We start from the raw sequence: 83129 nt of genomic DNA on the forward strand, positions 1-83129 counted from the left end.
GCGGCCCGGCACCAGGCGGCGTGCAGATCGGGCTGCCAGTCGTCCGCCACGGGCAAGGCGATGATCTCCTCGGGGCCGCGGCCGCCGAACCGGGCGGTCCAGGTGGCCAGCGGCGCCGCCTCCACCAGCTGGCCGAACCACCAGGCGCGCGCGCCGCGGCCGTTGGGCGGATGCGGGGCGACACCGTCGCGTTCCATCGCGGCGTCGCACTCGTACGGCGCCTCCACGAGGATGCCGATCCCCGCCACGTTCTCCCCGGCGCCCAGCGAGACGCAGCTGCGGGCCCGCTCGGCCATCCGGGCGGCGAGCGCGGAGCCGGGCAGCGCGGAGAGCAACTCGGCCGCGGTCGCCCGGACGTTGCGGCTGCGGTCGGTCAGCGCCTGTTCCAGGAACGGCTCGTCGGCGGGCGAGAGGCCCGCGCGCAGCGAGTCGAGGAACATCAGCCGGTCCTCGGCACGCTCGCTGGTCCACGTCGACCGCAGCAGCGCGAGCGCGCCCCGCGCGTCCCGGCCGCGCAGCCGGGTCAGCAGGGCGACCCGCTCGGCGAACAGGCCCTCCTCCCACAGCCGCCGGATCGCCGCCGGGTCCCCGGCCGCCGGCTCCAGTCCCCTGACCCCGGCCCGCAGCGCGAACCGCCAGTCCGGATTGAGCTCCGCCAGCCACAGCGCGCGGGGGCCGGCCAGCGCCAGGGCGTCGGTCCGCAGGTCGGTTCTGGCGCGTGCGGCGTCCAGCAGGTCGGGCAGGAGCGCGGACGGCGCGGCGTACCCGTACCGCCTCGCCGCGGTGAGCCACTGCGGGAGCAGTTCGGCGAGGTTGGGGGCCGTGCCGCGCCTGCCGGACGAGCCGCCGCCCGCCGAGCGGTCCGCGAGCAGCAGCCCCAGCCTGCGGCGTGCCGCCTCGGGCAGCACCGGCCGCCCGTCCGGAGTGGCGGGCACCGGCCGCTCCCGCGCAGGGGCGGGCCGCAGGCCCGCGCGGCGGCGCACGGTGCCGATCGCCGCCGCGTCGAGCAGCTCGACCGCCGGGTCCTGGCCCGCGTGCGGGTCCGCGGACGGTGGCGGTCTGCGCCGGTCCGTGCCGAGCAGTGCGCTCCCGACCAGGTCGCTCCAGCTGGCGTTCATCATGCCTCCGCGTTCCTCCTCGATCGGCCCCGGAACCGGCGACCGGGCCGGGCCGGGCCGGGTCCGGCACGGCTTACAGCGGGACGGGCGTGGCGTCCGGGCCCCAGGCGGTGAGGGGGCGGACGCCGGTGTGGCCGAGCTCGGCGAAGAGCGTGACCGGGTGGCCGCCGGAGACGGCGGCCAGTCGCCAGGGGCCGCGCCCGGCGATCGGCAGCGCGTCCTGGCCGTCGGCGTCGGCGAGCTGCCAGCCACCGGAATCGGTGCCCGGTATGGGGACGACCCCGGACAGCACGACCGGCCAGGCGTCGAGCCACGGATCGTCCGCGAGGGCGGCCCCGTACGCGGCGAGGGCCGGACCGACCGGGACGCCGGCCGGGACCGCGCCGGGTGCGGCCGGCCCGTGGCTCTCGCCGAGCACGGCGCGCAGCGGCCGGGCCGAGGGGTAGAAGGCGACCTCGGCGTCGAGGCTCAGCCCGACCGGGAGCGTCAGTTCCGGTGCCCGGCCCGCGGCGCCGAAGGCGAGCAGCATCGCGACGCGCCCCGACCGGGCGCCGTGCAGCCAGATCCGACGGGTGGTCAGCCGGTCGTCCGAAGTGTCGAGTTGTGAGAGCACCAGCCAGCGGTCGCGGACGGTGGGCCCGGCCAGCAACTCGGCCGCGTCCGTGGTGAAGCCGACGCGGGAGCGCACCGTGGCGGCCAGTGGGCCGGGCAGCCGCTGCTCGGCGAGGTATCCCCGCGTGAGCAGATGGAGCAGCGAGGACTCCTCCAGCAGCCGCGAGGGCCAGTCACCGCCCCCCGCGGCGACCGCGCCCAACTCCCGCACCCGGGTGGCCAGCCCGGGCGCCTGCGCGTCCACCATCCGGGCCGCGATCTCGTCCCACTTCTGGTAGCCCTCCCGGTCGGCGCCGGCCAGTCCGCCGCGCAGCAGGTCGGTCAGCCGCCGCTCCAGCTCCGTCACGCCCGCCGTGACCCGCCGGCCGCGCCGCTCGGCACGCAGCCGCGCCGCCTCCGGGTCGGCGGGCTTCGCCGGCCCGGCCGCGGCGGCCCTCGTCCGCTCCTGCCGGCTGTCGAGCCATTCGGTCACCCAATCCGGTGCCTCCGCCGGTCCGACGGCCCCGCCCGGCGCCTCGGACCACAGGAGCAGCAGCCCGAGCGCGTGTTTGCAGGGGAACTTGCGGCTCGGGCAACTGCACTGGTAGCCGGGGCCCTTCGTGTCCACGACCGTCTGGTAGGGCTTGCTGCCGCTGCCCGCGCACAGGCCCCACACCGCCGCTCGCGCCGTGCCCGTACCGGACCAGGACGCGGGCAGGGCGAGCCGGGCCCCGGCCTTCCGTGACGCCACGTCAGGAGCCAGCGCCAGCACCTGATCCGTACTCCACCGTTCCTCCATGCCACGACCGTAGGTGCCCCCACTGACAACGCGTCCGACCTGCGGCTTCACCCGTTGTCAGTGGCGTGGTGCAAGGTGGAAATCACTGCGGGACCGAGGGGCTCCGCGGTATTGGACAGGGGGATTCATGGCAGTCATGCCCACCGACATCGAGGATGCTCCGGGTGCTCTGCGGCCGCACGCGGAGGAGGCCTTCGCCCATGAACTGAAGGCCCTCGCCGCGGCCGACGACCGTCCGCGTCCCTACGGTTGGAACCTCTCGCCGTGGGCGGTGGCCCTGTACCTGCTCGGTGGCACCCTGCCTGGGGGCGGGACCGTCATCACGCCCAAGTACGTCGGCCCCCGGCGCATCGTCGAGGTCGCCGTCACCACCCTCGCCACCGACCGGGCGCTGCTGCTGCTCGGCGTACCGGGCACCGCCAAGACCTGGGTGTCGGAGCACCTGGCCGCCGCCGTCAGCGGCGACTCCACCCTCCTGGTCCAGGGCACGGCCGGGACGCCGGAGGAGGCCATCCGCTACGGCTGGAACTATGCGGAGCTGCTCACGAACGGCCCGAGCCGCAGGGCCCTGGTGTCCAGTCCCGTCATGCGGGCGATGGCCGAGGGCCGGATCGCCCGGGTCGAGGAGCTGACCCGGATACCGGCCGACGTGCAGGACAGCCTCATCACGATCCTGTCCGAGAAGACACTGCCGATACCGGAGTTGGGCGCGGAGACCCAGGCTGTCCGCGGCTTCAACCTGATCGCCACCGCCAATGACCGCGACCGCGGTGTCAACGAGCTGTCCAGCGCGCTGCGCCGCCGGTTCAACACCGTCGTGCTCCCGCTGCCCGCCTCGGCGGAGGACGAGATCGACATCGTCACCCGCCGGGTCGACCAGCTCGGCCGGGGGCTCGACCTCCCGGCCGTCCCCGAGGGCGCCGACGAGATCCGCCGGGTCGTCACCGTCTTCCGCGAGCTGCGCGGCGGTGTGACCGCCGACGGCCGGACGAAGGTGAAGTCGCCCTCCGGCACGCTGTCGACGGCCGAGGCGATCTCGGTCGTGACCAACGGCCTGGCGCTCGCGGCGCACTTCGGTGACGGCGTGCTGCGGGCGGGCGACATCGCCGCCGGGATCCTGGGCGCGGTCGTCCGCGATCCGGCCGCCGACCGGGTGATCTGGCAGGAGTACCTGGAGACGGTCGTGCGCGAGCGCGAGGGCTGGAAGGACTTCTACCGCGCCTGCCGGGAGGCGAGCGCATGAGTGCGCCGGCCGTCATGGCACCCGCCGTCACGCCCTCCGCCGCCGGTCCTCCGGGGGTCGCGCTGCTGGGGATCCGGCACCACGGGCCGGGCTCCGCGCGGGCCGTGCGCGCCGCGCTCGACGCTTACCGGCCGGGAACGGTGCTGATAGAGGGGCCGCCGGAGGCCGACGCGCTCGTCGGGCTCGCCGCCGAGGAGGGGATGCGGCCGCCCGTCGCCCTGCTCGCGCACGTCCTGGACGACCCGGCGCGGGCCGCCTTCTGGCCCTTCGCGGAGTTCTCGCCGGAGTGGGTGGCGATCCGGTGGGCCGCCGGCCACGGCGTGCCGGTCACCTTCATCGACCTGCCCGCCGCCCACTCCCTCGCCCTGCGCACCGCTTCGGACGGGCAGGACGACGCGGTGGAGGACGAAGCGGTGGAGGACGAAGCGGCACAGGCGCTGCGCATCGACCCGCTGGCCGTGCTCGCGGAGACGGCCGGGTACGACGATCCGGAACGCTGGTGGGAGGACGCGGTCGAGCACCGGAACAGCAGCGGCGAGGACCCGCTGGCGCCGTTCGCGGCGCTCGCCGAGGCGATGGGCGCGCTGCGCGAGCTGTACGGAGACGGCGGCGGCCAGGAGGACGACCCGGCGCGCGAGGCCCACATGCGGCTGCGCGTCCGGGACGCCCGCCGGGCGCACGACCGTGTCGCGGTGGTCTGCGGGGCCTGGCACGTCCCGGCGCTCGCCCGGCCGGCGACCGCCACCGCCGACCGGCGGCTGCTGAAGGGGCTGCCCCAGGTGAAGGTCGAGATGACGTGGGTGCCGTGGACGCACCGCCGGCTCTCCCGGCACAGCGGCTACGGCGCGGGCATCGACTCGCCCGGCTGGTACGGCCACCTGTTCGGGGCCCGGGACCGGCCCGTCACCCGCTGGATGACCAAGGTCGCCGGGCTGCTCCGTGCCGAGGACCTGCCGGTTTCCTCCGCGCACGTCATCGAGGCCGTGCGGCTCGCCGACAGCCTCGCGGCCATGCGCGGCCGCCCGCTCGCCGGGCTGAGCGAGACGACGGACGCGATCCGTGCGGTGATGTGCGACGGCTCGGACGCGCCGCTCGCCCTCATCAGGGACCGCCTCGTCGTCGGCGACGTCCTGGGCGAGGTCCCGGACAGCGCGCCCGCCGTGCCGCTCGCCAGGGACCTGGCCCGGGAGCAGCGCAGACTCCGGCTGAAGCCCGAGGCGCTGGAACGCGACGTGGAACTGGACCTGCGCAAGGAGACCGACGCGGGCCGCAGCCGGCTGCTGCACCGGCTCGGGCTGCTGGGCGTCGACTGGGGCGAGCAGGTCACCTCGCGCGGCGGGACGGGGACGTTCCGGGAGAGCTGGCGGCTGCGGTGGGAGCCGGAACTGGCGATCCGGGTCGCCGAGGCCGGGATCTGGGGCACGACGCTGCTCTCCGCGGCGACGGCGAAGACCGAGGAAGGGGCGGTGCGCGCCGCCGCGCTCGCCGACGTGACCGCGCTCGCCGAGCGCTGCCTCGTCGCGGGCCTCCCGGACGCGCTGCCGGTGGTGATGCGGGTGCTGTCCGACCGGGCCGCCCTGGAGACCGACGTCGGCCACCTCGCCAGGGCGCTGCCCGCCCTCGTCCGGTCCGCCCGCTACGGCGACGTCCGCGGTACGGACTCCGCGGCGCTCCACCAGGTCGCCGGGGGGCTGGCACGACGGGTCTGCGTCGGGCTGCCGCCCGCCTGTGCCGGGCTGGACGCGGACGGCGCCGCCGAGATGCGCGGCCACGTCGAGGCGGCCCACCGGGCGATCGGCCTCCTGGGGGCCGACGGCCTCCTCGACCGGTGGGCGGTGATGCTGCGGGGCGTCGCCGAGCGGGACGGGGCGATACCGGGGCTGCTGCGCGGCAGCGCCGCGCGGCTGCTGATGGACGACGGACGGCTCGACGAGGCGGCCGCCGCCCGGCTGATGGCGCTCGCCCTGTCGCCGGGGACACCGTCGGCCGAGGCGGCGGCGTGGCTGGAGGGCTTCCTCGCGGGCGGCGGCATGCTCCTCGTCCACGACGAGCGGCTGCTCGCCCTGCTCGACGGCTGGCTCACCGCGGTACCGGCCGCCGCGTTCGACGACGTGCTGCCACTCCTGCGGCGCACGTTCGGCGAGTTCGAGTCCGGCGTCCGCCGCACGGTCGGCGAACTGGTCGGCCGCGGCGCCGCGGGCCGGCCCGCGGTCGCCGCCGGGGACGGCGTGCCGGGCTTCGGCCCCGACCTCGACGAGGATCGGGCGGCGGCGGTGCTGCCGGTGCTGCGGCTGCTGCTGGGTGGCGCGGAGGGGCGGCCGGACGATGCGGAGCGGCCCGGGACGACGGGGGAGAACGGATGACCGAGGACACGACGACCGGCGGTACGAACCGGGCGGTTCCCGCCGATGAACGCATGCGCCGCTGGCGGCTGGTGCTCGGGGGAGGGGCCGCCGACGGGACGGGGTGCGCGCTCGCCGGAAGGGACGCGGCGATGGACCGCACCCTCGGGGCGCTCTACGGGGGCGACGGCGGCGGCGCGGACGGGAAGGCGGGCCGGACGGCCGGTCTCGGCGGCTCCGCGCCGCAGGCCGCCCGCTGGCTCGGCGACATCCGCACGTACTTCCCGTCCTCCGTCGTCCAGGTGATGCAGCGGGACGCGATCGACCGGCTCGGGCTGTCGGCGATGCTGCTGGAGCCGGAGATGCTGGAGGCCGTGGAGGCGGACGTCCACCTCGTCGGCACGCTGCTGTCGCTCAACAAGGTGATGCCGGAGACGACGAAGGAGACCGCGCGGGCCGTGGTCCGCAAGGTCGTCGAGGACCTGGAGAGGAAGCTCGCCACCCGGACCCGCGCGACCCTGACCGGGGCCCTGGACCGGTCCGCGCGGATCAACCGCCCGCGCCACCGTGACATCGACTGGAACCGCACCATCCGCGCGAACCTCAAGCACTACCTCCCCGAGCACGGCACGATCGTGCCCGAACGGCTGATCGGGTACGGCCGGGCGTCGCAGGCGGTGAAGAAGGACGTGGTGCTCTGCATCGACCAGTCCGGGTCGATGGCCGCGTCCGTCGTCTACGCCTCCGTGTTCGGGGCGGTGCTGGCCTCGATGCGGAGCATCGACACCAAGCTGGTCGTGTTCGACACCGCCGTGGTCGACCTGACGGACCGGTTGGACGATCCGGTGGATGTGCTCTTCGGCACACAGCTCGGCGGCGGCACCGACATCAACCGCGCCCTGGCGTACTGCCAGTCCCTGATCACCCGGCCGGCGGAGACCGTGGTCGTCCTCATCAGCGATCTCTACGAGGGCGGGATCCGCGACGAGATGCTCAAACGGGTGGCCGCCATGAAGGGCGCGGGAGTCCAGTTCGTGGCGCTGCTGGCCCTGTCGGACGAGGGCGCGCCGTCCTACGACCGTGAGCACGCGGCCGCGCTGGCCGCGCTCGGAGCCCCCGCTTTCGCCTGCACACCGGACCTGTTTCCCGAGGTGATGGCCGCCGCGCTCGAAAAGCGACCACTGCCCGTACCAGAAGCCTGACACGAGCCTGACAATGCCTCCTGTGACCGTTCTCACCGCTGACATGTGACCTGCGATTTAGGGACCTACCGTCCTCGGGGATAACCTGCGAGACGGACATGCCGCGTACTTCGGTGACCGTGTGCGCCCTCCTTGTGACCGCGTAGTCACGCTTCCCGTATCGGCACGTTCGCGTAGAAAACAAACCGCGATCACCAAGGACGGACGCGCGTGGACCTGTTCGAGTACCAGGCGAGGGATCTCTTCGCCAAGCACGGTGTACCGGTGCTGGCCGGTGAAGTCATCGAGACGCCCGAGGCGGCTCGTGAGGTGACCGAACGTCTGGGTGGCCGCGCGGTCGTCAAGGCGCAGGTCAAGGTCGGTGGCCGAGGCAAGGCCGGCGGCGTGAAGCTGGCCTCCGACCCCGCGGACGCGGTGGCGAAGGCCGACGCGATCCTCGGCATGGACATCAAGGGCCACACGGTCCACAAGGTGATGCTTGCCGAGACCGCGGACATCGCGGAGGAGTACTACGTCTCCTTCCTGCTGGACCGCACCAACCGCACCTTCCTCGCCATGGCGTCCGTGGAGGGCGGCGTGGAGATCGAGATCGTCGCGGAGGAGAACCCCGACGCGCTGGCCAAGATTCCGGTCGACGCCAACGAGGGCTGCACCCCGGAGAAGGCCGCCGAGATCGTCGCCGCGGCCAAGTTCCCGGCCGAGATCGCCGACCAGGTGGCCGACGTTCTGCAGAAGCTGTGGACCGTCTTCATCAAGGAGGACGCCCTCCTCGTCGAGGTCAACCCGCTGATCAAGTCCGGTGACGGCAAGATCATCGCGCTCGACGGCAAGGTCTCGCTGGACGAGAACGCCGAGTTCCGCCAGCCGGACCACGCGGCCCTTGAGGACAAGGACGCCGCCAACCCGCTGGAAGCCGCGGCCAAGGCCAAGAACCTCAACTACGTCAAGCTCGACGGTGAGGTCGGCATCATCGGCAACGGCGCGGGTCTCGTCATGAGCACCCTCGACGTCGTCGCGTACGCCGGTGAGAAGCACGGCGGCGTCAAGCCCGCCAACTTCCTCGACATCGGTGGCGGCGCCTCCGCCGAGGTCATGGCGAACGGCCTGGAGATCATCCTCGGCGACCCGGACGTCAAGTCCGTCTTCGTCAACGTCTTCGGTGGCATCACCGCGTGCGACGAGGTCGCCAACGGCATCGTCCAGGCCCTGGAGCTGCTCAAGTCCAAGGGCGAGGTCGTCAGCAAGCCGCTGGTCGTCCGGCTGGACGGCAACAACGCGGAGCTGGGTCGCAAGATCCTGACCGACGCCAACCACCCGCTCGTGCAGCGCGTGGACACCATGGACGGCGCGGCCGACAAGGCCGCCGAGCTCGCGGCTGCGAAGTAAGGGACAAGGTCACCACACCATGGCTATTTTCCTGACCAAGGAAAGCAAGGTCATCGTCCAGGGGATGACCGGCGCCACGGGCATGAAGCACACCAAGCTCATGCTTGCGGACGGCACCAACATTGTTGGCGGCGTCAACCCGCGCAAGGCCGGCACGAACGTCGAGTTCGACGGCACCGAGGTGCCCGTGTTCGGCTCCGTCGCCGAGGCGATCGAGAAGACCGGTGCCGACGTCACCGTCATCTTCGTGCCGCCGAAGTTCGCGAAGGACGCCGTCGTCGAGGCGATCGACGCCGAGATCCCGCTGGCCGTCGTGATCACCGAGGGCATCACGGTGCACGACTCCGCCTCGTTCTGGGCGCACGCCGGCGCCAAGGGCGGCAAGACCCGCATCATCGGCCCGAACTGCCCCGGTCTCATCACGCCGGGCCAGTCCAACGCCGGCATCATCCCGGGCGACATCACGAAGCCGGGCCGCATCGGCCTGGTCTCGAAGTCCGGCACGCTCACGTACCAGATGATGTACGAGCTGCGTGACCTCGGCTTCTCGTCCGCCGTCGGCATCGGTGGCGACCCGATCATCGGCACCACCCACATCGACGCGCTGGCCGCGTTCGAGGCGGACGCCGACACCGACCTGATCGTCATGATCGGTGAGATCGGTGGCGACGCCGAGGAGCGGGCCGCGGACTACATCAAGGCCCACGTGACGAAGCCGGTCGTCGGCTACGTCGCGGGCTTCACCGCCCCCGAGGGCAAGACCATGGGCCACGCGGGCGCCATCGTCTCCGGTTCGTCGGGCACCGCCCAGGCGAAGAAGGAGGCCCTGGAGGCCGCGGGTGTCCAGGTCGGCAAGACCCCGTCGGAGACGGCTCGCCTGGCGCGCGCCATCCTCGCCGGCTGACGTTCGCCGTCCGACGGCCGCCAGGCCGTCACGTGTGACGACGCGGGCCCGTCCCCTCCGGGGGGCGGGCCCGCGTCTGTTCGTGGCGCGTGGCGCGGCTCGCTCAGGGCAACCGGGCCGGCGCCGGCGCGGGGTGACCCGGCCGGACGGGCTTCGGTACGCCCTGCCGCGGGGCGGCGGTGGGCGACGCGGTCACCTGCGTCGGCCGCGCGTCGTGCGGCAGTTCGCCGACGCGGTCGTACGTGACGACCAGCGCGGCTCCCACCGCCCCGGCGATCACCGCGGTCAGCGCCACCGCGGCCAGCGTCCGGCGGTGCACGTTGCGTTCGCTCGCGTCGCGCATCCGGGCCGCGGGGAGCTCGCGGGGGGCGGCCGGATCCTTCGCCGTCCGGGGGTTCCTGGAGTCCTTGGCGTCCGTGGTGGCCGCGGGATCCGCGGCGCCCTCGGGGTCCGGTGGATCCGTCGGATCCGTGGAGAGGATGTCGTACAGCCGTGCCGGGGCCTGGTCGCCCAGTTCCGGGACGGCCGTGCTCAGCGCGCCCCGCGCCCGGGTGATCCGGCCGGCCATCGTGACCGTGCTCGCCTCGCTCTCGGCGGCGGCCACGGGCAGATCGAGCCCCAACCCGTCGTAGAGCACGACGGCCTGCCGCTGAGCACGCGGCAGCCGCAGCACCGCCTCCCGCAGCGCCCTGTCCCGTTCGGAGCCGAGGGACGCCCGCGCGGCGGCCCGTGGACGCGTCCGGTGCCCCGGCACCCACTGGTGCCACGGCGCGAGGGCGTACTCGTACGCCGTCGCCCGCACCCAGCCGACCGGATCGGGATCCGCCGCGACCTCCGGCCACCGCTGCCACGCGAGGTCGAACGCGCGGCGCACCGCGCGCCAGGCGAAGCCGGGATTCCCGGTGAGCAGCTCCACCTGCCGCACGAGGCCGCTCACACTGTGCGTGTACAGGCTGTCGAACGCGGCCTCGGGCAATGAGGCCACGCTCCGTGCGGTCAGGGTCCGCAGCGTCGTCAGTGTGGTCGGGGCGGTCATGGGCTGTGCTGGTCGCGGCTCCCTCGGGGGCGCCGGGTCGGGGGCGACGAGGGTCGCCGAGGAGCTCTTCCCGGGCGCGGGTTTCGTCGTCCCGGCCCTCTTGGCGGGTGAGGACTTCTTCGCCGCTTTCCGCGGCGTCACGTGCTCGACCTCACGCAGTCGCCTCGACCGCCCATGAACCCCCGACTGCATGATTGTGTGAAAAGACGCATACCGTCATATTGCGCGACACGACGTGTGTTTGCTCGCTACCCCGTCAATTCGGTGTGTTCTTGGCACCATGGGTCGACGTGACCCAAATGACAGACCGTCAACCCGCTCTGCCCGAACGTGCCGCGGACGCCCGCCGCGCATCCGCGGCGGCCGCCGCGTTCAGCGGCGGAGTGGTGGCGGCCGGTCTCGGGCTCGGCGCCCTTGCCGTCGTCGTCATCACCCTGTGGATCACCTCGCCGTTCCCGGACAACGGGCTCGACGGGGCCCTGTGCCTCGCCGCCGACCTGTGGCTGCTGGCCCACGGTGCCGCCCTCGTGCGGACCGACACGCTGTCCGGGGTGCCCGCGCCGATCGGGCTCACACCGCTGCTGCTCACCCTGCTGCCCGCGTGGCTGCTGTACCGGGCCGCGGGGGACGCGGTTGCTCCCGCCGAGGGCGAGGGCGACGGCGAGGACGCGCCCGCCGTGGCGCCTCGGGACGCGGCTGTCGCCGTGGGGTGGCTCGTCACCGGATACCTGGTGATCGGCGTCGGCGTCGTGCTCTACACCTCGTACGGGCAGGTGCGCAGCGATCCGGTCAGCGCCCTGCTCCATCTGCCGGTCGTCGCGGTTCTGGCGGCCGGGGCGGGGGCGTGGTCCGGGTGCGGGCGGCCCGCGGCCGTGCTTCCCCGGATTCCGCGGCTTCCCTGGGCGGTACGCCGTCGGCTCGATGCTTTCGCGCTGCCGCGCCGGCTGTCCCTTCCGGACGGCGGCCCGCTGGTCGCCCTGCGTGCCGCCGCGGCCTCCACCGCCGTGCTCGTCGGGGGCGGGGCGGTGCTCGGCGGGGCGTCGCTCGTGTGGCACGAACGATTGGTCGGACACTCGTTCGCGCAGCTCAGCGCATCGGTGTCGGGGCAGTGCGCGGTGCTGCTGGTCGCTCTCGCGCTGGTGCCGAACATGGCCGTGTGGGGCGCTTCGTACGCGCTCGGGCCGGGGTTCGCGGTCGGCGCGGGGAGCGTGGCCCCCGTCGGACTGGGGACCTACGGGCCCTTCCGGCCCCCCGGGCCCTCACCCGACGTGCTGCCGAACTTCCCGCTGCTGGCCGCGCTCCCGGCGCCCGGCGGGGCGCCGCTTCAGTGGGCGGTGCTTCTGCTGCCCGTGCTGGCCGGGGCCTGTGCCGCGGTGCTCGTGGGCCGCGGCGCCGCGGCCGGTTCCTGGCGTCCCGCCCGGACCGCGCGGGTCGCCGCCCTCGCCGCGGTCGGGTGCGGGGCCGCCACCGGGCTTCTCGCCGCCTGGTCGGCCGGCCCGATGGGCTCGGGCGCACTCGCCGACTTCGGGCCGGCGTGGTGGGCGGCGGGGGCCGCGGCGCTGGGGTGGACGGCTCTTGTGGGGGTGGCGGGGGCGGTGGGGGTGCGGTGGTGGCACGTGCGGATTCCGGCCGAGCCGGTGTCCTGGCGGGAACGCTGGGAGAAGGTACGGCGTGTCTTCCGGTGGCGGTGGGGTCGGCCGCGGTGGCGGTGGCCGTGGCGGTGGTTCCGGTCGAAGCCGGAGGCCGCGCCGGTGCCGGTGGTTCCGCCGTCGGTGGACTGACGGGCCGGGGGCCGGGTCCGCGTGGCGGCCCGGCCCCTTCGCGTCCTATCCGTCGTTCCCCATGAACGTGCGCAGCGGCTTCGGGAGCAGGTCGATGCAGGCCTCGCTCGACGGAGTCGTCAGCGCGTCCCGCTTGCACGTGACGTAGTCGTCGTAGACGAACTGGAAGGCGAAGGTGGCGGCGACGATCGCCAGGGTCACCGCGCTCGTGATGATGCCGCTCCAGGCCGCCGCCGCGAAGGAGCGCCGGGAGGCGGGGGCGGAAGGGGCGGGGCGGTTGGCGCCGGACTCGGCGAGGGCCGCTGCCGCTTCGGCGCGGGCCGCGGCGCGGTCCTCCGGCTTCATGCGCAGGGCGCTGATGCCCCAGTAGAGGGCGAGGGCGCCCAGCAGGAGGGCGATCTCGGTCCAGCGGAAGAGGGAGAAGATCAGCCCCCAGCCACCGCAGACCAGCGCGTAGCGGGAGCGGCGCTGGGCGGGGTCGGTCGGGTCGAAGCGCGGGCCGCTGGGCGGCGGCGGGCTGTCGGGGCCGCTGGGGCGGTTGCCGAAGCCGTCCTGGCGGCCGGGCTGGTGGTTGCTCCACTGGCCGCCCCAGCCCGGCGGCGGCGGGGGCGGCGGGGTGTCCTCGCCGTCCTCGGACGTGCCTTCGGGCCGCCGCGGCTGCCAGGGCTGTTCGGGGGCGCCTTCGGGCGGCGGGGCGAACGGGTTGTCCTGCTGTTCGCCCTCGGGCGCACGCAGCGCGATGGTGATCTGTCCGCTGCTCATGGTTGGTTGCGCCATCCCCTTGCCGTCGACTCCTCATGTCGTTTGCGTCACGCGCCGGGCGCGCGATAGCCGTTCCTGCGGAAGACGCTACCTTCCGCGCGCTCCCCCGTCCCGTGGGGGGACCTTCGCGTGCCGGTATCGTTGCTGACGGTCGGCGGCCTCGTAGGGTTCCCTGAATCCTGGGAAGCCGATTGCTCGTACGATCCTCCAAATCCGCACGGTCTCGAGAGAGAGCCCCGCCAGTGGCTGCGCACACCCCGGCTCGTCTAGTCGTCCTCGTCTCCGGTTCGGGGACGAACCTGCAGGCGCTGCTCGATGTCATCGCGAGCGATCCCGCTTACGGGGCGCGGATCGTCGCGGTCGGTGCGGACCGGGACGGGATCGCGGGTCTGGAGCGCGCGGAGCGGGCCGGGCTGCCGGTTTTCGTGGTCAGGGTGAAGGACTACGCCGACCGGGCGGGATGGGACCTCGCGCTCGCGGAGGCGACGGCGGAGCACCGGCCGGACCTGGTGGTCTCGGCCGGCTTCATGAAGATCGTGGGGAAGGAGTTCCTCGCGCGGTTCGGGGGACGGTTCGTCAATACGCATCCCGCGCTGCTGCCGAGCTTCCCGGGCGCCCACGGCGTCAGGGACGCGCTCGCGTACGGCGCGAAGGTGACGGGCTGCACCGTGCACTTCGTCGACGACGGCGTCGATACCGGCCCGATCATCGCCCAGGGGGTGGTGGCCATCGGGCCGGATGACACGGAGGACGCGCTCCATGAGCGCATCAAGGAAGTCGAGCGAGGGCTGCTCGTCGACGTCGTGGGGCGGCTGGCTCGCGACGGGTATCGCATTGAGGGACGAAAGGTAACGATTCCGGCATGAGCGCCGAAGGTACGAAGCGGCCGATCCGCCGCGCGCTGGTGAGTGTGTACGACAAGACCGGGCTGGAGGAGCTGGCGCGCGGACTGCACGAGGCGGGCGTCGAGCTGGTCTCGACCGGTTCGACCGCCGCGCGCATCGCCGCCGCCGGGGTGCCCGTCACGCCGGTCCAGGACGTCACCGGCTTCCCGGAGTGCCTGGACGGCCGGGTCAAGACCCTGCACCCCAAGCTGCACGCCGGGATCCTCGCGGACCTGCGTCTCGAGGACCACCAGCGGCAACTGGCCGAACTCGGCATCGAGCCGTTCGAACTGGTGGTCGTGAACCTGTACCCGTTCAAGGAGACGGTCGCCTCGGGCGCGTCGCCCGACGAGTGCGTGGAGCAGATCGACATCGGCGGCCCGTCGATGGTCCGCGCCGCCGCCAAGAACCACCCCTCGGTCGCGGTCCTCACCAGCCCCGGGCAGTACGCGGACCTGCTCGCGGCCGTCAAGGACGGCGGGTTCGACCTCGCGCAGCGCAAGCGGCTCGCCGCCGAGGCGTTCCAGCACACCGCCTCGTACGACCTGGCGGTGGCGACCTGGTTCGCCGAGGGGTACGCGGCGGACGAGAGCCCCTTCCCGGACTTCACGGGCGTTTCACTGACCCGGCAGCACGTGCTGCGCTACGGAGAGAACCCGCACCAGGCCGCCGCGCTCTACAGCGACGGCAGCGGCAGGGGTCTGGCGGGCGCCGAGCAGCTGCACGGCAAGGAGATGTCGTACAACAACTACACGGACACCGAGGCGGCGCGCCGGGCCGCGTTCGACCACGCCGAGCCGTGTGTCGCGATCATCAAGCACGCCAACCCGTGCGGGATCGCGGTCGGCGCCGATGTCGCGGAGGCGCACCGCAAGGCGCACGCCTGCGACCCGCTGTCGGCGTTCGGCGGGGTGATCGCGGTCAACCGCCCGGTGAGCGTGGAGCTCGCCGAGCAGGTGGCGGAGATCTTCACCGAGGTCATCGTGGCGCCCGCGTACGAGGACGGCGCCGTCGAGGTGCTGGCCCGCAAGAAGAACATCCGGGTGCTGCGCTGCGCGGACGCGCCGAGCGGTACCGGCGAACTCCGGCCCATCGAGGGCGGGGCGCTGGTCCAGGTCAAGGACCTGCTGCAGGCCCAGGGCGACGAGCCGGCCGACTGGACGCTGGCGACCGGCGAGCCGCTGGACGCCGACGAGCTGGCGGACCTGGCCTTCGCCTGGCGCGCCTGCCGCGCCGTGAAGTCCAACGCGATCCTGCTCGCCAAGGGCGGCGCCAGCGTCGGCGTCGGCATGGGGCAGGTCAACCGGGTGGACTCGGCGAAGCTCGCCGTGGAGCGGGCGGGCGAGGAGCGGGCGCGGGGTTCGTACGCGGCCTCCGACGCCTTCTTCCCCTTCCCCGACGGGCTGGAGATCCTGCTGGCGGCGGGCGTCAAGGCCGTGGTCCAGCCGGGCGGTTCGGTCCGTGACGAGCTGGTCGTCGAGGCGGCGAAGAAGGCCGGCGTGACGATGTACCTCACCGGGACCCGGCACTTCTTCCACTGACCCGGAGCCGAACGCGGCCCGCACCCCCGACGGGGTGCGGGCCGCTGCCGCTTTACGGGCGCTTCACCACGACGGTGTGCATGATCTTGTCGGCGAAGGTCTGGTTCTTCTCGTCCCACAGCGGCCACAGGTAGCCGATGTAGCAGGCCATCCCGTCGAGGGCGTGGCACAGCCGGCGGACGAACGCCATCCCGAAGCCCAGCACCTGGCCGTCGGCCTCGCGCAGCAGGTGGATGCCGGCGATCTTCTTGCCGGGGGTCTGGCCCGTGGAGCCCTCCCGGTAGCAGAGCCACAGGGTGCCCGCGAGGCTCAGCAGGCCGCCGATGGCGATCAGGGCGAGGGAGCTGCCCGGCATGGGAGGGACGGGGCAGGTGTCGGTGTTGGCCGCGTCGCACGCCTCGACGGCGTCGACGAACACCTTGAGGAACTTGACGTAGCCGACGATGAGCAGGACGGTCGGCACCAGGCCGACGATCAGGAAGTCCAGGAGCGTCGCGCCGAGGCGCGCGCCCCAACTCGCCAGGGGCGGCATTCCCGGCGGCAGCCCGCCCTGCGGGTACCCGTACTGGCCCTGGTTCTGCTGCGGAAAGGCCGGCGGCTGCTGCGGGTAGCCGTACCCCTGCGGGGGCTGGTGCGGCTGCTGCTGCTGGTCATAAGGGTTGTTGGGGCCGGGCGGATAGCTCACGTGCGGTTTCCTCCGAGCGGGGACGTGGAGCGTGGGGACGCAGGGGCACATCGTCCTGGTCGCGGTGGCGGCAGCGCAAGGCGCGCGGTGGCGGCGGAACGGTCACGGCGTCGGCGCGCCTCATGGCGCGGCCCCGGACGCGGGCCGATGGCGATCGGCGCCCCGGATTCGTCGGTGGGACCCCCCATCCGGAAAGATGGGGGCCATGACCGCCCAGATTCTCGATGGCAAGGCCACCGCAGCCGCGATCAAGTCCGATCTCACGTCCCGCGTGGCGTCGCTCAAGGCCCGGGGCATCGTGCCCGGCCTCGGCACCCTGCTGGTCGGGGAGGATCCGGGCAGCAAGTGGTACGTCGCGGGCAAGCACCGCGACTGTGCGCAGGTCGGCATCGGCTCGATCCAGCGCGAACTGCCCGACACCGCGACCCAGGAGGAGATCGAGGCAGTCGTCCGGGAGCTGAACGCGAACCCGGAGTGCACCGGCTACATCGTCCAGCTCCCGCTGCCCAAGGGCATCGACACCAACCGGGTCCTGGAGCTGATGGACCCGGACAAGGACGCCGACGGCCTGCACCCGATGAGCCTGGGCCGCCTCGTGCTCAACGAGACCGGCCCGCTGCCCTGCACCCCGAACGGCATCATCCAGCTGCTGCGCCACCACAAGGTGGAGCTCAACGGCGCGCACGTGGTCGTCGTCGGTCGCGGCATCACCGTGGGCCGCTCGATCGGCCTGCTGCTGACCCGCCGCAGCGAGAACGCCACCGTGACGCTGTGCCACACCGGCACCCGCGACCTCGGCGCGCTGCTGCGCCAGGCGGACGTCATCGTGGCGGCGGCCGGCGTGGCGCACCTGGTCAAGCCGGAGGACGTCAAGCCCGGCGCGGCCGTGCTGGACGTCGGCGTCAGCCGTGACGGCGAGGGCAAGATCGTCGGCGATGTCGACCCGGGCGTGGCCGACGTCGCCGCCTGGATCTCCCCGAACCCCGGCGGGGTCGGCCCGATGACCCGCGCGCTGCTGCTGGCCAACGTCGTCGAGGCCGCCGAGCGTGCCGCCGCTGCTGGCCATGCCGGCTGAGCCGGAGCCCGACGAGGCGGCGGGTGGGGCGGCCACCGGCCGCCAGCACCGCTACGCCCTGTGGACGCGTACGACCGCCCGCCCCGAGGGCGGCGGCCGCGCGGCGGGCCGGGACGCTTCGGCCCCGGCCCGGCAGTGGCCGATCCTGGTGGTGCTCGGCGGGGTCGCCCTCGGCCTGGTGCTGACCGCGGCCGACCACTTCCGGGCGGGCGCGGTGCTCGTCGGGGCGGCGCTGCTCGTGGGCGCGGCGATGCGGTTCACGCTGCCGTCGGTCGGGATGCTGGCCGTGCGCAGCCGGTTCACCGACGTCATCACGTATCTGGTGCTCGGTACCGCCATCGTGCTGCTGGCGCTGATGGCGCAGCCGGACCCGATCCTGGACGTCCCGTTCCTGGAGGACATCATCCGCTTCTCGGTGCGCTGACCTGGCGGCCGTCCGCCGGCCGCCCCGGATCCGGGGCGGCGGTGACCGGGGCCACACGGTGGCGGGTCATCTGTCGCGCCGCGGCGCGATAGCCTGGCGGCGGGTCTCTTGATGCCGAGAGACCCACGTTCCGGGGCTAGGGACGCTGCCGGGGCGGCCAGATTTCCCGCAGGAAAAGGCCAGGAGAAGGCAATGACTCGCACCCCCGTCAACGTCACCGTCACCGGAGCGGCGGGCCAGATCGGCTACGCGCTGCTCTTCCGCATCGCGTCGGGCCATCTGCTCGGCTCGGACGTGCCGGTGAACCTCCGCCTCCTGGAGATCCCGCAGGGTCTCAAGGCCGCTGAGGGCACCGCCATGGAGCTCGACGACTGCGCGTTCCCGCTGCTGCGCGGCATCGAGATCACCGACGACCCGAACGCCGCCTTCGCCGGTGCGAACGTCGCCCTGCTCGTCGGCGCCCGTCCGCGCACCGCCGGTATGGAGCGCGGTGACCTGCTCTCCGCCAACGGCGGCATCTTCAAGCCGCAGGGCAAGGCGATCAACGACAACGCCGCGGACGACATCAAGGTCCTCGTCGTCGGCAACCCGGCCAACACCAACGCGCTCATCGCGCAGGCCGCGGCCCCGGACGTACCGGCCGAGCGCTTCACCGCGATGACCCGCCTGGACCACAACCGGGCGCTGTCGCAGCTGGCGAAGAAGACCGGCACCACGGTCTCCGACATCAAGCGCCTGACGATCTGGGGCAACCACTCGGCGACCCAGTACCCGGACATCTTCCACGCCGAGGTCGCCGGCAAGAACGCCGCCGAGGTCGTCAACGACGAGCAGTGGCTCGCCGACACCTTCATCCCGACCGTCGCCAAGCGCGGCGCCGCGATCATCGAGGCCCGTGGCGCCTCCTCGGCCGCCTCGGCCGCGAACGCCGCGATCGACCACGTGCACACCTGGGTCAACGGCACCGCGGCCGGCGACTGGACCTCGATGGGCATCGTCTCCGACGGTTCCTACGGCGTTCCGGCCGGTCTGATCTCGTCCTTCCCGGTCACCACCAAGGGCGGCGCCTTCGAGATCGTCCAGGGCCTGGAGATCAACGAGTTCTCCCGCGCCCGCATCGACGCTTCCGTGAAGGAGCTCGAGGAGGAGCGCGACGCGGTGCGCGCCCTCGGCCTCATCTGAGACCCGCGCCCCCCGCACGGCACGACGGCCCGTCGCCGGTCCCCGCAAGGGATCGGCGGCGGGTTGTTGCATTGCACAGGAATATGGCGCGGGAAGCGTTCGGGGGGCGCGCGAGTCGTTTATCCTGGGAACTCCGGATTACGTTCAACTCGTGCTGTTCACGCATGAGTTCGACGATCGGGGGACGTATGTCCGTTCCGGTGCACCGTGACTCGCGCACGGAGGCCACCCGCTTGCTGTGCGCGGGTGTCTATCTCGACGCCGAATTCCGCGGCCAGGTCATCGAGCAGCTGGTCCAGCACGAGGAACGGCCGATCGCGCCGTCGCTGGGCGTCGACGCCGTCCCGGTCCTGGCGTACGCGCTGCGCGCCCGCAGCCAGGAAGTACAGACGTCGCTGCTGCTGCTCTTCGTCTGGGCGGTGTTCCTCGCCGTCGACCTGACCGCCGGCGGCCCGGTGCCGGGCGTGCCGATGGTGTGGTCGCTGAGCTACGCGGTGCTCTGCATGGCGCTGTGGTCGTCGCGGGCCGCCTCCGGCCGGGGCACCGCGGTCTACACCCTGGACCGCGCCACCTTGCGCAGGACCATGCTGGGGCGCCGCGGACGGCTCACCAAGCTGCTGCCCCTCGGGCCCCGGCTGCTGCTGGCGGTCTACTGGATCGCCGCCCTGGTGGTCTTCTTCTTCTTCGGCGCGGCCGACTGGCCCGCGGTGGTCTTCCCGTTGCTGCTCGTGGTGCCGATCTGGATGCACCGCGCCCACGTCTCGGGCGTGATGCGCAACGAGCTCGCCCGGCCGCGGTTCGCCGTCCTGCCCCGGGCCCAACTGTCCAGCGGGTACGCCTACCGGCGCATCGAGGCCGCCATAGAGCGCGAACAGCACGCCGGGCTCACGATCTACGACCCCTTCCGGCCCTTCATCGGCGCCGGGACCCCGTACGAGCCCTGGTCGTTCGCGCTGGAACTGAAGCGGCGCAAGACGGCGGCTCCGGGCGAGGCCCAGCTCACCAGCCGCGCGGTCATCGAGCTGATCCGGCCCCGGCTGGAGGCGCTGCGCCAGTCGGCGGCCGAGACCAGCAGGGACCGGCTCAAGGACCTGGAGATCGAGGAGTTCGTCTACCTGCCGGTCGGGGTGCCGCGCGGCGAGGTCTCCTACGACCGGAACACCGTCATGCAGCACCTGGCCGACTCGGTCGACGAGGGCGGCGAGGCCCGGCGCCACTTCCTGCGGATCCGGGTGGGCGCGTGGGATGAGCAGGTCGTGGTCTCCGTGCTGGTCCGGGTGCACACGCAGGGCGGGATGCTCGTGCTGGAGGTCGTGCCGCACATCCTGAGCCCGATCCGCCCGGAGTACCGGGCGGTCGACGTGATCGCGGGACGCGGCTCCGAGGACGTGTTCCGCGACGGCGTGCGCGCCCTGCTGGCCGGTCCGACCGCCGGCTTCGCCGCCGCGGTCTCCAGCATCCGAACGCTCCTGACCGTGTTCAGGACCTGGCTGGCCGACCCGCAGCGCGCGCTGCCGGACGGGCCCGCGACCTCGGTGCGGGAGATGGGCAGTTCGCGGGAGATCTCGCTCTTCCAGGAGATGGACATCAGCCGCTACGTGAAGACGATCCAGGACCGGATCGCGAGCGGGGTGCGGGACGCGCTGAGCAGCCAGGGGTACGAGACGGACAGCTTCGAGCAGCAGATCGTGCAGGTCGCGGAGGGCGGCTTCTACATCGGCTCGATGAGCGGTGGCGCGGTCGCCGCCGGCAGCGGGGCACAGGCACGGCACACCACAGGGGGAGACCAGAAATGACGAAGGACCGGGGCGGGCACGGGGCCACCGACGAGGACGACGAGTCACCGCGGACGGAGCGGAACGCCGCGCCGGACGCGGGCGGCGGGATATCGATCGGGCGGATGTCGGGCGGGGCGGCGGCCAGCGGCTACCAGGCCTCGGCCGAGGACCGCTCCGAGCGGATCGGCACACCACCGCCGGACGACGGTCCCGTGGCCGTGCCGACCGTGGCGCCGCCCGGCGCGGGCGGGATCAGCGTCGGGACGATGTCGGGCGGCGCGGTCGCGGCGGGGCGGGATTCCCGTGCGGTTGACGCGTCACATCAGTTGATCTCCGCGTCCCCCGAACTGATGACGGCCGTCAGGCTGCTGCGCGCGCAACTGCCGCTGCTGGCGCGGACGGAGGGCGACCGCCTCGACGAGGTCGAGGGGGAGCTCGCGGGCGTCTCGGGCGAACTCGACAGGACCGGACGGGCCGAGCGCGGCCGCCTGGAGCGGCTGCGGGCGCTGCTGGTCGGCGGCAGTACCGCGGCCGGCGGACTGGCCTCGGCCCTCGCCGTCGTCCAGGCCATCGCCCAACTGCTCGGATGAGGGGGCGACATGAGCCATTGGGACGCTGACCGGCAGCAATGGGTGCGGGGCCCCCAGAGCGGGCAGCCACCGCAGGAACCGTACGAGCCCCCCGGGTACCCGTCGGGGGAGCCCTACGAGCCCCCGGTGTATCCACCACCGCCGGCCCACCAGCCGACGACGAACGAGGTGACGCACGACGCGACCCGGTACGAACCGTCCTACGGACCCGCGTTCGGCCCGCCACCGGGCCCGCCGCCGGGTCTGCCACCCGAACGGCCGCGGGGCTGGTCGCGCGCGGCCGTGCTGACGGCCGTCGTCGCGTCCGTGGTGCTGGCGGCCGGGCTCGGATTCGGCGGCTGGGCGCTGCTGCGCCACGACAAGGGCAACGGCACCGTCACCACGTCGAGTTCGTCGCCCTCCGAGCAGTCCTCGACCGACAGCACCACCGACACGGCCACGTCGACGCCGTCGGCCGGCGACTCGACGTCCGACAGCCCGAGCAGCTCGGACAGCCCGAGCAGCGACGGGCAGAGCACGGCGCCGTCCGGCTACGTCCGGACGTCCGACCCGGCCGGCTTCACCCTGGACGTTCCGCAGAGCATGCAGCAGCGCAGCACGGAGGGCGACAGCGTCTTCTACAAGACGGTGGACGGCGCCAGCCTGATCCAGGTGTTCGCGCTGCGGGGCCCCGAGACGACGCCGTACGAGTCCCTGGAGGCGACGGAGGCGACGGTGTCGAAGAACCCCGGCTACCAGCGGATCCGCCTGCAGCAGCTCGGTTCGGGAGCCGGTGACCCGGCCGAACTCGAATACCGCTACCTCCGCACCGACGGCACCGTCCGGCACGTCGTCGTCCAGGCCTTCACCGACCCCAGCGCCGTCCAGTACGCGCTGCTGGTGGCGGGCCCGGACGGCAACTGGGGCGCGCACCAGGAGGTCTTCCGCAACCTGCTGTCGTCGTTCTGCACCACCGGCCACTGCCGCAGCGGCTGATCAGCGGGAGGGGCCCGGCTCCGCCAGCAGCGCGCACAGCGCGTCGAGGGCGCCGGTGAAGGCGTGCTCCGGTGGGGAGCCGAAGCCGACGACCAGGGCGCCGGGGCCGTCCGCCGGGCCGTTGTAGGCCTCGAGCCCCGCCAGTGCGAGGCCCGCACGGTTCGCGCGGGCGACGAGGTCGCCCATCGCGGGCGAGCCGGGCGGCAGTTCGAGCACGGCGTGCAGCCCGGCCGCGATGCCCGACACCCGCACGCGGGGGGCGTGCGCGGCGAGCGCCGCGACCAGCCGGTCGCGGCGCCTGCGGTAGTGCAGCCGCATCCGCCGAACGTGGCGGTCGTAGGCGCCCGAGCGGATCAGCTCGGCGAGCGTGAGCTGGTCCATGACGGGGGAGTGACGGTCGGCGGACCGCTTCTCCTCCACCACCGCGTCGAGGAGCGCCGGCGGCAGGACGAGCCAGGCGAGCCGTATGCCGGGCGCCAGGCTCTTGCTGGCGGTCCCGGCGTAGACGACCTGGCCGGGGGCGAGCCCCTGCAGCGCGCCGACCGGCTGGCGGTCGTAGCGGAACTCGCCGTCGTAGTCGTCCTCGATGACGGTCCCGCCGGTGGCGCGCGCCCACTCGACCACGGCCGTGGGGCGCGGGGCGCCGCTCGGACGAGAGCGGCGCGCCGGTCGGGAACTGGTGCGCGGGCGTGAGCAGTACCGCGTCCGCCGCGGGGCGGTGGGGCGGCCCCAGCCCGTCGAGCCGGGCGCCGTCGCCGTCCACGGGCAGCTCGACGGTGGTGAGGCCCGCCGTGCGCAGGATCCGGCGGGTGTCGGGGAAGCCGAGCGCCTCGACGCCGATACGGCGCGCGCCGCGGGCGCGCAGCGCGCGGGCCAGCAGCCCGGTCCCCTGCACGAACCCCGAGCAGACCAGCATCAGCCCGGGATCGGCCCGTACCCCGCGCACCCGCGCCAGGTACGCGGCGAGCGCCTCCCGCAGCTCGGGGCGCCCGCGCGGGTCCGAGTAGCCGAAGGCGTCGTTGGGGGCGGCGGCCATGGCGCGGCGGGCCGCCGCGAGCCAGGCGGCCCGGGGGAACGCCGACAGGTCGGAGGTGCCGGGCCGCAGGTCGTAGGCGTAGCCGTCGGCGGCCGGATTCCCCAGCAGCAGCCCCGTCCGCTCGGGTGCGGCCCGGCGGCGGGACGGGCGGGGCGGCGCCGGACTGCCCGCCACCTGGGTGCCGGAGCCCTGCCGGGCGGCCAGCCAGCCCTCCGCGACCAGCTGGCCGTACGCGTCGGCGACGGTGTTGCGGGCCAGCCCCAGATCCTTGGCCAGAGCCCGCGACGACGGCAGCCGGGTGCCCGCCGCGAGCCGCCCGTCCCGTACCGCGCCCCGCAGCGCCCGCTCCAGACCGACCCGCGCGCCGGCGCCCGCGGCCAGGTCCAGATGGAGGTCGACACCGGAAGTGGCCCAGTCGTTCATCTCTCAAGTGGACCATACGGCGGGGCCACTGTCCGCCTAGCGTGGGGGCATGACGACGACCGACCAGACCCCCGTTCCCGCTCCCGCCCAGCGCATCGACCTGATGAAGGTCGCGCCCGACGTCTACGAGGCGATCGTGGCACTGAACAAGGCCGCCGCCCACGGTCTCGACCCGATGGTGGCCGAGCTGGTCAAGATCCGCGCCTCCCAGCTCAACAGCTGCGCCTTCTGCCTGGACATGCACGCGCGCGACGCGCGGAAGCTCGGCCTGTCCGAGCAGAAGCTCTACGGCGTCGGGGTCTGGCGCGAGACGCCCTTCTTCACCGCCCGCGAGCGCGCGGCCCTGGCCCTCGCCGAGTCCGCCACCCGCCTCGGTGAACACGGCGTCCCGGACGATGTCTTCGACGAGGCCGCCCGCCAGTTCGGCGAGAACGAGCTGGCCCGGCTGATCGCCATGATCATCACCATCAACGCGTGGAACCGCGTGGGCGTCACCTGCCGTCTCTCGCCTGCCGCGCGCTGAGCACCCACCGGCGGACGCTCGCGCGCTCGCCGTACCGCGCGCGGCAGGCGTCCGGGCACGCCCGGGCGTGGATCGCGCCTGACCTACGCGGCGCGGCCGTCCTCCGGCGGCGCGCCGCCCTCGCCGAAGCGGGCCAGCGCCAGCGCGCCGAGGACCGCCAGGGCGAAGCCGGCGATGGCCAGCGGTGCCAGGCCCGGCCGGGTGCGGTCGCCGAGCGCGACCACCCCGACCAGGGCCGGCCCGACGGTCTCGCCGATCACCATCCCGGCGGTGGCGGCGGTCACCGAGCCGCGCTGCAGGGCCGAGGTCAGCAGCAGGAAGGCGGCGCCGCCGCCGACGAGCAGCGCGTAGGCCGCCGGATTGGCGAGCACGGCGCTCGGCGACAGGTCGTCGACCAGTCGCACCGCGACCTCGACGACCCCGAACCCGATCCCCGCGCCGAACCCCAGCGCGGCGGCCCGCGCCCGGTCCGGCAGCCGCCCGGCGAGCACGCCGAGCCCGAGCACCGCGAACGCGGTGGCCAGCACGGCCCACCGCAGCGCGGTGCTCCCGACCCCGTCGCCCTCCCGCCCGGACGCGAGCCCCAGCATCCCCAGCCCGCCGCACACGGCGGCCACCGCGCCCCACTCGGCGCCTCCCAGCCGCACGCCGAGCATCCGCGAGGCGGCGACCGCCGTGACGGCCAGACTCGCCGCCAGCGCGGCGCCGACGGCGTAGATCGGCAGCACCCGCAGCGCCACGAGTTCGAGCGCGAACCCCGCCGCGTCGAGCCCCAGCCCCACCAGGTACCGCCACTCCCGCAGCGCCCGCGCCAGCAGCCGGGCATCCACCCCGGACCCGCTCCCCGGCGTGGCAGCCCGGGCCGCCACCGCCTGAAACACCGAAGCCTACGACCATCCGCCGACCCTAGATCCACCGACGGCGACAGGACGTGAGGGGGACGGGTCCGCAGGGGTGGGGTTTCGAAACCCCACCCCCGGCCCCACCACCGGCCGGTCAGGCGCCGAGCACCGCTCGCAGCTGCTCCAGCCCCCAGTCCAGGTCCTCCTTCGAGATCACCAGCGGCGGCGCCAGCCGAATCGTGGACCCATGGGTGTCCTTCACCAGGACCCGCCGGTCCATCAGCCGCTCCGACACCTCGCGCCCCGTCCCGTGCCCCGCCGCGATGTCGATCCCGGCCCACAGGCCGCGCCCGCGCACGGCGTCGACGGGGCCCGTACCGGTGAGGAGGCCGAGTTCGTGGTGCAGGTGGTCGCCGAGTTCGGCGGCGCGCTGCTGGTACTCGCCGGTGCGCAGCATCGCGATGACCTCCAGCGCGACGGCGCAGGCCAGCGGGTTCCCCCCGAAGGTGGACCCGTGCTCGCCGGGCCGGTGGACGCCGAGCACCGCGGCCGAGGAGACCACCGCCGAGACCGGCACCACCCCGCCCCCCAGCGCCTTCCCGAGGACGTACATGTCCGGCACGACGTCCTCGTGCTCGCACGCGAACGTGCGGCCCGTCCGTCCGAGCCCCGACTGGATCTCGTCGGCGATGAACAGGACGTCCCGCTCGCGGGTGAGCGCCCGCACGCCCGCCAGGTAGCCCGGCGGCGGCACCAGCACCCCAGCCTCGCCCTGGATCGGCTCCAGCAGGACCGCGACGGTGTGCTCGTCGACGGCCGCCTCCAGTGCGGCGAGGTCGCCGTACGGAACGATCTCGAACCCGGGCGTGTAGGGCCCGAAGTCGGCCCGCGCCTCGGGGTCCGTGGAGAAGCTGACGATCGTGGTGGTGCGCCCGTGGAAGTTGTTCTCGGCGACGATGATCTTCGCGAGGCCGTCCGGGACGCCCTTGACCCGGTACCCCCACTTGCGGGCGGTCTTGACGGCCGTCTCGACCGCCTCGGCGCCGGTGTTCATCGGCAGCACCATCTCCATGCCGCACAGCTCGGAGAGCTGCGTACAGAAGTCGGCGAACCGGTCGTGGTGGAAGGCGCGCGAGGTCAGCGTCACCCGTTCGAGCTGTGCTCTGGCGGCGTCGAGCAGGCGCCGGTTGCCGTGGCCGAAGTTGAGGGCCGAGTAGCCGGCCAGCATGTCCAGGTACCGGCGGCCCTCGATGTCCGTCATCCACGCGCCTTCCGCGGTGGCGACGACCACCGGCAGCGGGTGGTAGTTGTGGGCGCTGTGGGCCTCTGCGGCGGCGATGCTGGTGTCCGTGGTCGTCACGTACGTGCTCCGTTCGTGGTGCGTCGGGAGTTGTTGCCTCGGGCGGGGTGACGCCCCTTTCTATCGTCGGTCGGGTGCGGGGCGATGAAACCTTGCGGCATACGCTGTTCCGGCCGCGCGGCCGGAACAGGGCCGGGGAGGGGGATGATCGGGGCCGGGGGACCTGAGAGAATGACGGCATGGCCACTGACCGCCCGCCCGTCACCCAACACCACCCTCAGCCGAGGGGCTTCTCCCCGCCCCTCACACCGCGGGCGCTCTCCGGTATCCAGCCCACCGCAGGCTCCTTCCACCTCGGGAACTACCTGGGTGCGATCCGCCAGTACGTGGCGCTCCAGGAGACCCACGACGCCTTCTACATGGTCGTGGACCTGCACGCCATCACGGTGCCGCAGGACCCCGCGGAACTGCGGTCCAACACCCGCCTCGCGGCGGCGCAGCTGCTGGCGGCGGGCCTGGACCCGGACCGCTGCACGCTCTTCATCCAGAGCCACGTGCCGGAGCACGCGCAGCTCGGCTGGGTGATGAACTGCCTGACCGGCTTCGGCGAGGCCGGCCGGATGACGCAGTTCAAGGACAAGTCGGCGAAGCAGGGGTCGGACCGGGCGACCGTCGGCCTGTTCACGTACCCGATCCTCCAGGTCGCGGACATCCTGCTGTACCAGGCGAACGCCGTGCCGGTCGGTGAGGACCAGCGCCAGCACGTCGAGCTGACCCGCGACCTCGCGGAGCGCTTCAACGGACGGTACGGCCGGACCTTCACCGTCCCGGCGCCGCACATCGTCAAGGAGACCGGGAAGATCTACGACCTTCAGGACCCGACGGCGAAGATGAGCAAGTCGGCGTCGTCGCCGAAGGGCCTGATCAACCTCCTCGACGAGCCGAAGGTCTCGGCGAAGAAGTTCAGGAGCGCGGTCACCGACACGGGCACCGTGGTGTGCTTCGACGAGAAGGAGAAGCCGGGCGTCAGCAACCTCCTCACCATTTACTCCACGCTCACCGGTACCGGAATTCCGGAACTGGAGCAGCAGTACGCGGGCAGGGGCTACGGTGCGCTGAAGACGGATCTGGCTGAGCTGTTTGTGGAGTGGGTCACACCGTTCCGGGAGCGCACGCAGGAATACCTGGGCGATCCCGAGACGTTGGACGCTGTCCTGGCCAAGGGTGCGGAGAAGGCGCGCGCCGTGGCCGCCGAGACGCTGGCCAGCGCATATGACCATATTGGTTTCCTGCCCGCCAAGCACTGAAACGTGCCGGAGCACCGGCGCAGCGCCCCACCGGTGAGGACCGGCCGGGGCGTCACCAGAGTCCTAGGTCCCGCCCGAGTGTGTCCGATGACGCTCGCGGGGCGAGCCGCGCACGCGTCACACTGAGAGCAGACCGAACAGCGCCCGCGAGGCGCCCGTGATCAGGGGAAGAGGGGTGAACGCAGTGGGGACGAGCACGATCGGAGTCTCGATCGCGGTCCCGGAGCCCTACGGCCGCCTGCTCCAGGAGGCGCGCGCGGGCTTCGGTGACCCGGCGGCCTACGCCATCCCCACGCACGTCACGCTGCTGCCGCCGACCGAGATCGACTCCGCCGGCCTCCCCGCGCTCCGCCGCCACCTCGCGAAGGTCGCGTCGGCCGGCCGGCCGTTCCTGATGCGGCTGGACGGCACGGACACCTTCCGCCCGCTCTCCCCGGTGGTCTACGTGCACCTGGCCGAGGGCACCGCCGAGTGCACGGAACTGCAGGCCGACGTGCGCTCCGGCCCGGTCGTGCGCGAGCTGCAGTTCCCGTACCACCCGCATGTGACCGTCGCCCACGGCATCGCCGACGAGGCGATGGACCGGGCCTACGCGGCGCTCGCCGACTTCACGGCGAGCTGGACGGCCACCGGGTTCGCCCTCTACGAGCAGGGCGGGGACGGGGTGTGGCGCAAGATGCGCGAATATCCGTTCGGCGTCGACACCTGCGGTGTCCTGCCGCAGCAGCAGGGCTCCCGCGCCACCACGACGCCCCGCTGATCGCTCTCAGACCGGCAGTCTCCTGAAGAGCGCGCGCGGCACGTGCCGCAGCGCCGACATGACGAAGCGCAGCGCGCCGGGCACCCACACCATCTCCGCGTGGCGCCGCAGGCCCGTCTCGATGGCCTCGGCGACCGCCTCGGGGGTGGTGGCCAGCGGCGCCTCCGGCAGCCCCGCCGTCATCTTCGTGCGGACGAAGCCGGGCCTGACGACCATCACGTGCACGCCCGAGCCGTGCAGCGAGTCGCCGAGGCCCTGCGCGAACGCGTCCAGGCCGGCCTTGCTCGACCCGTAGATGAAGTTGCCGCGCCGGGCCCGTTCGCCGGCCACCGACGACAGCACGACCAGCGAGCCGTGCCCCTGCCGCCGCAGCGCGTTCGCGCACACCAGGGACGCGGAGACCGCCCCGGTGTAGTTGACCTGCGCGACCTGGACGGCTGAGAGCGGCTCCCGCTCGTCGCGGGCCTGGTCGCCGAGCACGCCGAAGGCGACCAGCACCATGTCGATGTCGCCCTCGGCGCCGCGTTCCGGGGAATGACCTCCGTACCCCCAGAAAAGCTTGCCGAGCACCTCCTCGTGGGACCCGGTGTCCAGCGCGTCGAAGGACACCGCGTGCGCGTCCGCGCCGAGCGACCGCAGGTGCTCGGCGGCGGCGTCGAGTGCGGGGGAGGGGCGGCCCGCCAGGTAGACGGTCCGGGTGCGGCGGGCGATGAGGCGGCGGGCGGTGGCGAGCGCGATCTCGGAGGTGCCGCCGAGGATCAGCAGGGACTGCGGGGCGCCGAAGGCGTCTTTCACGTGGCGGAACTCCTAGGGGGAACGGATGGGCGGAGTCTCAGAGGGCGAGGCGGCGGGCGAGGTCCGAGGTGAAGACCCCGCGGGGGTCGAGGTCGGCGCGCAGCTGCCGGAAGGCGTCGAGCCGCGGGTACATGCCGGGCAGCAGTTCGGGGCGCAGCCGGGAGTCCTTGGCGAGGTAGACGCGGCCGTCGGCGGCGGCGACCTCGTCGTCCAGGACGTCCAGGAAGCCGGCCAGGCCCGGCAGGGCCGCGGGGATGTCGAGGGCGAGGGTCCAGCCGGCCTTCGGGAAGGAGAGCCACCCCGGGTCGGCCTCGCCGAAGCGTTTGAGGACGGCGAGGAACGACGGGACGCCGCGGCGGCTGATCCGGCTCACGATGCGGCGCAGCGCGTCCTCCCGCCCCTCGCCGACGACGAACTGGTACTGGACGAAGCCGCTGCGCCCGTAGATCCGGTTCCAGTCCGGCACTCCGTCGAGCGGGTGGAAGAACGTCGAGATCTTCTGCAGCTCGCCGCGCCGTTCGCGGGGAGCCTTGTGGTACCAGAGGGCGTTGAACAGCCCGACGCTGCCGCGCCCGAGCAGCCCTTCCGGTACGAAGCCGGGGGCGCCCGGCAGCCGACCCGGCCGGAAGTCGAGCGGTGCGCGGCGGGCGCGGGGCGGCAGGGCGTCGAGGGGGGCGTGGTCGCCGCGGGTCAGGACGGCCCGGCCGGTCCTCGCACCGCGGGCGAGCAGGTCGATCCAGGCGACCGAGTAGCGGTAGCGGTGGTCGTCGGCGGTGAGCCGGGCCATCAGGTCGTCCAGATCGGTGGCCCGTTCGGTGTCGACGCTCATCAGCGAGGTCTCCACGGGCAGCAGTTGGATCGTCGCGGCGAGCACGATGCCGGTCAGGCCCATGCCGCCGGCCGTCGCCCAGAACAGCTCCGGTTCGTCCTCGGGGGTGACGAGGCGGGTGCCGCCGTCCGCCGTCAGCAGCTCGATGGCGCGTACGTGACGGGTGAACGACCCGGACAGGTGGTGGTTCTTGCCGTGGATGTCCGTGCCGATGGCCCCGCCGACCGTGACGTACCGGGTCCCGGGGCTGACGGGCACGAACCAGCCGAGCGGCAGCAGGATCTGCATCAGCCGGTGCAGGCTCACCCCGGCGTCGCAGACCACCAGGCCGTTGACGGCGTCGATCTCGTGGATCCGGTCCAGGCCCGTCATGTCGAGGACGGCGCCGCCGGCGTTCTGCGCCGCGTCGCCGTAGGCCCGGCCGAGCCCGCGGGCGATGGCGCCGCGGCCCCCGCAGTCCCGGATCGCCTCGGCCGCCTCCTCGTAGGTGCGGGGTCGGAGAACGTGCGCGGTGGTGGGCGCGGTGCGGCCCCAGCCGGAGACGGGGGTGGTCAGGGCGGAGGGTGCGGGCATAAGTGTGACGCTATCGCCCGGAAGGTGGTTATTGCCCCTATATGCCAGGTCTCTCACTGGAACGGGTGAGTGAGGGTGAGTCAGGGGACGATAAAGGGCATATTACCGCATTAGCCCTTTTGTTCTGGAGGGGGCGACCCACGAACGAGGGAGAACCCGCAGGTGCGAACTTCGGACTCCGCAACGTCGCGTGCGTCGGACCTGGACCGCCGGCTGCTCACCGCGCTGCGCCGGTGCGGCGACGGACCACCGGTCGCCCGCGCCGCGCGGGCCCTGTCCTGGAGCGGCGAGCACGCGGCGCTCTGGCTCGCCGCCGGGCTCGCCGGCGCCTCCCTGGACCGGCCGCGCCGACGCGCCTGGCTGCGGGCCACGGTCCTGGTCGGCGCCGCGCACGTCGCGAGCATGGGCGTCAAGCGGGTCGTCCGCCGGCCCCGCCCGCAGCTGCCGGGCGCGCGGCCCCTGGTGGGCACCACCGGCCGGCACAGCTTCCCCAGCTCCCACGCGGCGTCGTCGGCGGCCGCGGCGGTCGCCTTCGGCGCGCTGCTGCCGGGCCCGCTCAGCCTGTTCGGCCCCTTCCCGCTGGCCATCGGCGTGTGCGCGTCGCGGCTGGTCGCGGGCGTGCACTACCCGAGCGATGTCGCCGCGGGCGCCGCGCTGGGCGCCGCCACGGCCCGGCTGGGCCAGGCCTGGTCCCTGCGGGGCGGAGGACTCCATGGCTGAGCCCACCTCGGCGGTGTTCGACGACGTACCCCGGCCGTCCGTCCCCGCCGCCGGGACGCTCCGCACCCTGGCGGCCCTGCCCGGCGGCCTGATCCGGACGGCCCGGCCGCGGCAGTGGGTCAAGAACGGCCTGGTGCTCGCCGCGCCGGTCGCCGCCGGCCGGCTGCTGTCCCGGCACGGACTGGTCCAGCTCGGCATCGTGTTCGTGCTCTTCACCGCCTGCGCGTCCGCCGTCTACCTGATCAACGACGCACGCGACGCCGAGGCCGACCGGGCCCATCCCGTCAAGTGCGCCCGCCCCGTCGCCAGCGGCCGGCTCCCGGTCTCCGTCGCCTACGCGGCGGGCGGCCTGCTCGGCGTCCTCGCGCCGGTGGCCGCGTACGTGCTGTGCAACGCGGCGACCGCCGGGCTGCTCGCCGCGTACCTCGTCATGCAGCTCGCGTACTGCCTGCGGCTCAAGCACGTCCTCGTCGTGGACCTCGTCGTCGTCACCACCGGCTTCCTCATGCGCGCCATGGCCGGCGGCTTCGCCCTCGACATCGACCTGTCCCGCTGGTTCCTGATCACCTCGGGGTTCGGCGCGCTCTTCATGGTCGCCGCCAAGCGCTACTCCGAACTGATCCTGATGTCGGGCACCGACGGCGAGGCCGGCGCCTCGCGCTCCCTGCTGACGGCGTACACCACCGGCTACCTGCGTTTCGTCTGGCAGCTCGCGGCAGGGGTCGCGGTCCTCGCGTACGGCATGTGGGCGATGGAGACCGGGGGCGCCGCCGCCGGCTCGCTGCCCTGGCGGCAGCTGTCGATGATCCCGTTCATCCTGTCCGTGCTCCGCTACGCCGTCTTCGCCGACGCGGGCGCGGCCGGCGCGCCGGAGGACGTGGTGCTGCGCGACCGCCCGATGCTCGTCATCGCCCTGGGCTGGGCGGCGCTCTACGCCCTCGCGGTCGCCGAGCTGTGACGTACGGGCCGCGGCGCGGGGTGCCGTCCACCCTGCGCTCGGAGATCCTCGGGTTCGCGCTGGCCGGCGCCGCCGCCTACGCCGTCGACCTCGGCCTCTTCGTCTGGCTGCGCGGACCGGGCGGCTTCGGGCCGCTCACCGCCAAGGCGCTGTCCTTCCTCGCCGGTTGCACGGTCGCCTACGCCGGCAACGCGCTGGGCACCTACCGCGCCCGCCCGCCGGCCGCCGGCCGCGCCCGCCAGTACGCCGTCTTCTTCGCGTTCAACGTCGCGGGCGCGGTCGTCCAGCTCCTGTGCCTCGCCCTGTCGCATTACGCGCTCGGGCTCACCACCCCGCGCGCGGACGTGGTCTCGGGCGCCGGCATCGGCATGGCACTGGCCACCGCGCTGCGCTTCTGGGGGACGAGGACCTTCGTCTTCGGACGGCCGGAACCGGTCGCGCCGTCGCCCGGGGAATGCGCACGCTGACGGAGGGTAGGCGCGTGGACATGGAGTGGATCACATGGAGTGGCTGACGAAACTGCGGTGGATCGGCCCGTGGATCTCCCGGCTGATGCGCACCCACGCCTGGCGTTCCTTCGAGCACCTCCAGGAGGTGCACTGGAGCCGGCTGGCCGCGGCCGTCACCTTCACCAGTTTCCTCGCCCTCTTCCCGCTGATCACCGTCGCCGCGGCGATCGGCGCCGCCCTGCTCTCCGACCAGCAGCTCCAGGACATCCAGAAGAAGGTCTCCGAGCAGGTCCCCGGCATCGCCGACCAGCTCAACATCGACGGCCTGGTCGCCAACGCGGGCACCGTCGGCCTCATCGCCGGCGCGCTGCTCCTCTTCACCGGCTTCGGCTGGGTCGCCTCGCTCCGCGACTGCCTGCGCGCGGTCTGGGAGAAGGACGACGAGGACGAGAACCCGTTCAAGAGCCGGCTCCGGGACGCCGGGATCCTCTTCGGCCTGGGCGCCGCCGCCATCGTCTCGCTCGCCTCCTCCGCGTTCGCCACCGCGGCCGTCGGCTGGGCCACCGACCACCTCGGCTTCGAGGACAGCACGGCCGGCCGGTTCTTCCTCACCGCCGCCGGCTTCTGCATCGCCGTCGTCGCGGACTTCGTGCTGCTGGTCGTCCTGCTCACCCTGCTGCCCGGCGTCGAACCCCCGCGCCGCCGGGTCGTCGTCGCGGGCCTCGTCGGCGCCGTCGGCTTCGAGATCCTGAAGCTGGTCCTCAGCAGCTACCTGCAGAACGTCGCGGCGAAGAGCATGTACGGCGCCTTCGGCGTCCCCGTCGCCCTGCTCCTCTGGTTCAACTTCATGGCCAAACTCCTCCTCTTCTGCGCCGCGTGGACAGCGGTCCCGTCGAAGGACGCCCCCACGACCACCCCGGCAGCGGAATCGGCCACGAACGGGAACCCCACCGAGGACCACCCCGAAACGCTCCGTCCCGCCTGACCCGGCAGGGTCAGTCGGTCACTTCGCTGCCGGGCTTGTCGTCGCCGGTCCTGCGGCGGCGGATCAGGAGGACCGCCGCGGCGATGAGGGCCAGGGCGGCGGCCGTTATGGCGGCGTAGGTCCAGATGCCGTTCGTGTCGGACGTTCCGGTGACGGCGGCCTGGGCGGGGCCCTTGGTGTCCGGGTCCGGGGCGTTGGCCTTGGCGGCGCTCCGGGTCGGGACCAGGGAGCCGACCGGCTTCACGGTGGGGGCGGCCTTGAAGCCCCAGTCCAGCAGGGCGGCCGTCTCCTTGTAGACCTCGCTGCTGCCCGCGTTCGGGTGCATCACGGTGACCAGCAGGGTGCGGCCGTCGCGTTCGGCGGCGCCGGTGAAGGTGTTGCCCGCGTTGGTGGTGAAGCCGTTCTTCACGCCGAGCAGGCCCGGGTAGCGGTGCACACCGCCGGCGCCGGTCAGCAGGCGGTCGGTGTTCTGTATGCCGAACGCGCCGCGCACCTTCGTCGGCTTGCCCGCCTTGTCCTTCTTGTAGTCGCCGGGGAACTGCGCGTTGGACGTCGCGCAGTACTCACGGAAGTCGGCCTTCTGCAGCCCCGACCGGGCGATGAGCGTCAGGTCGTAAGCGCTGCTCACCTGGCCCGGCATGTCGTAACCGTCGGGCGACACGACGTGGGTGTCGTCGGCCTGCAACTCCTTGGCCTGGGCGTTCATCTCCTGCACGGTCTTGTCGACGCCGCCGTTCATCGAGGCGAGGACGTGCACCGCGTCGTTGCCCGAGTGCAGGAAGACCCCGAGCCACAGGTCGTGCACGGTGTAGCTGAGCTTCTCCTTGATGCCGACGAGGCTGCTGCCCTCGCCCATGCCGCTCAGGTCGGAGTCGGCGACCGTGTGCACCTGGGTCTTCGGGAACTTGGGCAGCACGGTGTCGGCGAACAGCATCTTGAGCGTGCTGGCGGGAGCCAGTTTCCAGTGCGCGTTGTGCGCGGCCAGCACCTCGCCGGTCTTCGCGTCCGCCACGATCCACGAACGGCCGGTGAGCTTCGGCAGCGCCGGGCTGCCGGCGTCCTGCTGCACCTGGGTGCCGGGGGCGCCGAGCCGTTCGCCGCCGACCGTCGACATGGCCGCGGGGGGCACCGGATCCGGCGTTCTGCCGTCCGCGTGGGCGGGCGACGCGAGCAGCGGGCCGGACGCCAGGGCGGCGGCGCACAGGGCCAGCAGGGAACGGCGGAAGGTGGGTGCAGGCATGGACACCAGCAGAACGTACAGGCCTGGTGGCGGAACGCGCGCCCCCCGTTTGCCCCGTGGGCGCGTGAGCATTCGCACGCCGGGGAGGCGGAACCATCCGGACCCCGTCGGTCGTCCCCGTACGGGAGTCTCCATACTGGGACGCATGAAGCTCAACCGTCCCGTCTCCTGGTTCCTGATCGCCTTCGGTGTGTGGTCCTGGATCGTCTGGACCACCTTCGTCAAGAACCTGTGGAAGGACGCGAGCGGGCTCGCCTTCGACAACGGCTCCCCGACCGCGTACTTCTGGGTGCACCTGACGCTCGCGATCACCTCGTTCCTGCTGGGTACGGCGATCGGCGCGCTCGGGCTGCGGTCGCTGCGCGTCCTGAAGCGGGAAGCCGCCGCCGGGACCCCGGCCGGGCGGCAGCCCTCCGACCCGGCAGCCGCCCGGTGATCGTCGTCTTCGTCCTGGTCGCACTGGCCGTCGTGGCGCTGTTCGCCGTGGTCCACCGGTACCTGTGGCTACGCCTGGTCCGCGATGTGTCGGCGCCCGGCGGCTGGTACCGGCGCATCGGGACGGTGCTCGCCTTCGTCCTCCCGCTGACCAGCCTGGGCGCGCTGCTCGGTGGCCGCGAACTGCCGCTGACGGGCGAGCGGTGGCTGGCCTGGCCGGGCTACATGTGGCTCGCGGTGCTGATCTACCTGACGCTCGCGCTGCTGGTGGGCGAGGCGGTACGGCCGCTGCTGCGGCGTGCGCTGGACCGCCGGGCGGCGGCCCGGCGACAAGCGGATGACGTGGTTCCGGAAGCGGTCCCGGTGGAGGTCCCGGCCGCGGCTCCCGCGTCCGTTCCCACGGCGGCGCCGCCGGCAGCGGCTCCCACCCTCACCGAAGAGCCCGCCGCCTCCCGGCGGCAGTTCGTCGCCCGCACCGTCGCCGTCGCCGCGGGCGCCGTGGCCGCCGGGACCGTCGGCTACGGCACCTACGGCGTCCTGCGCGGCCCCCGGCTGAAGAACGTGACGGTGCCCCTCGCGAAGCTGCCCGCGCGGGCGGACGGCTACCGCATCGCGGTGGTCAGCGACATCCACCTCGGACCGATCCTGGGCCGGGCGCACACCCAGCGGATCGTCGACACGATCAACGGCGCGCGCCCCGACCTGGTGGCGATCGTCGGTGACCTGGTCGACGGGACCGTGGCCGATCTCGGGCCGGCCGCCGAGCCGCTGGCCCAACTGCGGGCCCGGGACGGCTCGTACTTCGTCACCGGCAACCACGAGTACTTCTCGGGCGCGGCCCCGTGGGTCGACTTCGTCCGCGAACTGGGCCTGCACCCGCTGGAGAACGCCCGGGTCGAGCTGCCCGGCTTCGACCTCGCGGGCGTCAACGACATCTCCGGTGCGGACCACCGTGCCGCGCCGGACTACGGCAGGGCGCTCGGGGACCGGGACCGGACCCGGGCCGCCGTCCTGCTGGCGCACCAGCCGGTGATGATCCACGAAGCGGTGAAGCACGGCGTGGACCTGCAGCTCTCCGGGCACACGCACGGCGGGCAGCTCTGGCCGGGCAACTACATCGCGGAGCTGGCCAACCCCACGGTGGCCGGCCTCGACCGGTACGGCGACACCCAGTTGTACGTGACGCGCGGCGCGGGCGCCTGGGGTCCTCCGGTGCGGGTCGGGGCGCCGTCGGACATCACCATCGTGAAGCTGGTCTCACTGCGCGCGTGACGCCTTCTTCGCGGCGCGCTTGGCCGCCCGCTTGGCCGGGACCTTCGCGACCGGCTCGGGGGCCGGCTCGGAGGCCGACCCGGTCGATGCGGTGGCCCGGGGGGCGTCCGCGCCGCCCCCCGACGACTTCTGGGACGAGATGAACGTCGGCAGGATGAAGTCGTGGATGAGCCCCTTGGCATCCCTGACCAGCGGACGGAACACCCGGTACCGCGAGAGGCTGACGACCTTCGCCACCAGCGGGGTGCACCGCTTGACGAAGTTCCGGGTGCGCTCGGTGTCGTCGGTGCGGTCGAAGACCCAGTACAGCACCACGATCATGAGGTGCAGCCAGAGCAGGTCCGGGAGGAGCTCGGCCAGTTCGGCGTCGAGCTTGGGGGCCAGGTCCGAGCCGTTCAGCACCTCGTCGAAGATGGCGACGGCGGTGGCGCGCGCCGGGTGCGACTCGTTCGAGAACGGGCTGAGCGGGCTGTCCGGGTCGGCCGCGGTGCGGAAGAACTGCGACGCGAACTCGTGGTACGGCGCCGCGCAGTCCACCCACGAGGTGAGGGCGATCTCCAGGCGCTTGGAGAAGTCGGTGACGCCGGCCATCTTGGCGTGCGCGTCGACCGCGTGCTCGTGCGTCATCCGGTCGTAGAAGCCCTGGATCAGGTACTCCTTCGACCCGAAGTAGTAGTAGGCGTTGCCGACCGACACCCCGGCCTCGGTCGCGATCGCCCGCATCGTCGTCTTGTTGTAGCCGCGCTCCTGGAACATCCGCATCGCGGTGTCCAGGATCAGCGCCCGGGTCAGCTCGCTCTTGTCGGTCTTCGGACGCGCCCGGCCGCCCGGCAGTTCGGCGGCCGGGGCGGCGTCGTCGGACGGGCTACGGTCAGTTTCTTCCACAGGTGTGAGCCTAACCGCCGTGCCGGCACGCATCGCCGCAGTCCTCGTGGGACGGCAGCGGTGACCCGGCGGGCCGGCCGGTGCTGGGGTTCTGGGCCCGCTCCCAACCCGTTCCGGGCGGCGCCCAGGCGGTCCGGCCGGGCCCCCAGCCGTTGTTCTGCCCCTGGCCGGGCTGCGCCCAGCCGTTCTGGCCGGGCCTCGGCCGGTGGCTGTCCGGGGGGACGCCCCAGCCGCTGTACGGGTTGGCCGCCGCCCGGTACTTGGCGGCCGCCAGGACCGCGGCACGGGCGAGCGGCGCCCCGACCGGGGTGCTGAAGCGGTGTGCCATCGGCCGGTATTCGGCGAGCGCCCAGAGGACGACGATCCAGGCGGCGTCCCCCGTGTAGAGCTGCCCCTGGTCGCCGATGACGGTGATGCGGCTCAGGGTCGAGGCGTGGTCGAGGTCCGGGTACCGGCCGCGCGCCTCGGGGGAGCAGGCCGGGACGAGGTCCAGCGGGACGAGTTGGCGCTGCCGTCCGAGCCAGCCGCGCACGAAGGAGCAGAGCTTGCAGTCGGCGTCGTACAGGACGGTCAGCCGGCGGACCGGGGCGCGGGCGTCCCGGCCGGCCGTCACCGCGGTGTCCGCGGCGGAGGTGCTGTGGGTGGCGTCGGCGGCCATGGTGGTCAGTGCGCCGGGGTGGCGGGGGTGGTCCAGCCCTGCGGCGGCACCGGCGGGAGCTGCTCCTTCTCCATGATGCCCCGGCGGCGGATCTTGTTGAGGATGAAGACGTTGCCGAGGTGCAGGACACCGAGGACGAGCAGGACGACCCCGAGCTTGACCGACAGCGCCTCGAAGAGGCCGCGGGCGTCCTCCACCGCGTCGGCGGCCTTGAGGTACAGGGCGACGAAGCCGAAGTTGACGAGGTAGAAGCCGACGACCAGGAGGTGGTTGACGGCCTCGGCGAGCTTCTCGTTGCCGTGCAGCACGTCGGCGAGGAAGATCCGCCCGTTGGTGCTGAGGGTGCGCGCGACCCAGATGGTCAGACCGATGCTGATGAGCAGGTAGACGACGTACGCGACGACCGTGAGGTCCATGGTCCATCCCTTTGCGAGAGACTTGGCTGCAATGACTTGAACGTGTTCAAAACTTCTGACAGGCCTGACTGTAGACCTATTTTTGAACGTGTTCAACCATGGGTCGCACGGGAAAATGAAAACGCCGGGCGGGCCTGAGGAATCAGGCCCGCCCGGCGTTCCGGGGACAGCGGGAGGTCAGTCGCGCGAGTGGCTCAGCTCCAGGTCGAGGCCGTCGCCCCCGTCGCCGTCCTCGCCGCCGCCCACCGTGACCGTGGCGGGGAAGGGCGGGTAGCCCATCGTCAGCAGGGTGTAGCGGCCCGGGTAGAGGTCGGCGAAGGCGTAGCCGCCGTCCTTGCCCGTCTGGATGACGCCGACCTCCTTGCCGTCCGCGTCCTGGAGGACGACCCGCGCGTCGTCGACGGGGTCGCCCTTCGCGGTGCGCACCGTGCCGGAGAGGGTGCCGGTGCCGCTGAGCCGCAGATCGCACTCGACGGGACGGTCGGACGTCATGACGCTCGCCGTCTGCGGGTGGTGCCCGTCCGCGTTCGCGACCAGGACGTACGACCCGCTGCCGGGCGTCGGCAGGCTGAACGTGCCGTCCTCGCCCGCCGTGAGCCGGCCGACCTGGCGGCCGTCGGCGGCGATCAGGGTGAGCTCCGAGCGCGGGATGGGCAGTCCGAAGGCCCCGCGGACGGTGCCGCGCACGGACGGGCCGCCGTTCTTCTGCAGCGGGATGACGACGCCCGGCGCCGAGGTGTCGGCATCGTCCGGCGCGCCCTCGACCGCCAGGTGCGGCAGCCGCTTGTCGAGCCAGTCCGGCAGCCACCAGTTGGAGTTGCCGAACATGTGCATCAGCGAGGGGACGAGGACCGTCCGCAGGATGAACGCGTCGAGCGCGACCGCTCCCGCGAGGCCGACGCCGAACATCGCGATGACGCGTTCCCCGTTGAGGACGAAGGCGGTGAAGACGCAGATCATGATGACGGCCGCCGAGTTGATCACTCGGCTGGTCTCCGCCAGCCCGACCCGTACCGCACGCGCGTTGTCCTTGGTGTGCACCCACTCCTCGTGCATCCGGCTGACCAGGAAGACCTGGTAGTCCATGGAGAGGCCGAAGAGCAGCGACAACATGATCACCGGGAGGAAGGCCTCGATCGGCCCCTCGCGGCTGGCGAGCAGCAGATCACCGCCCCAGCCCCACTGGTAGGCCGCGACCAGCACGCCGAAGGACGCGGCGGCGGCGGCGAGGTTCATCACCGCGGCCGTCAGCGGAACGACGAGGCTGCGGAAGGCGATCAGCAGCAGGACGAAGCCCAGCGCGATGATCACCGCGACGAAGACGGGCAGCTTGTCCATCAGCACCGCGGCGAAGTCCTTGTACATCGCCGTCTGGCCGCCGACGTACGCCTGCATCGTGCTGCCCTTCTCGGCAGCGGGCACGACGTCGGAGCGGAGCCGGTCGATCAGGTCCGAGGTCGCCTTGTCCTGCGGCGACGTGTCCGGCACCGCCTGGATGACGGCGATCTCGGCGCCCGGCTGCATCGGCAGCGCGGCGGCGAAGGTGATGCCCTTGGTCGCGTTGAGTTTGCCGACCAGGGTCTGCACCGCGGCCTTGTCGGTGTCCGACTTCACTTCGGCGAGGATCGTCAGCGGGCCGTTGAAGCCCGCGCCGAACCCGTCGGCGAGGAGGTCGTACGCCTTGCGGGTGGTCGTCGTGTCCTTGTTGTTGCCCTGGTCGGAGGAGCCGAGGCGCAAGGAGAGCACCGGCACGGCCAGGGTGGCCATCATCGCGATGGCGACCACGGAGAGCACCCGCGGGTGCCGCTCCACGAACGACGACCAGCGGGCGGCGGCGCCGGTTTCCAGCTTCGCCTCCGGGCCGTTGGCGGCCAGCTTGCGCCGCTGGCGGCGGGAGAGCACGCGGTTGCCGAGGACGCCGAGCATCGCGGGCAGCAGGGTGATGGCCGCGGCGACACTCAGGACGACGGTCAGCGAGGCGGCGATGGCAACGCCGTTGAGGAAACTCAGGCCCATCGCGAACATGCCGAGCAGCGCGATGCAGACCGTGCCGCCCGCGAACAGCACCGCGCGCCCCGAGGTGTTGACCGCCGTCACGGCGGCCTCCTCCGGGGTCAGCCCGCGCAGGATGCCCTTGCGGTGCCGGGTGACGATGAAGAGCGCGTAGTCGATGCCCACGCCCAGGCCCACGAGCATGGCCAGGACCGGTGCGAAGTCGGCGACGGCCATGCCGTGGCTGAGCAGGAGGATCGCGGACGAGGCGGTGAAGATGGCGAACAGCGCGGTGATGATCGGCATCAGCATGCCGAGGACCGAACCGAGCGCGAGGAAGAGGACGACGGCCGCGGCCGCGACACCGACCAGCTCGCTCAGCCCCTGCGGAGGCTCCTGGGCCATCTGGATCGCCTGGCCGCCGGCCTCGACCTCCAGGCCGCTGCCCCCCGTGTCCTGCACGATCTGGACGAGCTTCTTCACCTCCTCCTTGTCCAGCTCGTTGCCGAGCTTGGTGAAGGTGACGGCCGCGTAGGCGGTCCTGCCGTCCTTGCTGACCTTCGCCGCGCCCTCGGGCGCGTACGGGCTCGCGATCGTGCCGACGTCGGCCACGTCGCTCTTGATCTTCTGGAGCGCAGCGGTCATCTTCTGCTGGACCGCGGCGTCCCGGACGGAGCCCTGGTCCACGTGCCAGACGATGTTGTCGGTCTCGCCGGCCTGCGCGGGGAAGGCCTTGTCCATCAGCTTGAGGACCTGCGCGGACTCGGTTCCGGGCAGCTCGAAGACGTTGGCGTAGGCGCTCCCTGCGGCGCCGCCCGCGCCGCCGAAGCCGGCCATGACGAGCACCCACAACCCGATCACCAGCCACTTGCGCCTAAAGCACCAACGTGCCAATGCGGCCACGGTCCCAGCTCCTTCACTCGCTGCCGACGGTCACTGCCGAGCATGATTCCTCCGCAGTCTGCTCAGCCTCCGTGCCGGGACCGGGCCGTTACAAGGTGAATCGGGATCTCTCAGGGAACTCCCAAGTTGTCTCCAGTGGGTCTGTGGGTCATCACTGCCGATACTTGAGCCATGGAGAACCCCGAGAGTCCGGCCACCGTACTGATCGTCGAGGACGAGCCAGGCATTGCGGATATTCTCCGAATTACCCTGAAATACCATGGCTTCACGGTGTACCACGCGGCCACCGGCCGGCAGGCCGTCATCGCCGCCCGCGAGCACCGGCCCGACCTGGTGCTGCTCGACGTGATGCTGCCGGACGGCAACGGCTGGGAGGTCTGCCGCACGCTGCGCGCCGAACGCGACGACCTCGCGGTGATCTTCGTGACCGCCCGGGACGCGCCGCGCGACGTCGTCGGCGGCCTCGCCCTCGGCGGCGACGACTACATCACCAAGCCGTTCGGCGTGGACGAGGTGGTCGCCCGGGTGCACGCCGTGCTCCGCAGGACGCGGCGCGAACCGGAGGCGGCGGACCCCGTACTGCGCCACGGCGACCTGGAGATGGACGAGACGACGTACACCGTCCGCCGCGCCGGCGAGCCGGTCGATCTGACCCCCACCGAGTACAACCTGCTGCGGCACCTGCTGCGCAACGCCGGGCGGATCGTCACCAAGGAGCAGTTGCTGCAGCACGTCTGGCAGTACGACACGGTCGTCGAGTCGACCGTCGTCGAGACCTACATCAGCTATCTGCGGCGCAAGCTCGACCGGCTCGGGCCGCCGCTCATCGAGACCCGGCGCGGCATCGGCTACGGGCTGCGGGCGCTGGCATGAGGCTCGGGTTCGGGACGTTCGGGCTCGGCACGCGCTGGAGCGGCGGACGCGGCGGTGGAGACGGCCGTGGCGGTGGAGACGGCCGCGACGAACGCGGCTCCGGGAAGCGGCCGGACGGCAAGCGCTGCTTCTGGCCGCGCCCCCGCTCGCTGCGCGGGCGCTTCACGATGGCCAACGTCACCTTCCTGGCCATCGGCCTGGTGATGGCGGGCGCGGCCAGCCTCATCGGCATGTACACCATGCTGATCGGCGAGATAGACGCCTCGTTGAAGACCTCCCAGCAGGCGATGTCCTCCACGCCGTTCACCAGTGGCGGCCTGCAACAGCTCTGCACGATGGCCGGCATGCTGCAGACCGACAACGGCGGCAAGGTCGTCGCCCAGGCCTTCGACCAGGACCTGTTCCTGGTGCTCGACTCCCACGGCCGGATCTCCACGGTGTGCGAGGGCAACGTGGCCAACCTCAACGAGGAGCGCCGCAGTCTCGCGTCGGCGCTGCCGGACGTGAAGGCGCTCGCGTCGTCCGGCGACGCCGCGACCGTGCACAGTGACGGGAACTACTACCGGGTCATGGTCGCCCGCCTCGGCGACGGCACCATGGTCGTCAAGGGGATGCGGCTCAACGGGGTGCGGCGGGCGGTCGGCCACCTCCTCATCGTCGAGGTCATCGACAGCGTCGTGCTGCTGGGCCTGCTCGCGATGGGCTCGCTGACCGCCGCCCGCCGGCGGCTGCGACCGCTGGAGGACATGGTCGAGACGGCGTCCGCCATCTCCGAGGGCGACCTCTCCCGGCGGATCGCCACCGCCTCGCACGGCAGCACCGAGGTCGAGCAGCTCAGCGCCGCGCTCAACGCCATGCTCCAGCAGATCGAGACGGCGCTCACCAGCAGCGAGCGGGCCACCGCCCAGCTCCGCCAGTTCCTCGCCGACGCCTCCCACGAGCTGCGCACGCCGCTCGCCTCCGTCCGCGGCTACCTCCAGCTCTACGAGAAGGGGATGCTCGACCCCGACGAGAAGGAGCGTGCCCTGACCCGGGTCTCCGCCGAGGCGCTGCGGATGAGCCGCCTCGTCGACGAACTCCTCGCCCTCGCCCGGCTGGAGGACCGGCCGGCGCTCGCGCCGCGCCCTGTCGACCTGACGCAGCTGGTCAGGGACGGCATATCGGATCTCACCATGCAGCAGCCGCAGCGGCCGATCGCGCTGGTCCTGCCGGGCTGTGTGGAGGTGCTGGGGGACGAGGCGCAGTTGCGGCAGATCCTCGGGAACCTGCTCAGCAACGTCCGGGTGCACACTCCGGCGGAGTCCCCGCTGACCGTGGAGGTCGTCCGCCGGGACGAGGACGTCCTGTTGCGGATCACCGACTCCGGCCCGGGTCTGTCACCGCAGGACGCCGCCCGCGCCTTCGACCGCTTCTTCCGCGCCGACCCCGACCGGGCCCGGGACACCGGCGGCGCGGGCCTCGGGATGTCGATCGTCCAGGCCGCGGTCGACGCCCACCACGGATCGGTCCGCCTCGACACCGCCCCGGGCACCGGGCTCACGGTCCGCGTCACCCTCCCGGCGGTCCGTCCGGCCGAACTCGCGGGTGAGGCGGCCCCGCGCTGAATCGGTGCCGCTCAGGCCCGTCCGGCGGTCGAGGGGACCTGCGGTGCCGCCGCGGCGGGCACCCGGCCGACCCGCCGCACCCCCGGCACCAGCGCCGTTCCCAGGCAGGCGGCCGCCACCAGCACGGCCGCGACCGCCAGGGGGGTCGCCGTCCCCCACGCGTTGGCGGCGAGCGGCGCGGCGGCGTAGCCGACCGGCATCGCGGCGAGCGAGAGCAGCCAGTCGTAGGAGGTGACGCGGGCCAGCACGCCGGCCGGAACGGCGTCCTGCACGGTGGTCTCCCACACCGGGTTGAGGAAACCGAGCGCGCCCAGCGCGATGCCGTAGGAGGCGATGAGCAGCGGGGCGGGGGCGGCCACGGCGAGCAGGATCAGCGGCAGCGCGTACGTCGCGAGGCCGAGGTTGGCCACCAGGACGGGGCGGGAAAGCTTGGCGCGGCTCGCCAGCAGGGAGCCCACGACCAGGCCCGCGGTACTCGCCTGGAGCAGGTAGATCCACACGTCGTCCCCGCCGAGCCGGTCGCGGGCGACGATCGGTCCGAGGGTGGCGAGGACGGCGGCGGCGCCGTTCCAGGTGGCGTGCGCGATCAGGCTCGTCCAGTACCAGTCGCGGGACCGCACCTCGGACCAGCCCTCGACCAGGTCGGCGCGCATCGAGCGGCGGGGGATGGGCGTGCGGCGGACGCGGATCGCGGCCAGCAGTGCGGCGCTGGCCGCGAAGGTCGCCGCGTCCAGGACGAAGGCCCAGCCGGGTCCCGCGGTGAAGACCAGCAGCCCGGCGACGCCGGGCCCGCCGAAGAAGGCGGCGTTGCGCGCGGCGGACATCAGCGAGTTGGCCTTCTGCCGTTCCGGTCCTTCGGTGGTGCCGGTGACGAGCGGGGACGCGGTCGGCATGGCGAACGCGGAGGCGATGCCGCCGACGACCTCGGCTGCGGCTATGTGGAGGAGCTGCGGGTCGCTGCCGATGAGTTCGGCGCCGACGAAGAGCTGGGCGGCGCACCGGACGAGGTCGGTGACCAGGGCGACCTTGCGGACGTCGAACCGGTCGCCGAGGACGCCGCCGAGGGGGAGCAGGAGCAGTTTGGGGACCATCGAGCAGCCGAGGACGATGGCGAGCGCGGTGGCCGACCCGTCGGTGGCCCGGGTGATGGCGATGGCCAGCGCGGCCGGGACGACGGCGTCGCCGAGGGCCGACAGGGTGCGGCCGATGAAGAGCAGCCGGAAGGAGTGCAGCCGGAGGGGGTGCGTCGGTGGGGTCACGTCAGAAATGTATTTCGACACCGAACCTTTCGTCAACGAATAATTCGGTGCCGACGGAACGGGGCGTAACATGAAGCCATGAGCGCCCAGGACCAGGCCCGCGACCGGACCGACGAGCACGTCGCGCGCTGGCTGCCCGTCCTCCCCGACCTCGACCCCGACATCGAGGGCGCGGTCACGAGGATGAAGATGATCGCCCACCATCTGCGCCGGTTCCGGGACCAGTCGCTCGCCGACTACGACCTCCAGCGGCACGAGTTCGAGACGCTGCACGCGCTGGCCGGCCGCGGCGGCCAGGCCAGCCCCTCGGAGCTCGCCGCCGACCTGGACATGGCACCCGCCTCCATCACCGGCCGGCTCGACACGCTCGCCCACCGCGGCTTCGTCCGCCGCACCCCCTCCGCGAAGGACCGCCGCCGCGTCGACATCGAACTGACGGAGGAGGGCCGGGCCACCTGGCTCGGCTCGATGGACGTGCTCGGCGACGAGGAGTACCGGCTGCTCGGCGCGCTCGACGCCGACGAGCGCCGGACCCTCTCCGACCTGCTGCGCCGAATCCTGTTGGCGGCGGAGGACGTTCAGGGCTTGCGTGAGAGCCCCCTCGAACCCGTACGTTCGATCCATGCCAACGACACCTGAGAACGCCGCGGCCGAGGTTCCCTCCGAGCGCTACGCGCGTGGCCTCGCCGTGCTGCAGAAGATCGCCGGCACCGAGCGGCCCGCCGTGCTCGACGCACTCGCCGGGATCGCCCCCGACCTGGGACGGTTCACCGTCGAGTTCGGCTACGGCGACATCATCTCCCGCCCCGGCCTGACGCTTCCGCAGCGGCAGTTGGCCACCATCTCGGCGCTCGCCGCGATGGGCAACGCGGCCCCGCAACTGCGCTTCCACGTCGACGGGGCGCTCAATGTCGGCATCAGCCGCCGCGAGATCGTGGAGACGTTCATCCACGCCGGTATCTACGCGGGCTTCCCGGCCGCGCTCAACGCCCTCACCATCGCCCGCGAGGTCTTCGCCGCGCGCAAGGAGTCCGGCGACGCCGGGCCCGTCGCCCCGGCCACCCCGAGCGAGCCGGGCACCACCCGCTACGAACGCGGAGCGGAGGCACTGGCCCGCATCGACGGCCACGCCGGCGAATCGGTCGTCGCCTCGCTCCAGGACATCGCCCCCGACCTGGCCCGCTACCTGATCGAGTTCGCCTTCGGCGACATCTACTCCCGCACGGGCCTGGACCTCAAGTCCCGCGAACTGGCCACCATCGCCATGTGCACGGCCCTGGGCACCGCCGCCCTGCAACTCCGGGTCCACCTCCACGGCTTCCTCAACGTCGGCGGCACCGAGGACGAAGCGGTGGAGGTCATCACGCAGATGGCGGGCTACGCCGGCTTCCCGGCAGCCCTGAACGGCATCACGGCCGCCCGCGCCGTCTTCGCGGAGCGGGCCGAGCGCCAGCACGAGCGCTGAACCCGGCAGGCGGCGGAGGTCAGGCGACGATCACTCGGGTTTCGAACTCGCTGGTTACCGAAGATCCGGGGCGCCCGCCGGGTGGATCCCCCGGACGGGTGAACCGCCCGCCGGAGGCGGACACGGCGGCGGCCCGGGCGGAAGGCCTGTGCCGTTCCGTCCGGGCCGCCACCCCGTGGGGGGCAGGTGGGTCAGCCGTTGGTGACGGCGGTGTCGTCGATCAGGAAGCTGGTGGCCGCGGAGGAGTCCTCGGCGCCCAGGAACTTGACGGTGACCGTCTTGCCCTTGAAGGCGGACAGGTCGAGGGTGCGCTGGACGTAGCCGCTCGGGGTGGTGTTGGAGTACGTCGCCAGGGTGGTCGTCGTGGTGCCGGAGACGACCTGGGCCTTGAGGGTGTCGTAGACCGTGGAGCCGGTCTCCTTGGTGGTGATGCCGAGCCAGAAGCTGAACTTGGGCGCGGCGGCCGTGGCCGGGATGGTCACCGACTGGGACAGGGTGTCGGTGTGGGTGGTGCCGTAGCCGTTGAGCCAGGCGTAGTACGAGCCGCCGTGGGGGGTGGCGCCGGTCTCATTGGTGATGACGCCGCTGGTCTGGGCCCAGGTGGTCGCACCCGACTCGAAGCCGGGGTTGGCCAGCAGGTTGGTGCCGGTGGGCGGGGTGGTGCCGGTTCCGCCGCAGGTGGTGGCGGTGGCGGCGACGGCGGCTGCCGTCCAGGCCTTCTCGACCGCGGCGCACTGGGTGCTGCTGGCGCCGAACAGGTCCTTCGCCGCCTTGATGCTCGCGGTGCGGGCGCCCGGGTAGTCGGTGGCGGCCGTCATGTACGTGGAGAGCGCGCGGTACCAGATCTTGCCCGTGTCGGCGTTGCCGATGCCGGTGACGGCCGGAGCGCCGCCGCAGGTCGGGCTGTTGCCGTACGAGGAGGAGCCGGAGCCGACGGCCAGCAGGTAGAAGAAGTGGTTGCCGACGCCCGACGAGTAGTGCGGGTCGAGGTTCTTGGTGCCGGTGGTCCAGCAGGACTGCGAGACGCCGTCCTTCTTCGGGTCGTCCATGTACCGCAGCGGCGTGGTGCTGATCTTCTCGCCGATGAGGTAGTCGGGCTTGTCCGCCGCGTTGTTGGCGTTGAACTCGACCAGGGTGCCGAAGATGTCGCTGGTGGACTCGTTGAGGCCGCCCGCGTCGCCGAAGTAGTTCAGCCCCGCGGTCGCGGCGGTGACGCCGTGGCTCATCTCGTGGCCGGCCACGTCCAGCTCGGTGAACGGCTTGTCGCCGGCCGCCCCGTCGCCGTAGATCATGGCGAAGCTGTCGTCGTCCCAGCCCGCGTTGCCGTAGTTCACGCCGTAGTGCACGAAGGAACGGGCGCCGACACCGTCGTTCTTGATGCCGTTGCGGCCGTGGACGTTCTTGTAGTAGTCCCACGTGGCCTGGATGCCGTAGTGCGCGTCGACGGCGACCGTGGCGCGGTCGGTCAGGGCGCCGTTGCCCCAGACGTTGTCCGTGTCGGTGAAGGCGCCGCCCCAGCCCGCCGGGGGCGAGTCGTTGGTGGCGGTCTTGTTCAGCGCGTCGCGGGTCTCCCCGTTGCCGCGGGTCGGGTCCAGCAGCTGGTAGCCGCCGCTGACACTGGTGGTGCCCAGGGTCACGTCGCCGACCTGGTAGCCGTGACCCGTGCCCGAGGCCGCGGCGCCCGCGACGGAGGCGGCGGGGGCGGTCGCCTGGTTCTGGCCTGCGACCACCGTGCTGATGAAGCTGTTCCACGACTGACCGGCGGCGCCGGTCCGCGCGTTCACCAGGACGTGCAGGTGGCTCGGCGACTGGTCGGGCGCGGTGCCGTTGACGACGACCTGCCAGACCAGCTGGGGCGCGGCCGACGTGGCGTCGACGACCAGGGTGGCCGTGCTGCCGCGCTTGACGCCCTTGAACTTCTTGGCCGCCGTGGCGATGGCCTGCTTGGCGGTGATCTTCGGCGTGACCGACAGGTTCAGCGGCGCCGCCAGCGTCAGCGAGGCGTCGCGGGCGGTGCCGTCCGGAGTCGAGTGGACGACGACGTCACCGCCCAGGACCGGCAGGCCCTGGTAGGTGCGATCGAGGTGTACGTGACGCGAGCCGTCGGCGTCGACGGTCACGTCGCGTGACGTGAACACGTCGTGTGCGCCGGCCCGCACCAGCTGCGGGTGGGCGGCCACGGCGGAGTTCGCGTCACGCAGTGCCTGAGCTTCGCTCGCCTTCGGCGGGATGGGCCGGGGGTTCTTCGCGGCGCTGGCGGGGGTGCCCGCCCCGGCTATCAGAAGCCCGCTGACCGCGAGGGTGAGGGTGCTGGCGAGTACAGATCGTTTCATGGCCAGGGAGCATGGCGGTGGCCGCTGACCCGGGGCAACGGAGTTCCAACTCTGTTTAATTGCGGGAGTTGCAACAGTTCGTTAAAGCCATGGCGCAGAAGCTGTGCGACGTCTGTGAACCATAAATCTTTGGGTAAGACTGTTCACGGCGTGATGCCCGTCACCGGAGCTTTGCCCTCCGGTCGCTAGCATGTGGCCTCCCCCCACTCGGCACGCAGGACGGACGACCCTCCCCTGTGACCTACAGACCGCTGCCACCAGAAATTGCCGACGCGCTGCGCACCGGCCCCTTCGAAGCCGCTCTCGACGCCGCGGTCCGGGCCAGCGGACTGAGCATGGAACGCCTGCGGCACCGGCTCGACACCCGGGGCGTCCAGGTGAGTGTCACCACGCTCAGTTACTGGCGCCGCGGCCGCAGCCGGCCCGAACGTCCCCAGTCCCGGCAGGCCGTACGCCTGCTGGAAGAACTGCTCGCCCTCCCCTCCGACTCCCTGGTCTCCCTGCTCGGTCCGCAACGCCCGCGCGGCCGCTGGATCAACCGCCCGCCCGTCAACCTCGACGCCGCCCGGCTCTGGCAGGAGTACGAGAGCCTGCCGGGACTGCTCGGTGAGATGGGCTCCACCGACGACGGGCTCGCCCGGCTCGCCGTGCACGACCGCTACGAGATCGACGCCAACGGCTGCGAGACGACCTGGACGACGACCCTCGTCCTGCGGGCCGAGCGCGACCGGGTGGACCGCTGCATGATCATCACCCGTGGCGACGACCCCGCGCGGGAGCTTCCGGTCCTCACCGGGGTGCGCAACGGCCGGCCCGGCCGGGTCCGCATCGACAGCTCCGTACCGCTGGTCGTCGCCGAACTCCTGCTGGAACGGGAGCTCGCCAAAGGAGAGACCGAGGTCGTCGAGTACACCTACCAGATGCCGAGCGTGGGCGCCCGCACCACCGAGTGCGGACGCGGCTTCCCGGTGCCCATCCGGCTCTACACCCTCGAGGTGCAGTTCCATCCGGACGCCGTGCCGTTCCGCAGCCACCGCTGCGTCGGCACCACCGCGGGCGGCCCGCTGCCCGCGGTCGAACCGGTCTGGATCAGCGCCTCCGGCCGGGCGCTGTTCTCCGTCGAGGACCCGCAGCCCGGCTTCCAGGCGCTGCGCTGGGAGTGGGAGTAGCCCTCAGCCGCGGGAAGTACTAGAAGCGACGCGTGATCAGCGCGCGCTTCACTTCCTGGATGGCCTTCGTGACCTCGATGCCACGGGGGCACGCGTCGGTGCAGTTGAACGTCGTGCGGCAGCGCCAGACGCCGTCCTTGTCGTTCAGGATCTCCAGTCGCTGCTCACCGCCCTCGTCGCGCGAGTCGAAGATGAAGCGGTGCGCGTTGACGATCGCGGCCGGCCCGAAGTACTGGCCGTCGTTCCAGAACACCGGGCAGGACGACGTGCACGCGGCGCACAGGATGCACTTGGTGGTGTCGTCGAAGCGCTCGCGGTCCTCGGCGGACTGCAGGCGCTCGCGCGTCGGCTCGTTGCCCTTGGTGATCAGGAAGGGCATCACGTCGCGGTAGGCCTGGAAGAACGGGTCCATGTCGACGATCAGGTCCTTCAGGACCGTCAGGCCCTTGATGGGCTCGACCGTGATCGGCTTCTCCGGGTTGAGGTCCTTGATCAGCGTCTTGCACGCCAGCCGGTTGCGGCCGTTGATGCGCATGGCGTCCGAACCGCAGATGCCGTGGGCGCAGGAGCGCCGGAAGGTCAGCGTGCCGTCGAGCTCCCACTTGATCTTGTGGAGGGCGTCGAGGACGCGCTCCTTGGGATCGATCGGGAACTGGTAGTCGACCCACTCGACCGTGTCCGAGACCTCCGGGTTGAACCGGCGGACCCGCATCGTGATCGTGATCAGGTGACCTGCGCCGGCCTCGGCGGCGTCGAGGGCATCGGAATGCCCGGCGGCCTTGTCGAGCGTCGGGGTGCTCATCAGTACTTACGCTCCATCGGCTGGTAGCGGGTCACCACGACCGGCTTGTAGTCGAGACGGATCGACTCGTTGCCGGCGGAGTCCGTCTCGCGGTACGCCATGGTGTGCCGCTGGAAGTTGACGTCGTCGCGGGTGGGGTAGTCCTCACGGTAGTGACCGCCGCGGGACTCCTTGCGCGCCAGCGCGGACACGGCCATGACCTCGGCCAGGTCGAGCAGGTTGCCCAGCTCGATGGCTTCCAGCAGGTCGGTGTTGAAGCGCTTGCCCTTGTCCTGGACGGACACGTTCTTGTAGCGCTCGCGCAGCGCGCCGATCGTCTCGACGGCCGTCTTGATCGTCTGCTCGGTACGGAACACCATCACGTTGGTGTCCATGCACTCCTGCAGCTCCTTGCGGATGTCCGCGACCCGCTCGGTGCCGGTGTTGTTGCGCAGGCCCTCGACCTGGGCGACGACCCGGGAGGCCGGGTCCTCCGGCAGCTCGATGTGGTCCGTGGTCGCCGAGTACTCGGCGGCCGCGATGCCCGACCGGCGCCCGAAGACGTTGATGTCGAGCAGCGAGTTGGTGCCGAGGCGGTTGGCGCCGTGCACCGAGACGCAGGCGACCTCGCCGGCGGCGTACAGGCCGGGGACGACGGTGGTGTTGTCGCTCAGCACCTCGCCCTGGACGTTGGTGGGGATGCCGCCCATGGCGTAGTGCGCGGTCGGCTGGATCGGGATCGGGTCCGTGTAGGGCTCGATGCCGAGGTACGTCCGCGCGAACTCGGTGATGTCGGGCAGCTTGGCGTCCAGCTGCTCCGGCGGGAGGTGCGTGAGGTCGAGGTAGACGTGGTCGCCCTCGGGACCGCAGCCGCGGCCCTCACGGATCTCGGTGTAGATGGAGCGCGAGACGACGTCGCGGGAGGCGAGGTCCTTCATGACGGGCGCGTACTTCTCCATGAAGCGCTCACCGTCCTTGTTGCGGAGGATGCCGCCCTCGCCGCGGGCGCCCTCGGTGAGGAGGATGCCCATGCGCCAGATGCCCGTCGGGTGGAACTGGAAGAACTCCATGTCCTCCAGCGGCAGCCCGCGCCGGTACGCGACGGCCTGGCCGTCGCCGGTCAGGGTGTGCGCGTTGGAGGTCACCTTGAAGAACTTGCCGGTGCCGCCCGAGGCGAAGATGACGGCCTTCGCCTGGAAGATGTGGATCTCGCCGGTGGCCAGCTCGTACGCGACGACGCCGGCGGTCCGCTGGACGCCGTCGACCTCGGCGAGGAGCAGGTCCAGGACGTAGAACTCGTTGAAGAACTCCACACCCTCCTTGACGCAGTTCTGGTACAGCGTCTGGAGGATCATGTGCCCGGTGCGGTCCGACGCGTAGCAGGCGCGGCGCACGGCGGCCTCGCCGTGGCTGCGGGTGTGCCCGCCGAACCGGCGCTGGTCGATCTTGCCCTCGGGCGTCCGGTTGAAGGGCAGGCCCATCCGCTCGAGGTCGAGGACCGCGTCGATGGCCTCCTTCGCCAGGATCTCGGCGGCGTCCTGGTCGACCAGGTAGTCGCCACCCTTGACCGTGTCGAAGGTGTGCCACTCCCAGTTGTCCTCCTCGACGTTCGCGAGGGCGGCGGCCATGCCGCCCTGCGCGGCGCCGGTGTGGGAGCGCGTCGGGTAGAGCTTCGTCAGAACGGCGGTGCGGCTGCGCTTCGTCGACTCGATGGCCGCGCGCATACCGGCGCCGCCGGCGCCGACGATGACGGTGTCGTACTTGTGGATCTGCATGGGGTTGTTTCCCTGTCCGTCCCTGGCCTAGCGGATGTTCGGGTCGAAGGTGAAGATCACCAGCGTGCCGAGCACGATCGTGAACGCCGTTGCGGTGAACAGCAGCGTCTTCAGCCAGAACCGGGTGTTCGCCTGCTCGGCGTAGTCGTTGATGACGGTGCGCAGACCGTTGCCGCCGTGCAGCATGGCCAGCCACAGCATGACCAGGTCCCAGCCCTGCCAGAACGGCGAGGCCCAGCGGCCGGCCACGAAGGCGAAGCCGACCTTGGTCACGCCGCCGTCGAGCACCAGCTGGATCAGCAGGTGGCCCAGCACCAGGACGACGAGCACGACGCCGGACAGGCGCATGAACAGCCAGCCGTACAGCTCGAAGTTGGTGCGGGCGGCCCCTGGCGAGCGCAGCGTGCGCTTGGTGCGGGCGCGCGGTGCCTCGATGAACGGCGCCGGGTTCTCCGGGCTGAACGAGGCACTGGAGGAGCTGAGCTCCACGGAGTCAGTAGTCATGCTCAGCTCCCGAACAGAATGCGTGCGGCGTGCCCGAGAACCGGGTAGATGGCCCCGATCATCAGCACGATCCAGACGCCGAGGACGGACCACAGCATCTGCTTCTGGTACTTCGGGCCCTTGGACCAGAAGTCGACGGCGATGATGCGCAGCCCGTTGAGAGCGTGGAAGAGGATGGCCGCGACGAGGCCGTACTCCAGCAGGCTGACAGGCCATGTCTTATAGGTCGCGACGACCTTGTCGTAGTCCTCGGGGGAGACCCGCACGAGTGCGGTGTCGAGGACATGGACGAACAGGAAGAAGAAAATGAGGACACCGGTGACTCGATGAGCCACCCATGACCACATGCCTTCCCGGCCGCGGTACAGCGTTCCTGCCGGCACGGAAAACCCTCCGGGAGCGGTTTGGGGCCAGCCGGCTTCGGTGTCGGACGGGCCCGGCCGGGTACGGTCCACCGGCCCTGGCCATCGTAGCGACGCGTTGTCGGCTCCGTACGCCCGGGTGGGCCAGGTGTGATTGATCCCGCACGACTGGGTGAACGTCTGGGGGAACCTACGAGGGAACGGGTGAGCGGATGTGCGGGCCGAACCCCGGTCCGCGCACGGGTGCGCCCGCCCGCGGAGCCGATGCCCCTGCGGCCTAGCGGTGGAGTTCGGGGGCTGACCGGGCGTCCGATCGTTCACGGACCAGCCGGGCGAGCCGCGCGCGGGTGATGCGCCGCAACTCGTCGGCGGTGACGACGCGCTCCTCGTCCTCGTCGTTGGCCAGCCGGGCGCGGATCCCGGTCAGCACCTGGTTGAGGAGGCTGCTCGGGTCGTCGCCCTCCAGGGCGATGACGAAGACGTTGCCGAACTTGTTCTCGTACGCGGCCTGCGCGGCGCTCAGCGCGGTGTGCGTGGCGAGGCCGCCGCGGTGCGGCAGCGGGGTGGCAGCCTCGCAGGCCAGCGCCTCGGAGACATCGCCGGGGGTGAGGTCGTACGCCGCTTCGTCGGCCGCCGCGAGGAGGGCGCCGAGGTCCGGGTACGGGCGGTGCAGGGCCATCCGGCGGGCCCAGCGGTGGCTTCCGCAGCAGTCGCGCAGGGCGGCTTCCGCCGCGCCGAAAGAGGCCTCGTTGAGCCGGGAGAGCCCGGCGGCGGGGTCGGGCCCCTGGGCCGGAGAGTCGGGGAACAGCGCTGAACTCCTGTCGGGAAGCGGGGAAGCGGATCACGTTAGTGGGGCGTGTTCGACTCCGGCCGACGGATGAGTGGATTTCACCCGTACGGGATCGAAATATGTCACGAAGTGGACGCCGGAACGGGGATGGTCTGCCATAACGTCCGGTATGGGGAAAATTTGGACAGGGTTGGCGCTGTCGCTCACCGCACTCGCACCGGCCGTCGGCACGCCCAACGACGCACCCGCCCCCCGGACACTGCCGGTCATCCCCGCGGTGCGGGAATTCCAGCCGGCCGGGACAGGCGTCTTCCACCTCGGACCCGGCACCCGGGTGCGCGCCGGCCGCGGCAGCGCCGTCGAGGACGAGGCGCGGCTGCTCGCCGGACAGCTGCAGGTCCCCTTCGGGTACGACGACGCCAAGGGCGACGGGGACGGCCCGGCCGGACCGGGCGACATCACGCTGCGGCTCAACGGCTCGGCCGCCGAGGCCCGGCAAGGGACCGCGAAGAGCGCCGGCACGGTGAACGAGTCGTACGTCCTCACCGCCCGGAACGGCCGGGTCGGCATCGACGCGCCCACCGACGCGGGGGCGTTCTACGGCACCCGCACCCTCCTGCAGACGCTGCGCGCCGGCAGCGGGCTGCCCGAGGGCGTCATCCGGGACGCCCCGGACCGGCGGCAGCGCGGCCTGCTGCTCGACATCGCGCGCAAGCCCTTCACGCGCGACTGGATCGAGGACCGGATCCGGCAGCTCGGCGACCTCAAGCTCAACCAGCTGCATCTGCACTTCAGCGACGACCAGGGCTTCCGCATCGAGAGCAGCAGCCACCCGGAGATCGTGTCGCGGGACCATCTCAGCAAGGCGGACCTCGCCGCGATCATCGCCCTCGCCGCGCAGCGCCACGTCACCGTCATCCCGGAGATCGACAGCCCCGGGCACCTCGGCGCCGTCATCAGGGCCCACCCGGACCTTCAGCTGGTCAACGCCTCCGGCAGGGCGCTGCCCGGGGCGATCGACATCTCGAATGCCGCCTCGGCCCGCATGGTCGACGATCTGACCCGTGAGTTCGCGCCGCTCTTCCCCGGCCCCTACTGGCATCTGGGCGGCGACGAGTACCAGGCCCTGGTCGTCGACGATCCGGAAAGCTCGTATCCGCAGCTCGTCCCGCCCGGCGGGACCGTCGCGGAGGCGACGACCCGCTGGCTCAACGACCGCGAGGCAGTGGCGCGCAAGTTCGGCAAGCGGACCAAGGCGTGGAACGACGGATTCATCTCCACCCCGCGCGCCGTGCCCGACCGGGACCGCGAGGTCGAGTACTGGACGGGGAAGGAGCTGGGCGCCCGCGAGCCGGAGGAATACCTCAACGCCGGCCGCAAGGTCGTCAACCTCAACGACGAGTACCTCTACTACGTGCTCGGCGAGCCGAACGACTTCACCTATCCGACCGGCGAGCGCATCTACAAGGAGTGGACCCCCGCCGTCGTGCGCGGCACCCGCGCGGTCGCCCCCTCACTGGCGACGCCCGCCCGGGTGCTCGGCGGCCGGTTCGCCGTCTGGTGCGACCAGGCGGACGCTCAGTCGCAGGACGAGGTGGCGCGTGGCATCCGGCTCCCGCTGAACGCGCTGGCGCAGAAGCTCTGGTACCCCGGGACACCGCCCCTCTCCTGGCCGGCCTTCGAAGCTCTGGCCGACAAGGTGGGCTGACGGCGGCAGGTGACGGTCCGCCGGGCCGGCGGATGCCCGGTCAGTCCCACCAGAAGGACCACAGCCGCTCGCCGCGCAGCGCCTCCGCGTACTCCGGGAACGGGAAGGTGCCGTCGTTGAGGTGGGAGGCGCCGGTCAGGACGTGTTCGAGCGCGACGCGGGCGGCGTGCTCCGACGTCAGCGGCGGGGAGGCGACGGAGAGGAAGACGGAGGAGCCCTCGAAGCCGATGACACGGGCCCCGAACCGCGTCTCCCAGGTGCGCAGCAGCGCGGAGAACTCCAGCGCGGGCGCGTCGGACTCCCACCCGAGGAGCGCCGGGACATCGGCGCTGCGGCGGGTCGGGACCAGCGCGATGTGGGCGATGAAGCGGGTGGTGAAGTAGTGCAGCATCTGACCCACCGTCTGGCGGGCGACCGCGTCCGGCGGGGGGCCCGGGTGCGTGGGGGAGGCGCAGGCGAGGCCGGGCCAGCGGGTGAACGGCGGGCCGGGATCGTCGAGCAGCAGCGCGGCGTCCGCGGGCCGGATCTCGTCGATCGCGGGATGCGGCGGACGCAGTGAGCGCAAGTCCTGGTAGGACCGCCAGGAATCGGTCATCGTGGCTTCCACGTCCACGCTGTCGATGTCCTCGGCGCGGTGGCCGCGGCCCGTCGCGCAGGGCCAGGCCATGAGGACCGGGCACCAGCCCGTCGCGTCCTGTTGTGCCTGGTAGTGGGCCCAGAGCCGGCCGGGAGCGACGACGGGTTCGTACGAGAGCCACAGCCCGGGGGAGCCACCGGGCAGGAACCGGCCGGGCGGGAGGCCGTCGGGGAGACGGGCCAGGGGCATCGGTGGGCTCCATCTGTGGGGGCGCGAGCTGAGACGGCCGGGGGCCGCCTCCCCCCACAGGAGCGTCCCCGGCCGCCGTCTCTTACAGCGCCGCGGGCGCCGGAAGTGTCACCACCGCGATGGGGCAGGATAGGGCGGGTGTTCGAGGGGGGAGCGAACGGTGGATCTGGGGAGCGCGGTCAGCGCCGCGCAGGAGGGCGACGACGCGGCGTTCCGGGTGCTGTACCGGGCGGTGCAGCCGCAACTGCTGCAGTACGTGCGGACCCTGGTCGGACCGGCGGAGGCCGAGGACGTGGCGTCGGAAGCGTGGCTGCAGATCGCCCGCGACCTGCCGGGTTTCCGCGGCGACGGTGAGGCGGTGCGCGGCTGGGCGGCCCGGATCGCCCGCAACCGGGCGCTGGACCACCTGCGGGCCCGCAGTCGGCGGCCGGTCAGCGGGGCCGGTCTGGAGGTACTGCTGCACATGCCGTCGCCCACGGACACCGCGGGCGAGGCGCTGGACGCGGTGGCCACCGACCGCGCGCTCGCGGCCATCGCGAAGCTGCCGCGCGAACAGGCCGAGGCGGTCCTGCTGCGCGTCGTCATGGGACTGGACGCGAGCAGCGCGGCGCAGGTGCTGGGCAAGCGCGCGGGTTCGGTGCGGATGGCCACCCACCGGGGGCTGCGGCGGCTCGCCGAGCTGCTGGACGACGAGAGCCGCCCCGCGGGTGTGACGTTTTCCGCGGCGAAGACGCTTTGAGGATATGAGATGACGGAGAACCGGCGGTGCGACGGGCATCGTGACGACGACTGGCTCGACGAGGAGGCCGCGGAGCGGCTCCTGCGCGGCGAGTCCGTCCTGTCCGGCGGCGCCGCGGCGGCCCGGCTGGCCCGGCTGCTGGCCGCGGCCGCCCTGCCGGCCGCGGTCGATCAGGAGCGCGAGGAGGCGGCGGCCGCCGCTTTCCGGACGTGCTTCGACGCGGGTCGGAAGGCGTCGGGCCGGAAGGCGGGCGGCTCACCGGCCGGTCCGCGGGAGGCACCCGCGGATGACGCCGATTTCCTGTCGGTGGTCCGGCTGGGCCGGCCCGTCACGCTGCCGGGCCCGGATCTGACGGCCGGGGCCGGGCGGACCGGGAGGGCGGCGGGGGCGCCGAAGTCGCTGAAGGTGTCCGTCGGCGCGCTGGTGGCCGCCATGGCCCTGTGCGCCGCGGCACTCGTCGCGAGCCCCGGCATCGTGCCGACACCGTTCGACGGCCACGACGTCCGGGCCGCGCCCGCGCTCAGCGGGGCCCCGCGCTCCGCCCCGCCGGACGGCTCGGGCACCGCGGGTCCGAAGGGCGGATCCACGCCGCTCACCGGCGGGACGGCCGCCGCACCCCCCGGGAAGGGCGCGCCGTCGCAGCCGGGGCGCGGAGCGACCGCGTCCCCCGGCCGGCCGGCCTCGCCCGCGAGCCCGCCGGCGACGCTGCCGCGGTCCTCCCACCCGCCCGTCCCCCAGAGCACGCGCGGGGACCGCGACCGGCAGAGCGTGGAGTTGTGCCGCGCCTACGTCAAGGCGGGCGGACGCGTGGACGCCGCGTCGTCCGACCGGCTCGCGGTGGCGGCGGGCGGCAAGCGCGACGTACCGCGGTACTGCGCGCGGGTGCTGACCGCCGCGTACCTGTCCGGATCCGGCACGGCCGGAAACGGTGCCGGAGGCAACGGCGCCGGCGGCAGGTCCGGTGGTGCCGGTGGCGGTCACGACCGGGGCGACGGCCGGCACAACTAGGCCACGGTCTAGGCGCCGGCGACCGTATTCGCCGTCCGGAGGGTCTGACCTGCGGGCTCGGCGGCGCCCAGTGACACTTTCCAGCTGGTTGACGCTTTAAGTAATGGGTCGACTGGTCATCGGCCCGGCGGTCCCCGGTGCTCCCCGTGCCGGTGGGTCCGCGCCCAGGGCGCGGCCGGGTGCATTCCCCCAACCCGGCCGCGCCCGCGGAGGCGTTCCGCGGCCGTGGCCGAAAGTGGCGGGTGGCGGTCCGCGACTGCCGGTGGCGGGTCCTGTCGGACGGCCGATAACTCCCGGCCGGATGTCGGTGCCTTGGTGCAGACTCGGTTGGAAGAGCAAAACCGGGGGAGGTACGCCATGTTGGCAGGACTGTACGAGATCGACTGGGCGGCTATGGGGCACGCCTACGGATCGGCGGAGGAGGTCCCCGAACTTCTGCGGGGGCTGGCCTCGGCGGACGCGGGGGAGCGGGAGGCCGCCCTCGACGCGATGTACGGGGCCGTTCATCACCAGGGCGACGTGTACGACTCGACGCTCGCCTGCATTCCCTTCCTCTTCGAGCTGGTGGCGGATCCGTCGGTGCGGGACCGCGGCCGCATCGTCGTGCTGCTGACCAGCATCGGGGGCGGCGACGAGGTCGCCGAGGAGTACCTGGACGAGATCGTGATCGAGGGCGGGGGCCCGGCCGGCGGCTTCGGCGACACGATGGACGCCCTGGACGGGGAGGACATCCTCGGCCTGCTGGACGCCGAGGGTGCCGCCGCAACGGAGGCCGCCGAGGCCGCCGCCTGGCGCGCCAACTACGCGATGGCCGTCATCGCGGTGCGGGCCCAGGCGGAGGTCTTCACCGAGCTCGTCGCGGACCCCGATCCCGAGGTGCGGCGCGCGGTCCCGGTGGCGCTCGGCGCGCTGCACGGCGAGACCGCGCGGACACTCGACGTCCTGCGCGACCGGCTGCCGGTGGAGCGGGACACGGAGACCCGGCTGGCCCTCGTCGAGGCCGTCGGCACCCTCGCGCTGCGACGGGGCGGCCCTGCCGCCGAGGCGGCCGACTGGCTGGTCCGGCTCGCCGGCAGCCGCGCCGACGACCTGGCCGTCCGCGCGTCCGAGGACGCGCCGTCCGCTGCGGACCCCGGTCTGCGGCTGGCCGCGCTCGCCCAACTCGCCCGCTGCGCGCCCGAGCGGCTGCCGGCGGACATCGTGCCGACCGCCATCGCCCTGCTCCGCGCGGTGCGGGGCGAGAAGCCGTGCAACCGGTCCCCGCAGGAGGTGCCCGCCGAGCGCCAGGTGCCCGCCACCTTCATCGGCCGGCTGCGGGAGCTGCGCGAGCAGGCCGAGGCCGGCCGCTCCGCGCCCTGGGCCGCCGACCTGCTGCGCACCCTGCACACCGCGCTCGACGACCGGGTCGAGGACCGTGTCGCGCTCGTCCTCGACCAGTTGCGCAGCCCGGACTGGGGCCGGCGCATCGACGCCGTGTGGATGAGCGGCGGCCTGGTGCGCGGCTGGCGCGGACAGTACGAGGAGCTGGTCGCCCTGCTCGGGCAGCAGCTCGCCGACCCCGAGGGCCGGCTGCGCGACGGCGCCGCCTCCGTGCTGGAGAACCTGTACGGACTGGCCGCGCCCGCCGCCGACGCCCTCGCCGAGGCGGTCGCGGCGGATCCCGGGAGCTGGGTCCGGGAGTGGTCGCAGGGCCGGCCGAGCCTCGGCGGCATGGTCAAGACCCTCGCCCGGCTCGGTGACCCGCGAGCGCTGCCCGCGCTGGCGTCGGCCCTCGACCGGCCCGACATCCCCCAGGACCTGGGGTACGCCATCGAGCACCTGGGCGCGGCGGCGGCCCCGCTGGCCCCGCTGCTGCGCCGAAGACTCGCCGAGGTGACGCTGAACGACGAGGAGGCGTACGACCAGGCGGAGCCGCTGCTCCGGGGGGTGGCCGCGATCGAGGCCTCCGAGGCGTTCCCCGAGGTGCTGCGGATTCTGCGCGGGGCGCCCAAGGCCCGCCGGGACTGGCTGCTGTGCTCGGCGATCCGCGCGCTCGCCCGGTTCGGCCCGGCGGCGAGCGACGCACTGCCCGATCTGCGCGCCCTGGTGGCCGACCCCGGCTCCTGCATCGCGCTGGAAGCCGCGTCCGCCCTCTGGGCGATCGAGCGGAACACCGCGGTCCTGCCGGTGCTGCTCGCGCACCTGGACAGCGACAGCCCGCACACCCGGCGCTCGGCTGCCGAGGCGCTCGGCGAGCTGGGCCCCGCGGCGGCCGGTGCGGTACCGCGGCTGCGGGAGCTGCTCACGGACCCCGCGGTGTGGATGCGGGTGGACGCGGCGGTCGCGCTCTGGCGGGTCGCCGGCGACGCCGGACCGGTGCTGCCCGTCCTGCGGTCCGCCTGGTCGGAGAACGTGCACACCCGCGCGGTCATCGCGGGCTGTCTCGCGGAACTGGGTCCCGCCGCTGCCGCGGCCGCCCCGCTGCTGCGCGACGAGTTGGCGGCCGTCCGCCGGCACAACAACGAGGGCGACCACTACGGCACGCTCGACGTGTGCGCCGACGAACAGCTGCTCCTGGCATGCAGACGGGCCCTGTCCCGGATATCCGGAACAGGGCCCGTCACGAACGGCGGCAACTAGGTCACGGCCTGGCCGGCCATCGGGGTCACCAGTAGACGACGACCTTGTCGCCGGCCTTGACCTGGTTGAAGAGGGAGGCGATGGCGGCCTTGTCGCGCACGTTCACGCAGCCGTGGGAGGCACCGGCGTAACCGCGGGCCGCGAAGTCCGACGAGTAGTGCACGGCCTGGCCGCCACTGAAGAACATCGCGTACGGCATGGACGAGTGGTAGATCGTCGAGACGTGGTCACGGCTCTTGAAGTCCACCTTGAACAGGCCCTCGCGGGTCGGGGTGTACTGGGAACCGAAGCGCACGTCCATCGAGGTCTGCACCTTGCCGTCGATCACCCAGGAGAGCGACCGGCTGGTCTTGCTGATGCAGAGCACCCGGCCGGTCATGCAGCGCGGGTCGAGCTTGGTACTGGCCGGCTGGGTGGTGGGCGGGTACATGGCCGCGTGCGTCGGCTGCTTGGTGACGCTGCGCAGCTTGCTCCAGGTCTGGGCGGAGACGCTGCCGGTCATCGGCAGCTCGTAGCGCTCCTGGAAGTCGTTCACGGCGTTCGCGGTGACCGAGCCGTACGTGCCGGTGGGCGTGCGGCTGAACAGGTTGAGCTGGCCCAGCCGGGCCTGCAGCTCGCGGACCTGCGTGCCGGTGGAGCCCTGCTTCATGACCGCGGGCACGACCGGGGGCTTGGACGTGGTGGCGGAAGCGCTGGGAATGGTGGTGGGCGAAGCCGTGGTCGAACCCGACTCCGAGGGCGAGGGTGAGTCGCTCGGGCTCGCGGAGTCGGTGGGACTCGCGGTGGTCGACGCGGAAGGCGCCGGCTTGGCGTCCGCGGCGGGCTTGTTCTGCGGGCCGCAGCCCACCAGAGCCGCTGCCGCGAGTGCGGCCACCACGATCGCTATCGGAGTTCTCTTCGTACGCAAGACAGTCACCCTTTGCCCCCCAGAATCTGCAGTTACACGCCTAGACACTTCAGCCGCCCATGCAGTTGCACAGATCCCGGGCAAGACTGTTCCGTGACATTCGAGTGACCGGACTGTGAGGAAACTCCGGCCCACCGGAACGCGACAGCAGTGCGGAGGCGTGAACCATGGCGCGCGAGAAGGACACCGCCCGGTCCACCGAGAGTGGACTGCCCATCGAGCCGGTCTACGGACCCGCGGCGCTCGACGGCTGGGATCCGGCGGAGAAGCTCGGCGAGCCGGGCTCGTACCCGTTCACCCGGGGCGTCTACCCGTCGATGTACACCGGCCGCCCCTGGACCATGCGGCAGTACGCCGGCTTCGGCACGGCCGTCGAGTCCAACGCCCGCTACCAGCAGCTGATCGCCAACGGCACGATGGGCCTGTCCGTCGCCTTCGACCTGCCGACCCAGATGGGCCACGACTCGGACGCGCCGATCGCCGGCGGCGAGGTGGGCAAGGTCGGCGTCGCCATCGACTCCGTCGAGGACATGAAGGTGCTCTTCGGCGGCATCCCGCTGGACAAGGTCTCCACGTCCATGACGATCAACGCCCCCGCCGCGCTCCTGCTGCTGATGTACCAGCTCGTCGGCGAGGAGCAGGGCGTCCCGGCCGGCCGGCTCACCGGCACCATCCAGAACGACGTGCTCAAGGAGTACATCGCGCGCGGCACGTACATCTTCCCGCCGAAGCCGTCGCTGCGGCTGATCGCGGACATCTTCAGGTACTGCCGCACCGAGATCCCGAAGTGGAACACGATCTCGATCTCCGGCTACCACATGGCCGAGGCCGGCGCCTCGCCCGCGCAGGAGATCGCCTTCACGCTCGCCGACGGCATCGAGTACGTCCGCACCGCCGTCGCCGCGGGCATGGACGTGGACGACTTCGCGCCCCGCCTCTCCTTCTTCTTCGTCGCGCGCACGACCATCCTCGAAGAGGTCGCGAAGTTCCGCGCCGCCCGCCGGATCTGGGCACGGGTGATGCGGGACGAGTTCGGCGCGAAGGACCCCAGGTCGCAGATGCTGCGCTTCCACACCCAGACCGCCGGTGTGCAGCTCACCGCGCAGCAGCCCGAGGTCAACCTCGTCCGGGTGGCCGTCCAGGGCCTGGCCGCGGTGCTCGGCGGCACGCAGTCGCTGCACACCAACTCCTTCGACGAGGCCATCGCCCTGCCCACCGACAAGTCGGCCCGCCTCGCGCTGCGCACCCAGCAGGTGCTCGCCTACGAGACGGACGTGACCGCGACCGTCGACCCGTTCGCGGGCTCGTACGCGGTCGAGCGGATGACCGACGAGGTCGAGGCCCTCGCGCTGGACCTGATGCGCAGGGTCGAGGACATGGGCGGCGCCGTCAGCGCGATCGAGCACGGCTTCCAGAAGGGCGAGATCGAGCGCAGCGCCTACCGCATCGCCCTGGAGCAGGATGCGGGCGACCGCGTCGTGGTCGGAATGAACCGCTTCCAGCTCGACGAGGAGGACCCGTACGAGCCGCTGCGCGTCGACCCGGCCATCGAGGCCCAGCAGGCCGCGCGGCTGGCGACGCTGCGCTCCACCCGCGACCAGGGCGCGGTCGACGCCGCGCTCGCGGCACTGCGGAAGGCCGCCCGGGGAACGGAGAACGTCCTGTACCCGATGAAGGACGCGCTGCGCGCCCGGGCCACCGTCGGCGAGGTCTGCAACGCGCTGCGTGAGGTGTGGGGGACGTACGTGCCGACCGACGCGTTCTGAGCGCCGGCGGTCGGAGCGCCGCTGATCAGAGCATGTGCAGCTGGGTGACGAGCATGGCCAGAACGATGCACAGCGCCCATCCGGCGATGTGCTCGACGATCTTCTTGCTGTCCTGGGGCCCGCCCGTACCGGTACGCGCCGCTGCGATCTCCGCCATTGCCAGTCCCTGTCGTCCGAGATGAAGAGCCCCCGTAGCTGCTCAGGATGCGGGGGTCTCGCGCCCGATGTACAGGGTCATAATCACCTTTATGGCCGATCGTGACCCAATTCACCGCATGGGCGGTCGGTGAACCGGGCAACATACGCCGGCACGTCGGCCGGATCACGCGTGGCCAGGCCGATGTAGCCGTCGGGCCGGACGAGGAAGAGGCCGTCGCCGTACGCCGCGTGCGCGCCGCTCGCGCCGTGCTCCGGGGTGTCGTCGATCCGGTGCGCGTGCACGAGGTCCGCGGGAATGCCGGGCGGCACGTGCGCGGTCCCGAGGGCGAGCAGCGTGAAGTGCGGGCCGCGGAAGAGGTCGAAGAGCCGGCCGCCGCCGGCCAGCGGCGCGTCGGGGGCCCGGTCGCCGGCGCGCGGCGCCGCGTCGGGCAGCGTCCCGTCGGGCAGCGCGTCGGCCCGGAGTTCGCGGGTGAGCGGGCCGCCGCGGTAGTGCAGCTCCAGGCCGTGGGTGTCGGTGCCGCGCTGCCGGGCGGCGGTGTCGTCGCCGTCGCGGGTCGCGCCGTGCAGCCGGGTGCTGATCCCCAGGACGTCGGCGGCGATCGGCAGCCGTTCCTCCTCGTAGCTGTCGAGGAGCCCGGCGTCCGCACCGTGCCGCAGCACCTGGCCGAGCTTCCACCCCAGGTTGTACGCGTCCTGGACGCTGGTGTTCAGGCCCTGCCCGCCGGCCGGCGAGTGGATGTGCGCGGCGTCGCCGGCGAGGAACACCCGCCCGACGCGGAAGCGGTCGGCCATGGCCGCGCTGGGATGGAAGACGGACGACCAGAGCACCTCGCGGACCTGCTCGCCGCCGATCGGCGTCCGGGCGCCGACGAGCGCCCGGACGCCTTCGACGGAGCCGTCGGGCCCGGTGTCCGTGTACTGGGCCAGCAGCTGGAAGTGGTCGGTGCCGGCCAGCGGGCAGAGCATCACGGTGCCGCCCTCCGCCTTGGGCCAGACGTGCCAGTGGTCGCGGTCGATGCCGCCGAGCAGCAGGTCGGCGATGAGGATCGGGTGCGGGTCGATGGTCTCGCCGGTCATGCCGACGCCGAGCGCCCGGCGGCCGGCGGAGCGTCCGCCGTCGGCGGCGACCAGGTAGCGGGCCCGGACGGTGCCGGCCGTCCCGTCGGGGAAGGAGAGCGCCGCGTCGACGCCGTCGCCGTCCTGGGTGATACCGGTGAGCGTAATTCCGAACTCGACGACGCCGCCGAGTTCCCGCAGCCGTTCGTGGAGGATCTCCTGGGTGCGCCACTGGGTCAGCATCCAGACCTCGCCGTAGGGGGCCCGTGGCGTCGGTGCGAAACGTTCCAGCAGATCCCACTCGCCGAGCCGCCGGTCGTCCTGCCAGCTCATCATCAGCGGGTACGGGCCGCCGAACGCGAGGACGGCGTCGATCACGCCGAGGTCGTCGAGGACTTCCAGGGTGCGCGGCTGCAGGCCCTTGCCGCGCGAGCCCGGGAACAGCCGGTCCGCCTGCTCGACGAGGCGGGCCGATATCCCCCGGCGGGCGAGGTCGACCGCGAGTGCCAGACCGGTGGGACCCGCTCCGGCGATGAGTACGTCCACGTCCCGCACACTGTTGAGTGCCATGCGGAGAGAGCGTACCGACCGCTTTCGAACGCCAAGCCCCCATGATTCATGGGCAGTTGAGGAAACCGTCAAGCTTCGGTCAACGGGTGGGAGCTTTCGGGACCATCGTCAGAAAGCGCTTGAGCCGCGGTGCCAGCGGACGCTCCACCAGGCGGTGCAGAAGCCACGCCAGCACCAGCATCGACCCGGCGGTCAGCGCCAGCACGGCGTAGGGCGACAGATGCAGCCGCTGGTGCAGCTGGAAGATGACGACCCAGCCCAGGTGCTCATGGACCAGGTAGAAGGGATAGGTCAGGATCCCCGCCGTGGTCAGCCACCGCCAGTCGACCGCCGCGACCCGCGGCAGCAGGGTGACCGCCGCCACCGCCGCGAAGCCCAGCGTCACGATGACGATGATCACCGTCTCGGAGCGGTGCTGGAAGACGTGCGCGGCATGCGCGTGCGGTATCAGGCCCTTGACCGCGTAGTGCTGGCCGAAGAGCCAGCCGACCGCGACCACACCCCAGGAGAGCGGGTCGTGGCCGAAGCGGTACACCAGGTAGATCCCGATGCCGCCGATGAAGAACGGCGCGTACTCCGGCATCAGCACGGTCTTGAGGAATGCTCCGCCCGACGCGTCCGCGAGCACCGCGCCCACCGTCCACAGCCCGCAGAACGCCAGCACCCGGCGGCGGGTGGCCCCCGGCAGCACGACCGCCAGCGCGAAGAGCAGGTAGAAGCGCAGCTCCGCCCAGAGCGTCCAGCACACACCGAGCACCCGGTCGGCCCCGACCGGCATCTGCAGCATCGTCATATTGGTGAGCAGATCGCTCGGCGACACCGTCTTCCAGACGACACCGGGCAGTGCGAAGACAGCCGTGACCAGCAGGACGGCCGCCCAGTAGGCCGGGTACAGCCGGGTCGCGCGGGAGACCGCGAAGCTCTTGAGGGTGCGCCCCCAGCCGCTCATGCAGATGACGAACCCGCTGATCACGAAGAAGATCTGGACGCCGAGCGGGCCGTAGACGGCCGCCTTCGACAGCTCGGGGAAGACCAGCGCCGGCGTCTGGCCCCACGCCTTCCAGGCATCACCGCCGCGCCCCGCGTAGTGGTAGAAGCACACCATCAGCGCGGCCACGAGCCGCAGTCCGTCGAGCGCCCGCAGCCGCCCCCGCCGCGGCGCGGCGGCCACCGCGTCCGGTGCCACGCCCGGTTCGGGGTCCTGGGCGGTGACCCGCTGGAGCTGGAGACTCATCCGATGGCAGCCTTCTTCAAGGCGCGTGCGCGGCGGGCGACGCGACGCAGCAGGGGATTGCGGGGCAGGAACGCGAGCTGCGCCGGGACCGCGCCCGGCAGGGCCAGCGAAGCGAGCCGGCGGCGCTTGAAGTACCGCCAGGTCCCGGCGTTCAGATGGTGCGACAGATAGGCGACGGTCTCCTCGCGCAGCTCCGGGTACAACTGGGCCCGCATGCAGAACCCGACGGCGCGCAGCAGCGGCGTGAGGTCCCCGGCGATCCGTTCGGGGGCCGGCGGCGACCAGGTGCGGACGGCTTCGGCGTCCTCGAGATCGGGCAGCAGGGCGTCGACGATGGTGACCGGGACGCGATTGCTGTTCTGGTACGGCGCCAGCCGCTCCAACAGCATCTCCGTACCGGTACGCGCCACCGGAATGCCGTAGAACGCCGAGGCGGTGAGCAGCGCCGTCGAGTAGCAGCCGGCCACCAGCGCCGGACGGGCCCGCTGGTACAGCACCTCGGCGAGCACGGGGGAGTCGAGCACGGTCAGTTCCACCCCGAGCGCGGCCGCCTCCCGCTCCAGCGGCTCCGACCAGTGCGCGGGGGCGATCGGATGCGGCTTGAAGATGATCCGCCGGTGCCCGAGGGCCGCCGCGCCGCGCAGCATCCGCAGGTGCAGCTCCTCCTCCTCGGCGGCCGTGAGGATACCCAGCGCGGACAGGTACTGGCCGAGCAGCAGGGCCGCGTCCTCCGGGAGCCCGGCCGGTTCGGCGCCCTCGTGTCCGTGGCTCGCGTCGGCGAGCTCCGACAGCACCTTGGTGAACTCGGCGGCGGGCACGATCTGCGAGGCGATGCCGTACTCGGTCAGCAGCAGCGGCCGCAGTCCGGTCACCAGGTCGAGGTGGAGCAGCCGGTTGATGCGGGTGGTCACCAGCGGTTCCAGCTTGTCGCGGGTCGGGCCGTACGACATCAGTCCGTCCGCGTACACGTCGATCGTCGCGGCCGGGAAGAGCCTGACCAGGGCGGCGGCGGGCTTGACCTGGATCGACTCGACGATCAGCTCCAGGTCGTCGTCCCCGAGGTCCCACAGCGTCCGCAGGTACCGCTCCCACATCGGAACGTCCTCGGGGCGCGGCGACCAGTCGCCGGGGTGCATGGGCGCGATGGTCTCGTTCCACGACAGGACCCGGTCGAACCTGCCGCGCAGCGCGTCGAAGCCGGGGGCCTCGTCGACGGCGGGCGTGGTCTCGGGAACGGCGGAGTTGTTGCTGACCAGCAGCAGCCGGCGGTCCGCCGGACCGAACAGTCCCGCGTCCAGGGCCGCCGCGATGGTGGCGGCCCCGTACAGCGTCGAGGCGACGTGTATCTGCGTACGTGCGCGGGCCATCAGGCGGCCACCGTCCCGGTCGAGGAGGCGAGCCGCCTTCGCAGGCGGCGCAGCGGGACGCTCCGGTCGACACCCATCGAGTCCAGCGCCTCCCGGAGGATGTCCTGCGGCATCCGCTTCAGAGCGGCGGCGCTCATCGTCTTCAACTGGCGTGCGACCTGCGGTTCGAAGCGTTCGATGGAGTTGAGGTGGTGGGCGATGATCGCGCAGTAGGTCCGTACGGCCTTCGGCAGGAACCGGTCCGCGTCCCGGTCGGCGGCGGTCTCCGCGAGCACCTGGTCGAAGGAGCGGATGAAGTCCAGCTGCCGTACGTCGCCGATCTGGGTGAGCGAGGTGGCGACGCCACGCCGGTAGAAGACCCCGAGCAGGCCCACCACCGCGAAGGACGCCGCCTCCCGGTGCAGCCGCCAGATCCACGGCCGGTCCTCGGCGGTCCGCAGACCGTCGGGGAAGTGCAGCAGTCCCGCGTCGGCGAGCCGGCGGTGGTAGATCCCGGCCCAGGCGAAGGGGTAGTCGACGGAGGTCGGCCGGTCGGCGGGCAGGATCGCCTCGCGCGGGTTCAGCACCACCCCGCGACGGCCGTGCGGCACGTGCGTGATGACCCGGACCCGCTCGGTGCACTGCACATGGTCGGTCCGGACGAAGTCGGTGCCCAGTTCCTCGATGGACGCCAGCAGCTGGGACAGGTAGCCGGGGGCCAGCCAGTCGTCGCCGTCGAGGAAGGTGAGGAACTCGCCGCGGGCCACGTCGATTCCGGTGTTGCGGGCGGTGGCCAGGCCGCCATTGGTCTCGCGCGCCACGAGAACGGAGCCGGGAAGGGTGCGTGTCGCCCGCTCCAGGATTTTCGGTGTGTCATCCGTCGAACGGTCGTCGACCAGGATGAATTCGAAATCCGGACGGGAGTTCGCACGAAGACTTTGGAGCATGTCGGGTGCGAATGCCTGCACGTTGTAAAACGGCACAATGACGGAGAGCTTGACCACCTGCTGAACATTAGGGGCCGACCGGACTCGGCGGCCGACATCGCGCGGACCCTCAGGTGAACGGCGCATGTCGGGACCGTGAAGCGGGCGCCCCAAAAGCCGGGTTGGGCAATTCGCGGCACGCTGTTTACCGTCCGTTGGCTCAACGTTGGATCGCTGCTCGGAACGGATTCCTAGCGTCTGCGTCGTGCAGAAAAGTTCCTCTGATCCGCTGCGGATCACCGTTCTCGCCGATTCGGACACCCGATGGAAATGGGGTGCGCTGACAGCGCGCCGTATTTCGTCCGATGTCCGGCTCGATGCCCGCCTGCTCCGCGGCCGGGCCACTCCGACGAGCCGCCAGCTCGCCGAGAGCGGTATACCCGCGGAGACGATGCGGGAGGTCACCGCCGCCGAGTTCCTGAGCGAGGCGGGCCGCGGCCGGGCTGCCGACGGCGGCTGCGACGTCATCGTGCTCGCCTGCGTCGGCGGCACCGTCCAGGCCATGCTGCACGGCCTGTCCCGCGCCTGGGAGGGCGCCGCCCGCCGCCCGGTGGTCGTCACCGGATACGTCGGCGTGGTCTACGAGAAGCTCGCCGACGGCCTGCTGCTGCGGGCCGGCGCCGATGTGGTGCTGGCCAACAGCGCGCACGACGCCCGGCGCTTCCGCGACACCTACGCGGGTGTCGGCGCGGACACCGCCGGGATCGTCGAGACGGCGCTGCCGTTCCTGGAGGGCGCGCCCTACCGACCGTCGGACGAGCGGCCATTCACCGTCACCTTCGCCGTGCAGCCGTCCGCGCCGGAAGGCCGGGCCGACCGCACGTACCTGGCCCGGCGCGCGGTGGAGCACGCCCGGCGGCACCCGGAGCGCGAGGTCCTGGTCAAGCTGCGCAGCAAGCCCGGCGAGCACACCACGCACATCGAGGAGCACCCGTACCAGAAGCTCGTCGCCAAGCTCGGGCCGCCGGACAACCTGCGGCTGGTCTACGGGCACATGGGCGAGGTGCTGGACAGGACCGACCTCCTGGTGACCGTCAGCTCCACCGCGGCCCTGGAGTCCCTGCACCGCTCCATCCCCACCGCCGTCCTCACCGACCTCGGCATCCGCGAGTCCCTCGGCAACCACCACTTCCTCGGCTCCGGCTGCTTCGCCTCCTGGGACCAGCTCGACGAGGGCCGCGCCCCGCAGGCCGATCCCGTCTGGCTCGCCGCCCAGGGCGTGGCCGCCGCAGCGCCGTTCGAAGCGCTGCGCGAACGCGTCACCGCTCTTGCCGCGGCCGACGAACTGCCGCCGCCCGCGCCGTACTACACCCTGCTCACCGCCCCCGGCTACCTGCCGGGCGTGCTGGCCCGGCACGGTCTCGACGCCAAGGGGGAGCCGCTGCCCGGCGCGGTCGCCGAGCGCGAGCCCAGTGCCCTGCGCCGTGTGCTGCGGGACGCCGCGCGCAACTCCGCGCGTACCGCCTACCGGCAGGGCGTGCAGCGCGTCGCGCCCGTCATCCGCCGCTGGGGCCAGCTGTGACGAACCAACCGACCGGAGCACTCGTGACCACCCCAACACCTGCCCCGACCGCCCGTGTCCTCGCCGTCATCCCCGCCCGGGGCGGCTCCAAGGGCGTGCCGGGCAAGAACCTCACGCCCGTGGGCGGCGTCCCGCTGGTGACCCGGGCGGTCCAGGCATGTCTGGCGGCACGGCTGGTGACCGCGGTGGCCGTGTCCACCGACGACCCCGCCATCGCCGAGGCGGCGCGTGCCGCCGGCGCCGAAGTCGTCCTGCGGCCCGCGGACATCGCGGGCGACACGGCGACCAGCGAGGCCGCGGTCCTGCACGCGATGGACGCCTACGAGGCGATGCGCGGCGGGGTTGGCGGTGCCGGCAGCGGCGGTATTGATGTGGTGCTGCTCGTACAGTGCACCAGCCCCTTCCTCACCGGCGAGGAGGTCGACGGCGTGGCCGCCGCCGTCATCGAGGGCGGCGCCGACACCGCGCACACCGTCGCCCCCTTCCACGGCTTCGTCTGGCGCGACGGCGACGGCGACGACGACGGCGGCGGTCACGGCGTCAACCACGACAAGGCCACCCGCCCGCGCCGCCAGGACCGCCCGCAGGACCTGCTGGAGACCGGCGCCGCCTACGCCATGCGCGCCCCCGGCTTCCGCGCCGCGGGCCACCGGTTCTTCGGCCGCACCGCGCTGGTGCGCACCGATCCGGCCCGCGTCCTGGAGATCGACGAGCCGGACGACCTCGTCCGCGCCCGCGCGCTCGCGCCGCTCCTCGACACCGGCTCCACCCCCACCCTCGACGACATCGACGCGGTGGTACTCGACTTCGACGGCACCCAGACCGACGACACGGTGCTGGTCGACGCGCAAGGACGGGAGACCGTCGCGGTGCACCGCGGCGACGGGCTCGGCATCGCGGCCCTGCGCCGCGCCGGGCTGCCCGTACTGATCCGGTCCTCGGAGACCAACCCGGTCGTCGCGGCACGGGCCAGGAAGCTCCAGGTGCCCGTGCTCCACGGCATCGTCCGCAAGGACCACGCCCTCAAGCAGTGGTGCGAGGAGCAGGGGATCGCCCCCGAGCGGGTGCTGTACGTCGGCAACGACGTGAACGACCTTCCCTGCTTCGCGCTCGCCGGCTGGCCCGTCGCCGTGGCCAACGCCCACGACGTCGTCCGGGCCTCGGCCCGCTCCATCACCTCCACCCCCGGCGGCCGCGGCGCGATCCGCGAGATCGCCGGGTGGATCCTCGGGCCCTCCCTGGCCACCCCTCTCACCGACCCCCCTCTACGCACCCTCGCAGCAGTCCCCACAGCACCTCTTTCTGCAAAGGAACCCTCCCAGTGACCAGCACCCCCTTGACCCCGAAGAACCTGCGCCCGGTCGGCTCCCGCTTCATCGGCACCGGCCAGCCCGTCTACGTCACCGGCGAGATCGGCATCAACCACAACGGTGACCTGGAGAACGCCTTCGCGCTCATCGACGCCGCGGTCGCGGCCGGCTGCGACGCGGTGAAGTTCCAGAAGCGCACCCCGGAGGTCTGCACCCCGCGCGACCAGTGGGAGATCGAGCGCGACACCCCCTGGGGCCGCATGACGTACATCGACTACCGGCACCGCGTCGAGTTCGACGAGAACGACTACAACGCCATCTCCGACTACTGCCGCAAGCGCGGCATCGACTGGTTCGCGTCGCCGTGGGACGTCGAGTCCGTCGCGTTCCTGGAGAAGTTCGACCTCCCGGCCCACAAGGTCGCCTCCGCCTGTCTCACCGACGACGACCTGCTGCGCGCGCTGCGCGCCACCGGCCGGACGATCATCCTCTCCACCGGCATGTCCACCCCGAAGCAGATCCGGCACGCGGTCGAGGTGCTCGGCAGCGACAACATCGTGATGTGCCACGCCACTTCGACGTACCCGGCCAAGCACGAAGAGCTCAACCTCCGCATGATCAACACCCTGCAGGCCGAGTACCCGAACGTGCCCGTCGGCTACTCCGGCCACGAGGTCGGCCTCCAGACGACGCTGGCCGCCGTCGCGCTCGGCGCGGTCTTCATCGAGCGCCACATCACCCTCGACCGCGCCATGTGGGGCTCCGACCAGGCCGCCTCCGTCGAGTCCCAGGGCCTGGAGCGCCTCGTCCGCGACATCCGCATCATCGAGACCTCCCTCGGTGACGGCGTCAAGAAGGTCTACGAGGGCGAGCTCGGCCCGATGAAGAAGCTCCGCCGCGTACCCGGCGTCGTCGCCGAGGCCGAGGCGTCCGACGCGGAACGCGCCACCGCCTCCGTCTGACGCACCGCGCAACCGGGTTCCCAGCAGCAGCCCCCGGCCCGAGGGCACAGCGCACCACGCGACCCAGACGACCCAGGCGAACACGAGGAGTACCGGGATGACCACGCCCGCCACCGGCCGGGGACCGCTCGCACTGGTCGAGTCCCCTGTCCAGCTCCTCAACGTCCTGGAGTGGTCGCACGTACACCCCCCGACCGCGGCCGCCGCGGCGCGTCCCGGGGCGGCTCCGGCCGCCCCGGGCGGCGGCCCGGTCACCGAACCGCTCACCGTCGTGGTGCTCTCGCCCCGCGACCCGATGAGCCGCGGGCAACTGCGCCGGATGGCGGAACTGGCCCGGGACGACGGCGTTTCCGTCCGCTGGTTCGAGGCCCGCTCCAACCGCCTCGGCCTGCTGCGCACCGCCCTGACCCTGGCGCCGCTGCTGCTGCGCGTGCGGCATCTGGTCATCGGCGATCCGTTCTCCCGGCTGGTGCAGGTGCTGCTGCCGCTGTGCCGGGCCCGGGAGATCACCGTCGTGGACGACGGCACCGCCACCATGGAGTTCACCGAGATCCTGGGCAGCGGCGGCCGTCTGGTGCGCTGGCACCGCGCGGGCCGGCGCTCGCCCGTCGACGCGGCCTTCGCCGTCTTCGCCTCGGCCGCCCGCCGCCGGCTGACCCCCGGCCGCCGCCGTACCGTCGAACTCTTCAGCGCGATGCCCGCGACGCCGCCGGCCGGGATGGTGCTGCGCGCCAACCGGTTCGCGTGGACGCGGTCGCGCTTCGGTCCGCCGCGCATCAGCGCCGGTACCGACATCATCGGCACGTCCCTCGTCGAGACCGGAGTCGTCGACCTCGACCGGTACCTCGCGGCCGTCGCCTCCCTCGCCGAGACCCACGGCGCCACCCGCTACTTCGCACACCGCCGCGAGGACACGGCCAAGCTGCACCGGCTCGCCGCCGAGACCGGGCTGGAGATCGTCCGCCCCGACCTGCCGCTGGAACTCGTCGCCCGCCGGGGACCGATCGGCCACACCGTGGTCAGCTTCCCCTCCACGGTCGTCCACACGCTGCCGCTCGCGCTGGCCGGGACGGGGGTGAAGGTCGTCGTCCGCGACATCGAGGACGCCTGGCTCACCCACACCGCCTCCCCGCGCGCGCAGGGCTTCCTCTCCGGCATCACCGGCACGGCCAGAGACCTGCACGGCCTGACCTCGGCGACAGCGACGGTGTGACGCGGGCTTCCACGACGGCGTGATGCCGGTGACGGTGTGACGCGGGCTGCCGCAACGGCGTGATGTCGGCCACAACCCGCTGTCCGCGACGGCGTGGGACGCGCGGCGGCGAGCACCGATCGGCGTCCGGACTTCCACCGCCGCCCGCCCCGCGGAACGCCGAGGTCCCGGCGGTTCCCCCGGTTCGCGGCCGTTCGCGCCCGCCGGCCGCGCGACCCCCGCGGTTCGAGCGGGCCGCGACGCCCGGCCCCTACGCTGCCGGCCGCGGGCCGAACCGTTGCCTCGCGATCGTTGAATCGTTGAGCGAGGATGGGAGGGGCGGTACGGGCCCAACAGGGCGTGTTACCCCCCGGAGGGATTGGGTATGCGCCGATCGGGTGATTTCTTCTCCTCCAACAGGAATGAATTTCTCTCGATCAACGCTGGAGGATCTTCCATGGGCCCTACGCTGTCGGAGGTGAACGACTCACCCGCAGTGCCATGCGGCGCGCTGCCCGCGGGGCTGCGCGCCGAACTGATCGCGTTCCACCAGGACTTCGACCTCCGCCCCGCGACCGGGCGGCAGGATCACGATTCCGCCGCCGAGGCCGTCAGGGCCCGGCTGGAGCAGGACGGACTCCGTCCGTGGACCCTGCCCGGCGGAGCCGGAACCGTCTGCGACATCGGCGCCACCGACCCCGCGCGCCCGCGCCTCGCACTCCACAGCGACATCGGCGCGGTGCTGCTCGGCGCCGGTCTGGCGCTCGCCGCGCTGGACCGCGAGGGCCGGCTGCCGCGCCCGGTGCGGCTGATCCTGCGGCCCGCGGCCACCACCGCCCCGGCCGGAGCGCTCGGCGCCATCGAGGCGCAGGTGCTGGACGGCGTCGACCGGATTCTCGCCGTCCACGGCGACCCGTCCATCGACACCGGACGGATCGGCCTGCGGCAGGGCCCGATCACCGCGGCCCTCGGCCGGCTGGTGCTGAAGCTCGACGGCGCGGGCGGCCACCGCGCCCGCCCGCACCTGACGACCGACCTGGTGATGGCCACCGCCAAGATGGCCACCGAACTGCCGGCCGTACTGGCCCGCAGGATGGACCCGCGCTCCGGCGTCCGGGTCGCCTGGGACCGCGTCGAGGCCGGCCAGGCCTGCAACGTGATCCCGCAGCACGCGGAGCTGGAGGGCACCGTCCGCTTCCTGGACCTGGCGTCCTGGCGCGACGCGCCCGACCTGGTGCACGAGGTCATCGACCAGGTGGCCGGCATGTACCGGGCGAAGTGCGAGATCCAGTACCAGCGCGTCGTCCCCCCGGTCGTCAACGAGATGGAGTCGACGGAGCTGCTGCGGGAGGCGATGACGCGGAGCCGCGGCGCGCACGCCGTCGAGGACACCGGCCAGAGCCTCGGCTGTGAGGACTTCGCCTGGTACCTGGAGCACGTCCCGGGAGCGCTCGCCCGGCTCGGCCTGCGACCCGCCCTCGGGTCACCGCGACACGGCGCCCATCCGGGTGAACCGGCGGGCGCCGAGGACCCGGTCGTGATCGGCGCGGAGCTGCTCACCGGGGCTGCGCTGCTGGTCTGACCGTGGGTGTCAGGGCGCACACGGGTGGTTCACCTGGCCGAAATGCGTCGATCCGATAACAGGTCTTCATTCAGCCTTTACCTGACATCTACGCGCGTTAAGCTCCCGCTTAGCCAGCGCCGGACGGGGCGCTTTCGAATGAAGGGGACCCTCGTGCGCCGGGTTACCAAGATCGTTGCCGCGGGTGTCGTTTCCGCGGCCCTCGCCCTCTCCGCCACCGCGTGTGGCAGCAGCAGCTCCGATGACAGCAAGGACAAAGGCGTAGGCATCGCCTACGACGTCGGCGGCCGAGGCGACCACTCCTTCAACGACTCCGCCGCGAAGGGCCTGGACAAGGCCAAGGCGGACTTCAAGCTCGGCGCCAAGGAGCTGACGGCCAAGAACACCGACACCGAGGCGGACCGCGAGCAGAAGCTCAAGGACCTCGCCGGCGCCGGCTACAACCCGGTCATCGGTGTCGGCTTCGCCTACGCCGACTCGGTGAAGGCCGTCTCGAAGAAGTTCCCGAAGACGACCTTCGCGATCGTCGACTCGGTCGTCGAGGGCGCCAACGTCGACAGCATCACCTTCACGGAGGAGCAGAGCTCCTACCTCGCGGGTGTCGCCGCCGCGCTGAAGACCAAGACCAACAAGATCGGCTTCATCGGCGGCGTGGACATCACGCTGATCAAGAAGTTCGCGGCCGGCTTCCAGCAGGGCGTCAAGGACACGAAGCCGGCCGCCACGGTCGACATCGAGTACATCACCCAGGGCGGTGACCTCTCCGGCTTCGCGAAGCCGGCCGAGGGCAAGGCCAAGGCCAAGGGCATGCTCGACCGCAACATCGACGTGATCTACGCCGCCGCGGGCAGCTCCGGCACCGGTGTCATCGAGGCCGTCGCGGGCAAGCCCGGCGCCTGGGCGATCGGCGTCGACGGCGACCAGTACCAGGACAAGGGCCTGGAGAAGTGGAAGGGGTCGATCCTGACCTCGGTCGTCAAGAACGTCGACGGTTCGGTCTACGACGTCATCAAGAGCGTGAAGGACGGCAAGCCGCTCACCGGCGCCCACACCTACAACCTCGCTGCGGGCGGTGTCGGCCTCGCCACCTCCGGCGGCTTCATCGACGACATCAAGACCCAGCTCGACGCGGCGAAGAAGAAGATCGCCGACGGTTCGGTCACGGTCCGGACGACCCCGACCAGCTGATCATCGACGTGAGGCCCGGCGCGGGAGCGTGACTTTCCCCGCCGGGCCTCGCGGCTGTGCGGCCTCTGGCCGTATGTATCCCGCGACAACTGTGGATCTGGCGCCGCTACGCGCGTAGAGTCCGATCCTCGCGATACGTTCACCCCCATCGCTCCGCTCTGCCCCGCGAGGAGAGTGCGTCATCAACGCGTCCAGCAGTCCCCCCGCCGTCGAACTGCGCGGCATCACCAAACGCTTCCCCGGCGTCGTCGCCAACCGGGACATCGACATCACCGTGCTCCGTGGCACCGTCCATGCTCTGGTCGGCGAGAACGGTGCGGGCAAGTCGACCCTCATGAAGATCCTCTACGGGATGCAGCGCCCCGACGAGGGGACCATCACCCTCGACGGCGAGAAGGCCGACCTGCACACCCCGGCCGATGCCATCCGGCTCGGGATCGGCATGGTGCACCAGCACTTCATGCTGGCCGACAACCTCACCGTGCTGGAGAACATCGTTCTCGGCGCCGAGGGGTTGCACGGCATCGGAGGCAAGGCCCGCGCCAAGATCATCGCGATCTCCGACGCGTACGGCCTCGGCGTCCGCCCCGACCTCCTCGTCGAGGACCTCGGAGTCGCCGACCGCCAGCGCGTGGAGATCCTCAAGGTCCTCTACCGCGGCGCCCGCACCCTGATCCTGGACGAGCCGACCGCGGTCCTCGTGCCGCAGGAGGTCGAGGCGCTCTTCGCCAACCTCCGCGAACTCAAGTCCGAGGGCCTGACGGTCATCTTCATCTCGCACAAGCTGGGCGAGGTGCTCTCGGTCGCCGACGCGATCACGGTCATCCGCCGCGGCACGACGGTCGGCGACGCCGACCCGAAGTCGGTCACCGTCAAGCAGCTCGCGGAGCTCATGGTCGGCAGTGAGCTGCCGTCGCCGGAGACCCGCGAGTCCACGGTCACCACCGAGGTCCTGCTCAAGGTCGAGGGGCTCACGCTCTCCGACGTGGGCCTGGAGCCGCTGTCGGAATCCTCGGCCCTCATCGTCGAGGAGGTCGAGGCACGGGACGCCCGCCTCCTCCTCGACAACATCTCCCTCACCATCCACAAGGGCGAGATCCTCGGCATCGCCGGGGTGGAGGGCAACGGCCAGTCCGAACTGGTCGAGGCCATCATGGGGATGCGGATCCCCGACGCCGGGGTGATCACCCTCGATGGCGCCGACATCACCCTCGCCCCCACCCGCAAGCGGCGCGAGGACGGCATCGGGTACATCCCCGAGGACCGCCACCGGCACGGCCTGCTGCTCGAGGGCACGCTGTGGGAGAACCGCATCCTCGGCCACGTCACCGAGAAGCCCAACAGCCGGGGCGCGCTGCTGGACCTGACCGCGGCCCGCCGTGACACCGAGCGGATCGTCAAGGAGTACGACGTCCGCACGCCCGGCATCGAGGTCACCGCGGCCTCCCTCTCCGGAGGCAACCAGCAGAAGCTGATCGTCGGCCGCGAGATGAGCCACCTGCCCAAGCTGCTGATCGCCGCCCACCCGACCCGCGGTGTGGACGTCGGCGCGCAGGCGCAGATCTGGGACCAGATCCGGCAGGCCCGCCGCGAGGGCCTCGCCGTGCTGCTGATCTCCGCCGACCTGGACGAGCTGATCGGCCTGTCCGACACCCTGCGGGTGATGTACCGCGGCCGCCTGGTCGCGGACGCCGACCCCGCCACCGTCACCCCCGAGGAGCTGGGTTCCGCCATGACCGGCGCCGCTTCCGGCCACCTCGAGCGTACGGACGCCGGAGGAGAGGACCGATGAGAAAGTTCGACAAGGACCGGCTGATCCTCGGCCTGGCCGCTCCTGTACTGGCGATCGTCGCCGCCTTCGTACTCACCGCGCTCGTGCTCCTGGCCACCGGCAAGGAACCGTTCCACGCGTTCAACGTGATGTTCGACCAGGGCCTGACGAGCGACAGCCAGATCTACATCCTCAACAAGGCGACGACGTACTACCTCGCCGGCATCGCGGTGGCCATCGGCTTCCGGATGAACCTGTTCAACATCGGTGTCGACGGCCAGTACCGCCTCGCGGCGTTCTTCGCGGCCGTCGTCGGCGGCGCGGTGAACCTGCCCGCCGCCATCCAGATCCCGCTGATCGTCATCACCGCCATGCTCGTCGGCGCGATGTGGGCGGGGCTCGCGGGTGTGCTCAAGGTGACCCGGGGAGTCAGCGAGGTCATCACCACGATCATGCTGAACGCCATCGCCACCGCGGTGATCGGCTACTTCATGATCCCCGGACGGCTCGCCGAACTGCACGCGGACACCAACTCGGTCTCCACCAAGGAACTCCCCGCCTCGGGCCGCTTCTTCGGCTTCGACATGGGCGCGGACGGCACGGTCTGGGGCTTCATCGTCATCGCCGTCCTGGTCGGCGTCCTCTACTGGTTCGGCCTCTCGCGCACCCGGTTCGGCTTCGACCTGCAGACGGTCGGCCGCTCGGAGTCCGCGGCCGAGGCCAGCGGCGTCAACGTCAAGCGCATGGTCGTCACCAGCATGCTGCTGTCGGGCGCCATCGCCGGCCTGGTCGGCATGCCGGTGCTGCTCAACGACGCGCACCAGTTCAGCACCGAGTTCCCGGTCGGCATCGGTTTCACCGGCATCGCGGTGGCGCTGCTCGGCCGGAACCACCCGATCGGCATCGCGCTGGGCGCGCTGCTCTGGGGCTTCCTCGAGATCGCCTCCAGCAAGCTGGAGTTCGAGGAGTACGACAAGGAAATCGTCGGCGTCATGCAGGGCATCATCGTGCTCTGCGTCGTCATCGCCTACGAGCTGGTCCGCCGCTACGGCATCAAGCGCCAGCAACAGAAGGTCGGCGAGGAACTCGCCGCCCAGGCCCGTACCGACGCCCAGCAGGAGGTGGCAGCGTGAGCGCCACGGCTACCCCCGGCAAGACCGCCAAGAGCCCCGCGGCGAAGATCCGCGCCAAGCTCACCGTCTCCCGCGTGCTGCTGATCGTCGCGGGCGCGCTGATCGCGATCTCCGCCGTGCGCGCCATCACCGGCGCCAACGACATGACGTCCTCCGGGCAGATCTCCGGCGCCCTGATGATGGCCGTGCCGATCGGCCTCGCCGGGCTCGGCGGCCTGTGGTCGGAGCGGGCCGGCGTGGTCAACATCGGCCTTGAGGGCATGATGATGCTCGGCATGTTCTTCGGGGCATGGGCGGGCTGGCAGACCAACCCGTGGCTCGCGGTCGTCGCCGGCATCCTCGGCGGCGCGCTCGGCGGGCTGATCCACGCCGTCGTGACCGTGACCTTCGGCGTCGACCACATCGTCTCCGGTGTGGCGATCAACATCCTGGCGCTGGGCATCACGCAGTACCTCGCCAAGATCTGGTTCAGCATGGGCGAGGCGGCGGGCGAGGGCGGCAGCCCCAAGCAGTCGCCGCCGATGGACGACATCAAGTCGTTCACCGTGCCCGGCCTCTCCGACTGGCTGCACACCCTCGAAGGCCACCACTGGTTCCTGGTCTCGGACCTCGCCGGGATCATCGGCGGCCTGGTCACCGACCTGTCGTCGCTGACCATCCTGGCCGCGCTGCTCTTCGTGGCCACGTTCTTCATCCTGTGGCGGACCGCGTTCGGCCTGCGGCTGCGCTCCTGCGGTGAGAACCCGATCGCCGCCGAGTCGCTGGGCGTCAACGTCTACAAGTACAAGTACCTGGCGGTCATCGCGTCCGGCGGCCTCGCCGGCCTCGGCGGCGCCTTCCTCGCGATCGTCCCCTCGCACATCTACAACGAGGGCCAGACCGGCGGCCGCGGCTACATCGGCCTCGCCGCCATGATCTTCGGTAACTGGCGGCCCGGCGGGCTCGCCATGGGCGCTGGCCTGTTCGGCTACTCCGACAGCCTCCAGCTGCGCAACGGCGGCGAGACCGTCCACGCGCTGCTGCTGGCGCTCGCCGTCGGACTGGTCGCGCTGGCCGCCTGGCGGCTCTACCAGAAGAAGTACGTCCCGGCGGTGATCGGCGCCGCCGTCGCCGTGCTGCTGGTGGTCTGGTACGCGCTGACCGACACCGTGCCCCCCCAGCTCGTCGGGGCCACGCCGTACATCGTCACCCTGCTGGTGCTCGCGCTCGCCTCGCAGCGACTGCGGATGCCGAAGGCCGACGGCCAGCCGTACCGGAAGGGCCAGGGCAAGTGACGGATTCTCCTCCCGAGGGGTTCGACGGCGCCGGCACCGGTGCCGGCTCGAATCCTGTCGACTCCATCGACTGGGAGGGCCTGCGGAAGCAGGCCCGGGACATCATGTCCCGGGCCTACGCCCCGTACTCGCACTTCCCGGTCGGCGCGGCCGCCCTCGTCGACGACGGCCGGGTCGTCGTCGGCTGCAACGTCGAGAACGCGGCGTACGGCGTCGCGCTCTGCGCCGAATGCGGCCTGATCTCCGCGCTGCACGCCTCAGGTGGCGGCAAGCTCACCGCCTTCACCTGCGTGGACCTCCGCGGCAACCTGCTGATGCCGTGCGGGCGGTGCCGCCAGCTGCTCTGGGAGAACGGCGGCCCGGACCTCCTCGTCGACACGGCGCGCGGCGTCGTCCCGATGAGCGCAGTCCTGCCGGACGCCTTCGGCTCCGAAGACCTGAACCGCTAAGGAATAGTTGTTATGGACGTCATTTCCGTCATCCGCACCAAGCGCGACCGCGGCCGTCTCAGCGACGAGCAGATCGACTGGGTCATCGACGCGTACACCCGCGGTGCCGTGGCCGACGAGCAGATGTCCGCCCTCGCCATGGCGATCCTGCTCAACGGCATGGACCGGGCCGAGATCGCCCGCTGGACCGCCGCGATGATCAACTCCGGCGAGCGGATGGACTTCTCCTCCCTCCCGCGCCCCACCTCCGACAAGCACTCCACCGGCGGCGTCGGCGACAAGATCACGCTGCCGCTGGCCCCGCTCGTGGCGGCCTGCGGCGCGGCCGTGCCGCAGCTCTCCGGGCGCGGCCTCGGCCACACCGGCGGCACCCTCGACAAGCTGGAGTCCATCCCGGGCTGGCGTGCCTCGCTCTCCAACGCCGAGATGCTCGACGTGCTGCGCGGCACCGGCGCCGTCATCTGCGCCGCGGGCGACGGTCTCGCCCCCGCGGACAAGAAGCTCTACGCGCTGCGCGACGTCACCGGCACCGTCGAGGCGATCCCGCTCATCGCCTCCTCGATCATGTCGAAGAAGATCGCCGAGGGCACGGGGTCGCTCGTGCTCGACGTGAAGGTCGGCACCGGCGCCTTCATGAAGACGCTGGAGGACGCGCGCGAGCTGGCGTCGACGATGGTCGGCCTCGGTACGGACCACGGGGTCCGGACCGTCGCTCTGTTGACGGACATGTCCACGCCGCTCGGCCTCACGGCCGGTAACGCGCTGGAGGTGCGGGAGTCCGTCGAGGTGCTGGCGGGCGGTGGCCCGGCCGATGTCGTCGAACTGACGCTGGCGCTGGCCCGCGAGATGCTGGACGCGGCGGGTCTCCACGACGCCGACCCCGCGAAGGCCCTCGCGGACGGCTCCGCGATGGACGTCTGGCGCCGCATGATCACCGCCCAGGGCGGCGACCCCGACGCCGCGTTGCCGGTGGCGCGGGAACAGCACGTCGTGAACGCGTCGACGAGCGGCGTGTTGGAGATCCTCGACGCGTACGCCGTCGGCATCGCGGCCTGGCGCCTTGGCGCGGGCCGCGCGCGCAAGGAGGACGTGGTGCAGCTGGGCGCGGGTGTCGAGCTGCACGCCAAGCCGGGCGACTCCGTCGTGGCCGGCCAGCCCCTGATGACGCTGCACACGGACACGCCGGAGAAGTTCGCGTACGCCCTGGAGGCGCTGCACGGCGGCATCCTGGTGGGCCCGCCGGGCGCGTCGTTCGAACCGAAGCCGATTGTTCTGGACCGGATTTCTTGACGGTGCGGGGGTGGGGGC

General features: G+C 72.3%; 72 protein-coding genes and 1 pseudogene (1 of these 73 cut by a window edge). 44 read left to right on the forward strand and 29 right to left on the reverse strand.

Annotated features, from left to right (window positions below; translation table 11 throughout):
• Positions 1–1121 carry the 5' portion of a DUF5691 domain-containing protein gene (locus tag O3X23_RS14915; protein WP_269271841.1) on the reverse strand. 496 nt of this gene lie to the left of the window's left edge, so the window shows 1121 of its 1617 coding nt (coding positions 1–1121); the start codon lies at positions 1119–1121; the stop codon falls past the left edge of the window.
• A gap of 70 nt (positions 1122–1191) precedes the next feature.
• A complete protein-coding gene (locus O3X23_RS14920; RefSeq protein ID WP_269271842.1) occupies positions 1192–2508 on the reverse strand; it encodes an SWIM zinc finger family protein in 1317 nt (438 codons plus the stop codon).
• A 127-nt stretch (positions 2509–2635) separates the two neighbouring features.
• Between O3X23_RS14920 and O3X23_RS14925 the strand changes: the two genes are divergently transcribed.
• The 5 genes from O3X23_RS14925 (at position 2636) to sucD (ending at position 9585) form a co-directional block, all read left to right on the forward strand.
• Positions 2636–3751, forward strand: coding sequence for an ATP-binding protein (locus tag O3X23_RS14925; protein WP_269271843.1), 1116 nt, complete (start codon positions 2636–2638; stop codon positions 3749–3751).
• A complete protein-coding gene (locus O3X23_RS14930) occupies positions 3748–6114 on the forward strand; it encodes a DUF5682 family protein (RefSeq protein ID WP_443047856.1) in 2367 nt (788 codons plus the stop codon). Before O3X23_RS14925 ends, O3X23_RS14930 begins: the two co-directional genes overlap by 4 nt.
• Positions 6111–7295, forward strand: coding sequence for a VWA domain-containing protein (locus tag O3X23_RS14935; RefSeq protein WP_269271844.1), 1185 nt, complete (start codon positions 6111–6113; stop codon positions 7293–7295). The genes O3X23_RS14930 and O3X23_RS14935 overlap by 4 nt, the downstream gene beginning before the upstream one ends.
• 210 nt (positions 7296–7505) lie before the next feature.
• The gene (gene sucC / locus O3X23_RS14940; protein ID WP_138352981.1) at positions 7506–8681 is read left to right on the forward strand and encodes an ADP-forming succinate--CoA ligase subunit beta; all 1176 of its coding nucleotides are present in this window, start codon (positions 7506–7508) and stop codon (positions 8679–8681) included.
• Between the two features lie 19 nt (positions 8682–8700).
• Positions 8701–9585 (forward strand): succinate--CoA ligase subunit alpha, encoded by an 885-nt coding sequence (sucD, locus tag O3X23_RS14945; protein ID WP_269271845.1) that lies wholly within the window; start codon positions 8701–8703, stop codon positions 9583–9585.
• 103 nt (positions 9586–9688) lie between these two features.
• On the opposite strand, the gene O3X23_RS14950 is transcribed toward sucD, so the two are convergent.
• Positions 9689–10762, reverse strand: coding sequence for a sigma factor-like helix-turn-helix DNA-binding protein (locus O3X23_RS14950; RefSeq protein WP_269271846.1), 1074 nt, complete (start codon positions 10760–10762; stop codon positions 9689–9691).
• Between the two features lie 158 nt (positions 10763–10920).
• Here O3X23_RS14950 and O3X23_RS14955 point away from each other — a divergent pair, with 158 nt between their 5' ends.
• Positions 10921–12402 (forward strand): cell division protein PerM, encoded by a 1482-nt coding sequence (locus O3X23_RS14955; RefSeq protein ID WP_269271909.1) that lies wholly within the window; start codon positions 10921–10923, stop codon positions 12400–12402.
• Between the two features lie 45 nt (positions 12403–12447).
• Here the strand turns inward: O3X23_RS14955 and O3X23_RS14960 are convergent, their stop codons facing one another.
• Positions 12448–13179 (reverse strand): hypothetical protein, encoded by a 732-nt coding sequence (locus O3X23_RS14960; protein WP_269271847.1) that lies wholly within the window; start codon positions 13177–13179, stop codon positions 12448–12450.
• Positions 13180–13406: 227 nt separating this feature from the next.
• On the opposite strand from O3X23_RS14960, the gene purN reads away from it, so the two are divergent.
• Both purN and purH read left to right on the forward strand, forming a co-directional pair.
• Entirely contained in the window at positions 13407–14030 is a 624-nt protein-coding gene (gene purN, locus O3X23_RS14965; RefSeq protein ID WP_269271848.1) for a phosphoribosylglycinamide formyltransferase, read from the forward strand.
• Complete coding sequence (gene purH / locus O3X23_RS14970) at positions 14027–15589, forward strand: bifunctional phosphoribosylaminoimidazolecarboxamide formyltransferase/IMP cyclohydrolase (protein ID WP_269271849.1); 1563 nt, start codon at positions 14027–14029, stop codon at positions 15587–15589. The genes purN and purH overlap by 4 nt, the downstream gene beginning before the upstream one ends.
• Positions 15590–15641: 52 nt before the next feature.
• Here the strand turns inward: purH and O3X23_RS14975 are convergent, their stop codons facing one another.
• Complete coding sequence (locus O3X23_RS14975; protein WP_269271850.1) at positions 15642–16274, reverse strand: RDD family protein; 633 nt, start codon at positions 16272–16274, stop codon at positions 15642–15644.
• Between the two features lie 205 nt (positions 16275–16479).
• Here O3X23_RS14975 and O3X23_RS14980 point away from each other — a divergent pair, with 205 nt between their 5' ends.
• The 6 genes from O3X23_RS14980 (at position 16480) to O3X23_RS15005 (ending at position 22298) form a co-directional block, all read left to right on the forward strand.
• A complete protein-coding gene (locus O3X23_RS14980; RefSeq protein WP_269271851.1) occupies positions 16480–17349 on the forward strand; it encodes a bifunctional methylenetetrahydrofolate dehydrogenase/methenyltetrahydrofolate cyclohydrolase in 870 nt (289 codons plus the stop codon).
• Positions 17339–17773, forward strand: a complete 435-nt coding sequence (locus O3X23_RS14985; RefSeq protein WP_269271852.1) for a DUF3017 domain-containing protein — start codon at positions 17339–17341, stop codon at positions 17771–17773. The genes O3X23_RS14980 and O3X23_RS14985 overlap by 11 nt, the downstream gene beginning before the upstream one ends.
• Positions 17774–17965: 192 nt before the next feature.
• Positions 17966–18955 carry a malate dehydrogenase gene (locus O3X23_RS14990; protein WP_269271853.1) on the forward strand — a complete coding sequence of 330 codons (990 nt, stop codon included), beginning with the start codon at positions 17966–17968 and terminating at the stop codon, positions 18953–18955.
• 164 nt (positions 18956–19119) lie between these two features.
• Positions 19120–20751: a hypothetical protein gene (locus O3X23_RS14995; RefSeq protein WP_269271854.1), complete on the forward strand. Its 1632-nt coding sequence runs from the start codon at positions 19120–19122 to the stop codon at positions 20749–20751.
• On the forward strand, positions 20748–21323 hold the full coding sequence (locus O3X23_RS15000; protein ID WP_269271855.1) for a hypothetical protein: 576 nt from the start codon (positions 20748–20750) through the stop codon (positions 21321–21323). Before O3X23_RS14995 ends, O3X23_RS15000 begins: the two co-directional genes overlap by 4 nt.
• 126 nt (positions 21324–21449) lie before the next feature.
• Positions 21450–22298, forward strand: a complete 849-nt coding sequence (locus O3X23_RS15005) for a hypothetical protein (protein ID WP_269271856.1) — start codon at positions 21450–21452, stop codon at positions 22296–22298.
• On the opposite strand, the pseudogene pdxR reads toward O3X23_RS15005, so the two are convergent.
• Positions 22299–23757: pseudogene (gene pdxR / locus O3X23_RS15010) on the reverse strand (MocR-like pyridoxine biosynthesis transcription factor PdxR). It lies immediately after the preceding gene.
• Positions 23758–23806: 49 nt separating this feature from the next.
• On the opposite strand from pdxR, the gene O3X23_RS15015 reads away from it, so the two are divergent.
• Positions 23807–24280, forward strand: coding sequence for a carboxymuconolactone decarboxylase family protein (locus O3X23_RS15015; RefSeq protein ID WP_269271857.1), 474 nt, complete (start codon positions 23807–23809; stop codon positions 24278–24280).
• Positions 24281–24363: 83 nt separating this feature from the next.
• Here the strand turns inward: O3X23_RS15015 and O3X23_RS15020 are convergent, their stop codons facing one another.
• Positions 24364–25110 (reverse strand): hypothetical protein, encoded by a 747-nt coding sequence (locus O3X23_RS15020; protein ID WP_269271858.1) that lies wholly within the window; start codon positions 25108–25110, stop codon positions 24364–24366.
• Positions 25111–25276: 166 nt separating this feature from the next.
• Positions 25277–26482 (reverse strand): ornithine--oxo-acid transaminase, encoded by a 1206-nt coding sequence (rocD, locus tag O3X23_RS15025; protein WP_269271859.1) that lies wholly within the window; start codon positions 26480–26482, stop codon positions 25277–25279.
• A 179-nt stretch (positions 26483–26661) separates the two neighbouring features.
• Here rocD and trpS point away from each other — a divergent pair, with 179 nt between their 5' ends.
• Both trpS and O3X23_RS15035 read left to right on the forward strand, forming a co-directional pair.
• Complete coding sequence (gene trpS, locus O3X23_RS15030; RefSeq protein WP_269271860.1) at positions 26662–27729, forward strand: tryptophan--tRNA ligase; 1068 nt, start codon at positions 26662–26664, stop codon at positions 27727–27729.
• A 184-nt stretch (positions 27730–27913) separates the two neighbouring features.
• Positions 27914–28489, forward strand: coding sequence for a 2'-5' RNA ligase family protein (locus tag O3X23_RS15035; RefSeq protein ID WP_269271861.1), 576 nt, complete (start codon positions 27914–27916; stop codon positions 28487–28489).
• Positions 28490–28495: 6 nt separating this feature from the next.
• Here O3X23_RS15035 and O3X23_RS15040 read toward each other — a convergent pair whose 3' ends face one another.
• Positions 28496–29284: a decaprenylphospho-beta-D-erythro-pentofuranosid-2-ulose 2-reductase gene (locus O3X23_RS15040; protein ID WP_269271862.1), complete on the reverse strand. Its 789-nt coding sequence runs from the start codon at positions 29282–29284 to the stop codon at positions 28496–28498.
• A gap of 37 nt (positions 29285–29321) precedes the next feature.
• Positions 29322–30686, reverse strand: coding sequence for an FAD-binding oxidoreductase (locus O3X23_RS15045; protein ID WP_269271863.1), 1365 nt, complete (start codon positions 30684–30686; stop codon positions 29322–29324).
• Positions 30687–30848: 162 nt separating this feature from the next.
• Here O3X23_RS15045 and O3X23_RS15050 point away from each other — a divergent pair, with 162 nt between their 5' ends.
• Genes O3X23_RS15050 through O3X23_RS15065 form a run of 4 tightly spaced genes read left to right on the forward strand, consistent with a single transcriptional unit; the run spans position 30849 to position 33798 of the window.
• Complete coding sequence (locus O3X23_RS15050) at positions 30849–31406, forward strand: phosphatase PAP2 family protein (RefSeq protein ID WP_269271864.1); 558 nt, start codon at positions 30849–30851, stop codon at positions 31404–31406.
• The gene (locus O3X23_RS15055; RefSeq protein ID WP_269271865.1) at positions 31399–32364 is read left to right on the forward strand and encodes a decaprenyl-phosphate phosphoribosyltransferase; all 966 of its coding nucleotides are present in this window, start codon (positions 31399–31401) and stop codon (positions 32362–32364) included. Before O3X23_RS15050 ends, O3X23_RS15055 begins: the two co-directional genes overlap by 8 nt.
• Positions 32361–32831, forward strand: coding sequence for a GtrA family protein (locus O3X23_RS15060; protein ID WP_269271866.1), 471 nt, complete (start codon positions 32361–32363; stop codon positions 32829–32831). The genes O3X23_RS15055 and O3X23_RS15060 overlap by 4 nt, the downstream gene beginning before the upstream one ends.
• Before the next feature lie 34 nt (positions 32832–32865).
• On the forward strand, positions 32866–33798 hold the full coding sequence (locus tag O3X23_RS15065) for a YihY/virulence factor BrkB family protein (protein ID WP_269271867.1): 933 nt from the start codon (positions 32866–32868) through the stop codon (positions 33796–33798).
• A gap of 10 nt (positions 33799–33808) precedes the next feature.
• Here O3X23_RS15065 and O3X23_RS15070 read toward each other — a convergent pair whose 3' ends face one another.
• Entirely contained in the window at positions 33809–35038 is a 1230-nt protein-coding gene (locus O3X23_RS15070) for a D-alanyl-D-alanine carboxypeptidase family protein (protein WP_331283913.1), read from the reverse strand.
• Positions 35039–35183: 145 nt separating this feature from the next.
• On the opposite strand from O3X23_RS15070, the gene O3X23_RS15075 reads away from it, so the two are divergent.
• Together O3X23_RS15075 and O3X23_RS15080 are read left to right on the forward strand one after the other, a co-directional pair.
• A complete protein-coding gene (locus O3X23_RS15075; protein ID WP_269271869.1) occupies positions 35184–35474 on the forward strand; it encodes an SCO4848 family membrane protein in 291 nt (96 codons plus the stop codon).
• Positions 35471–36745, forward strand: coding sequence for a metallophosphoesterase (locus tag O3X23_RS15080; protein WP_269271870.1), 1275 nt, complete (start codon positions 35471–35473; stop codon positions 36743–36745). Before O3X23_RS15075 ends, O3X23_RS15080 begins: the two co-directional genes overlap by 4 nt.
• On the opposite strand, the gene O3X23_RS15085 is transcribed toward O3X23_RS15080, so the two are convergent.
• From O3X23_RS15085 to O3X23_RS15100, 4 genes are all read right to left on the reverse strand, one after another.
• On the reverse strand, positions 36731–37630 hold the full coding sequence (locus O3X23_RS15085) for a TetR/AcrR family transcriptional regulator (protein WP_269271871.1): 900 nt from the start codon (positions 37628–37630) through the stop codon (positions 36731–36733). The genes O3X23_RS15080 and O3X23_RS15085 overlap by 15 nt on opposite strands.
• Before the next feature lie 10 nt (positions 37631–37640).
• Positions 37641–38288 (reverse strand): thiol-disulfide oxidoreductase DCC family protein, encoded by a 648-nt coding sequence (locus tag O3X23_RS15090; RefSeq protein WP_269271872.1) that lies wholly within the window; start codon positions 38286–38288, stop codon positions 37641–37643.
• A 5-nt stretch (positions 38289–38293) separates the two neighbouring features.
• Positions 38294–38704 (reverse strand): hypothetical protein, encoded by a 411-nt coding sequence (locus tag O3X23_RS15095; protein WP_269271873.1) that lies wholly within the window; start codon positions 38702–38704, stop codon positions 38294–38296.
• 177 nt (positions 38705–38881) lie between these two features.
• Positions 38882–41533, reverse strand: coding sequence for an MMPL family transporter (locus tag O3X23_RS15100; protein ID WP_331283914.1), 2652 nt, complete (start codon positions 41531–41533; stop codon positions 38882–38884).
• Positions 41534–41770: 237 nt separating this feature from the next.
• Here O3X23_RS15100 and O3X23_RS15105 point away from each other — a divergent pair, with 237 nt between their 5' ends.
• Together O3X23_RS15105 and O3X23_RS15110 are read left to right on the forward strand one after the other, a co-directional pair.
• Positions 41771–42472, forward strand: coding sequence for a response regulator transcription factor (locus O3X23_RS15105; protein WP_269271874.1), 702 nt, complete (start codon positions 41771–41773; stop codon positions 42470–42472).
• On the forward strand, positions 42469–44076 hold the full coding sequence (locus tag O3X23_RS15110) for a sensor histidine kinase (protein WP_269271875.1): 1608 nt from the start codon (positions 42469–42471) through the stop codon (positions 44074–44076). The genes O3X23_RS15105 and O3X23_RS15110 overlap by 4 nt, the downstream gene beginning before the upstream one ends.
• An 11-nt stretch (positions 44077–44087) precedes the next feature.
• Here O3X23_RS15110 and O3X23_RS15115 read toward each other — a convergent pair whose 3' ends face one another.
• Positions 44088–45335, reverse strand: coding sequence for an MFS transporter (locus tag O3X23_RS15115; RefSeq protein WP_269271876.1), 1248 nt, complete (start codon positions 45333–45335; stop codon positions 44088–44090).
• 78 nt (positions 45336–45413) lie between these two features.
• Here O3X23_RS15115 and O3X23_RS15120 point away from each other — a divergent pair, with 78 nt between their 5' ends.
• Both O3X23_RS15120 and O3X23_RS15125 read left to right on the forward strand, forming a co-directional pair.
• Positions 45414–45974 carry a MarR family winged helix-turn-helix transcriptional regulator gene (locus tag O3X23_RS15120; protein WP_269271877.1) on the forward strand — a complete coding sequence of 187 codons (561 nt, stop codon included), beginning with the start codon at positions 45414–45416 and terminating at the stop codon, positions 45972–45974.
• A complete protein-coding gene (locus O3X23_RS15125) occupies positions 45958–46800 on the forward strand; it encodes a carboxymuconolactone decarboxylase family protein (protein WP_269271878.1) in 843 nt (280 codons plus the stop codon). Before O3X23_RS15120 ends, O3X23_RS15125 begins: the two co-directional genes overlap by 17 nt.
• Before the next feature lie 191 nt (positions 46801–46991).
• Here O3X23_RS15125 and O3X23_RS15130 read toward each other — a convergent pair whose 3' ends face one another.
• On the reverse strand, positions 46992–49133 hold the full coding sequence (locus tag O3X23_RS15130; RefSeq protein ID WP_269271879.1) for a M4 family metallopeptidase: 2142 nt from the start codon (positions 49131–49133) through the stop codon (positions 46992–46994).
• A 236-nt stretch (positions 49134–49369) separates the two neighbouring features.
• Here O3X23_RS15130 and O3X23_RS15135 point away from each other — a divergent pair, with 236 nt between their 5' ends.
• The gene (locus tag O3X23_RS15135) at positions 49370–50302 is read left to right on the forward strand and encodes a hypothetical protein (protein ID WP_269271880.1); all 933 of its coding nucleotides are present in this window, start codon (positions 49370–49372) and stop codon (positions 50300–50302) included.
• Positions 50303–50321: 19 nt separating this feature from the next.
• Here the strand turns inward: O3X23_RS15135 and O3X23_RS15140 are convergent, their stop codons facing one another.
• The 5 genes from O3X23_RS15140 to O3X23_RS15160 all read right to left on the reverse strand — a co-directional run bounded on the left by O3X23_RS15140 (position 50322) and on the right by O3X23_RS15160 (position 54532).
• Positions 50322–51104 carry a succinate dehydrogenase iron-sulfur subunit gene (locus O3X23_RS15140; protein ID WP_269271881.1) on the reverse strand — a complete coding sequence of 261 codons (783 nt, stop codon included), beginning with the start codon at positions 51102–51104 and terminating at the stop codon, positions 50322–50324.
• On the reverse strand, positions 51104–52858 hold the full coding sequence (gene sdhA / locus O3X23_RS15145) for a succinate dehydrogenase flavoprotein subunit (protein ID WP_269271882.1): 1755 nt from the start codon (positions 52856–52858) through the stop codon (positions 51104–51106). Before sdhA ends, O3X23_RS15140 begins: the two co-directional genes overlap by 1 nt.
• Positions 52859–52885: 27 nt before the next feature.
• Entirely contained in the window at positions 52886–53362 is a 477-nt protein-coding gene (locus O3X23_RS15150) for a succinate dehydrogenase hydrophobic membrane anchor subunit (RefSeq protein ID WP_269271883.1), read from the reverse strand.
• A 2-nt stretch (positions 53363–53364) separates the two neighbouring features.
• Entirely contained in the window at positions 53365–53745 is a 381-nt protein-coding gene (gene sdhC / locus O3X23_RS15155) for a succinate dehydrogenase, cytochrome b556 subunit (protein WP_138352242.1), read from the reverse strand.
• A 256-nt stretch (positions 53746–54001) separates the two neighbouring features.
• Positions 54002–54532, reverse strand: a complete 531-nt coding sequence (locus tag O3X23_RS15160; protein WP_331283915.1) for a 2-oxo-4-hydroxy-4-carboxy-5-ureidoimidazoline decarboxylase — start codon at positions 54530–54532, stop codon at positions 54002–54004.
• A 151-nt stretch (positions 54533–54683) separates the two neighbouring features.
• Between O3X23_RS15160 and O3X23_RS15165 the strand changes: the two genes are divergently transcribed.
• Positions 54684–56222, forward strand: a complete 1539-nt coding sequence (locus tag O3X23_RS15165) for a beta-N-acetylhexosaminidase (protein ID WP_269271884.1) — start codon at positions 54684–54686, stop codon at positions 56220–56222.
• Positions 56223–56262: 40 nt separating this feature from the next.
• On the opposite strand, the gene O3X23_RS15170 is transcribed toward O3X23_RS15165, so the two are convergent.
• Positions 56263–57048, reverse strand: a complete 786-nt coding sequence (locus O3X23_RS15170) for a DUF4253 domain-containing protein (RefSeq protein ID WP_269271885.1) — start codon at positions 57046–57048, stop codon at positions 56263–56265.
• Between the two features lie 160 nt (positions 57049–57208).
• Here O3X23_RS15170 and O3X23_RS15175 point away from each other — a divergent pair, with 160 nt between their 5' ends.
• The 3 genes from O3X23_RS15175 (at position 57209) to O3X23_RS15185 (ending at position 61414) form a co-directional block, all read left to right on the forward strand.
• Positions 57209–57787: an RNA polymerase sigma factor gene (locus tag O3X23_RS15175; protein ID WP_269271886.1), complete on the forward strand. Its 579-nt coding sequence runs from the start codon at positions 57209–57211 to the stop codon at positions 57785–57787.
• 9 nt (positions 57788–57796) lie between these two features.
• Positions 57797–58795, forward strand: coding sequence for a hypothetical protein (locus tag O3X23_RS15180; protein ID WP_269271887.1), 999 nt, complete (start codon positions 57797–57799; stop codon positions 58793–58795).
• A 357-nt stretch (positions 58796–59152) separates the two neighbouring features.
• Complete coding sequence (locus O3X23_RS15185; RefSeq protein WP_269271888.1) at positions 59153–61414, forward strand: HEAT repeat domain-containing protein; 2262 nt, start codon at positions 59153–59155, stop codon at positions 61412–61414.
• 25 nt (positions 61415–61439) lie between these two features.
• Here the strand turns inward: O3X23_RS15185 and O3X23_RS15190 are convergent, their stop codons facing one another.
• Positions 61440–62330 (reverse strand): L,D-transpeptidase family protein, encoded by an 891-nt coding sequence (locus O3X23_RS15190; protein ID WP_443047857.1) that lies wholly within the window; start codon positions 62328–62330, stop codon positions 61440–61442.
• Between the two features lie 158 nt (positions 62331–62488).
• On the opposite strand from O3X23_RS15190, the gene O3X23_RS15195 reads away from it, so the two are divergent.
• Positions 62489–64087: an acyl-CoA mutase large subunit family protein gene (locus O3X23_RS15195; protein ID WP_269271890.1), complete on the forward strand. Its 1599-nt coding sequence runs from the start codon at positions 62489–62491 to the stop codon at positions 64085–64087.
• Between the two features lie 25 nt (positions 64088–64112).
• On the opposite strand, the gene O3X23_RS15200 is transcribed toward O3X23_RS15195, so the two are convergent.
• The 5 genes from O3X23_RS15200 to O3X23_RS15220 all read right to left on the reverse strand — a co-directional run bounded on the left by O3X23_RS15200 (position 64113) and on the right by O3X23_RS15220 (position 69456).
• Positions 64113–64244: an SCO1431 family membrane protein gene (locus tag O3X23_RS15200; RefSeq protein ID WP_269271891.1), complete on the reverse strand. Its 132-nt coding sequence runs from the start codon at positions 64242–64244 to the stop codon at positions 64113–64115.
• Positions 64245–64333: 89 nt separating this feature from the next.
• Positions 64334–65872 (reverse strand): FAD-dependent monooxygenase, encoded by a 1539-nt coding sequence (locus tag O3X23_RS15205; protein WP_269271892.1) that lies wholly within the window; start codon positions 65870–65872, stop codon positions 64334–64336.
• Positions 65873–65951: 79 nt separating this feature from the next.
• Positions 65952–67106 carry an acyltransferase family protein gene (locus O3X23_RS15210; RefSeq protein WP_269271893.1) on the reverse strand — a complete coding sequence of 385 codons (1155 nt, stop codon included), beginning with the start codon at positions 67104–67106 and terminating at the stop codon, positions 65952–65954.
• Positions 67103–68473 carry a polysialyltransferase family glycosyltransferase gene (locus O3X23_RS15215; protein ID WP_269271894.1) on the reverse strand — a complete coding sequence of 457 codons (1371 nt, stop codon included), beginning with the start codon at positions 68471–68473 and terminating at the stop codon, positions 67103–67105. The genes O3X23_RS15210 and O3X23_RS15215 overlap by 4 nt, the downstream gene beginning before the upstream one ends.
• Positions 68473–69456: a glycosyltransferase family 2 protein gene (locus O3X23_RS15220; protein WP_269271895.1), complete on the reverse strand. Its 984-nt coding sequence runs from the start codon at positions 69454–69456 to the stop codon at positions 68473–68475. Before O3X23_RS15220 ends, O3X23_RS15215 begins: the two co-directional genes overlap by 1 nt.
• A 187-nt stretch (positions 69457–69643) precedes the next feature.
• Between O3X23_RS15220 and O3X23_RS15225 the strand changes: the two genes are divergently transcribed.
• The 11 genes from O3X23_RS15225 to O3X23_RS15275 all read left to right on the forward strand — a co-directional run bounded on the left by O3X23_RS15225 (position 69644) and on the right by O3X23_RS15275 (position 83111).
• Entirely contained in the window at positions 69644–70960 is a 1317-nt protein-coding gene (locus tag O3X23_RS15225) for a DUF6716 putative glycosyltransferase (RefSeq protein WP_269271896.1), read from the forward strand.
• 23 nt (positions 70961–70983) lie between these two features.
• Positions 70984–72285, forward strand: coding sequence for an acylneuraminate cytidylyltransferase (locus O3X23_RS15230; protein WP_269271897.1), 1302 nt, complete (start codon positions 70984–70986; stop codon positions 72283–72285).
• On the forward strand, positions 72282–73232 hold the full coding sequence (locus O3X23_RS15235) for an N-acetylneuraminate synthase family protein (RefSeq protein WP_269271898.1): 951 nt from the start codon (positions 72282–72284) through the stop codon (positions 73230–73232). The genes O3X23_RS15230 and O3X23_RS15235 overlap by 4 nt, the downstream gene beginning before the upstream one ends.
• A gap of 97 nt (positions 73233–73329) precedes the next feature.
• A complete protein-coding gene (locus O3X23_RS15240; RefSeq protein ID WP_269271899.1) occupies positions 73330–74445 on the forward strand; it encodes a hypothetical protein in 1116 nt (371 codons plus the stop codon).
• Between the two features lie 436 nt (positions 74446–74881).
• Positions 74882–76006: an amidohydrolase gene (locus tag O3X23_RS15245; RefSeq protein WP_269271900.1), complete on the forward strand. Its 1125-nt coding sequence runs from the start codon at positions 74882–74884 to the stop codon at positions 76004–76006.
• A 153-nt stretch (positions 76007–76159) separates the two neighbouring features.
• The gene (locus tag O3X23_RS15250) at positions 76160–77194 is read left to right on the forward strand and encodes a BMP family lipoprotein (protein ID WP_269271901.1); all 1035 of its coding nucleotides are present in this window, start codon (positions 76160–76162) and stop codon (positions 77192–77194) included.
• A 181-nt stretch (positions 77195–77375) separates the two neighbouring features.
• On the forward strand, positions 77376–78986 hold the full coding sequence (locus tag O3X23_RS15255) for an ABC transporter ATP-binding protein (protein WP_269271912.1): 1611 nt from the start codon (positions 77376–77378) through the stop codon (positions 78984–78986).
• The gene (locus O3X23_RS15260; protein ID WP_269271902.1) at positions 78983–80098 is read left to right on the forward strand and encodes an ABC transporter permease; all 1116 of its coding nucleotides are present in this window, start codon (positions 78983–78985) and stop codon (positions 80096–80098) included. The genes O3X23_RS15255 and O3X23_RS15260 overlap by 4 nt, the downstream gene beginning before the upstream one ends.
• A complete protein-coding gene (locus O3X23_RS15265) occupies positions 80095–81372 on the forward strand; it encodes an ABC transporter permease (protein ID WP_443047858.1) in 1278 nt (425 codons plus the stop codon). Before O3X23_RS15260 ends, O3X23_RS15265 begins: the two co-directional genes overlap by 4 nt.
• Before the next feature lie 65 nt (positions 81373–81437).
• Entirely contained in the window at positions 81438–81821 is a 384-nt protein-coding gene (locus O3X23_RS15270) for a cytidine deaminase (protein WP_269271914.1), read from the forward strand.
• Between the two features lie 12 nt (positions 81822–81833).
• The gene (locus tag O3X23_RS15275) at positions 81834–83111 is read left to right on the forward strand and encodes a thymidine phosphorylase (protein ID WP_269271903.1); all 1278 of its coding nucleotides are present in this window, start codon (positions 81834–81836) and stop codon (positions 83109–83111) included.
• Positions 83112–83129 lie beyond the last annotated feature (18 nt).

Origin of the sequence: Streptomyces sp. H39-S7 (assembly GCF_027158205.1) — a bacterium.
In the GTDB taxonomy this organism is placed as follows: Bacteria; Actinomycetota; Actinomycetes; order Streptomycetales; family Streptomycetaceae; genus Actinacidiphila.

What these genes read in the sequence shown, in the direction of transcription:
- O3X23_RS14920 (WP_269271842.1), bottom strand. Translation starts at nt 2,508, where the DNA reads ATGGAGGAACGGTGGAGTACGGATCAGGTGCTGGCGCTGGCTCCTGAC.
- O3X23_RS14925 (WP_269271843.1), top strand. Translation starts at nt 2,636, where the DNA reads ATGGCAGTCATGCCCACCGACATCGAGGATGCTCCGGGTGCTCTGCGG.
- O3X23_RS14930 (WP_443047856.1), top strand. Translation starts at nt 3,748, where the DNA reads ATGAGTGCGCCGGCCGTCATGGCACCCGCCGTCACGCCCTCCGCCGCC.
- O3X23_RS14935 (WP_269271844.1), top strand. Translation starts at nt 6,111, where the DNA reads ATGACCGAGGACACGACGACCGGCGGTACGAACCGGGCGGTTCCCGCC.
- sucD (WP_269271845.1), top strand. Translation starts at nt 8,701, where the DNA reads ATGGCTATTTTCCTGACCAAGGAAAGCAAGGTCATCGTCCAGGGGATG.
- O3X23_RS14955 (WP_269271909.1), top strand. Translation starts at nt 10,921, where the DNA reads ATGACAGACCGTCAACCCGCTCTGCCCGAACGTGCCGCGGACGCCCGC.
- O3X23_RS14960 (WP_269271847.1), bottom strand. Translation starts at nt 13,179, where the DNA reads ATGGCGCAACCAACCATGAGCAGCGGACAGATCACCATCGCGCTGCGT.
- purH (WP_269271849.1), top strand. Translation starts at nt 14,027, where the DNA reads ATGAGCGCCGAAGGTACGAAGCGGCCGATCCGCCGCGCGCTGGTGAGT.
- O3X23_RS14980 (WP_269271851.1), top strand. Translation starts at nt 16,480, where the DNA reads ATGACCGCCCAGATTCTCGATGGCAAGGCCACCGCAGCCGCGATCAAG.
- O3X23_RS14985 (WP_269271852.1), top strand. Translation starts at nt 17,339, where the DNA reads ATGCCGGCTGAGCCGGAGCCCGACGAGGCGGCGGGTGGGGCGGCCACC.
- O3X23_RS14990 (WP_269271853.1), top strand. Translation starts at nt 17,966, where the DNA reads ATGACTCGCACCCCCGTCAACGTCACCGTCACCGGAGCGGCGGGCCAG.
- O3X23_RS14995 (WP_269271854.1), top strand. Translation starts at nt 19,120, where the DNA reads ATGAGTTCGACGATCGGGGGACGTATGTCCGTTCCGGTGCACCGTGAC.
- O3X23_RS15000 (WP_269271855.1), top strand. Translation starts at nt 20,748, where the DNA reads ATGACGAAGGACCGGGGCGGGCACGGGGCCACCGACGAGGACGACGAG.
- O3X23_RS15015 (WP_269271857.1), top strand. Translation starts at nt 23,807, where the DNA reads ATGACGACGACCGACCAGACCCCCGTTCCCGCTCCCGCCCAGCGCATC.
- trpS (WP_269271860.1), top strand. Translation starts at nt 26,662, where the DNA reads ATGGCCACTGACCGCCCGCCCGTCACCCAACACCACCCTCAGCCGAGG.
- O3X23_RS15045 (WP_269271863.1), bottom strand. Translation starts at nt 30,686, where the DNA reads ATGCCCGCACCCTCCGCCCTGACCACCCCCGTCTCCGGCTGGGGCCGC.
- O3X23_RS15055 (WP_269271865.1), top strand. Translation starts at nt 31,399, where the DNA reads ATGGCTGAGCCCACCTCGGCGGTGTTCGACGACGTACCCCGGCCGTCC.
- O3X23_RS15065 (WP_269271867.1), top strand. Translation starts at nt 32,866, where the DNA reads ATGGAGTGGCTGACGAAACTGCGGTGGATCGGCCCGTGGATCTCCCGG.
- O3X23_RS15070 (WP_331283913.1), bottom strand. Translation starts at nt 35,038, where the DNA reads ATGCCTGCACCCACCTTCCGCCGTTCCCTGCTGGCCCTGTGCGCCGCC.
- O3X23_RS15075 (WP_269271869.1), top strand. Translation starts at nt 35,184, where the DNA reads ATGAAGCTCAACCGTCCCGTCTCCTGGTTCCTGATCGCCTTCGGTGTG.
- O3X23_RS15090 (WP_269271872.1), bottom strand. Translation starts at nt 38,288, where the DNA reads ATGGCCGCCGACGCCACCCACAGCACCTCCGCCGCGGACACCGCGGTG.
- O3X23_RS15095 (WP_269271873.1), bottom strand. Translation starts at nt 38,704, where the DNA reads ATGGACCTCACGGTCGTCGCGTACGTCGTCTACCTGCTCATCAGCATC.
- O3X23_RS15100 (WP_331283914.1), bottom strand. Translation starts at nt 41,533, where the DNA reads ATGGCCGGCTTCGGCGGCGCGGGCGGCGCCGCAGGGAGCGCCTACGCC.
- O3X23_RS15105 (WP_269271874.1), top strand. Translation starts at nt 41,771, where the DNA reads ATGGAGAACCCCGAGAGTCCGGCCACCGTACTGATCGTCGAGGACGAG.
- O3X23_RS15110 (WP_269271875.1), top strand. Translation starts at nt 42,469, where the DNA reads ATGAGGCTCGGGTTCGGGACGTTCGGGCTCGGCACGCGCTGGAGCGGC.
- O3X23_RS15120 (WP_269271877.1), top strand. Translation starts at nt 45,414, where the DNA reads ATGAGCGCCCAGGACCAGGCCCGCGACCGGACCGACGAGCACGTCGCG.
- O3X23_RS15125 (WP_269271878.1), top strand. Translation starts at nt 45,958, where the DNA reads ATGCCAACGACACCTGAGAACGCCGCGGCCGAGGTTCCCTCCGAGCGC.
- O3X23_RS15130 (WP_269271879.1), bottom strand. Translation starts at nt 49,133, where the DNA reads ATGAAACGATCTGTACTCGCCAGCACCCTCACCCTCGCGGTCAGCGGG.
- O3X23_RS15140 (WP_269271881.1), bottom strand. Translation starts at nt 51,104, where the DNA reads ATGAGCACCCCGACGCTCGACAAGGCCGCCGGGCATTCCGATGCCCTC.
- sdhA (WP_269271882.1), bottom strand. Translation starts at nt 52,858, where the DNA reads ATGCAGATCCACAAGTACGACACCGTCATCGTCGGCGCCGGCGGCGCC.
- O3X23_RS15150 (WP_269271883.1), bottom strand. Translation starts at nt 53,362, where the DNA reads ATGACTACTGACTCCGTGGAGCTCAGCTCCTCCAGTGCCTCGTTCAGC.
- O3X23_RS15165 (WP_269271884.1), top strand. Translation starts at nt 54,684, where the DNA reads ATGGGGAAAATTTGGACAGGGTTGGCGCTGTCGCTCACCGCACTCGCA.
- O3X23_RS15170 (WP_269271885.1), bottom strand. Translation starts at nt 57,048, where the DNA reads ATGCCCCTGGCCCGTCTCCCCGACGGCCTCCCGCCCGGCCGGTTCCTG.
- O3X23_RS15180 (WP_269271887.1), top strand. Translation starts at nt 57,797, where the DNA reads ATGACGGAGAACCGGCGGTGCGACGGGCATCGTGACGACGACTGGCTC.
- O3X23_RS15185 (WP_269271888.1), top strand. Translation starts at nt 59,153, where the DNA reads ATGTTGGCAGGACTGTACGAGATCGACTGGGCGGCTATGGGGCACGCC.
- O3X23_RS15195 (WP_269271890.1), top strand. Translation starts at nt 62,489, where the DNA reads ATGGCGCGCGAGAAGGACACCGCCCGGTCCACCGAGAGTGGACTGCCC.
- O3X23_RS15200 (WP_269271891.1), bottom strand. Translation starts at nt 64,244, where the DNA reads ATGGCGGAGATCGCAGCGGCGCGTACCGGTACGGGCGGGCCCCAGGAC.
- O3X23_RS15205 (WP_269271892.1), bottom strand. Translation starts at nt 65,872, where the DNA reads ATGGCACTCAACAGTGTGCGGGACGTGGACGTACTCATCGCCGGAGCG.
- O3X23_RS15210 (WP_269271893.1), bottom strand. Translation starts at nt 67,106, where the DNA reads ATGAGTCTCCAGCTCCAGCGGGTCACCGCCCAGGACCCCGAACCGGGC.
- O3X23_RS15215 (WP_269271894.1), bottom strand. Translation starts at nt 68,473, where the DNA reads ATGGCCCGCGCACGTACGCAGATACACGTCGCCTCGACGCTGTACGGG.
- O3X23_RS15240 (WP_269271899.1), top strand. Translation starts at nt 73,330, where the DNA reads ATGACCACGCCCGCCACCGGCCGGGGACCGCTCGCACTGGTCGAGTCC.
- O3X23_RS15245 (WP_269271900.1), top strand. Translation starts at nt 74,882, where the DNA reads ATGGGCCCTACGCTGTCGGAGGTGAACGACTCACCCGCAGTGCCATGC.
- O3X23_RS15260 (WP_269271902.1), top strand. Translation starts at nt 78,983, where the DNA reads ATGAGAAAGTTCGACAAGGACCGGCTGATCCTCGGCCTGGCCGCTCCT.
- O3X23_RS15275 (WP_269271903.1), top strand. Translation starts at nt 81,834, where the DNA reads ATGGACGTCATTTCCGTCATCCGCACCAAGCGCGACCGCGGCCGTCTC.